The sequence below is a fragment of the Actinophytocola sp. KF-1 genome, from assembly GCF_054661535.1.
This window is the reverse complement of record NZ_BAAFVK010000001.1, coordinates 447,875-560,779: the sequence shown is the minus strand read 5'-3', so window position 1 is coordinate 560,779 and position 112,905 is coordinate 447,875. Positions and strand designations below refer to the sequence as shown.

Sequence of the window (112,905 nt, the reverse complement as noted above, 5' to 3'; positions counted from 1 at the left end):
GGTCGACCTCGGCGCGGCACCCTGGCCTCGTCGCGACCGTGCGGGAGGGCAGGCGCCCTCCCGCACGTCCGCTAGCGCTTGGGGGCCTTCGTCTTCCCGGCCTCCGCGGGGTCGCGGCCGACGACACCGCTGAAGTTCGCGGCCGGGTCCTGGTCGTCGAAGATCGAGCCCGTGGTGCGCCACTTGCTCTGCCGGGTCTGGTCGCCACCACCCTGGCCACCGCCGCCCATGCCGCCCATGGGCATGCCGCCCATCGGGGCACCGCCGCCGGAGCCGCCTGCGGCAGCACCCGCGCCGGCACCGGCCGCCGCGGCGGCCACGCCCGCTCGGTCGCCGCCGTCGGGGGCCTGGGCGCCGACCATGGCGCCCGGGCCGGACGGGCCCGACGTGCCGGGGGTCTCGGCGCCGCCGAAGCCGCCGCCACCGCCACCGCCGACGCCGCCACCGCCGGCACCGCCACCACCACCGCCGCCGCCGAGGTCACCGCCCAGGCTGGACGGGGTCGACACGTCCGGGAGGCCGCCGCCGGACGAGCCGGGGACGTCGTGCTCCGCGTCGAAGTCGAAGTCGTACGTGGCCGGGGTGCCGTCGTCGACGGTCATCTTCATCTTGTCGAGCTGCCCCTGCGGCTGTTCCAGGGTGATCGTGGCGTCGCCGTCCGGGATGGTCACCTTGCCGTCCGGGCCCGCCTTGATGACGCCGTCCTCGTACGTCTCGCCCGGCTGGTCCGGGGTGAAGTCCACCTCGTACTCGCGGGGCTCGCCCTCGCCGTCGTCGACGGTCACCTTGCTGCGGCCGCGGGCGTCCGGCTGCCCCACGGTGATCGTGCGGTTGCCGTCCTTGATCGTGACCTCCTTCGGCGCGCCGCCGCCCGGCGTGCCGGGGAGCCCGGTTGACGAGCCGGGGGTGCTGCCGATCGGCAGGCCGGTGATCGGGTCGATGCCGGGCTGGATGTTGCTGCCCGGGGTGTTGACACCCGGCAGCGTGGCCGACGGGTTGGTCGTCGCGTTCGACGGGTCGGTGCTCGAACCGGGCAGCGGCGGGAGGCTCGGGATGCTGCTCGGCGTCGTGCCCGGCGAACCGGGCGACCCCGGCGAGGACGACCCTGGCGTGCTGACCGACGGCATCGACGGGCTGGACGACCCGGGCGGCGTGCTCGACGACGGCGGCGTGGACACGGACGGGTTCGTCGTGCCGGGCGGCTGCTGCTGGTTGGGGTTCTGGGTCCCCGGCGGGTACTGCTGGTTCGGGTTCTGCTGGCCCGGCCCCGCGGCGGCGGCGAACTTGTTCTCGTACTCCTTGAGGTACTCGTTCAACGCCTCGTAGTGCAGGTTCACCGCCTCGAGCGTGTCGTCACAGATCTGCTCGAAGCTCACGTACAACGTCTCGTGCAGGTCCTGGTTGAACGAGTCACGGATCCACTTCTTGCACTCGCTGATCACGTACTCTTTGTTCTCGTCGTTCAACCCGCAGTCGTCATTGCGGATCGTCTCCTCCAGGTTGGACCCGGTGACGGAGTCCACCCAGGCGGCCACCTCGAGCACCTGGTCCTGCGAGTCGAAGTCACCGCTCGCCAGGGTGACGACCTTGTCGGCGATCTCGGGTGTCGCGCTGCCGAGCGTGCCGCGGAACGTCTCGTAAAGCGCGATGATGTCGTTCGCCTTGCCCCGGCACGCCTCGAACACGTTGGTGACGGTCGCGTCGATGATGTCCGGCGCGGTCTGCAGGAACGACAGCAGTTCCGACGAGTTCGGGGCGATCTTCTCGGCGTAGTGCTGGTAGGAGGCGTTCGCCGCCGGACCGGTCCACTCGCGGTACAGGTTGTTGAGCTCGGTCTCGGTGGTGGTGTTCAGCTCGTTGAGCGTCGTGTAGGCGGCGCGGAGCCTGGCCGCGTCGTCCACGAAGTTCTTGAACGAGATGCCGACCTGTTCCTCGTACCGCTTGACGATGTCCGTCTCGAACTTCAGCTTCCCCTGACGACCCAACGTGTCCGACGGCACCTTGTCGTTCACCGGCAGGAAGTCCTGGAAGATCCGCAACGCGTCCCGCGCCGCGTCGAAGATCTCGTCCGACTTCTCGACGCCGGTGCGGGAGCCCTCCGACGGGGGCTGCATGCCCTCGATCTCGGTGCGGCCGTCCTCGACGTTCTGGTCGTTGAGGCCCTGGCTGTAGCCGCGCTCCTCGGACTCGTTCTGCGCGTCGGAGTAGATGTCGTCGAGGCTGCCCTGCTGGTAGTCACCGGGCTGGAGCTGGTGGCGGTCGTAGTACTCCCGCACGTCGTCCGGCAGGTCGTCCTCGTCGTAGACGCCGCCGCGGGTGCCGAGGCCCCCGCCGTAGGGACTCGCGTACCCCTCCTGCACGAGGTACGCCGCGAGCAGGTGCTCCTTGGTGTCGGCGTCCACGTACGGATCGTCGAGGAGCGCCTTGACCTCGTCCCACGACCTGCTCATCCCTCACCCCTCGGTGTCATCGTTCCGTCAAGCGAAGCACGATCGCGCCGGCCGTGCCGTCCCGGTCGGCGGACGTCGCCACCGCGAGCCGCCCGCCCGCACCCGGGTCGGCCGCCGCCGCGGCCAGCAGCGCGGCGACACCGACGACGCCGCTCGCGGCGCCCGTGTCCCCGATCAGGTGACCCGGCCGGATCACGTTCCGCTGGCCCAGCACCGCACCCGTCGCTTCCAGTTCCACTTCGGACAGTTCTGGGTCCGCGGCGGACGTGGCGACTCCCCACACCTCGTCCACCGCGTGCCCGGCAAGCACGTGCTCGAGACACGCGACCAGCGCACGACGTGGTTCGCCGAGCCGCGTGTCCACCGCTACGACCTCCGCGAGCCCCGCTCGGTTCCCGTCGGCGCCGGTTTGCAAAAACAACAGCACCGCGGCCTCCCCCAGCGAACCACCTGGTTCCAGCAGCTCACGCGCACCGCTGTGCTCCTCGACGGCGCCCGCGAAAACACCGCTCGCGCGGCCGGTGCGCAGGAGCCTGCTCGCGTACCGCAGCACGGCGGGCCCGGCGGTCCGCCCCGCCGCCACGGTGCTGTTCGGGCCGGTCAGCCCGTGCCACATCGCGCACTGGGCGGCGGCCGAGTTCATCAGCGCGAACGGCATCTGCGCCGGGTTGACGAAGTAGGGCCTGCGGCGGGTCAGCGAGTCGCGGGTGAACTCGAACTGGGTGCGGTTGCTGCCGCTGGTGGTGCCGAGCACGACGCCGGTGCGGGCGTCGACGGGCACCTCGGGCACCAGTTCGCGCAGCGTGGCGACGGCGAGCGCGCTGGTGCGGTCCATGGAGCTGGTGCCCTTGCGGCCCAGTTGCTCGACGATGTCGAAGTCCGGGACCACGCGTGCCTCGGCGGCGGCCCAGTCGTCCTGCACCGGCACCGGCGCCACCGGCTCGCCGCGCAGCACGCCGTCGGCGAACGCGGCGCGGCCGTGGCCGAACGGGGTGAGCGCCGACCACGCGGTGATGACGACGCCGGTCATCCGTACCGTCCGAAGAGGACGACCGAGTTGTTGCCGCCGAACGCCAGCGCGTTGTTCTGCACGACCCGCAGGTCCGCCTCGACCGCGGTGTTGGGCACGCAGTCGACCGCGCAGGCCGGGTCGGTCTCGGTGTGGTTGATGGTGGGCGGGATGAAGCCCTCGCGGATGGCGACCGCGCACGCGATCGCCGACAGCGCGCTCGCCGCGCCCATCGTGTGGCCCAGCATGGACTTCACCGACACCGTTCTGGGTGGCGTGGACCCGAACACGTCGTGGATCGCGCCGCACTCGGTGGCGTCGTTGGCCTTCGTGCCGGTGCCGTGCGCGGAGATCAGGTCGACCTGGTCGGGCGTGACACCGGCGTCGTCGAGCGCGAGCCGCATGCAGGCGGCCACGCTGGCCCGGTCGGGGGCGACGGGGTGTGCGGCGTCGCAGTTCAGGCCGTAGCCGAGCACCTCGGCGTAGATCCGCGCGCCGCGCGCGACGGCCTTGCCGAGGGGTTCCAGCACGAGCACACCCGCGCCCTCGCCGGTGAGGATGCCCTGCCGGTGCACATCGAACGGCCTGCAGCGTTCGGGGTCGACCGCGCCGAGGCGGTAGAAACCGGTGAACGTCATGCGGCACATGGCGTCCGCGCCACCGCACAGCGCGAAGTCGACGTCCCCGGACGCGACCGCGTCGAAACCGTTGCCCAGCGCGTAGTTCCCGGCGGCGCAGGCGGTCGCGACGGTCGAGGTGTCCACGTCGGACAGTCCGAGCTCGCGCGCGACGGCCACCGGGATGGTCGCGGCGGGCACCCGGCGCGGCAGGCCGGCCGGGACGTCCTCGCCCCGCACCACGTGCTCGGCGATCCGCTCGCCCGCGTCCCCGCCGCCGTCGGTGGTGCCGACGCACACCATGCCCCGGCCGGTCAGGTCGAGACCGGCGTCCTCGACGGCCATCCGCGCGGCGGCGACCGAGAACCGGGCCGCCCTGCCGAGCCCGTCGAAGGGTTGCGCGGTGATCCACCGCGCCGGCTCGAACCCCGTGACCTCGCAGCCGGTGGCGTGCGCGAAACCCTCGGTGTCGAACACGCTGATGGGCCGGGCGCCGCTGCGCCCGGCCCGCAGTCCGGCCGTGTACTCGGCGATGCCCGTGCCGATGCTGGACACCACGCCGAGCCCGGTGACCACCACGCGGGTCACTTCTCCAGTGCCTCGCTCAGCACGGCGTACACCCCGTCGAGGTTGACGAGCCGCTCGAACTCGGCCGGGTCCACCTCGACGTCGAACTCGATCTCCAGGTTGGCGAGCAGCTCGATCAGCTTCATCGAGTCGGCGCCGAGGTCGTCGACGAAGTGGTCGGCGGGCCCCAGCACGTCGACGTCCACCTCGAGCACCCGGCACACGACCGCCTTGATGTCGTCCGCCCGCTCCGCGACCCGCGCGTTCACCGGTTCTGCATCCAGCTGGACTGGTTCGAGAAGTCGTCCTCGTCGTCCAGTTCCGTCGGCTCCGGCCTGCGCGCGGCACGCGGCGCCCGAGGCGGGGCGGGCGGTGCGGGTGCCGGCGGGGCCTCCGGCGCGGGCGGCGGCATGGGCGCCGACGACTCCTCGTCGTCGATCATGCCGATCCCGCCGGGCGGGGTGTCGGGACGGTTCGGCCGCTGCGGCGGGCGGTAGCCGTAGGGGTCCTTCTGCTCCTCGTCCTCGAAGCCGAAGCCCATGACGAAGTCCTTGTCCTGCTCCGTCTTCTCGGTGGCCCAGCCGCCGGCCTGGGCGCGGCGGCGGCCCAGCTCACCCATGTGCTTGGCGACCTGGGCCATCACCGGGCCCTGCTTCTTGAACGCCTCGAGCGCCTGCTCACGCTTCTGGCGGAAGTTGCGGTCGCGCAGCGCACGCCGCTCCGACATCTCCCGCTGCACCTGCGCCATCTTGGCCCGCGCTGCCGCGGCCCGGTCGTAAGCGCCCATCAGTTTCCCCTCTTAACGGTCCTGACCACCGAACGCGCCCCGCAGCTCCTGCGGATCGGCCGGTTCGTCGAACAGGTCGCCCGTGGTACGCCACTGGCTGCCGGCGCGCTCGCTGTCACCGCCGCCGCCACCGCCGCCAGGCCCTCCGCCCATCATCGGCATGCCGCCACCGGCCATGCCAGCATGCGCCTGGTCCGGCCCGGACGGCGAGCCGGGGCTCGGGTCGGCGACACCGTCGGGTGCGGTCGACAGCCCGGCCTCGCCGCTCGCCCCGTTCATGTACGGGGACGGGGCGTGGTCCGGCGCCCCGAACGACCCGGCTTCGCCGGCAGGCGAGTGCGGACCGCCGCCCCCGCCGAACCCGGACATGGTCGGGTCGTCGGCGGCGGACGCCATCGTGGCGAACGCGGGTTCGGACCTCGGCATCTCCCCGAAGGCCGGTTGCGTGCTGATGCCCTGGCCCTGCGGCCCGTCCCCGAACGCGGGCTGGGTGCCGATGTCGGCGTGCAACGGCATCGGCCGCTCGCCGAAGGCGGGCTGGGTGCTGATGCCCTGCCCCTGCGGCCCGTCCCCGAACGCGGGCTGGGTGCCGATGCCGACGGGCCTCTCCCCGTACGCGGGCTGGGTGCTGATCCGGTCGCCGTCCTGGATGGACTGCGGCATCTCGCCGTACGCGGGCTGCGTGCTGATCTGCTGGTCACCCCGCAACGACTGCGGCATCTCGCCCGGCGCGGGCTGGACGCGCACCTCGTCCGGGGTGAAGTCGGCGCCGTCGACCTGCCGGTTGGCGTCGACCAGTTCCTGCGGCATCCGCCCCGGCAGCGTGGTGACGCCACCCGGCTGGGTGTTCGCCTCCGAGTAGTCCAGGTTGTAGGTGGTCGGCTCACCGGTGCCGTCGTCGACGGTCACGACCACCGTGTCCGGCTGGCCTTCCGGCCGCTCGGCGGTGATGGTCAGGTCCCCGTCGGTGATGACGCACTTGCCGTCCGGCCCCGGCTCGATCGGCGCGCCGGGTGCGGGCACGGTCGGCATCCCACCGGGCTCGCCCTGCGGACCGCCACCGGTCCCGCCCGGTCCCGGCACGGTCGGCATCCCGCCGGGCTCACCGGGCTGCCCCGGGGTGCGCCCGGTCGCCGGGTCGGCGCCGCCGAAGTCGAGCGTGTACGTCTTCGGTGGGCCGCTGCCGTCGTCGACCGTCACCGTGACCTTGCCCTGGCCGTCCGGGCTGGTGACCGAGATCTCCCGGTCGCCGTCGTTGATGGTGACCGTCTCCTCCTGGTCCGTCGGCGGCGTCGTCGGCACGTCGGGGTTGTCCGGGACGCCGGGACCGCCGGGCAGGATCTCCTGGTCCGGCTTGCCCGGCGTGCCCGGGTCCGTGTTCGACGGCGGCGTCGGGATCTCGGGCATCGACGGCGTCGACGGGGTCGATGGCGTGGACGGCGTGGACGGGGTCGATGGCGTGGACGGCGTGGACGGGGTCGATGGCGTTGACGGGGTGGACGGTGTCGAGGGGGTCGACGGCTGGCTGGGCTGGGTCGGTTGCGTCGGCTGGGTGGGCTGCGTCGGCTGCGCGGGCGGCGGCTGCGCGGGCGCGAACTTGTTCTCGTACTCCTTGAGGTACTCGTTCAACGCCTCGTAGTGCAGGTTCACCGCCTCGAGCGTGTCGTCACAGATCTGCTCGAAGCTCACGTACAACGTCTCGTGCAGGTCCTGGTTGAACGAGTCACGGATCCACTTCTTGCACTCGCTGATCACGTACTCTTTGTTCTCGTCGTTCAACCCGCAGTCGTCGTCGCGGATCGTCTGCTCGAGGTTCGAGCCGGTCACCGAGTCGACCCACGCCGCGACCTCGAGGACCTGGTCCTGCGAGTCGAAGTCGCCGCTGGCCAGGGTGACGACCTTGTCGGCGATGTCCGGGGTGGCGGACCCGAGCGTGCCGCGGAACGTCTCGTAGAGCGCGATGATGTCGTTCGCCTTGCCGCGGCACGCCTCGAACACGTTCGTGACCGTGGTCTCGATCATCTCGGGGGCGGTCTGCAGGTAGGACAGCAGGTCCGTGGTGTTCGGGGCGATCTTCTCGGCGTAGTGCTGGTAGGAGGCGTTCGCCGCCGGACCGGTCCACTCGCGGTACAGGTTGTTCAGCTCGGTCTCGGTGGTGGAGTTCAGCTCCGACAGCGTCGAGTACGCCTCGCGCAGGCGGTTGGCGTCGTCCAGGAAGTTCTTGAACGAGATCCCCAGCTGCTCCTCGTACCGCTTGACGATGTCCGTCTCGAACTTCAGCTTCCCCTGACGACCCAACGTGTCCGACGGCACCTTGTCGTTCACCGGCAGGAAGTCCTGGAAGATCCGCAACGCGTCCCGCGCCGCGTCGAAGATCTCGTCCGACTTCTGCACGCCGACGTTCGAGCTCGACCCGGGCTCGGGGAGCCGCATGTCCTCGATCTCGGTGCGGCCCTCCTCGACGTTCTGGTCGTTGAGGCTCTGGCTGTAGCCAGCCTCGTCCGACTCGTCCTGGGCCTGGTCGTAAACGTCGTCGGTGCTGACGTACTGGCCCGCGAACGCCTCGTCACCGTCAATGCGGTAGCTGGCCTTGGTGCCGTCGGTGTAGTCGCTGATCTCGTCGGGCAGGTCGTTGAACCCGTACGGGCCGCTGTTCTCCCGCACGTAGGCGGCGAGGAGCAGTTCCTTGGTGTCCGCCGAGACGTAGGGGTCGTCGAGGACGGCCTTGACCTCTTCCCAGGACCTGGCCACGGTCAGACCTGAACCGAGTTGACGTTGCTCTTGGCGGCCGACTCGCTCTCGGAGTAGGTGGCCCCGGCCGCGTCGAGCTGCGCCGCGAACGCGATCAGGTTGTCGCACATGGCGGTGGCCCCGGCGCCGAGCTGCTCGATGGCGGCGGCGTAGTCGGGCTGCCAGGTCTGGTGCTCCTCGTGCTGCCCGAACTCGGGGGCCTGCACCTTGGCAGGCTTCACCTCGGCGACGTCGCCCTTGGCGTCCTCGGCCTTGGTGCTGATCGTGCGGCCGACCGAGGACATCTGCCCCGTGTCGGTCTTGTACCCGTCGGGTGCCTGCACGCCGGTCGGGTTGGCAGGCGGCCCGCTGGGCGGCGGCGTGTTCATGGTCGGAGTCCCCCTCCAGAGTCCCTGAGAGCGCGATTGCCCTGCTTCGACGCGCGCCGACGGCCACCGGTGCCGTCGCATCTGCACACAGAATGTACCTACCCGCAGGTGGCGGCGCGTGCGCCCGGGAAATTTGCTTCCGCTACCGCAACCAGGTCCGGCCGGACATGTCGTCGTCGCCCTCCGGCCGCGGTGGCCGTGGCCGGCGCGCCGGCCGTTCCTCCGGCGCCGGCTCGTCGTCGCGCGCCCCGAGCTTCATCGTCCGGCGCGGTTCTTCGTCGTCGCGGGCGCCGAGCTTGAGCGTCTTGCCCGGCCGGGGCGGTTCCGCGGCGGGCACGGGCGGCGGGACGGGCTTGGCCGCGTCGACCGGCTTCACCTCGTCGGCGGCCTTGCGCGCCTGCCTGGCCTCCTTGAACTCATCCGCGCCGAGCGCGAGCGTGGCCGGCTTCGGCCGCGGCTTGGGCTCCTCGGGTTGCTGTTCCTTCTCCCGCTCGGCCGCTTTCCGGGCAGCGGCGGCCTCGGCGTCCGCCTTGCGCTCCAGCGCCGCCTTCAGATCGGCCTCTTCCTTGGCGACTGCTTCCCGGAAGCGGTTGTCGATCTCGGTCGAGCGTTGCACCAGGTCGGCGAACGTCTTCCTGCTCGCCTCGACGGCCTCCTGGATCCGCCGCTGGGTCGCGGCGGCGTCGATGTCAGCGAGTGCCATGGCTACTCCGTCGCCTGGTCGTCGTCACCCAGCACGCCGTGCATGCTGTAGACCGGTTCAGCGCTGTCGAAGAGATCGCCGTGCACGCTCCACCCCGACCCCACACGGCCCGGCTCCGACCCGCCGCTCGGCGGCGCCCCACCGCCCATCACCGGCATCCCGGAGCCCACCATGCCGGACGTGTCGGGCTCGGCGGCGTCGGGCGCTTTCGCCAGGCCCGCCTCACCTTCGGGCTGGTCGGGCACGAGCACCCCGGACATCGACTCGCGGTCCGCCAGCCACCCGGGTTGCGAGGCGACGTCGCTCGCGGCCGCCTGTGTCTGGCTCGCAACGGCACGCTGCGTCGACGTCCCGGCGGGCTCGTCCTCGACGGCCGGTGCGGCGGCAGCCGGGGCCGGCTCGGCGTCGGTGTCCGCGCTCCGCACCGGGTCCTGCGGCGAGGCAGCCGGGGCCAGCCCGGCGTCCGCGCTCCGCACCGCGTCCTCCGGCGCGGCAGCCGAGGCCGATTCGGCATCGGCGTCCGCCCTCAGCACCGCATCCTGCGGCGCGGCAGCCGAGGCTGGCTCGGCGGCGGCCTCCGCCCGCACCGGGTCCCGCAGCGCAGCACCCGGGGCCGATTCGGCGTCGGTATCCGCACTCCGCACCGGGTCCTGCGACGCGGCAGCCGGGGTCTCCGGTTCGGCACCGGTCCCGTCCGGCACGGCGTCCTCGGCTGGTGCCGGCTCGGCGGGGACGGCGGCGGCCTGGTCAGCGCCTGGTCGCGGTGCGCTCCCCGGAGCCTGCGCCTCCTGCTTGCCCGCCTCGGTGGCCGCGGCGCCGGACGGCGTCTCCGCGCCCGGTTCCTCGTCGAAGTCGAGCGTGTAGCTCGTCGGGTTGCCGGTGCCGTCGTCCACGGTGAGCTGGATCGACTCCGGCGAGAAGAGCGGGCGCTCCGCGGTGATGGTCAGCGGGCCGTCCTGGATGACGCACTTCCCGTCGGTGCGCGCCGGTACCTGCTTGGGCGCGTCGTCGGCCGCCTCGGCACCGGGCTCGCTGTCGGCGGGGCGTGGGGGAAGGAGGCCGCTGGCGGCGTCGAAGTCCAGCTCGTAGGTCGTGGTCTTGCCCGTGCCGTCGTCGACCGTGACCCGCACGCGGCCCTCGCCGTCCGGGCTGGTGACGCCGATGGTCCGGTCGCCGTCCTTGATCTCGACGGTCGCGGGCTGGTCGGCGGCTGTGTCCGGCTCCGGTGCCGCGGTGTCCGGCGGCGCTTCCGCGGGTGCGGTGTCCTCGACGGACGGCTCGGGCGTGGGTGGCATCGGCTCGGCCACCGCGGCCGGTCCCGGGCCACCGCTCCCCGGGTAGCCACCGCCGGTGTCGCCCGGGTACCCGGCCGGCGCACCCGTGTCGCCACCGTCGCCGGGTTGCCCGCCGCCACCCGCGCCGATGACGCGGAGGGAGCTGAAGACCTCCGCGTTGGCGAGCGTGTAGACGTTGCCGAGCGCCGCGTCGTACAGGTTCGACACGGTCTCGACCGTCGCACCGACCGCGGCGAAGAAGTTGTGGAGCTTGCTCCTGATGCCCTCGCGGGCATCGTGGCACGCGTCGACCATGTTGCGGTACATGATCAACACGCGGCCCGCGTTGTCTTCACACGGGTCGGCCATGCAGATGTCCCAACGCCGCTGCGTGACGAAGCGACCGTTGATCACACTGCTCTGTTCTTCGTCGTTCTTCGTGCAGTTGCCCACGGCGAACCACGTCGGGCACCCGTCGGCCAGTGCGTCCGGGGTGTAGTCGCCGGTGCCGATCTTGTGCCAGTACTCGGGCGGTGAGACGTCGCCGAAGTGCAGGTGCGTGTTGGCGCTGTCCTGGGCGAACTGCTCGAAGACGGTCCGCAGCTGGGACATGCTGTTGACCAGGCCGTCGCCCGTGGCCGTCGCGTAGGTGCCGTAGGCCGCGATCGTGCCCTGAACCTTGGCCATCGCGGCCTTGAAGGCGTCGTAGGACTCGCCCTGCCAGCTCTCCCCGAGCCGGGTGACGTTCGCGCCGAGCACCTCGGCGAAGTTGGACAGCGCGGCGCCGAGCCCGCGCAGCATCGCACCGTCGTGTTCGATGCGCCCCCACTGCAGGTCGAGCAGCTTGGCGCGTTCGCTGGTCGCCTTGTCGGCGGGCCCCAGCTCCAGCTTCTCCAGGTAGCCGTTCGCGAAGTGCCGCACGGCCTCGTTGAGCCGCGGCCCCAGCAGTACCTGGTTGGAGTTGTCGTCGATGGTGCCCTGCGTGGTCTCCGAGGCCTGCTTGAAGTCCTGCCAGATGTTGGCCGGTTCGAATCCCATCAGGCACCGCCGGGCTCGGTCGACGGCGTGCCGCCGTCGGCGCTGGCTTCGATCGAGGTGAACTGGCCGACGTTGGTCGTCTCACCCTGGACGTTGAGGTCGGCGCTCGCCCCCAGCTGCGCCGTGATCTGGTCGAGCGTGGTGGACAGGCTGGTCAGGTCGGGCGCGAGCATCCCCCACGACTTCACGTACTCGTCGCCCTCGGCCTGCCAGCTCCGCCCGAAGCTCTCCGCCGTCGCGTTCGCCTCCCCGAAACGCGCCACGACCTTGTCGAACTGCTGCTTCGCGTCGGCCATGAACGTGGCGAAAGCCTGGACGGCGTCCGGATCGACCTCCATACCACCCGCCATGGTGTCGCCCCCTCGATCTTCCTTCTACTGTCTCCCACCCTGCGAGCGCAAGCACGGATCGTACGCCTGCGCACACTGCACGCAACATACCGACGGGCTGTCGCGCTCGGGGGTGTATTGGGGGATTTGTGAACGGAAAGTGCTGGTCAGACGGCTGTGCTGACGACGTCGACCAGGCGCTCGGCGGCGGCCTGGGCCGCCTCGTGGGACGGGGCCTCGACCATCACGCGGACGAGTTGCTCGGTGCCGGAGGGGCGGAGGAGGACACGGCCTGTCTCGCCCAGCTCGGCTTCCACCTCGGCGACCGCTTCGCTCACCGTCGTGGAACTGGTCACCTTGGTCTTGTCGGCGACCTTCACGTTCACCAGGACCTGGGGCAGGCGGGTCATCACGCCGGCCAGGTCGGAGAGGGGACGGCCGGACTCGGCCACGCGGGACATCAGCCGCAGTGCGGTCAGCAGGCCGTCGCCGGTGGTGGCGTGGGCCGGGAGGACCACGTGGCCGGACTGCTCACCGCCCAGGGACAGGTTGTTCTGCCGCAGCTCCTCCAGCACGTAGCGGTCGCCGACCGCGGTGGTGCGGAGGTTGACGCCGTGCTCGCGCATCGCCAGGTGCAAGCCCAGGTTGCTCATGACCGTCGCGACCAGGGTGTCCTCGGCGAGGTCGCCGGTCTCCTTCATGGCCAGCGCCAGCACCGCCATGATCTGGTCGCCGTCGACGACGTTGCCGTCCTTGTCGACGGCGAGGCAACGGTCCGCGTCACCGTCGTGGGCGATGCCCAGGTCGGCGTTCTCGGCCAGCACCGCCTCGCGCAGGACGTCCAGGTGGGTGGAGCCGCAGTCCTTGTTGATGTTCTCGCCGTCCGGCAGCGCGTGGATCGCGATCACCTCGGCGCCCGCCTCGCGGTAGGCCCTCGGGGCCGCGGCCCAGGCGGCGCCGTTCGCGCAGTCGACGACGACGCGCAGCCCGTCGAGGCGGTGCGGGACCGCCTTCAGCAGGTGCTGCAGGTACCGGTCCAGCGAGTCGGCGATGTCGTACACGCGGCCGACGCCCGCGCCGGTGGGACGGGTGAAGTCGACGCCCATGTGGGACTCGATCTCGTCCTCGATGACGTCCGGCAGCTTGTGCCCGCCCGCGGCGAACAGCTTGATGCCGTTGTCGGGCATCGGGTTGTGCGACGCCGAGATCATCACGCCGAGGTCGGCGCCCAGCTCGCCGACGAGGTGCGCGACCGCGGGGGTGGGCAGCACCCCGAGCTGCATGACGTCCGCGCCCGCCGAGGTGAGGCCCGCCGCGACGGCGGCCTGCAGCATCTCGCCACTCGCCCTCGGGTCCCTGCCGACGACCGCGACCGGCCGGTGCGAGCTGTCGTGCTCCGCCAGCACCCGCGCCGCGGCCGCCGCGACGGACAGTGCCAGTTCAGGGGTCAGATCGGAGTTCGCCAGCCCGCGAACACCGTCGGTACCGAACAGCCGAGCCATTGTTGGCGTTTCCTCCAGGTGGGGTCCGGAAAGCAGCGAACGCCGCGTCCGATGCATCGCAGATGCCGGACGCGGCGTTCCACCACAGGCTGTGAACGCTCTCAGCGCTTCGAGTACTGGGGCGCCTTGCGGGCCTTCTTGAGGCCGTACTTCTTGCGCTCCTTGACCCGGGGGTCACGGGTGAGGAAGCCGGCCTTCTTCAGGGTCGGGCGGTCCTCGGAGTCCAGCTCGATGAGCGCACGCGCGATCGCGAGGCGCAGCGCACCGGCCTGGCCGGTGATGCCGCCGCCCTTGAGGTTGGCGCGGACGTCGAACGCCTCGGGCTTCTCCAGGATGACCAGGGGCTCACGGATGAGCTGCTGGTGCACCTTGTTGGGGAAGTACTCCTCGAGCGACTTGCCGTTCAGCGTGAACTTGCCGGTGCCCGGGGTGAGCCGCACGCGGACGACGGCCTCCTTGCGGCGGCCGACGGTCTGGGCGGTCTCGCCGCTCACACGCACGGGACGCGGCGCCTCAGCTGCCGCCTCCACCTCCACGGCGGTGTCCTCGGTGGTCTCAGGGGTGCTCAATGATCCTCGCTTTGTCCGACTTGATGGCTAGCAAGTTCATTTACCTGCTGACCTTGGCGATCTCGAACGGCTTCGGCTGCTGCGCGGCGTGCGGGTGGTCCGGGCCGGCGTAGACCTTCAGCTTCTTGCCCTGGGCACGGCCGAGCTTGTTCTTCGGCAGCATGCCCTTGACGACCTTCTCCAGCAGCCGCTCGGGCCGCGTGTCGAGCAGCTCGCCGAACGACTGCTTGCGCAGACCGCCGGGGTAGCCGCTGTGCCGGTACGCGAAGGCCTGGTCGCGCTTGTTGCCCGTCAGCACGACCTTGTCCGCGTTCACGATGATGACGAAGTCACCCGTGTCGACGTGCGGAGCGAAGGTGGGCTTGTGCTTGCCCCGGAGCAGCGTGGCGACGTTCGAGGCGAGCCGGCCGAGGACCACGTCCTCCGCGTCGATGACATGCCAGGTGCGGGCCACCTCGCCTGGCTTCGGGCTGTACGTGCGCACGGATCTACCTCGTCGTCATTTGCGTCAGGGTGCATGTGCGCTCATACGGGCATGGGCCCGCGCCGCGCAACAACATAGGAAGATACCCGGCGCCTTCGAGGAGGGTCAAAGCGGCCCCCACTCAGCACCCGGTGCCGCACACTATCGTGCACGTCGGCGGGGTGTTCCTGCTGTTCTGCGAGGGGTGTGTGAGATGAGGGTCACCAGGATCGCCCGACCGCTGGCGTGTGCCGTCGTGTGCCTCGCGGTGACCGCCGGGTGCGCCCAGCCGACCACGGGCAGGCCGGTCGCGGACCGCGCCGCGGCCGAGCAGGCCACCGCGGACGCCGTGAAACAGGGCCTCGACGCCTTCCAGGACCACTTCGCGAACTTCGGCGACGAGCACGCCAGGGTCTACAACTACCTCAACTACGGCGACACGAAGATCACCACCGAGCACGAGTCGTTCAAGGTGGGCAACCCGCCCGCGATCCTGCTCAAGCGGCGGTTCAGCGACGACGGCGACTGGTCGCGGCGGGTCACGCCGCCGGGGTCGAAGGTGGACTACATCGAGCTCGACGAGGACCACGCGTCGCTCGCGCCGACGCCGTGGGTGTCGGTGCCGTCGACGTTCGCCGAGGGGTTCGACACGTGCTTCCTGCTGACCGCGTGGGCGGCGTGCAACGTGGACGCCTCGATCGGACAGACGACCCTCGACGCCCCGGACGAGCAGCCGAGCGAGGCACGGGCCACCGAGGACGGTTTCGAGGTGACGACCGGCGCGCTGCTCGGCGTGATGCTCGACGAGGGCATCGTGTCCGTGCCGGAGGACCAGCGCGACGGGCTGACCGAGCGGATGCTGCGGACCGTGGTGCCGGTGACGATCCGGCTCGACCACTCGATGGAGTTCACCGGTTTCGTGGTCCGCGGCACCGTCAGCGACGGTGACGCGACGCGGCTGGAGATCCAGCTCGAGTACGAGGTGCTCGGGGCGGCGAAGGCGTCCGACATCCCGGCCGCGCCCGAGGCGTCGGAGGTCACCGCGATCACCGGCGACGCCGAGGTGGACGAGTTCATGACCAAGTTCAACGACCGCACCCCCGAGAACTGACCGGCCACAGTGGATACCTCGGGGGCGATCCAGAGCCCTCAGGGGACAGACGACAGCGAGCGGGGCCCGGGAATGCTCCCGAGCCCCGCTCGCGGTGTTCGACTGGTCAGCGCGTGACTCAGGCGTCCCAGCGCTTGGTGTTGCGGTCCTCAGCGTCGCGGTAGCCGTCGGTGGACTGGATGACGGCGGTCTCGATCTTCGCGAGCACCTGGCGGAGGTGGTCGGCGGAGGTGAACCACTGCTGCTTCACGGACTGGAAGCCGGCGCTCGCGCCACCTTCCCAGATCTGCTCCAGGTTGGAGATCTGCGACTGCAGGTCGTTGAGGTTGCCCTCGATCGCGGCGACCTGACCGTGGATGTCGCCGGAGAGCTGCTCCAGCGAGCCGAATGTGACCTTGATGTTGCCGTCGGCCATTTCCTAACTCTTTCTCTCAAGTGTCAAAGACGAGGGATGGACCTGGTGAACGAACGACTCAGCCGTCGGACAGCGTCTGCATGATCGCGGAGACGTCGGCGGCCGCCGTGTCTTCCTGCGCCTGGTAGTCGCGGGCCGAGCCGGCGACCTGCTCCGCGATGTTGAACAGCGCGGTGTTCAGCTTGTCGAAGTCGCTCGAGTACTGCGTCATCAGGTTGGTGAACGCCTGAGCGGCGGCACCGGACCAGGCACCCTGCACCGAGTCGACGGCCTGGGCCAGCCTGCGGCCGTTGTCCTGCAGCAGCTCGTTGGTCGAGACCATCTGGTCCGACGCGGTGAGAAGTTCCGGTGTCCCAGTCTTGAAGTCACCCATAAGAAAGAACCCCCTTCAGCGGGTCTGTATCGGTCGTACAAGCTCTTGGGTTCGTACGCCTCCTGCGACGTAGACCCTGCCATGTCTGGTTCCACGTTGTCGTCATCTGGTCGGAGGTCGTTGCGAGCGTGAACGCGCAGGGCGATCGCACTAGGGAATGCGCAGGCCACGGCGGTGCCGCGGCGGCCGTGGGCGCCGTCAGCCGCCGGTGTCGCGGCGGCGCTCCGACGACGGCTCTGACCTGCCGGTTTCCGGCTCCGACGGCTCGAACGCGGCGGGCAGCATGTCGTCCGGGCGATACGTTTCGGCGGTCGCGTCGAAGAGGATTCGCTGTTGCGAAAAGTCCTCATCCTCGTCACTCGTCCGGGTCGGTTCCGGTTCCGGTGAATCGATCCGGCCCATTTCCTCACCGTCCGGATCCACGGCGGTTTCGCCGGGTCCCTCTTCGGTGTCGACATCGAACAGGATCCGGTGCTCGGAGAAGTCCTCCCGCTCCGGCGCGCGTTCCGGTTCCCGCCCTGGCAGGCGGGCGAGCAACGCGTCCGCGTCCGGCAGCTCCTCGACGGGAAAACCGTTGGCAGTGCGGAACTCCACGGCCGCGGCGCGGGACTCCGGTGTGGTCGGCCGGACGTCGCCGCGGCGAACTCCGCGCAGTTTTCCGGTCTTCGCCTGCGCGCCGAGTTCGCCGGTGCTGCGGCGGAACTCCTCCGAGGTGGCTCTCGCCTCGCGCGCGGCCCGCCGGGCCCTGGTCAACGCGCTGTCGACCTCCGCGATGAAACGCCGTGCGGCCTGGGGAAAACCGCCGTCCTGCCCGGTCATGCGCGCAAGCGTACCCAGCTCATCCGGTGATGGTCACCGTCGAGACGATGGTCTCGCACGCGGCGGCCACCTCGTCGGCGCGGTCGCCGGAGTTCTCGCGCTGGCAGCCGACGCTCACCTGCGTGCGGCCCTCGAACAGGACGTACCAGTCGACCGTGGCGTCCTTGTTCGGCAGCGACTGCCGGTAGTGGATCACGTCGCGGCCCGCGAAGGAGGCGCCCGCGTCGAAGTCGGAGAACGCGTCGCCCGCCGCCTGGAAGTCGCCGCGCAGTTTGTCGACCGCGCGGTCCCGGTCGGCCGTGCTGTCGAACGACAGGCGGATCTGCTCGACGAACACCACGTCGTCGCCTGCCTTCGCGTCGTCCGGCTTGACCTCGGTGCGCAGCTTGGCCGGGTCGCCGCCGGTCTGCAGCCAGCCGTCCGGGAGGGTGAACCGGTACTCGTACTGGGCGATCAGCCTGCTCGTGGACGCGCCCGTCGAGGCGGGAGCGGCCTTCGGGGCGCGTTCGGTGTTGTCGCCGAGGAACACGACCGCGAGGCTCGCCGCGACGGCGAGCACGGCCGCGGTGCCACCCACCACCAGCAGTTGCGTGCGGCGTGAGCTGGGCGGCGCGGGCGGGGGCGCCAGCACCGCGCTCGGGCGGGGCGGGGCGAGCGGACGGGGCGGCGGCGCCGGGGTGAGCCTGCGGGTCCGCTGCTGGTCCCTCGGCACGGGCAGCAGCACGGCGCCCGCGCCGGGGGTGTCCTGGGTGGCGGTCGGCGCGACCGCGAGCAGCGCGCCGCGCGCGACGACGGTCTCCGGCTGGTCGAGCGTGGTCGGCACGACACCGCACCGCTGGTGCACCAGCCGCGACACCAGCGGGATCCGGCTCGACCCGCCGACCAGGAAGATCCCGGCGAGGTCGCCGGGGCGCAGCCGGGCCTCGGCGACGGTCGCCGCGGTGAGCCGGGCCGCCCGGTCCACCGGGTCCGTGATCAGCCGTTCCAGGTCGTTCCTGGTGACGTGCACGTCCGGGAACGGCGGCGGCATCGGCACGTCGGTGTAGGTGTGCCGGGACAGCGTCTCCTTCGCGCCCCGCACGTCCTGGTGGATGACCCGCCTGCGTCTTCGGTCCGCGAGCGCACGGCCCTCGACGAGGGTGCGCCAGCCGCCCGGGTCGGTGGCGGCGACGACCGAGCCGACGTGGTCGAGGAGCAGCTGGTCGATGTCCGCGCCGCCGAACGAGTGGTCACCCTTCGTGGCGAGCACCTCGTAGCCCGCGGGGCCCGGCCGGACGACGCTGACGTCGACGGTCCCGCCGCCGAGGTCGAGCACGGCGAGCGGCCTGCCCGCCCCGGGGAAGCGGGCCGCGTGGAACACCGCGGCCGCGACCGGCTCCGGCACGAGCACGATGCGCGTCGCGAGACCGTTGCCCGCCTGGCGCAGCACGCGGGTGCGGATGCCGCCCCAGTCGGCGGGGTGGGTGAGCACCAGCTGCTCGACGGCCGCGCCGCCGCCGACGCGACGGGCCTCGGCGACCGCGCGGACCAGCACGGCCCGGATGACGTCGCGGACCTTGACGACGCTCGCGCCGAGCAGCAACTCGGTCTCGTCGATGCGGCGTTTCGGGTGCGGCTCGTAGCGCGAGGGGTCGACCGCGGCCTGCCGCTCCGCCTCCTGGCCCACGAACAGGTCGCCGTCGGGCCCCGCGTACACCGCCGACGACATGAGCGGGAGCCCGTCGACCGTCACGACCTGCGGTTCCCGGCCCGCGACCGCGATCGCGACACACGTGCTCGAGGTGCCGAAGTCGACCGCTACCCGCATTCGCACCCCTGCTCGTCACTGGCACGCCAGAGCCGATGTTAGGGAGTGTCCGGCCGATCAACCACCCGTGGTGCACCGGCCCGGCGCGCCAGTGGTGCGGACCGGGGAAGCGGTCCGCACCACGCGGTCGTCGTGGGTCAGGCGTCCGGCTGGATCCAGGCCACCTGGATGAGCTGCTGGCCCGTCTTGCGGCTGACCAGCGTGCCCCGGCCCGGCGGCATGGCCGACGGGCGGACGGTGCCGATCAGCGCGCCCTCGCTCTTGTCGCCGCTGCCCTGCAGACCCGGCTGCGCGATCTCCTTCAGCTTGCCGAGCACCGGGTCGTACATCGCGCGGGAGGCGCCACCGGTGCGGCGGGCCACGACGACGTGCAGGCCGACGTCCTTGGCCTGCGGGATGAACTCGGCGAGCGGCTGCAGCGGGTTGTTCTGCGGCGGGCACACCAGGTCGTAGTCGTCGCAGACGATGAACAGCTCCGGGCCCTTCCACCACGACCGGGTCTTGAGCTGCTCCTGCGTGACGTCCGGGCCGGGGAGCCGCTTCTGCAGCGACTTCTTGACCTCGGTGACGATGCCGCCCAGCTGGTTCGACGACACGGCGTACGCCAGCAGGTGCTTCGTCTCGATGAAGCCCAGCATGGTGCGCCGGTAGTCGATCAGGACGACCACGGCCTCCTTCGGCGTGTACCGCTCGGTGATGCCGCGCACGATCGTGCGCATCAGGTTCGTCTTGCCGGACTCGCCGTCCATCAGCGCGAAGAAGTGCGGGTCGGCGTCGAAGTCCAGGTACACCGGCGCGAGCTCGTCCTCGTTGACGCCGATCGGGATGAGCTTGGTGTCCCGGAACTTGTCCTGCGCCAGCAGCTCCTCGTAGGGCATCTGGTCGGGCAGCAGCCGCACCTGCGGCGCGCGCCTGCCCCGCCACGCGGTGTTGATCTTCGTGATGGCGTCCTGGACGCCCTGCGCGACGTCCTCGTGGTTGCTCGACCCGTCGATGCGCGGCAGGCCGACGAGGAAGTGCAGCTTGTCGCGGGACAGACCGCGGCCGGGCCTGCCCTCCGGCACGTTCACCGCGACCCGGCGGTCCACTTCGGACTCGCTCGCGTCACCGAGGCGCAGCTCGAACCGCGTGCCGAGGAGGTCCTTCATCGCGGGCCGGATCTCCGCCCACCGGTTGGCGGTGACGATCACGTGCACGCCGTAGGACAGACCCTGCGCGGCGATGTTCAGCACCTGCGACTCGATGGCCTCGAACTCCTGCCGGAAGTTCAGCCAGCCGTCGATGACGAGGAACACGTCACCCCACGGGTCCTCCCGCAGCTCACCGCGGCGCTTGCGGTTGCGGAAGTCGGTCATCGAGTCGATCTGGTTGTCCCGGAACAGCTGCTCCCGCATGGACACCAGACCCGCGACCTCGGCGACGATGCGGCGCACCTTGTCCGGGTCGAGACGGCCGGCGACACCACCGACGTGCGGCAGGCCCTGCAGCGTGCCGAGCGTGCCACCACCGAGGTCGACGCAGTAGAACTGCGCTTCCTCGGCCGTGTGCGTCAGCGCCATCGACATGATCAGCGTACGCACGAGCATCGACTTGCCGGACTGCGGACCACCCGCGATCGCGGCGTGGCCCGCGGCGCCGGAGAAGTCGGCCCACAGCAGGTCGCGGCGCTGCTCGAACGGCTTGTCGATCAGGCCGAGCGGCGGCTGCAGCCTGCCGTTGCCGAAGAAGCCGGCGGGCGACAGGCCGCGGTCCTCCGTCGGCTGCAGCGGCGGCAGCAGCGTGTCGAGCGAGTTCGGGGTGTCCAGCGGCGGCAGCCACACCTCGTGCGCCGGCGGGCCCTGGCCCTGCAGCCGCGACACGATGACGTCCAGCTCGCTCGGCTCCGTCGGCTGGTTCTGCTCCGGCCTCGGCGCCTCCTGGACGACCTCGACCGGCTTCTCCGGTTCCTTCGGGATCTCGATGTAGTCCGGCACGAACAGCTTCGCGCGCCGGTCACCGGAGACGACCGCGGCCGGGCCGACGGTCTGGATGCCGGCCGGGCGGTACGGCCCGGACACGTACGACGCCTTGAACCGCACCATCGTCGACGTGTCGAACTTGAGGTAGCCGGAACCCGGGATCGACGGCAGCTCGAACGCGTCCGGCACACCGATCGCGGCACGGGACTCCGCGGCGGAGAAGGTCTTCAGACCGATCCGGTACGACAGGTGCGAGTCGAGACCGCGCAGCTTGCCCTCCTCCAGGCGCTGCGAGGCGAGCAGCATGTGCATCTGGAGCGAGCGGCCGAGGCGGCCGATGGCGACGAACAGGTCGATGAAGTCGGGCTTGGCGGAGAGCAGCTCGGAGAACTCGTCGACCACGATGAACAGCGCGGGCAGCGGGTCGAGGTCGGCGCCGTTCTCACGGGCCTTCTCGTACTCCCACACGTTCTTGAAGTTGCCGCCGTTCTTCAGCGCCTCCTGCCGCCGGTTCATCTCACCGGCGAGCGCGTCCTTCATGCGGTCGACCAGGGTCAGCTGGTCCTGCAGGTTGGTGATGACCGCGGCGACGTGCGGCGCCGAGTCGAGACCGAGGAACGTCGCACCACCCTTGAAGTCGACGAGGACGAAGTTGAGCGTCGTCGACGAATGGGTGGCGAGCATGCCCAGCACGAGCGTGCGCAGGAACTCGGACTTGCCGGAACCGGTCGCGCCGATGCACAGGCCGTGCGGGCCCATGCCCTCCATCGCCGCTTCCTTGATGTCCAGCTCGACCGGCTGCCCGAACTCGCCGACACCGAACGGCACACGGTAGCGGTCGCGGATCGGCCGGGGCCGCCACGCCTGCTGCACGTCGAACGTCATCGGGTCGCCCGGGATGCCGAGCAGCTCCAGCAGCGTCGGGTTGGACAGCAGCGGCTCCTCGCCGCCGTCGTCCGCCGCGGCCGCGCCGAGGCGGTACGGCGAGAGCTTGCGGGCCAGCGCCTCCGCCTCGGCCACCGACATCTGGTCGGGCTTGGCGAACCACTCGACACCGCTCGCGGACCGGGCGCCGAGCCGGTCCTCCTCGACCACGAGCCGCAGGCCGCGGCGGGCGGTCAGGTTGCCGAGGCTCTCCGACAGGTCCATCAGCGTGACGCCGACCAGGCCCTCCTCGAGGATGATCTGCTCCTCGCGGGTGACCTCGCCGTCGTCGATCACGATCACGATCTGCGGCTGGTCCGGCTGCGGCGGCGCGTTGCGGGTGAACCGCTGCCGGTCGCGCAGCTCCTCGTCGAGCCAGTCCTCCACCTGGGCCAGCGAGCCGGCCATCATCCGCATCTGGCCGATGCCGTCGACCATCGTCGGGTGCTGGGTGTGCGGCAGCCACTTCGCCCACTCCCACTCGGCCTTCGCGCGGCCGGACGTCACCACGGCGATCAGCACGTCGTCGGGCGTGTGGAACGTCACGAGCTGGGCGAGCAGCGCACGGGCGAGGCCGCGGGTGAGCTCCTTGTCGCCCGAGAGGCCCACGGCGGCGAAGCCGCGGATGGCGATCTGGATCGGCAGCTCGGGGACGATCGAGTGCGCGCGCACGAACCGGCGCAGCGCCAGCGTGGCGATCGGCTCCAGCTCGTCGACCGGGCCGGTCTGCGGCGGCACGAGCCGGGTCGCGAGCCGCTGCGAACCTCGGCCGGCACGCAGGTGGCAGAAGTCGGGGTCGGACTGGCGGCGCTCCCACATGCGGCGGCTGGTGGCCATGGACCACAGCGCCTGCGGGTCGGGGTGCACCCACTCGAGTGCGGCGCGCTGGTCGAGCGAGGCCTCGCGGGCCCGGTCACGCATCTGGCCGAGGTACCGCAGGTAGTCCTTGCGGTCCTCGTTCATCTCGGCCTTCTTCTGGCCGCCGCCCCGGTTCTGGCCGAACATGCCGACCATCGAGAACATCATCATCATGGGGAACAGCAGCGTCACCGGGTTGCGGCCGATGGCGCCGCCCGCGGTGAACATCAGGGCCATCATGCCCAGCATCGCGACGACCATCACGACGGGCATGAGCTTCATCAGGATGTTGCCGGGGATGACCCGGGGCACCTCGGGTGGCGGCTCGAGGTGGACCTCGCCGCCGGGTTGCCGCGGCGCGGCAAGCCTGGGTGAACGCTTGAACTGAAGCGTGCTCACCGTGAACCCCTCAATCCCTCTGGACCCCAACTTGGCCGAACCCGCGCACGAGCCGGGAGCGGCAAGGCCATACTAGGGGCCGCCACCGACAGCAATGGGTGGTTATGGCAAGACGACAGGTGAGGGGGCTGCGGGGTGGCTACCGGTACGACAGTGTTCAGCCGGGTGACGGTGGTCGCGCCGAGAACGCGCATCGACGTCGCGCTCCCCGCGGGTGTCGCGGTCGCCGACCTGCTGCCGATGCTGCTGGAGATGGCCAAGGAAGCCACCCCCGACGGCGGCGCGCGGCACGGCGGCTGGTGCCTGGCCAAGCTAGGTGGCGAGCCGCTCGACCCGAGCCGCACCCTCGCCTCCCTCGGCGTCGTCGACGGTGAACTGCTGCAGCTGCGCAAGCGCGCGGAGAACCCGCCGCCGCCCCTGTACGACGACGTGGTCGACGCGATCGCCGAGTCCTCTCCGGACAGCTACCGGCCGTGGACCAAGCAGACCGCGAACCGCATCGGTTACATCGCGGGTGCGCTGGCCCTGATCGTCGCGGCCGTCACCGTGCTGATGACGGGCCCGCTGTTCGGCGGCTCGCACATCGGCGCGGCCGTCGCCGCGGGCGCCGCCGCCGTCGTGTGCGTCGCGCTCGGCGCGGTGATCGCCCGCGGCTACCAGGCCGAGACCTCGGGTGTGCTGATCGCGGCCGCCGGCGGGTTGCCCATGGCGTTCGTCGCGGGCCTCTACATCGTGCCCGGCGCGACCGGGCGGGCCAGCCTGCTGCTCGCGTGCGCGCTGGTGCTGATCGTGTCGTCCGCGTCGATCATGCTGATCGGCGCCGGGGTGACCACGTTCGTCGCCGCCGGGTCCGCCGCGCTGGTCGGCGTCATCGCGTTCGCCATCGGCACCCTGATCGCGCACCCCGCCCCCGGCATCGCCGCGGGCACCGCCGCCGTCTCGCTCGCTGCCCTGTCCGTGCTGCCGAGGGTCACGATCCAGCTGGCCAGGCTGCCGCTGCCGAACGTGCCGGGCAGCGCGGAGGACCTCAAGGAGGACGCGGGCTTCCCGGACTACCGGTCCATCGAGCGCCGCGCGGGCCTCGCGCACGAGTACATGACCGGCATGATCATCGGCCTCGGCAGCGCGGCCGCGATCTCGGCGATCATCACCGCGAGCAAGTCGGACTTCTGGGCCATCGCCATGGCCGTCGCCGCCACGCTCGTGCTGCTGCTGCGCGCCCGCACCTACGCCAACGGCAGCCAGGCCATCGCGCTGCTCGCCACCGGCATGCTGTCGGCCGCCGGCATCATGATCGGCTGGCTGATCGGCGCGGACACGTTCGACCGGCTGCTGTGGGTGTTCGGCACGCTCGTGCTGATCGCCGCCGCGTCGCTGGTGCTCGGCGTGATCTTCCCCGAGCAGCGCTTCTCACCGCCGCTGCGCAGGACGGTGGAGATCATCGAGGCCGTCTGCATCGCGGTGCTGCTGCCGCTCGCGCTCGCCGTGATGAACCTGTACGGCACGCTGCGGCACGTGAACATCCTGCCAGCGAACTAGGGGGAGCTCGCTCGTCATGGCCGTAACCCGGAGCACTCGGGTCCTGTCCGTGCTCGCCGCCGGCTCGCTGGCGTTCACCTCGGCCGCGCCCGCCGCTGCGCAGCCGTCGAGCCCGCCCACCTCGTCCGAGGCGGGCGAGAGCATGGCGACGCCGCCGCCGCTGCCGCCGAACACCCGGACCCCGGTCGACACCGGGGAGCCGGACGAGAACTACACCGCGAAGACGACGTGCGTGACGTCCAAGGGCTCGACGGTCCCGCTCGAGTACAAGCCGTGGGGCCAGGACGTGCTGCGGTTCGACGAGATCGCGAAGTTCGCCACCGGCAAGGGCCAGAAGGTGGCCGTGATCGACACCGGTGTCGACCCCCACACCTACTTCCAGAACCGGCTCGAGGGCGGCGGCGACTACGTCAAGAAGGAACACCGGGGGCTCGAGGACTGCGACGGGCACGGCACCGAGGTCGCGGGCATCATCGCGGCGAACCCGAGGAACGACTCGATCGGGTTCCGCGGCATCGCGCCGGACGCCGGGATCGTCAGCATCCGCCAGTCCAGCGCGAACTACGAGTTCAAGGACACGAAGACGAACCAGAGCAAGGCCGCCGGCAACCTCGGCACGCTCGCGCAGGCCATCGTGCGTGCCGCGAACACCCCGGGCGTCACCGTGATCAACATGTCGGTGGACTCGTGCCGGCCCGCGAGCGCGGGCCGGATCTTCGACCCGGAGCGCGAGGTGCAGGCGGCGCTGCGGTACGCCGTCGAGGAGAAGGACGTGGTGCCGGTCGCGTCGGCGGGCAACCTGCCCGAGCGCGACTGCAAGGAGCAGAACAGCTCGGACCCGAAGAACCCGACGCAGATCGTGATCCCGCCGTGGTTCTCCGACTACGTGCTCTCGGTCGCGGCGATGTCCAAGGACGGCAGCGTCGCCGAGTTCTCCATGACCGGCCCGTGGGTCAGCGTCGCCGCGCCGGGCACGGAGATCATCTCGCTCGACCCGGCGAACGCGACGGGTCTCGCGAACCAGACGGTCGACGACAAGGGCAACGCGCAGCCGATCCAGGGCACGTCGTTCGCCGCGCCGTACGTGGCGGGGCTGGCCGCGCTGGTGCGGGAGCGGTTCCCCGACCTCACCGCGAGGCAGGTCATGGACCGGATCAAGTCGACCGCGTCGCACCCGGCCGCCAAGAACGGCCACGACAACCTGGTCGGCCACGGCATGATCAACCCGGTGGCGGCGCTGACCGCGTTCATCCCGGCGGAGGAGAACATCCCGCCGGACAAGCCGCTCGACGTCCCGTTCGAGATGCCCGCGCCCTACGAACGCAACTGGACCCCCATGCAGGTGGCGATGATCGGCTCCGGCGGCGGCCTGGGCCTGCTCCTGCTGACCCTCTTCGTGGTCCACACCGTCAAACGCAACCGCCGAGAAGAAGAAGAAAAACCCCGCCCCCGAACCTGACCCCTCGCGAGTCACGCCGGCAGGCATACCGAGTTGCCGGTTTCGTGCAGGTGCGTGTGCACGAAACGTACAACTCGGTGTGTGCGAGAGCGCGACTCGCGATGTTCGGGGTCAGCGGGTTTTGAGGGCCATTTTGCGGATGGTGTCGCGGATCTCCTCGCGGGAGAGCGGGTTCACGCTCATCCACTCGGCGTCGCCCGCGAGGCGGTAGCGGCCGCGTTCGGTGTCGAGCCAGCGCAGTTCCTCACCGACGCGCTGCCACTGGTCCTCGCTGTCGTCGCGGCGGGCGACGCCCACCTGGCCGTTGCCGAGCACGGGCTGCAGGTGCGACACCATCCGCCGCACCACGCGGTCGTCGATGCCCTGCGCCGCGATGACGTCGTCGACCTCCTGCGCGGACAGCGGCTCGTCCCGGTCGACGAGCGCGCTGAACGCCGTCTCCAGGGCACGCCTCGGCAGGCTGAACGGCGCGGTCAGCGGGGTGTCGGCACGCGGCACCAGCCGCACCAGGTCGTCGATCGCCTCGTCCAGCGTCGCGGCCTTCATCCGCACCATGCCGTCGTCCGACGCGAGGTCCTGCGTCACCAGCAGCGCCTCGTCCCGGTGCACCAGCACGGCCGCGCCCAGCAGCACCTCTTCCTTGGCCAGCACCATGTCCAGCACGCCGGTGCACGACCGCAGCAGGAACACGAAGTCCTCAGCGACCCCGAGCGGGCCGTTCTCGTCGGCGAGCCCGCGGGCGGTCAGCTGCTCACGAGCCGACTTGAACAGCGACCGCTGCTCCACGTCGGTCGTCCCGGACGCGGGGATCTCCAACGGGAACGGGGCTTCGACCTCGGCGAACACGCACAGGAGGTCCACCTCGACGGTGTGCAGGGGCGCACCGGCGTTGACGCGCAGTTCCATCGCGTCAGTAGTACCGGTTCTTGGTCGCGTTGTCTGCGTCCACCTGGAGGTACGTGCCCGCGGTGTGCTCGGCCGCCAGCACGAACTCCTCCATGTGCGCGACCGCGAGGTTCAGCTGGCCGCGCAGGCCGCGTTCGCTGCCCATGCGGTCGGTGAACTTCTCGGCCAGCTCCTGCCCGACCGGGCTGGTGCCGAGCATCGGCGCGTAGTCCGGTGTGGACAGGTCCTCGACCTCGCGGGTGACCCGGTCCAGGTGCCTCCGCACCTCGGCCACCGCCTCGGCGAACGCCCGCACCTCGGCGGGATCCACGGCCCAGCCTGCCCCCGATGCGGACGGCTGACCATCGTCGACGTACATGCGTGCGTTCCCCTCAGAGCCCGATCACCGGCGGCGCTGCCTTGAGGTCCGACGAGAAGGGGTCCTCCTCGATCGGCACCCTCCTGCGGTGCTCGCCGTCCTCCTCGTCCTCGCCGCGGCGCCCACCGGCCCCGCCGCCGCCCATGCCGAGCCCGCCGGTCTTGCTGAACCGGCCGCGGCCGCGGTAGTCGCGGTCACCACGACCGCCCGCGCCGCCCATGCCACCGGGGAACCCGGCGCCACCGCGGCCCGCGCCACCACGGCCCGCGCCCGCACCACGGCCGCCCGCGCCGCTGCCGCCACGACCGCCCGCGTACGGGCCCATCGCGCCCGCGCCACGTGCGGTGCCCATGCCACGGCCCGCGCCCATGCCCGGCATCGCGCCGAACGGGCCGAGTCCGCCGCCCGCGCCGCCGCCACCACCGCCACCGCCGGTGCCGAACCCGGGCAGCCCAGGGCTGTTCGGGCCGAGCCCGGTCAGCGACTGCCAGCGCCCTTCCGGCCCGCCCGCGAACGACGGGGTGGTCACCTGGCCGAGGTCAACGGGCGGTGCCGGGGTCGGCCGCCACGGGCCGCCGACGCCGGGTGGCGGGGCCGGCACGCCCGGCCTGCCGATGCCGTCGTCCGGGTTCGGCACCGGACCGGTGCCCGGGTTGCTGCCGTCGGACGGGTTCCCGAACTGCGGGGTGGTCTGGTCGATGCCGAGCAGGGCGCCCTCGTAGCGCTGCATCGTCTGCACGGCCTTGCGCTTCATCTTCTTCTTGCTCGACCCGAAGCCGAAGACGCTCGCGATGCCGCCGATCGCGGCGCCGAAGGCCGCGCCGATCGGGCCGGCCACCGCGAACCCGGCCGCCGCGCCGCCACCCGCGGTCGCCAGCCAGTTGTTCTTCGGCATGCCGGGCATGGTGTCCTGCGCGGACCGCAGCGCACCGCTCGCGTCCTGGATCGGACCGGACATCTGCTGCGCGGTCTCGCCGAGCTCACCGATCCAGCGCGCGTTGGTGGTGACCTTGCGCACCGCCTCGTCGGCGGCCGTGCCGGTCCAGTACCGCATCAGCTTGTCCAGCGACCGCGACAGGTCCTCGGACGCCTTCGACACCGCCGAGCCGTGCCTGCTCCACTCACCGGCCAGCGCGTCGAGCTGCCCCGGGCTCGCGCGCTCGGCCACCATCTTGATCAGTGACTCGAGGCCGTAGCCGTTCCAGTTGACCCCGCCGTTGACCCACAGGTCGTTTTCCTCGCGCCTGCGCCTGCGCTCGTCCTGCGCATGCTGCGCGGCCTCCTGCGCACGCCGCCGTGCGTCCGCAACCTGCTGGAGGATCTGCTCGAAGCCCACGCCCCTGCCCCTCCCACCATCGATTCCGACGGTCACGTTAGCGGATGCGACCGACACTGAGCACGCGAACAGGTCTCAACTTTTCGCAGGCAAACGGTCAACCGCGGAGTGACCGGGCGAGTCCGCGCACCGCCACCGCGAGATCGTTCCCGTGCATCGGGTTCACCGACAGCCAACCACCCTCGTCACCCTCGACCAACTGGAACCTTCCCCGTTCCGTGTCCAGCCAGCGCAGCTCGGCACCGACGCGCTGCCACTGCTGCGCGTAACCAGCCCTGATCGCGAGCCCCATCTGCCCGTTGCCGAGCACGGGCTGCAGGTGCGTCACGAGCCTGCGCGCGAGCCGGTCGTCGATGCCGTTCGCGGCGAGCAGCTCGTCCCACTCGTCGCGGCCCAGCGGGTCGTCCCGGCGGCTCAGCAGCACCCGGTAGACGCGGTCGAGCGCGGTCTTCGGCAGCGAGAAGGGCGCGGTCAGGGCGGGGCCGTGGTCGGGGACGAGGCGCAGCAGCTCGTCGACGGCGTCGTCGAGCGGCAGCTCCGCCATGCACAGCCGGCCCGCGCCGGTCAGCTCCTGGGTGGTGAGCACGGCGAGGTCCTGCCTGGCGAGCAGCACCGCGCCGAGGGTCTCCCCGCCCGCCGACAGGACGAGGTCGAGCGTCATCGCCGCGTCCTGCAGCAGGTACGCGAACGCCTCCGCGACGCCCAACGGGCCCCGTTCGTCGGCCAGCCCCCGGGCGGCCAGGCTCTCCCCGGCCGCGCGCAGCACGGCACGTCGTTCCCCGGTGGTGGCACCGGCCGACGGCACACGGAGGGGGAACGGCGGCGCGGAGCCCGCCGCCGCGCACAACAGATCCACCTCCGCGGCGCCAACGGTCACTGCCGACCTGGCGCTGATGATCATCAGGCAGGTGTGCCGTGGCCGGTCCGGACCGGCCGGTCGTGCTGCCCGCCCGGCCGGTCACCGGGGTCCGCGTGGCGGTCCTCGGGCCGGTCGCCAGGCCGGTCCTCGGTGCCCTCCCGCGGCTGATCGCCCGGCTCACGGTCCCGGGGTTCCTGACCGGGCTGGTCCTGGGACTCGCTGCCCTCGGTGCCCTCCCGCGGCTGGTCACCGGGCCCACGGTCCGGAGGTTCCTGACCGGGCTGGTCCTGGGACTCGCTGCCCTCGGCACCGTCCTGCGGCTGGTCACCGGGCCCACGGTCCCGGGGTTCCTCGCCAGGCCGGTCCTGGGGCGGATCCCCGGGCTCGCGGTCCTCGGCACCGTCCTGCGGCCCGTCACCAGGCTGACCACCAGGCCCGCCCTCGGCACCGTCCTGCGGCTTCTCCCCGGCCTTGTCCTCGGGCTCCGCGGCCTTGTCCTCGGGCTCCGCGGCCTTGTCCTCGGGCTCCCCGGGCCGGTCCTCAGCGGTGTCGCCGGGCTCGTCCCCGGCCTTGTCCCCGGCGTCCTCGCTGTCCTCGGCCTGGTCCTCGTCCTGGTCCTCGTCGTCCTGGGCCGCGTCCTCGCCGTGGTCGTGGTGGTACCCGTGCCCGTGACCGTGGCCGACGGGCTCCTCGTCCCACCACTCGACCTCGTACTTGAACTTGTCGAGCTCCTCGACCGCGTTCTCCTCGGCCTGCTCGTAGGCGCGCGAGGCCTCCTCGGCCGTGCTGACGAACCGCTCCATGCGCTTCATCGCCTCGGTGAGCATGGCGCGCAGGCCGTTCTCGGCGTTGAGCCGGTCGTCGAACTTCTTCGCGAGCTGCTGGCCGACGGGGCTCGTGCCGAGCTGCGGGGTCAGCTCCGGCCCCTGCATGCGGTCGACCTTCATCCGCACCGCGTCGAGGTACGACCTGGCCCGCACGACCGCGTCCCCGAACGCGCGCAGCCGGTACGCGTCGACCTCCCAGCCACCCGTGGACTTCGCCGCGGGCGCGGTCATGGTGGTCGCCGGCGCGTCCGGCACGGCGGGCGGCGGTGGCTGCGTGACCGGTGCGCTCGCCTCCGGCATGGCGGGCGGTGGCGGCGGGGCCGCCTCCGGCGTGGCCGCTTCCGGCATCGGTGGCGGCGGCTGCGGTGTGGCCTGGTCGTCGCCGGTCACCCTGGCGATCCACGCCGAGCCCTGGTCCCCCTCGGCGACCGGCTGCGGCACGTCGCTGCTGTGTTCCCCCCGGAGCACTGCGATCAGGTTCTCTGTGGACATCCCTTACCCCTTGGTTCCCTACAGGCCGATGACCGGTGGCGACGCCTTCTGCCCCGTGTCGAACGGGTCGTCCGCGTCGAAGGGAACTCGTCTGCGGTGCGCCTGTCCCGCCCCCTGCGCACCCATGCCGGCACCGGCCATCGGGGCCATGGGCCCCATCATCCCGCCGTGCGCGGTACCGCCACCGGACGTCGGCAGCACGCCCGCGGCCCCGGTCGGCAGGCCGCCACGGGCAACTCCTCCCAGGTTGCCCGCGCTGTCGCCGATCGTGCCCCGGCCCGTCATCGGTCCCGGCATCACCCCGAAGCCGCCGCCGGTGCCGGAGCCGCCGATCCCGCCGGACAGCCCGGAGACACCGCCGACGCCACCACCGCCGCCGCCACCGTCGTAGGCGCCGACACCGGGCATGGACGACGAGCTGGTGTCGGTCATGCCGGTCAGCAGCTGCCAGCGCAGGTCGACGCCCGCCGAGACGTTCACGGTGCTGATCCACACGTCCCCACCCGGCGTCACCTCGACGTCGTCGACGCGTGGCCGCAGCTCGGTGCCCCGGCCCTCGAACCGCGGCGTCGCCTGGTCGATGCCCACCGCGGCCTGCTCGAAGCGCTGCATCGTCTCGATCGCGACCCGCTTGAGCTGCTCCTGCTCGGCCTGCGCCTGGAACGCGCTCTCCGCGCCCGCCGCGGTCGCGCCGACGGCCGACGCGAGCGGGCTGCCCTCGGTCACGAGCCGGGCCAGTTCCGCGCCCTCCGGGGCCGACCCGGGCACCGCGGCGGGCGGCGTCGGCGGCAGCTTCGGCATGGCCTCCTGCGCGGACTTCAGCGCACCGGCGGCCTCCTCGATGGGGTCGCCCATCTCCTTGGCGGTCATCGCGAGGTCGCCGACCCACTGCGCGTTGAGCGCGACGGTGTAGCGGGCCTTGTCCGCGGTCTCGCCGGACCAGAAGTCCATCAGGTCGTCGAGGGCGTCCGCGAGGTAGTCGGCGGCGTCGGCGACCCCGTCACCGGTCGTGCGCCAGTCGTCGGCCAGTCTCTCCAGCTGGGGCACGCTCGCCTTGTCGACAACCATGTTGACCAGCTGTTCCAGTGTGAACGCGGCCCAGTTCACGCCGCCACTGACGTAGTGGTCAGACCCCTGTTCTGCCATGGAGTTCCCCGTCCCTCTTCCCCGACATCAGTTCCTGACTGTAATGGGTCGTGTGCGGCGACGGCACTAGTCTGATCAGACGCCCGCCGTACGCTCGTTGGTGTGCCGAAGCTCCTGACGGTGTCCGACGAGATTGTCGAGTCCTTGTGGACCGAACGGGTAGCGGAACGTTTCGGTTCTGTCGACCTGGTGCTGGCCGCCGGGGATCTCCCGTTCGACTACCTCGAATTCCTCGCATCGGCGCTCGACCGGCCGCTGGTGTTCGTGCCCGGCAACCACGACGCCGACCTGTCCACGTATTCGCGGCGGCACGGCATGTGGCTGGCCGCCGGTTTTCCCGCCCGCTACCCGGGTCCGGGCGGTGCGGTGAACGCCGACGGCCGCGTGGTCGAGGTGGCCGGCCTGCGGATCGCCGGGCTCGGCGGGTCGATCCGCTACAACGAGGGGCCCAACCAGTGGACGGAACGGCAGCAGTCACGCAGGGCGGCACGGCTGGTGCGGTCCGCGCGCGGGCGGCCGGTGGACGTCCTGCTCACCCACTCGCCGCCGCTGGGCGTCGGCGACCGCGACGACCCGCCGCACCGCGGTTTCGCCTGTCTTCACACGGTTGTCGAACGACTGCAACCCACTGTTCTCATACACGGCCACATCCACCCGTACGGACAGCCGGTTCCTGATCGGTCCATGGGCGAAACACGGGTGCTGAACACGGTCGGATACCGCATCCTGGACGTGCCATGAACCGAGACACGGGCTTTCCAGTAGCCGACGCCGAGAACGACTTCCTGCGTGCCCGCCGCAGGCAGGTCCTTTCGCGACTGGCCGCGTGGCTGCGCAGGCAGCCGGACGACGTGAACATCATGCTGCCGTTCGACGAGGTCGTCACGGCGCTGGGCCGCACCGGGGAGCGCCGCCTCGGTCTGCAGGTGATCACTTTGGACTCGATCGTCGGCAGCGTCGACCGGTCCAGGGAGTTCGACCGGCGGTTCCGGCCGACGTCCGGGCAGGTGCGGGAGCGCTGGCAGCGGCTCGCGCTCGCGCAGCGGCGCGGCGAGTCGATCCCGCCGATCGAGGTGTACCGGGTCGGCGACATGCACTTCGTCCTCGACGGGCACCACCGGGTGTCGGTGGCGCACGCGCTGGGGCTGAAGACGATCGACGCGTACGTCACGGAGGTGCTGACCAGGCTGTCGCCCGGCGGCATCCGGTACCGCGGCGACCTGCTGGTGAAGGACTACCGGCGGATCTTCCTCGACCGCGTGCCGCTGATCGGCGAGGCGCGGCGGGCGGTGTCGCTGACCGACCCGTGGGACTACGCCGAGCTGGCCGAGTCGGTGGAGGCGTGGGGTTTCCGGCTCATGCAGGACGAAGGGCGGTACCTGGACCGCCTCACCGTCGCGCAGCGGTGGTACGACGAGGAGTTCGTGCCGGTGGTCCGGATGCTGCGCCAGGCCGGGATGATCGAGACGCAGACCGAGGCGGAGGCGTACATGTGGGTCGCCTGCGAGCGGTACCGGCTCATCCGCACGCACCGCTGGGACGACGAGGTGATCACCGCCGTGCGGGAAAGCAAACGTCGCTGACTTTGTCAACTCGACAGCGGTCTTCTGTGGACAACTCCGGCCTGTGGACAACTTTTTTGCCATTCGCTCCCCCTGCGCGATTCTCGTGGTGCACCGCATTCCGCGGTGCACCACACAGAGGGAGTCCACAGGAAATGAAGAAGCTCGTCATCGTGATCGCGATCGCCGCCGGAATGCTCGCCGCCGCCGTGCCCGCCGCCGCCCAGAGCGACCCACAACCGTGTGAGCGCGGGGAGTTCTGCCTCTGGCCCGCCGAGGGCTATCACGGCGACATTCACCGGATCGCGCTGGAGAACGCCAATCCCGGGGAATGCGTGCCGCTGCCGGAAGGATTCGACGGCCGCTCGTTCACCAACCGCACCAAACGCCCCGTCACGGTCTACCAGGGCCGCGACTGTTCCACGGAAGCTGAGTTCGACACCTATCCCGGCGGCGGCACGTTCGTACCGGAAGCGCCGTACGTGGTGAGGGGGGTGCAGATCTGGGCACAGTGACGCACCGGGACTCACCCGGACGAGTGGACAACTGAATACCTGAGGCCGATCTCAGCCCCGATACGGGAACGTGTAGGCGCGTGCGCGCGTTGATCCACGTAGGGGGTGGGCGATGGACCGCGACCCGAGCACGACCGGGGCCGGGCGGCGTTCGTTGCTGGGCGGGTTCCTCGTTCTGACCGCCATCCTCTCCGTGGTGTCCATCGTCGCGATGGTGCGGTCCCTCGCGACGATGACGTACCTGAACATCCACTTCCGCACCGAGGTGGACCCGTTCTCCCGCGCGGTCAGCTACTACGTGTTCTACGGCGACGGCCGCGAGGCGTTCGCCACCTCGGCGATCGTCCTCGCGGCCGGGACGCTGACGACGCTCGCCGGGTTGCGGTCCGCCGGGCTGCGCCTCGGCGTGCCCGCGGGCACGTTCTTCGGGATCTGGTGCACCAGCCTGACGCTGTGCGCGGTCTTCCCGACGGACGACAGCAAGTCGATCACCAGCGTGTCCGGGCTGATCCACCAGGTCGCGGGGGCGTCGCTGTTCGTCAGCCTGCCGCTGGCCGGGGTGACGCTCGCGAAGCGGCTGGCCGAGCAGGTGCACTGGGCGCGGGTGGGCCGTGCGGTGCGGCGGATGGCGCAGGTGGCGATGGTCCTGGCGGCCACGTACCTGGCAACGCGGCTGGCGGACGTCTTCCCAGGTCTCGCGATCCCCGGCATGCTGGACGGACGGGGCATCTCCGGTCTCGTGCAGCGGGCGCTGTTCGGATTGGAGATGCTGATACTGATGGCGCTGGCGGTCCACCTGCTCCGGGTCACGGTCAGCACGGCCCGTGAGCGCCGGGAACCCGCACGAGCCGAGGTCGCCGGATGATCGCACTCGCCATCCTGTTCGCGGTCCTCGGTGCGTGCTGCAGCGCGGTGGGCGCCCACCTGCAGCACAAGGGCGTGCAGGCGGAGACGAAGGACGCGGACCTGCGGCTGCGCGGCGCGGCGGCACTCGTGCACAACCGCACGTGGCTGGCGGGGTTCGCGGTGCTGTTCGCGTGCGCGGTGCTGCAGATCCTCGCCCTGGCGCTGGCCCCGGTCACGATCGTCGCCCCGATCGTGGTGCTGGCACTGCCCGCGGTGGCGGTGCTGAACGCCCGCTCGTCCGGCGAACGCCTCGACACGACGGCGACGGTCGCCATCGGCGCGAGCACGCTGGGTGTGGCGCTGTTCGTGGCGCTGGCGTCGAGCAGGGCGGCGGCCGTGCACTTCCCGAGCTCGGCGGTGCTGCTGGCGTGCCAGATCGTGGCGGGCGCGGTGCTGCTGTTCGGTGTCATCGGCGCGCTGACGAAGGGCCTGGCCCGCTGCGTGGCGCTGGCGACGGGCGCGGGCACGGCGTACGGCCTGGTGTCGGTCCTGGTCAGGGACGTGACGTACACATTCCAGACCGAGGGCGTCCGAGGCATCCCACCCGTGTCGGTGACGGGCCTGGTGCTGGCGTTCGCGGTGGGCTCGTGGTTCATCCAGCTGGCGTACGCGAGCGGCCCCCCGGACATCGTGGTGGGCTGCCAGACGGTGCTGAGCCCCCTGGTGGCAACGGCGATCGCGATCGGCCTCCTCGACGAGACCGCCAACGCGGGCGGCCTGACCGGAGTGGGCCTGGTAGCGGGCGCCGCGGTGGCCGTGGTGGGCGTCGCCCTGCTGGCCCGCCACCACCCGGAGGCAACGTCCCGGGCGACCCCCCACTCCGCGGAACGCCGCCTGTTCCGCGCCACGTCCCGCCGCTGACCGCGCCCCCACCCGTCCGAAGGCGCACAGACCAGGCACGGCCACCAACAGCGAACCGAAGCCGCGGCGACGCCTCCAACTTCGCCGGCTCCAACCATCTCGCCCCTCGCCACGTCCCGCCCAGCCCGAGCAACCCCGACCACGGCACCGATCAGAAATCCTCCGCCACGTCGTCAGTTCTCGTAGCCCCATCGCACCGGTGGAAGGATTGACGACCATGACCGACGCCAGCCCGCTGGGCGCCGACGAGGCCACGTTCATCGCGGCGGTCCGCTCGGGCGATACGGCGCGGTTCGCGCTCATCACGGAGCGCCACCGGCGTGAGCTGCAGGTGCACTGCTACCGGATGCTCGCGAACTACGAGGACGCCAGGGACATGACGCAGGAGACGTTCCTGCGAGCGTGGCACAAGCGGGAGTCGTTCAAGGGCCACGCCGCGCTGCGGACCTGGCTGTACCGGATCGCGACGAACGCCTGTCTCGACTTCCTGGCGAAACGCAATGACCGCACACCCGTACCGTCCGGACTGCCGGACTCCGAGCTGCAGTACCTGCAGCCGTACCCCGGCCGAATGCTCCCCGAGGACCCGCAGGACTCGGTGGTGGCGAGGGAGACGATCGAGCTGGCGTTCATCGTCGCCGTGCAGTACCTGCCGCCGCGGCAGCGGGCGGCGTTCGTCCTGCGCGATGTCCTCGGCTGGCCGGCGGCGAAGGCCGCCGACGCGCTCGACCTGACCGTCGCGTCGGTGACCAGCGCACTGCAGCGGGCGCGCGTGACGATGCGCGAGCAGCTGCCCGGCCGCCGCCTCGACTGGCGGAGCCCCGGCACCCACGAGCTGTCGCATGACGAGCGCGACGTGGTGAAGTCGTACATCGACGCCCATGAACGCAACGACCTCGACGGCCTGACGTCCCTACTGCGCGACGACCTGCGCTTCGCGATGCTGCCCGACTCGGGCACCGTGATCACGGGGGCCAAGGACGCGGCGGACAGCTGGGTCGCCGGCGGGCTCTTCCAACGCGGCTACGACGACTGGCGCGGCATCCCCACGACGGTCAACCACATGCCTGCCGCCGCGCTGTACGTCCGCACCCCCGAGGCCCCGGAGTACCGGCTGTTGAACATCGCGGTCCTGCACATCGTCGACGGGAAGATCGCCGAGCTCACGGGATTCGACGCCACAGACAAGCCATGGCTGGACCTGCCCCCGACGCTCTCGTAGCGGTCAGCACCACCGCCGCCCACCACGCCCGGGCGGACGGCAAGCCCGCATCTGCAAGCCCGGCTACGAGCAGTGCACCGTCACGACAGCGGAGACCGGCGGTGGAGCGGGCGGCAAGCCCGCATCCCAACCCCACGAGACCCAACAACGAGCAGTGCGCCGTCCCAACAGCGGAGACCGGCGCTGGGACGGGCGGCAAGCCCGCATCTGCGAGACCCGGGTACCGACAGAGCACCGTCCCAACAGCGGAAACCGGCAGTAGGGCGGGCGGCAAGCCCGCATCCCAACCCCACGAGACCCAACAACGAGCAGCGCACCATCCCAACAACGGGAACCGGCAGTAGGGCGGACGGCAAGCCCGCATCCCAACCCCACGAGACCCAACAACGAGCAGCGCACCATCCCAACAACGGGAACCGGCAGTAGGGCGGACGGCAAGCCCGCATCCCAACCCCACGAGACCCAACAACGAGCAGCGCACCATCCCAACAACGGGAACCGACGGCGGGGCGAGCGGCAAGCCCGCATCTGCGAGACCCGGCTACCGACAGAGCACCATCCCGACAACGGGAACCGGCGCTGGGGCGGGCGACAAGCCCGCATCTGCGAGACCCGGCTACCGACAGAGCACCGTCCCGACAGCAGGGACCGGCGGTGGGGCGGGCACGCCGACCGGCACCCCGTGGCCCGGCACCGTCCGCGGTACGGCGACCGCGGGCGCCACCACCCCCGCGCCCATCACCAGCGCCACCCCGAACACGGCCACCGTCCTGCGTACCCCGTCTCGTGCCGACATGCTTCCTCGCAGTCCACGACGTTCCCCAGAAGATGCCTTCCCCATCGCCTGCCGACCCCCGGTCGTTACGCTCCGCAATCTTCTCGCGGACCACGAAACAACCGTCGAACAACCCTGGTGAGCAGCGAAAACACAGTGGGCCCGGCCCCTGGGGAACCGGGCCCACCGCTACGCGACCGCTACTCCGCGTACGTCAGGTTCTTGCCCGACGACGGGTCGAAGAGCTGGATCTTGTCCGTGTCGAACCAGACCTCGACCGACGAACCCTCCTTCGCGTTGGAGGTCGCCGACAGTCGCGTCACCAGGCTGGAGCCGCTGGCGGGCACGTCCGTGGCGCCCGCGTCGGCGGCCAGTTCGTCCAGCTCGGCGGACGTGGCCGCTTCGCCTTCGACCGTGAAGTACGCGTACTTGTCCGAGCCCATCGACTCCAGCACGTCCACCGTGGCGGTGAAGGTGGAGCCCGTCGACAGGGTCTGCTCGTCCAGTACGTGCGCGTCCTCGAAGTGTTCGGGGCGGATGCCCGCGATCACCTCACGCGGCGCGTTCGCCGCCTCCGCCATGCGGCGGACGCGGTCGGACAACGCCACCTGACCGAGACCGGTCGACAGGTTGCCGTTCTCCAGCGTGGCCGGCATGAAGTTCATCGCCGGGCTGCCGATGAAGCCGGCCACGAACAGGTTCGCCGGGTTGTCGTACAGGAACTGCGGCGACCCGATCTGCTGCACGACACCGCTGCGCAACACCACGACGCGGTCGCCGAGGGTCATGGCTTCCGTCTGGTCGTGGGTGACGTACACGGTCGTCGTGGCCAGCTGCTTCTGCAGCTTCGACACCGACGTCCGCATCTGCACGCGCAGCTTGGCGTCCAGGTTGGACAGTGGCTCGTCCATCAGGAACGCCTTGGGGCTGCGGACGATGGCGCGGCCCATGGCGACGCGCTGGCGCTGGCCGCCGGACAGGTTGGCCGGCTTGCGGTCCAGGTGCTGCGTCAGGTCGAGGATCTTGGCGGCCTCGTCGACCTTCTGCCGGACGATCTTGTCGTCGACCTTCGCCAGGCGCAGCGGGAACGCCATGTTCTCCCGCACGCTCATGTGCGGGTACAGCGCGTACGACTGGAACACCATCGCGATGTCCCGGTCCTTCGGCGCCTTCTCGTTGACCCGCTCGCCGTCGATGCGCAGCTCGCCGGAGGAGATGTCCTCCAACCCGGCGATCATGTTGAGCATCGTCGACTTGCCGCAGCCCGACGGGCCCACCAGGATGATGAACTCGCCGTCCGCTATCTGGATGTCCACCTCGGACACCGCGAGGGCACCGTCCGGGTACCGCTTGGTGACTTTGTCAAGGACGATCTCTGCCATATCCCCTCAGCCCTTCACGGCGCCGGACGTCAGCCCCGCGACGATGCGGCGCTGGAAGAACAACACGAACACGATGATCGGGATGGTGATCACCACGGCGGCCGCGGAGATCGTCCCGGTCGGGGCCTCGAACTGCGAGGCACCGGTGAAGAACGACAACGCGGCGGGCACCGTGCGCGACGCCTCGGTGGACGTCAGCGAGATGGCGAACAGGAAGTCGTTCCAGCAGAAGATGAACACCAGGATGGCCGTCGTGAACACGCCCGGCGCGGCCAGCGGCGCGATGACGCGGCGGAACGCCTGCGCGGGCGTCGCGCCGTCCATCTTCGCCGCCTTCTCCAGCTCCCACGGGATCTCGCGGAAGAACGCCGACAGCGTGTAGATCGCGAGCGGCAGCGCGAACGTGATGTACGGCAGGATCAGGCCCGGCCACGTGTCGAACAGGCCGAGCTGCCGCTCCATCTCGAACAGCGGCGAGACGAGCGACACCTGCGGGAACATCGCGATCAGCAGCGAGACCCCGACCAGGAGCCGCTTCCCGGGGAAGTCCAGCCGCGCGATGGCGTACGCGGCCATCGTGCCGAGCACCACCGCGATCAGCGTCGCGATGATCGCGATGCCGATCGAGTTGATCAGCGCGCGGATGAACTCGTTGGTGGTGAAGATGTCCCGGTAGTTCTGGAACGTCCACTCCGACGGGAAGAAGTTCTTGTCCGTCTGGCTCTCCGCCGTCTTGAACGACAGCGACAGCGTCCACAGCACCGGGATCAGCGCGTACGCGACGATGACGATGTCCACAATGGTCCACCGCACCTTGCGGGCGGTGGTGGTGCCACCGATGACGGCCATCAGCGCCTCCCTCCCGGGTCACTGCCGGGCGCCGACGCGCCGAACAGCTTGATGAAGATGAACGCGATGATCGCCACCGCGATGAAGATCAGCACGGACATGGTCGACCCGATGCCGAGGTTCAACCCCTTGATCAGGTTGTTGTAGGTCTGCATCGACACCGACGACGTGTCGTTCGCGCCCTTGGTGAGCACGAAGATGTTGTCGAAGATGCGGAACGCGTCCAGCGTGCGGAACAGCAGCGCCACCAGGATCGCCGGCTTCATCACCGGCAGCATCACCTTCGTGAACCGCTGCCACGCCGTGGCGCCGTCCATCGACGCGGCCTTCAGCAGGTCGTCCGGCACCAGCGCGAGACCCGCCATCAGCAACAACGCCATGAACGGCGTGGTCTTCCACACCTCGGCGAGGATGATGATCGCGAGCGACGCGAACCGGTCGGTCAGCGGCGCCTCCGCGCCGAACAACGCGGTCAGGTACCCGGTGTCGGTGTTCCACGCGTAGAACCACGAGAACGCCGCCACCACGGTCACGATGCCGTACGGGATCAGCGACACCGTGCGGACCAGGCCGCGGCCGACGAGCGTGCGGTGCATCGCCAGCGCCAGCAGCATGCCGAGCACCAGCTCGATCACCACCGACACCACGGTGATCCCCGCGGTGACCGCGAACGCGGTCCACCAGTACCCGTCGGACAGCACCGCGACGTAGTTGTCGAAGCCCACGAACTGGCGCTGGTCCGGGAACCGCAGGTCGTAGCGCTGCAGCGACAGCCAGATCGAGTAGATGATCGGCCAGCCCGTCACCGCGACCATCACGATCGCGGCGGGGGCGCACAGCAGGAGCCCGAGTCTGCGCTCCGCCTTCTTGCCTTCACTGAGCGCCGCCTTGCCCTTCCTTGGCGGCGGCGCGGCGACCGCGGTTCCACTCTCGACTGTCTGACGCTGGGTCGACGGTTCGTTCGCAAGCTCACTCACGGCAGAACCCCCTTGGATTCCAACGCCTTCTGCAACTGGTCACGCAGTTCGGCCGCGGTCGACTCCGGGTCGATGTCCTGCGGTGGCGACAGCACCTTCGACGTGATCGTGGACAGGTTCTGGTACACCACGGTCAGCGGGCGCACGGCGGCGTCCTGCAGTTCCTCGAGGATCGTCTCCCACATCGGGTACGCCGCGACGAACTCCTTGTCGTTGCCGTTGTAGACGGACTCGATGGTCGGCGGCACGCCGTCGTTGATCGCCGAGAAGCGCTGGCTTTCCGTGCTGCGCAAGCACAACGCGGCCTCGAACGCCTCCGGCTTGTGCTGCGAGTACGCGCTCACCCCGAGGTTGTAACCACCGATCGTGACCCGGCCCGGCCCGTCGATGCCCGGGTAGCGCGCCCACTTGAAGTTCTTCGCACGGTCCGGGTTGGCGCCCTGCATGGCGGCGTAGACGTACGGCCAGTTCAGCTCGAACGCGGCCTTGCTGTCCGGCGACTCGAAGCCCTGCTGCACCTGCTGTTCCTGCGCGTTGGTCAGCGACGGGTCCGTGATGCCCGCGCTCGCGACCTCCTTGAGCAGCTTCAACGCGTCGACGGCGCCGGCGTCCATGACGACCTTCTTGCCGTCCTCGGACAGGATCTGCCCGCCGTAGGAGGCGACGAGCGTGTTGTAGGTGACGACGAGGCCCTCGTACTGCGCGCCGGTGAAGAGGATCTGGTACGGCTTGCCCTCGCCCTTGAGCCGCTTCGCCATGTCGATCATCTCCCGCCAGGTCTTCGGCGGGGTCGGCGTGACGGTGTCGTCGTACCAGAGCAGCTGGACGTTCGTGTTCTTCGTGGCCGAGTACAGCTTGCCGTTCCACTCGGCGGTCGAGAGCGGCCCTTCGAGCACGCCTGCCTCGGCGTCGGACTTGTTCTCGCCCGTCCACTCCTCGAGCCACTTCGCCTCGGCGAACTCGGGCACCCACGTGACGTCGAGGCCCAGGATGTCGAGATCGGTGTCGCCCGCGGCGAGGCGGCGCACCATCTGTTCGCGCTGGCCGTCCGCGTCGCGCGGGAGCTTGCGGTAGACGATCTCGTACCGGCCGTTCGCCTTCTCGTTGCACTGGTCGATGACCTGCTGGAAGTTCTGCTCAGGCGCGTAGTAGACGTTGATCTGAGTGCCGGCGTCCGAGCCGCAGGCCGCGACCGTGGACGCCGTCATCAGTGCGGCCCCGCTTACGGCGAGCATCCGCCAGCGGGCGGTACTGCCCATGTGAACCCTGCCTCCCTATCCCTCCGGCACGGAGAAGGAGGCGTGCGGCACCTCGGCGTGCCAGGGGGATGCGTTTGTCACGGTTCACTGAACCTAGGCCCGGCGATCACAGCCCGCAACCGAGATCGGTCACGATTCGATCAACACGTGTAACGGCCTAGTCGGTTGCTCCGGACGGGCGCATCGCGAGCTTCGCCAGCAGGTCACGACCCTTCTCCGCGTTTCGTGGCTGGGCGAGCACGTCGTAGCGGCCGGCCACCAACTGGCTCGCCGACGCGATCTCCCGTCCAGAACTGCGTGTCGTCGCATACCCCACGGCCGCGAAGATCAAACCGAAGACGACGCCCGCGACCAGGCCGACGAGGATCGGGGCGAAGGACATGGTCTGGGAGCTGAACAGGCCGAGCAGCAGGCCGACGAACAGGCCGAACCAGGCGCCCGACAGCGCGCCGGTGCCGAGCACCTTCGGCCAGCTCAGCCTGCCGATGACGCGCTCGACCAGCATGAGGTCGACGCCGACGATCGTGACCTCCTGGACCGGGAACTCGTTGCCTGCCAGGTACTCGACCGCGCGATGGGCCTCCTGGTACGTGCTGTACGACCCGATCGGCCACCCGGACGGGGGCGTCGGCACCTTGGGGAGCGCCTGGCTGCCCCTCGCCGAGCCGGAGAACGCACCACTCACCGTTGCTCACCTCATGTTCAGCAGTTGACACCATCCTGCCAACAAGGGGCATTCGGTGCTAACCCTGCCCAACCGGAATATCGCAGACATGGTTGAAGACGTCCGCGAACTCGCCGTCGATGTGGACGTTCACCGTCCCGTCCGCGCCGAAACCCGTGATGGGGAGGAACACGCCGCGATCCCACCAGTACACGTGCCTGCTGATCGGTTTGTGGCCGTCCTCGAACTCGCTCAGCGTTATGTTGATCATGGTCTGCAGGGCCTGGTGGATGCTCTCGTCGCGCGGCAGGTGGTAGGTCAGGACCTGCCGCTCCGGCATGGACACGAGCACCCCGTTCGGGAAGTCGGTCTCGCCGGTGACGCGGGCGATCATGTCCGGCAGCACCAGCGCGGTCGACGCCGTGTAGTCCGAGCCGGTCAGGACGAACACGCCGTCCACGACCTGCGCGTCCGGCTCCTCGCGGGCGAGGTTGCGCAAGCCTGCCTCGCGCAGCCGGTCGTGGCCGCGCCGCGCGACCTGCTCGTCGTTGAAGACGACCATCAGCTCCGGGTGGTCGAGTACGACGACCTCGAGCGTGCCGGGCACGGTCTCCAGCGCGTACCGCCACCAGTCCGGGCCGGGCCGGAACCCCTCCATGAGCCGCAGGTAGGTGCGGGACAGCAGCACGTCCTCGGGCAGGTCGAAGCCGAGCGACGCGGTGCTGTCCAGGGCGGGGTCGTCGGGGTTGTCGAAGCCAAGATCAACCATGCCCCGGCACCGTAGCCGGGCGCCGGGGCACGGGCAGGTCTTTCGGCGGAATCAGCGCGACTTGTACTCGCGCAGCAGGCCCCTGCTGATGATCGTCTTCTGGATCTCGCTGGTGCCCTCGCCGATGAGCAGGAACGGGGCCTCGCGCATGAGGCGCTCGATCTCGTACTCCTTGGAGTAGCCGTAGCCGCCGTGGATGCGGAAGCTCTCCTGCGTCACCTCGGCGCAGTACTCCGACGCGATCAGCTTCGCCATGCCGGCCTCGACGTCGTTGCGCTCGCCGGAGTCCTTGAGGCGCGCCGCGTTGACCATCATCAGGTGCGCGGCCTCGACCTTCGTGGCCATCTCGGCGAGCTTGAACGCGATCGCCTGGTGCTGGGCGATCGGCTTGCCGAACGTCTGCCGCTGCTGCGCGTAGTCGACGGCCAGCTCGAACGCGCGGATCGCGATGCCGCACGCGCGCGCGGCCACGTTGACGCGGCCGACCTCGACGCCGTCCATCATCTGCGCGAAGCCCCGGCCGGGCGCGTTGCCGAGGATCTTGTCCGCGCCGATGCGGTAGCCGTCGAACACCGCCTCGGTGGTGTCGACGCCCTTGTAGCCCATCTTGTCGATCTTGCCGGGGATGGTCAGACCGGGCGCGACCTCGCCGAACCCCTCCGGCTTCTCCACCAGGAACGCGGTCAGGTTCTGGTGCGCCTTCTCCGCGCCCTCGTCCGTCTTGACCAGCAGCGCGATGAGGTTGGAGCTGCCGCCGTTCGTCAGCCACATCTTCGCGCCGTCGATGACGTAGTCGTCACCGTCCCGCTTGGCCCGCGTCTTGATCGCCGCCACGTCCGAGCCGAGGTCCGGCTCGGACATCGAGAACGACCCGCGCACCTCACCGGTCGCCATGCGCGGCAACAGGCTCTGTTTCTGCTCGTCCGTGCCGTGCTGCTTCACCATGTGCGCCACGATGAAGTGCGTGTTGATCACGCCGGAGACGCTCATCCAGCCGCGCGCGATCTGCTCGACCACCAGCGCGTAGGTGAGCAGCGACTCGCCCAGCCCGCCGTACTCCTCCGGGATGGTGAGGCCGAACAGCCCCATCTCCTTCATCCCGTCGACGATGTCCTGCGGGTAGGTGTCCGCGTGCTCCAGCGCCTGCGCGTGCGGGATGATCTCCTTGTCCACGAAGTCGCGGACGGTGGCCAGGATCTCCTGCTGGACATCGGTCAGACCGGCGGTCTGAGCAAGGCGGGCCATCGTGGGGGCTCCCTCCGGGCGACGTGGTTACCGGCCAGTATCACCCGGTTAACGCTCGTTCGCTCGGGGGTTGTGCGGAGGGCCACTCACCAGGACCGGTTCAGAGTTCGCCGTGCCGGTGACCGCTCCGCTCAGCCTGCCCGGAGTTCGATGCGGTGGCCGCAGTCGCGGCAGTCGTCGGCGAGGACGTACACGTCGGCTCCACAGCCGCGGCAGGAGCGGAAGCTGCGCTCGAACAGATCGTCGCGAGGGGGACGGCCGCCGAACAGGCGAGGTCCTCTTCGCCCCTCCTTGCTGATGCGATGCTTACCCATGCCCGACACTTCACCTGCGCGGGTGGCCCCCATGCAAGCAAACGGCCGTTATCTGTGCGTTATATCACCGCAACCTTCGACGATCCGTAACGTCGCCGACCTGCAGAGTAGTAATTCTGACGGAGCGTAGTCAGATCACGACCCGGGAAACAAACGGGAGAACATCTCCGCGAACTCGCCCTCGACACGAATCGCGATACCGCCGTCATCGTCCGAGTGGGTGATTTGCTCGAACTCGCCGTCGTGCCACCAGAACACGTGCGGGGTGATCGGCCCGACCTCCTCCGCGTACGCGTTGGCGGCGACCGCGGCCATCGTGTGGAGCGCCTCGACGACGTTCTCGTCGCGGGGCACGTGGTAGAGCAGCTGGTGCCGGAACGGGATCGCGACCAGCACCCCGTTGGGCAGCGACGCCTCCCCGGTGGTGCGCAGCACGACCTCAGGCAGCACCAGCGCGGTGGACGCGAAGAACATCGACCCGACGAGGATCTCCACGCCGCGGTGGGTGACCCGGTCGTCGGCCTGCTCCTTGCGCAGGTTGGCGAGGCCGGCGGCCCGCAGCCGGGCGAGCCCGTGCCGGGTGACCTGCTCGTCGTTGAACGTGGCGACGGAGTCCGGCAGGTCGAGCGCGAGGAGTTCCAGCACCCCCGGCATGGCCTCGCGGCCATAGGTCCACCACCGCGAGTCCGGCAGCGACTCGGCGTCGTAGAGCCGCAGGTACGTGTGCTCGAGCAGTTCTTCGGTGGGCACGTCGAACTGGTCCGGCCCGTCGATGGCCGACAGCAGCCTGCGCAGGTGGTCGTCGACCACGCGGCTCCACCGCCGGACCGGCACGTCCGGGTCGGACAGGCGGCGGGCGAGCGTGCCGAGCCCGAACTGGCGGCCGTCGGCGTCCTCGACGTGCCCGGCGTACACCGTGACCTCGTAACCGGCGCCGGCCATGCTGGTGCGGACCAGGTCACGCAGCCGCTGCGCCTCGCTGACCGTCAGCTCCGGCAGCGCCTCGTCGGGAGGTTCGTCCGGCCGCTGCCTGCCTCGGTTGAACAGACCCACCCGCGCAACCCTATGGGGTGGCCGGCTTCTCCTCGGAGGACGCCCGTTCGAGGAACCGCAGCAGCTCGACGGGGAACGGCAGCACGAGCGTGGAGTTCTTCTCGGCGGCGACCTGCACCACGGTCTCCAGCAGGCGGAGTTGCAGCGCGGCGGGCGTGTCGGCCATGACGCGCGCCGCGTCGGCGAGCTTCTCCGACGCCTGGAACTCGCCGTCCGCGGAGATCACCCTGGCCCGCCGCTCCCGCTCGGCCTCCGCCTGCCGCGACATCGACCGCTTCATCGACTCGGGCAGCGCGACGTCCTTGATCTCGACGCGGTCGATGTGCACGCCCCACGCCAGCGCCGGGCTGTCGATCATCAGCTCGAGGCCCTGGTTGAGGCGCTCGCGGTCGCTCAGCAGGTCGTCGAGGTCGCTCTTGCCGATCATCGACCGCAGCGAGGTCTGCGCGACCTGCCCGACGGCGAACCGGTAGTCCTCGACCTGCACGATCGCCGCGACCGGGTCGATCACCTTGAAGTAGACGACCGCGTCGACCCGCACGGTCACGTTGTCGCGGGTGATCCCCTCCTGAGCGGGCACCGGCATGGTCACGATCTGCATGTTGACCTTCTCCATGCGGTCCGCGACCGGCACCAGCACCGCGAGCCCCGGGGAGCGCACCCCTTCCCGCACCCGGCCGAACCGGAACACGAGGCCCCGCTCGTACTGCTTGATGACCCGCAGACTGGAGGCCGACCCCAGCAGCACGACGGCGAGAACAGTGAGGATCAGGTAACCGACCATGGCACCTCCCGTGCCGGTCCCCCTGACCACCGATGCTACGCCCGGCACCCCCACCCAACACGCCCCAAACCCCACGCAAGTCCCCCGCCCAAAACCCGCGAGTCTCCCGTTCACGACCCGCGAGTCCCCCGCCCACGACCCGCGAGTCCCCCGTTCACGACCCGCGAGTCTCCCGCCCACGACCCGCGAGTCTCCCGTTCGCGACCCGCGAGTCGGCGGTTCGCGCGTGACCGCTCGCCGCGAAGCGCCGACTCGGGCGTTCCGAACGGGAGACTCGCGGGTTCCCAACGGGAGACTCGCGCGTTCTGGACGGGAGACTCGCGGGGTCTGGGCGGGGGACTCGCGGGGTCAGCAGTGGAAGGTGAGTAGTTCGCTTGTTTCGTACTGCGGGCCGTCGGCGAGGGTGGGGAGGGCTTGTTCGATCCGCGTGAAGCCCTTGGTGACGGTTTCGTCGTCCAGGTGCTCGAAGACCGAGACGGAACGCAGCTTCAGGCGCTCGTGGTCCTCGGCGAGGCTCGCCGAGCGGCACCACTGGACCTCGTCGCTCCCGGCGAACGTCCACCCCGCGCCGGTGAAGTCGCTCGTCACCTCGGCGCGGGTCCGGAACTGCTTCCGGTCGACCTCGCGCCACTCCGGCACGACGCGGAACCACCACGTGTCCGGCATCCGGTCGGCGAAGTTCACCTGCACGAACAGCGTGCCGCCCGGTTTGACGACCCGGGCCAGCTCCCGCACGGCGGCCGCGCGGTCGCGCACGTGGTGCCACACGTAGAACAGCAGCGCCGCGTCGCACGAGGCGTCCGGCAGCGGGATGTGCTCCGCCGACCCCGCCGCGTACGTCACCGCGGGGTGGGCGACGGCCTGCTCCCGCATCCGGTCCGACGGTTCGACGCCGTGGACCGGACCGCCGAACGCGTCCGCCAGCGCCGGCGTCATGCGGCCGGTGCCCGAGCCCAGGTCGAGCCACGTCAGCGGCCGGGTGTCCGGCAGGCGGCGGGCGAACGCCGTCATCCAGGTCCGCAGCGCCCCGGGCGTCATCCGCCTGCCGGCCGCGTAGACGGTGTGCAGCCGTGCGTCGTAGTCGACCTTCTCCACGGGAGTCAGGATCCCGCGATCGCCTCCGCCATGGCCAGGGTGCGTTCCGCGTTGGCGACGTGCAGGTTCTCGATCATCCGGCCGTTCACGGTCGCCACGCCGCGGCCCTCGCGCTTGGCCTCCTCGAACGCGGCGATCACCCGGTGCGCGTGCTCGACCTCCGCCGCCGACGGGGCGAAGACCTCGTTGCACGGCTCGACCTGGCCCGGGTGGATCAGCGTCTTGCCGTCGAAGCCGAAGTCGCGGCCCTGGCGGCACTCCGCCACGAACCCCTCGGCGTCGCGGACGTCGTTGTAGACGCCGTCGAGGATCACCCGGCCGGTCGCCCGCGCCGCCAGCACGCACGTCGACAGCGGGCCCAGCAGCGGCGCCCGGCCCGGCACCTGCGCCGCCACCATCTCCTTCGCCAGGTCGTTCGTGCCCATGACCAGCACGGTCAGCCGCTCGGAGGCCGCCGCGATGGCCGCGCAGTTCAGCACCGCGACCGGGGTCTCGATCATCGCCCAGATCGCCGTGTGGTCCGGGGCGTGCGCCAGCGCCTTCTCGATCGCGTGGACCTCGTCCACCGAGTTCACCTTCGGCACCACGACCGCCGACGGCCCGGCCTCACCCGCGGCGCGCAGGTCGTCCGCGTGCCACGGTGTCCCCGCACCGTTCACGCGGATGGTCACCTCGCGCGAGCCGTACGACCCGACCGCCGCGCACACCCGTTCGCGCGCCTCGACCTTCGCGTCCGGGGCGACCGCGTCCTCCAGGTCGAGGATCAGCGCGTCCGCGGGCAGCGTCTTCGCCTTCTCCAGCGCGCGTTCGTTCGCGCCCGGCATGTACAGGACCGACCGGCGGGGCCTCATGCGGACGCCTCCTTGTACGCGGCGGCCAGTTCCGGGTCGCGGGCGGCGAGGTCGTCGGCGAGCGCCACGATCACCTGGCACTGCTTGACGGTCGCGTCGTCCTGCATCTTCCCGTCCAGCATGACCGCGCCCGTGCCGTCGCCCATGGCCGCGATGACCCGCCGCGCCCACGCCACCTCGGACGCCTCGGGCGAGAACACGCGCCGCGCGATCTCGATCTGCGCCGGGTGCAGGCTCCACGCGCCCACGCAGCCGAGCAGGTAGGCGTTGCGGAACTGGTCCTCGCACGCCACCACGTCGCGGATGTCGCCGAACGGCCCGTAGTACGGCAGGATCCCGGCCGCGACACAGGCGTCGACCATGCGCGCCACCGTGTAGTGCCACAGGTCCTGCTGGTAGGTGGTCCTGCCCTCGCTGAGGTCGGCACCGACCGGGTCGGTCCGCACGAGGTACCCGGGGTGACCGCCGCCGACGCGGGTCGTCTTCATCCGGCGGGACGCGGCCAGGTCCGCCGGGCCGAGCGAGATGCCCTGCATGCGCGGGCTGGCGAGCGCGATCTCCTCGACGTTCGCCACGCCGCTCGCGGTCTCCAGGATCGCGTGCACCAGCAGGGGGCGCGCCAGCCCGGCCTTGGCCTCCAGCTGGGCGAGCAGCCGGTCGACGTAGTGGATGTCCTCGGGCCCCTCGACCTTCGGCACCATGATCACGTCGAGCTTGTCGCCGACCTCCGTGACCAGCGTGAGCAGGTCGTCCAGCACCCACGGCGAGTCGAGGCTGTTGACACGCGTCCACAGCTGCGTGTCACCGAAGTCCACCTCGCGCGCGATCCGCACCAGGCCACTGCGCGCGGCCTCCTTGCGGTCCGCCTGGATCGCGTCCTCGAGGTTGCCGAGCAGCACGTCGGCCTTGCCGACCATGCCGGGCACCTTGGCCGCCATCTTCTCGTTGCCCGGGTCGAAGAAGTGGATCATCCGGGACGGGCGGAAGGGGATCTGCCGCAGCGGCTCCGGCGCGCCGACGGCGAGCGGGCGGAAGAAGTCCTTCGGTGACCTCATCGAGCCTCCCTGACAGTGAAGCTACCTGCGGGTAACCCTAGGGCGTCGGAAACCGGCTCGCCGTGCACGTGTCAGCTACGCCACCCTGTCGGCATGTCCTTGACCGTGCCAGAGAGCTTCGCGGCGGGCTTCGACGAGGACGGCGCCGAGTGGCTGGCCCGGCTGCCCGCACGCACCGAGGCGCTGCTGGACCGCTGGGAGCTGACCGTCGACGGCCCCCTCATGCACGGCGTGTGCGCACTGGTCGTGCCGGTCCGCCGCCCGGCGGGCGATCCGGCCGTGCTCAAGGTGACCTGGCCGCACGACGAGGCCAGGCACGAGGCACTCGCACTGTCCCTGTGGGACGGTGACGGCGCGGTCCGCATGCTGGCGCACGACGACGCGGAGTGGGCGCTGCTGCTGGAGCGCCTCGACCCGTCGGTCACGCTGCGGCAAGCGCCGATCGACGAGGCGCTCGCCGTGGTCACGGGCATGATCCGCCGCCTCGACCGGCCCGCGCCTCCCGGCGTCCGGCACATGCGGGACAACGCGGCGCGCTGGGTCCACGAGCTGCCGGCGGAGAACGACGGGTCGGTGCCCGCCGAGCTGGTCGACCAGGCCGTCGCGTACTGCCGGGAGCTGACGCCGGGGAACCACCTGGTCAACGAGGACCTGCACTACGACAACGTGCTGCGCGGGGACCGCGAGCCGTGGCTCGTGATCGACCCGAAGCCGATCGCGGGCGACCTCGAGTTCGGCCTGATCCCGTTGCTGTGGAACAGGTTCGACGAGGTCCAGGCCGCGGGCGGGCTGGCGGCGATCACCGAGGCCGCGGGGCTGGACTGGTCGCTGGCACGGCGGTGGACGTTCGTCCGCGCGGTCGACAACTGGCTCTACAGTGGCCCAGGCCACTGGTTGGGCGCAGCGTGTGCGCGTATCGCGGCGGCGCTCGCGTGACCCCGCTACCTTGCAGTGCGTGTCTGAGTGGACGGTGCCGGGGTACACGCAGCTGACGGTGCTCGGCGAGGGCGGTTTCGGGCGGGTGGTGCTGGCCCGCCACGACGCGACGAGCCGGGTCGTGGCGATCAAGTACCTGCACGCGGCCGACGAGGCGTCGCGTGCGCAGTTCCGGCACGAGGCGGCGATCCTGCACCGCGTGGTGAGCCCGCACGTGGCGCGGCTGTACCAGTTCGTGGAGACCGCCGACGGCGCAGCGATCGTGATGGAGGCCGTGCCCGGCGTCTCGCTCAAGGAGATCCTCGAACGGCACGGCACGCTCACCCCGGAGGCCGCGCTCGCGATCCTGAAGGGGTCGCTGCTTGGCCTCGCGGCCGCGCACGCGGCGGGCACCGTGCACCGCGACTACAAGCCGGGCAACGTGCTGGTGCAGCCCAACAACCAGAGCAAGCTCGTGGACTTCGGCATCGCGCTGCTCGCCGGCCACAGTGGACATTCCGGTGGCACGCCCGCGTACATGGCACCCGAGCAGTGGCAGGGCGGGCCGGCGACCCCCGCCACCGACGTGTACGCGGCGACGTGCGTGTTCTTCCTGTGCGTCACGGGTTTCCGGCCGTTCGCCGACACCGACACCGAGCGGCTCCGGCACGCCCACCAGTACGCGCCGCCACCCGTCGAGCAGGTGCCGGAGCCGGTGCGCGCGCTGGTGGCGCGGGGCATGGCGAAGGACGCGGCGGCCCGGCCGGCGAGCGCGGAAGCGTTCGTGAAGGAACTGGAGTCGGCGGCGGTCGCCGGGTACGGCAAGGACTGGGAGTCGACGGGCTGGCAGCGGCTCGCCGGGTACGCGGGCGTGCTGCTGGCCGCGTCGCCGATGGCCTGGCTGGTGTCGTCGACCGGCGTGCTCACGGCGACCGGCGGCGGGTCGGTGGCCGCCGCGGGCGGTGCCGCGGGTTCGGCGGTCGCGGCGAAGGCGGCCACGGGTGCGGTGGCCGCGAAGGTCGCCGCCGCGGTCGTCGGCGCCGCGGTGGTGGCCGGCGCGACGGTGATCGTGGTCAACACCACCGGCGGCGACGACCCGCCACCGGCCGAGCCGTTCGCGGTGAGCGTGTCGACCGAGCAGGCGAGCTACGAGCACATGGACGTGTCGGCACAGGTCGTGACGGTGTCCGGGTCGCCGCGCGCCGACGCGTTGAACGAGGCGCTGCGCGCGCCGGTCGACGCCGCGGTCCGCGAGGTCCGCGACGGCGTCGCCGCGATCCGCCAGGACATGCGGGAGACCGGCGACGACCGCTGGGACGACCCGGCGTCGATCGCGGTCACGGCCGACGTGCTGCTGCGCACCGACCACTACGTGTCCGTGCGCTACGACAGCCGACCCGACCTGGGCGTGCTGACGAACTCGTCGTGGCAGAGCTACGGCACGGTCACCGTGGACCTCGACACCGGCAAGGCGCTGACCGCCGACGAGGTGTTCCAGCCGGACGGCGCGGACTGGCTCGCCGCCCTGTGGCTGCGCGAGGAGCCGATCGCCGCGTGCACGGATCCCCTGACCGGTCAGTCGCGGTTGCCGCTGAAGCAGGAGGACCTCGGCACGGACGTGCTGGTGGCGTTCACCCGCGACCACGCGTCGTTCACGGTCGACATGGCGGCGCTTGGCCGGGCCACGGCGTGCGGCACCCCGGTCGTCGACATGCCGTACGACGAGCTGACCGACGTGCTCGACCCGGCGCTCGTCGACAAGCTCACCGGCGGGTAGACCGGATAGCCTTGCGCGCGTGGGTGCCGTGAGCAGGGTCTTCGTCGCACAACTCGTCGGTCTGCCGGTGTTCGGGCCGGACGGCGAGTCCATCGGCAAGATCCGGGACGTGGTGGCGGTGCTGCGCACCGACCGCGAGCCGCCGCGCGTCCTCGGCGCCGTCGTGGAGCTGGCGACCCGCCGCCGGATCTTCGTGCCGATGCTGCGGGTGACGTCGATCGACGCGAACGCGGTCACGCTCGCGACGGGCTCGGTGAACCTGCGGCGCTTCCACCAGCGCCCCAACGAGGTGCTGGTGGTGGGTCAGCTGCTGGACGCCCGCGCGGTGGTCGTCGGCACGGAACGGCACGCGGTGCTGGTGGACGCGGCGATGGAACCGAGCAGGACCCGCGACTGGGTGCTGTCCCGCGTCGCCATCCGCGAACGCACCGGCAGGCTGTCCCGCCGCGGCCCGATCCAGGTGCTGCGGTGGGAGGAGATCAACGCGCCGGGCGTCACGGACCTGGCGTCGGCGCCGCAGGGGGCGGTGCACCTGCTGACCGTGTTCGAGGGCATGCGCGCCGCGGACGTGGCGGCCGCGCTGCGTGAGCTGCCCGCCAAACGCAGGTACGAGGTGGCGGACAGCCTCGACGACGAGCGGCTCGCGGACGTGTTCGAGGAGTTGCCGGAGCAGGACCAGAAGGACCTGCTGGCCCACCTGGACGAGGAGCGGGCGGCGGACATCCTGGAGGCCATGGACCCCGACGACGCCGCCGACCTGCTGGCGGAGCTGTCGGACGTCGACCAGGCCCGGCTGCTCGGCCTGATGGAACGCCAGGAGTCCGACCCGGTGCGGCGCCTGCTGGCGTACTCGGCGGACACGGCGGGCGGCCTCATGACCCCCGAGCCGATCGTGCTGCTGCCGGACGCCCCCATCGCCGAGGCCCTCGCCATGGTCCGCAACCCGGACATCACCCCGGCGCTGGCCAGCATGGTGTTCGTGTGCCGCCCGCCGTCCGCGACACCCACCGGCCGCTACCTGGGTTGCGTCCACCTGCAGCGGCTGCTGCGCGAACCACCCGGCGAGCTGGTGGCGAGCGCACTGGACACCGAGCTGGCGCGCCTGCCCCCGTCGGCGACGCTGAACGAGGTGACCAGGTACTTCGCCGCGTACGACCTGGTGTGCGCCCCGGTCGTGGACGACACGGAGCACCTGGTGGGCGCGGTGACCGTCGACGACGTGCTGGACCACCTGCTGCCCACCGGGTGGCGGGAGTCAGCGAACGAGGAGCCAGCGGATGCCTGACCTGCTTTCCCGCCGGCGACTGGACCAGCCCCGCCGCCCCGGTTTCCGGGTCTCCATCGACCCGGAGGCGTTCGGCCGCCTGTCCGAGCGGCTCGCGCGGTTCCTCGGCACGGGCAAGTTCCTGTTCTGGCAGACGCTGATCGTGCTCGTGTGGATCACACTCAACCTGACGGCGGTCTCGCTGCGCTGGGACCCGTACCCGTTCATCCTGCTCAACCTGGCTTTTTCGACGCAGGCCGCGTATGCCGCGCCGCTGATCCTGCTGGCGCAGAACCGCCAGGACAACCGCGACCGGGTGTCGCTGGAGGAGGACCGGGCGCGCGCCGCCCGGACCAAGGAGGACACCGAGTTCCTGGCGCGGGAGCTTGCCGCGCTGCGGTTGGCGGTCGGGGAGGTCGCCACGCGGGATTATCTGCGCAGTGAGCTGGACCGGTTGCGCGCTGACCTGAACGCCAAGCCTCGCAAGTCCCGGCCGTCGGCGGATACGGTGCGCGAGGACGCTCGGTGGGCGGAGACCTGAGGTCTCCTGCCGCGCGATTCCGCTGATGGCCGGGCCTGGGGTCGGGTTGTCCACAGGTGGGGTGGTTGTCCACAGCCAAGATCGACATCCGTCCCCCTGTCGGTGGTGACCGGTAGACTGGACAGCGGGGTGCCCCCGGGAGTGGTGGGGGCCGCCCGTACGTACTGGGGGCGCGGTTTTTCTTTCGGTTTTCGCAGGTCAGCGGCATTGTGGCGGTTTGTGTGCCCGGGGTTTTTGGTGTGCCTTGCGCGGGGTTTTCCCTCCGGGGGGTCCTCGCCGGACGGGCTGGTCTCCGGGATGGCGGGGGTCGGTCTCGGGTTGGTTTGGCAGGGACTGGTGTCCGGGGTCTGCCTGCCATCCCGTCGACCTCCCGGAGGGCTATCACACCGGGTCAAGGGGGCCCGGGCGGTTTGGTCAGCTGGTTGCGTCGTGCGTCCGGGCCCCCTTGACCCGGTGTGATCGGGCTTCGCCAGGTCGACGGGATGGCAGGCAGCAGCCCCTTGGTGGTGAGCTGCGCTCGGCTTGGCGGGTGGGCCCGCTTCGCGGGCCAGGCGCGCAGCGCCCGGCTCCCCGCGTGGTGGTCGTGCCGTGAAAGGCGCGTTCGCGGCATCGGCCGGTGCTGTCAACGCGCCTTTCGCGGCGTGGTGCTGGCCCGCTTCGCGGGTCGGGCACTCCGCGCCCTGTGTCAGGGCGCTGAAAGGCACGTCCATGTCGCTGGGTGATCGCGACCTGTGGGCAGCTAGTCGATCAGGCGGGTGCAGAGTGCGCCGAACGTGGCCAGTTCGTCCTCGCTCAGGTGCTCCACGAAGTGCCGGACCACGCCCGCCAGGTGCGTCCGCGCCGCGGCCCGGAGGGTGTCGACGCCCTTCGTGGTGAGAACCGCCACGATGCCGCGGCCGTCGCCGTCGAAGCGTTCGCGGGTGACCATGCCCGCGACCTCGAGCCGGTCGACGAGCCGGGTCACGCCGGACCGGGACAGCAGCACCGCGTCGGCCAGTTCGGCCATCCGCAGGCGGCGGCCGGGGGCCTCGGCGAGCTGCACCAGCACGTCGTAGCCGCCGAGCGTGATCGGGTGCTCCGCCACCAGCTCCGCCTCGAGCACGCGGCTCAGCCGAGCGTGGGCGCGCAGGAAGGAACGCCAAGCGTCCAGCTCTTTCCCGGTGGGCATCCGGGTCACCGCAGGCTCCGGCACGAAGACGATGTTACGGAACGGGGCCGTAGCATGGTCGCGTGACCACTCCAGACGTCGAGGCCGTGCGCGCCGCGCTCGCCACCGTGCAGGATCCGGAAATCCACAAGCCGATCACCGACCTGGGCATGGTCAAGAACGTGACGATCGGCGACGAGGGCGCCGTGCACGTGGAGATCTACCTCACGGTGTCGGGCTGCCCGCTGCGCAACAAGATCACCGAGGACGTGACGAACGCGGTGTCGGCCGTCGACGGCGTGCGGCACGTCACCGTCGAGATGGACGTCATGTCCGACCAGCAGCGCACCGAGCTGCGACAGAAGCTGCGCGGCAGTGCCGAGGAGCCGAAGATCCCGTTCGCCGAGCCCGGCTCGATGACGCGCGTGTACTGCGTGGCGTCCGGCAAGGGCGGCGTCGGCAAGTCGAGCCTCACGGTCAACCTCGCGGTGGCGATGGCCGAACGCGGCCTGTCGGTCGGCATCGTCGACGCCGACATCTACGGCCACTCCGTGCCCCGCATGCTGGGCGCCGACGGCAAGCCGACCCGCGTGGAGAAGATGATCCTGCCGCCGTCGGCGAACGGCGTGAAGGTCATCTCGATCGCCATGTTCACCCCTGGCAACACCCCGGTGGTGTGGCGCGGCCCCATGCTGCACCGCGCGCTGCAGCAGTTCCTGGCCGACGTGTTCTGGGGTGACCTGGACGTGCTGCTGCTCGACCTGCCGCCGGGCACCGGCGACATCGCGATCTCGGTGGCCCAGCTGCTGCCGAACGCCGAGCTGCTCGTCGTGACCACCCCGCAGCAGGCGGCGGCCGAGGTCGCCGAGCGGGCCGGTGCCATCGCGATGCAGACGCGGCAGCGGATCGCGGGCGTGATCGAGAACATGTCGTGGCTGGAGCTGCCGGACGGCTCGCGCATGGAGCCCTTCGGCTCGGGCGGCGGCCAGACGGTGGCGACGTCGCTGACGAAGACGATCGGCGCCGACGTCCCGCTGCTCGGCCAGGTCCCCCTCGACCCGCGCCTGCGCGAAGCGGGCGACGACGGCAAGCCGATCGTGAAGTCGGTCCCGGACTCGGCGGCGGCACAGGAACTGACCCGGATCGCGGCGAAGCTGTCGACAAGGGCACGCGGGCTGGCGGGCCGCATGCTGTCGGTGTCTCCAGTCTGACGTGCGGGTTTGGCCTCCGGCCCCCGTTTTCCAGCCTACGGCACACCACCGACATTCCGGCCCTCGCGCAGTCCGCGGGGGCCGGTTGTCCACAGCTCACCCACTCATCCACAGGCCCACGAAACCGAGCGACACTTGATCCGGGACATGGCGACGCCCGGGCCAGGAGAACCCGCCGACACTCGGCCCACAAAACCCGGCGACACTCGATCCGCGAAACACGGCGACGCCGGACCACAAGAACTCGGCGACACCCCGGACCACAAGAACCCGCTGACACTCGGCCCACGAAATCCGGCAACGCCCGATCCGCGAAAACCCCGGCGACGCCCGACCTGCGGAACGCGGCTGCGCCGGGCTCGCCGGACTCGGTGAACCCCGCGTCTGCCACCGATCCGGACCCACCACGCGGCCGACACAAGACAAACGCCCGAGAGAGCGCAGCCCGTTGGCCTCCGGCCCCCGGTCACCACGCTACGGCATGCCACCGACACTTTACGTCACCGCGGACCGTCCCTGTGGACAACTGCCGAGCTGTCCACAGCCCTCATCGCGGGCACCCAAAACTGTCGGTGCTCGCCGCTAGGCTGGAAATCGGGGGCCGGCGGCCGCCCTCACGTCGCGTCCGGGTCGAAGGACGGCTTGTCGGTCGGCGGTTTCGGGTCTTCGCGCGTCGGGGCCGGTGCGGGTGCTGCGGGCGACGGGGCGTGGCCGTTGGGCTTGGTGCCGCCGTTCGGGGTGTCCACCTCGTCGAACAGGTGCCGCGTCACCGCGCGCCTCGGGTCGAAGTTGCGCAGTTGCTGCAGGTCCTGCAGCGGTTTGCGCAGCTCCTCGAAGTCGTCACCCATCTCGTTGCGCAGCTGTTCCCGCGCGCCGGTCGCGTACTCGCGGACCTTCCGCACGTTCCGGCCGAGCCACGCCGCCGCGGACGGCAGCCGCTCGGGTCCGAGGATGAACAGGCCCGCCACGACCAAGATGAGGATCTCGGCCCAGCCGATGCTGTCGAACACTGTGGCCTACCTCCGAAGCACGCAACCCCGACGCCGCCTTCCAGCGTAGCCGGTCAATCGGACTGCAACGTCACCTGAACCGTCAGCTCCCGGCCGTCCCGCGCCAGCACGACCGGCACGACGTCGCCGATCTTGTGGTGGCGCACCGCGACGATCAGCTCCGCCGCGTTCGCGATGGGCCGGTCACCGACCTTCCTGATGATGTCGTTCTGCTTGATCCCCGCCTTGTCGGCGGCGCCGCCTTCGCGGACGTTCTGCACCCGCGCGCCCTCGGCCGTCTCCGCCGACACCGACGCCGCGTTGACCCCCAGGTCGGCGTGCTTGACCTTCCCGGTGCGGATCAGCGACTCGGCGACCGGCCGGGCGTCGTCGATCGGGATGGCGTAGCCGAGGCCGATGCTGCCGCCCTCCTCGGACGTCGAGATGATCGACGTGTTGATGCCGACGAGCGCACCGGTCTGGTCGACCAGCGGACCGCCCGAGTTGCCGTGGTTGATCGCGGCGTCGGTCTGGATCGCGTCGTACACCGCTGGCACGCCGTCCTCCTCGCCGACCACGACCGGGCGGTTGAGGGCGCTGACGATGCCGAGCGTCACCGTGTCGGTCTCGCCGAGCGGGGAGCCGATCGCGAGGACGGTGTCGCCGACCGCGAGGTCCGCGGACTTGCCGAGCTGGATCACCGTGCTGACGTCGGACTCGACCTTCACGACCGCGAGGTCCATCTTCGGGTCGGAACCGACGAGCTTCGCCTCCGTGCGCTGGCCGTCGTTGAACACGACGGTGATGTCCTGGCCCTCGGACACCGCGCCGCCGAGGGTGACGACGTGCTCGTTGGTGAGGATGTAGCCGCCCGAGTCGATCACCGCGCCGGACCCGACGCCCGCGCCCTGCTCGGAGCGGACCTCGATGGTCACGACCGCGGGCCGCACCCGGTTCGCGATGTCGGCGACCGAACCCGGCGGCCGTTCCTTCGCCGCGGTCACCTCGGCGAGCGTCGCGTCGCTGGTCAGCTGGTCGCCCCGGTCGGCGATGAAGTACGCGGCGACCCCGCCACCGGCGCCGATGACCAGCGCCAGCACGGCCAGCGTCACGAGCGCGGACACCTTCACGCGGCGCCCGAACAGCACCTCGGGCAGGCTCAGCAGCTGCGCGGCGGGCTTGGGCGCCGGTTTGTCGTCGTCGCCGTCCTGCTCCGGGCCGACCGCGGGCGGGCCGATGACCGCGCCCGCCGACGGGTCACGCCACGGGTCGTGCGCGGCCTCGGTGTCCCACGGGTCGACGCCGTTCGCGCCGTGCTCGTCCGACGGCGGGCGCTGCAGCAGCTCCTGGTTGCCCTCGGGCCTGCCGAACGCCGACGCCAGCGCCTCGGGGGCGGGTGGCGCGGTCTTCAGCTCACCGAGCGTCGGCTGAAGCGCGGACCGGGGGGAGAACGCGCCGTCGACACCGGCCGGACGGCCGAACACGGCGGCCGCACCCGGGTCGACGGGCGGGTGGGTCAACGGTCGTGGCCCGAGCCGGGGACGGTCGTCGCCGCCGGGAACGGCGCTGCCGTTCGGCGGCTGGCCCTGCTCGGGAGTCCACTGGTTGCTCATCGTCGCCAAGCCTGCCGCACGAGCGGTGAAGTCGGCGTTGCGCTAGCGGCCGGTGACGTGCAGCGTCGCCGTCGCCACGTAGCCGGCCTGCTGCATGGCACCGCCGCCGACGACCGCGGGCCGCGGTTCGCCGTTGGCCGGGGTGCGCGGCGGCGCGTCGCCACCGCTGGATGTGCTGACGAGTGCGAGCGCGCCGAGCACCAGCCCGGACACGACCACGCCGGCGCCCTGCACGGTGCGGCGGCCAGGTCTACGTCCGAGGACCGCGCGGCCCTCGCCGAGCTTCGCCGAACTTCCCAACGGCGCGGTACCCCCGAGCTGCGGGACCCGGTCGGGTCGCTGCACGGCGACGAGCTGGCCGTCCTTGGTCATGGCGAGGCCGTCCGGCACGGACGGCATCTCGACCTGCTCGGGGATCGCCATCAGGTTCGCGAGCAGCCCGGCGGGCGCGGAGAACGCGTTGGCGGACTGGACGGCGGACGCCGCCTGCCGCTGCGCGGCGATCTCGGCGGCACAGGCCGCGCACTTGGCGACGTGGGACGCGGCGCGGTCGTGCGCCGTCGCCGACAACTCGCCGTCGACGAACGCCACCACGGCGTCCGGGAGCAGATGCTGTTCGGACAGACCCCAACCGCGCTCGTCGGTCACGACCTACCCTCCCGTGCCAGTTCACGACGGCGCTCGAGCGACGCGCGCAGCGCCTGGCGCCCCCGGTGGATCCTGCTCCGCACAGTACCCAACTTGACCCCGAGGGTGGCGCCGATCTCCTCGTACGACAGGCCTTCCACGTCACAGAGCACGACCGCGGCCCGGAACTCGGGCGGCAGCTCGTCCAGCGCGGCCTGCAGGTCGGGGTCGAGGTGGGTCTCGACGTAGACCTGCTCCGGGCTCGGGTCGTCACCGGCGAGCCGGTCGGTGTCCTCCGGCAGCCCCTCCATGCGCAGCCGCGAGCGGCGGCGCGCCATGTCGAGGAACAGGTTCGTGGTGATGCGGTGCAGCCAGCCCTCGAAGGTGCCCGGCTTGTAGTTCGCGAGCGAACGGAACACCCGGATGAAGGTCTCCTGGGTGAGGTCCTCGGCGTCGTGGGCGTTGCCAGTCAGGCGGTACGCGAGGCGGTACACACGGTCGGCGTGCTCCCGCACCACCTCGTCCCACGACGGCGGCGTCCATGCGGTGGCCTCGTCAAGGGTGACGGGCGCGGCGTCGGCGGTCTGCGTAGGCATCGGGCGGTGTGCCACCTCTTCCGGGTCGGTGAACCCTGTGCCCTTCTCAACGCCTGCGATGCTCATCGTGTTCCCCATCCCCCGGGCCTCGAGTCCCTCTGACAACAAGCATGATTTCGAGCCTCGATGTGAAGGTAGTGAGAGCCGTCTGAGAAGCGCCTGAGAATCGACCGGGGCCTTATCACCCGGTTCGGGGTCGGACAACGCTAATCTCACACTTCGTGGCATCCGATACGCCGACGATCGACTCGGACGCGCTGAACGCGTACATCGAGGGTTACCTCACCGAGGACGACACGCTGGCCGCCGCCCGCAGGCGGGGTACGCAGCTCGGCTGCGCCCCCGTCACGCAGGCAGGCGGCGCCGCGCTGCGGTTCCTGGCCGCGGCGACCCAGGCGAAAGCCGTGGTCGAGGTCGGCACCGGCGCCGGCGTCAGTGGCCTCTACCTGCTGCGCGGCATGGCGCAGGACGGGGTGCTCACGTCCATCGACGTGGACCCGGAGCCCCAGAGCGCGGCCAAGCGCGCGTTCATGGAGGCCAAGATCGCTCCCGGCCGCACGCGGCTGATCATGGGGCGCGCGCTCGACGTGCTGCCCAGGCTGACGGAGGAGGCCTACGACCTGCTGTTCGTCGACGCGGCGAAGCAGGAGTACCCCGGGTACCACGAGCAGGGCGTGCGGTTGCTGCGGCCGGGCGGCGTGATCGCGTTCGCGAGCGTGCTGTGGTCGGGCTCGGTGGCGAACCCGGCCCGGCGGGACGCCGAGACGGTCGCGTTGCGCGAGGTGGCGAGGGCGGTCCGGGACGACGACCGCCTGGTCCCGGTCCTGCTCCCGCTGGGCGACGGCCTGCTGGTGGCCGCGAAAACAGGCTGACCCCGGACAGCGCCCGGCAACTGAAAAATGGCCCGCCCCCAGTACCTCACCTAGGCAGCCCCCACCCGATCCCGGGGGCCACCCCGACGTCCATTCTACCGGGGGTGGGCGACAGTCCCCGGGTTGTCGATCTTGCCTGTGGACAACCGGCGGGGCTGTGGACAGCTCAGTCGTCGTTGGTCGCGACGTAGCCGCCGAGGGTCAGGCCCGCCGCCAGGCCGACCACGAGGAACGCGAACCCGACGCCGTTGAACTCGGCGTCGCCCGTCCACCAGCCCCACACGGCCGTCGCGATCAGCGCGAACGGGAACAGCCCCACGAGCCCGCCGACGATCCCCGCGACCCACCGGATCCGCCGGCCGCCGTGCTTGCCCGCGTCGCCGACCTGCGACATCTGCCAGACAGCCTGGTACGGGTCGCTGCCCGGCGGCTCCGACGGCTCCATCCGTCAAGCGTAGAGCCGGCTCACTCCGCCCGTTCGCCTTTTCCGAGAACGACCACGCCACCGGCCGACACCGTCCACCGCTGCCGGTCGACGTCGAGGTCCACGCCGATCTCCGCGCCCTCGGCGACCTGCACGTTCTTGTCGAGGATCGCCCGGCGCACCACGGCGCCCTTCCCGACCCGCACGCCCGGCAGCAGCACGCTGCCCTCGACCACCGCGCCGTCCTCGATCACCACGTCGGCGCTGATCACCGAGTCGCGCACCGACGCGCCGGACACGATCGAACCCGGCCCGATCATCGACTCGACCGCGCTGCCCGAGTTGACGAACTTCGCGGGCGGCAGCGGCGGCGTCGCCGTGCGGATGGGCCAGCGGTGGTTGTAGAGGTTGAACACCGGGTGCACCGACACCAGGTCCAGGTGCGACTCGTAGTACGCGTCGAGCGTCCCCACGTCCCGCCAGTAGCCGCGGTCCCGCTCGGTCGCGCCCGGCACCTCGTTGTCGTCGAAGTCGTACACGCGCGCGTCGCCGCGCCCGACCAGCATCGGGATGATGTCGCCGCCCATGTCGTGCATCGACTCGGGGTTGGCGGCGTCCTCCCGCAGCGCGTCGAGCAGCGTCTCCGTGCGGAACACGTAGTTGCCCATCGACGCGAACGTCACGTCCGGGTCGTCCGGCACCGACGGCGGCGACGACGGCTTCTCCAGGAACCGGGTGATCTTGCCGGTCGCGTCCGAGTCGATGCAGCCGAACGCCTTCGCCTCCGACCTCGGCACCCGGATCCCGGCGACGGTCACCCCCGCGCCCGCCTCGACGTGCTCGGCGACCATCTGCGAGGGGTCCATCCGGTACACGTGGTCGGCGCCGAAGACCACGATGTGGTCCGGCTTCTCGTCGTAGACCAGGTTCAGCGACTGGTAGATCGCGTCCGCGCTGCCCGTGTACCAGCGCGGCCCGAGCCGCTGCTGCGCGGGCACCGGGGTGATGTACTGCCCGAGCACGCTGGACAACCGCCACGTCGTGGAGATGTGCCGGTCCAGCGAGTGGGACTTGTACTGCGTGAGCACGCACAACCGGTGATAGCCGGCGTTCACGAGGTTCGACAGCACGAAGTCGATCAGCCGGTAGTTGCCCCCGAACGGCACCGCGGGTTTCGCCCGGTCGGCGGTCAACGGCCACAGCCGCTTCCCTTCGCCCCCGGCGAGCACGATCGCGAGCACGTGTGGCTGCTGGCCCTTCACGTGGCTGACCCTAACCGCGTTCGCACAGGTACGGCTACCTTGAGCCACGTGCGTATCGGGCTGTTAACTCGCGAATGGCCGCCGGAGGTTTACGGCGGAGCAGGCGTTCACGTCGAGTTCCTCGTGCCGAGGTTGCGTGAACTGATCGATGTCGACGTGCATTGCTTCGGTGGACCGCGCTCGGGTGAGGGTGTTCATTCCCACAACCCGGCGGCCGGTCTCGAGCGGGCGAACCAGGCGTTGCGGACGCTGTCGGCGGACCTGTCGATCACGGCGGCCGTCGACGGCGTGGACCTCGTGCACTCGCACACGTGGTACGCCAACCACGCGGGCCACCTGGCGAAGATCCTCTACGACGTGCCGCACGTGGTCACCGCGCACTCGCTGGAGCCGCGCAGGCCGTGGAAGGCCGAGCAGCTCGGCGGCGGCTACCGGCTGTCGTCGTGGGTGGAGAAGACGGCGTACGAGTCGGCGGACGCGATCATCGCGGTCAGCGAGGGCATGCGCGCCGACGTGCTCGACTGCTACCCGGCGCTCGACCCGGAGAAGGTGCGGGTGGTGCGCAACGGCATCGACTCGTCGGCCTACCACCCGGTCACCGAGTCGGACGCGCTGCGCCACTACGGCGTCGACCCGGACCGCCCGATCGTGGTGTTCGTCGGCCGGATCACGCGGCAGAAGGGCGTCGGGCACCTGATCGCGGCCGCGCACCAGATCGACCCCGGCGCGCAGCTGGTGCTGTGCGCGGGTGCGCCGGACACGCCGGAGATCGCCGAGGAGACCACGCAGGCGGTGTCGGAGCTGGCGGCGGCGCGGCCGGGCGTGTACTGGATCCAGAAGATGCTGCAGCCCGCGGAGGTGCGGCAGTTCCTGTCGCACGCGACGGTGTTCGTGTGCCCGTCGGTGTACGAGCCGCTGGGCATCGTGAACCTGGAGGCCATGGCGTGCGGCACGGCGGTCGTCGCGTCGGACGTCGGCGGCATCCCGGAGGTCGTGGCGGACGGCAGGACGGGCCTGCTGGTGCACTACGACGAGGCGGACACCTCGACGTTCCGGGTGGGTCTCGCGGACGCGGTGAACAGCCTGCTGGCCGAGCCGTACCGGGCGAAGCTGATGGGTGACGCTGGCCGGGAGCGGGCGGTCACGGAGTTCTCGTGGGCGTCGGTGGCCGAGCAGACGGTGGCGGTGTACCGGTCGGTGATGGGCTGAGCCGGTGCGCGCGCAGCTCGGGTCCGGCGAGGTGACGCTGCGACGCTGGCGCGAGCAGGACGCGCCGGCGCTGCACCGGGTCGTGCAGGAGTCGATGGCGCACCTGCGGCCGTGGATGGCGTGGGTGGCGGACGGCTACCCGCCCGAGGCGGCGACGGCGTTCGTGGCGAGCACCGTCGCCGACTGGGAGCGGGGCGCGGCGTTCAACTACGCGATCTTCGTGTCGGGTGGGCTGGCGGGCGCGGCGAGCCTGATGGCGCGTGTGGGGCCGAGCGGGCTGGAGCTGGGTTACTGGCTGCACCCGGACCACGTGGGCCGTGGCGTGGCGACGAGAGCGGCGTCGCTGCTGGTGGCGGAGGCCTTCCGGACGGGCGCGAACCGGGTGGAGATCGTGACGGACGTGGCGAACACGCGCAGCGCGGCGATCCCGAAGCGGCTGGGTTTCGCGGTCGTGGAGCGGCGGCCGCCGCAGGAGCCGCTCACGCCCGGCGAGGACGGGCTGGACGTGGTGTGGCGGCTGACCCCTGACCGGGGTTGATCCGGGGAAGCTCAGGGATCTTCCTGAGAGCGTGTTCAGCCCGGGGGCCATAGCTTCGACGCATGGCACCTCCACGCATCCGACTGGCCCGTTTCACGGTGGCGTCCGCGATCGCCACCGGGATCAGCCAGGTCGTGTTGCTGCTGGTGTACGGCCTGACGAGCGTGGACGCGACGACCGCGAGCACGGTGGCGTTCCTGGCGGGTTCGGTGCCGCACTTCCTGATGGTGCGGTACTGGGCGTGGCCGCCGGGCAAGCTGCGTGCGCAGCTGACGACGTACCTGACGGTGACGCTGATCGGCGGTGTGGCGTCGATCGCGCTGACGACGGCCGCGGAGAAGCTGGTGCTGCCGCTGCTGCCGAGCGGCTGGCAGCCGGTGGCGCTGACGTTGAGCTACCTGGCGGCGAGCGGCCCGGTCTTCCTGGCGAAGTTCGCCATCTTCGACCGCGTCTTCGCGGCCCGCACCCGCCGCTACCCACCGCTGGCGACGGCAACGGCGAGCTGACGCGCGGGGCGGACATCGCCTCCTGGAAGCACCGCCCGCCCGGGCGGTTCCCAAGCCACAAACTCGGCCCTGACCTGCGAAAACGCCCCCGCCCAGTACGTCAGGGCGGCCCCCACCACTCCCGGGGGCTCCCCGCTGACCAGTCTACCGGGGCCCACCGACAGGCCCCGGGTTGTCGATCTTGCCTGTGGACAACCGCGGGACCTGTGGACAACGTCAGGCGTGCGCGGCCACCAGCTCGACCAGCGTGCGTGCCGCGAAGCCCGTCGCACCCGCGGTGACCTCGTCGTAGTTGCGGTCCGCACGAGCAGGGCCCGCGATGTCAAGGTGCGCCCACGGCAGCCCGCCCGTGAACTCGCGCAGGAACATCGCCGCCGCGATCCCGCCCGGCCCCGGCGGGCACTGGCGCACGTCCGCGATCTCGCTGCGCACCGCCTCCGCGAACTCGTCCGCCACCGAACCGGCGTCCGAACCCAGCGGCATCCGCCACCAGCGCTCGCCCGCCGCCTCGCCCGCGGCGAGCACCTGCGCGGCCACCTCGTCCGTCGACGCGAACAACCCGCCGGTCCGCAGACCGAGCGAGACCTTCATGGCGCCGGTCAGCGTCGCCACGTCCACGATCAGGTCGGGCTTCAACCGGTCCACCGCGTAGGCGAGCGCGTCCGCCATCACCATGCGGCCCTCGGCGTCGGTGTTCGTCACCTCGGTCGTGCGGCCGCCGTAGTGCCGCACCACGTCACCCGGCCGGTACGCCGACCCCGACACGTGGTTCTCCGCGCACGACACCAGGCCGGTCACCCGCACGTTCAGCCCGAGCCGCGCGACCGCCTCCACCGCCGCGATCACCGCGGCGCCACCAGCCATGTCGGTGCGCATCAGGTGCATGCCGTCGGCGGGCTTGATCGAGATGCCGCCCGTGTCGAACGTGATGCCCTTGCCGACCAGCACGACGTGCGGCGCCTTCGCGGACGGCCGCCACGTCAGCTCGACGAACCTCGGCGGGCGGGCCGAACCCCCGCCGACCGCCAGCACGCCGCCGAAGCCCTGGTCCGCGAGCCACTTCTCGTCGCGCACGACGACGTCGGCGACCTTGCCCGCGGTCCGCGTCGCCATCCGCGCGAGCCACGCGGGGTCCTTCACGTTCGACGGCGTGTTCGCGAGGTCGCGCGCCAGCGCGGTCGCCTGTGCCAGCACCGCCGCGCGCCGCACCGGCTCTTCCAACGCCGGGTCGGCTGTCACGAGCCGGATCGTCCGCACCGCGGGCGGCGCCGCCTCCGCCGTCACCGCGTACCGGTACCCGCCCAGCCGCAGCCCGCACACCAGCTCGCTGACCTCGTCCGGCCCGACGGACGACGGCAGCTCCAGCTGCACCGTCCGCTCCGGGGACCGGCCCGCGTCGGCGTCGTGCGCGATCCGCGCGTTGAGCGCCTTGGTCAGGGCGGCGCCTGCTGTGCGCCACTGCGCAGGGCTGCCGTCCCCGACGCCCGCGACCCACCGCACCGACGAACCGGCCGGACCGGGCTGCACCTCGCCTGCCTTGCCGGTCAGGGCGACGGCGTTCACCCACTCGTCGGTCAGCTCCTCCCCACGAGCCGACAACGACGTGGGCGCCGCGTCACCCGAGCGGCACACCACGGCGAGCGGGGTCGTCCGCCGCGCCGTGGTGGTCACCTCTACCTCGGGGAGTGCCGTCGGTAACGCGGGCACCGATGTTTGCAACGGACCTCCATACTCGACGGATCACCGACCCAGAGATTCCACTCTGGACCCTCAGCCAGCCGCGGCCTTCAACGCGTCACCCAGGGCACTTGCCTCCTCAGCCGACATCTCGACGACGAGGCGCCCACCGCCCTCGAGTGGGACGCGCATCACGATGCCCCGACCCTCCTTGGTCACCTCGAGGGGACCGTCCCCGGTCCGGGGCTTCATGGCCGCCATAGCGTGCTCCCTCCGTCATAGCCTGCCACCCTGGCCGGACGCACCCGGCCAAAGACCCTGACATTCTCCCCTATGCCATCTCGCCGGTGAAATCGGAACCGATCACCTGCGTGTCGGTGACCGGCCAAGACAGGTTCGGACCGCACTGGCGCCGGGCGGCCCCGCACTGACAGACTCGAAAATCGTGCGAGCCCGGTCCGCGCTGTTCGACGTCTACGGCAGCTACCTCAGAGCCAGAGGTGGCTCTGCCGCGATCGCGGCCCTCGTCCGCCTGCTCGAACCGCTGGGCTTCGAGCCGCCCGCCATCCGCACGGCCGTGTCCAGAATGGTCCGGCAGGACTGGCTGCGGCCGGTCCGGCTGACCGACGGCCCCGGCTACGCCCTCACCAAGCGCGCCGAGCGCAGGCTGGACGAGGCCGCCGCCCGCATCTACCGCACCCATCCCTCCACATGGGACGGCCGCTGGCACGTGCTGGTGCTGGAGGAACTGCCGACGCGCGGCGCCCGCGACCGGCTCGACTCGTCTCTGCGACTGATCGGCTACGGACCGTTGGGGCCCACGACCTGGGTCGCGCCCCGCCCGTCGCCGGAGCTGGCGGACATCCTCGCCGCCGAGCACATCGCGGGCAGGCTGTTCCTCGGCGAGCACGACGGCGACGACGCCGACCTGGCCGCCCGGGCGTGGGACCTGGAGACGCTGGGCGCGGACTATGCCGGATTCGTGACCGAGTGGCTACCCATCGTGTCCGCAGTGGACGGTTCGCAGCCCGCGGAGGCGTTCGCGGCGTCGCAGCGGCTGCTGCACGCGTGGCGCAAGTTCCTGTTCCGTGACCCGGGCCTGCCGGAGAAGGTGCTGCCCAGGGACTGGGCGGGCACCGCGGCCGCGGAGTTCTTCGACGAGCACACCGCGCGGCTCGCGCCCGCGGCGGAGAGTTTCCTGTCGGAATGCCTCAGCAGAGGCGGACGCACCAGGTCGAGTGCATGAGGAGGATGTTTTGACGTCGCTGCTGGTCGACGACCGCGAGGGGGTTCGCACGTTCACCCTCAACCGCCCGGAGGCGTACAACTCGCTGACGGTGGAGCTGAAGGAGGCGCTGCGCGACGGTCTCGCCGACGCCGCGGCCGATCCGGCGGTCCGGGCGGTGGTGCTGACCGGGGCGGGCAAGGCGTTCTGCGCAGGTCAGGACCTGAAGGAGCACGTCGCGGCGCTGCAGTCGGACGACCCGGCCCCGTTCCGCACGGTCGAGGAGCACTACAACCCGATCGTGCGCACCCTGACGACGATGGCCAAGCCGGTCATCGCCGCGGTGAACGGCATGGCGGCCGGCGCGGGCGCGTCGTTCGCCTACGCGTGCGACCTGCGGATCGCCGCGCCGGGCGCGAAGTTCCTGATGGCGTTCGCGACCATCGGCCTGACCGCGGACTCGGGCGCGTCGTGGACGCTGCCGCGCCTCATCGGCTACGGCCGCGCGATGGAGCTGATGCTGCTGGCGAAGCCGGTGACGGCGGAGCGCGCGCTGGAGATCGGCATGGTGACCGAGGTGGCGGACGACGCCCTGGCCACGGCGCAGGAGCTGGCGTCCCGCATGGCGGCGGGCCCGACGACGGGTTTCGGGAAGATCAAGGAAGCCCTGCTGACGGCCGCGGGCGCCGACCTGGAAGCCGCGCTTGCCAAGGAGAACGAGGGCCAGTCCCTGCTCGGCGCGACGGCCGACCACCGCGAAGCGGTGGACGCGTTCGTGACCAAACGCCCGGCGACCTTCACGGGCCGCTGACCCGCTCGCGCGCGCGTTGCCCAGCCCCCACCCGATCCCGGGGGCGTCCCGCCGTGCCAGTCTACCAGGGGTGGGTGACAGTCCGGGGGTTGTCGATCTTACCTGTGGACAACCGGTGGGGCTGTGGACAACTCGGCCGGTGCGCGCTCAGTTCGCGGCGTTGTCCGAGTCCGCGGCCGCCAGAGCCGACTCGATGCGTTCCTTCGCGCCCGCCAGGTGGCGGTCGCAGAGCTTCGCCAGGGCCTCGCCGCGTTCCCACAGCGCCAGCGACTCCTCCAGGGACAGGCCGCCCGCTTCGAGCTTGGCCACCACCTCCGCCAGCTCGTCGCGGGCGGCCTCGTAATCGAGGGTCGGGTCGTCGCTCACTGGGCGTGGGTCTCCAATCGGCTGTGGGCGTTCACCAGCGCGGCGGCCACCGCCTGGTCGTATCCGACGAACGCCTCCGCGAAGTCGGCGCCGTCGCGTTCGGCGACCGCCTCCTCGATGCGTTCCAGGGCGGCGCCCACGCGGTGGCGGTGCTGCGAGCCGCGGCCCAGCCACCAGCGCATGCCCGTGTAGTCGGACGTCGCCTCGGACAACGCGCGCAACCGTACCGGCAGCGTCCGGCAGCCCGGCGCGTCGCAGCCGGCGAGCAGAGCCGCCCAGCACTCGGCGGCCGCGGCGTCGGCCTCCTTCGCCCGGCGGGACACGACGTCGGCGGGAGCACGCAGCGCGGGTTCGGTGGCCATGGCACGGGCGACCGCGTTGGTGGTCTCGATGGTCAACGGCAGGAACGTCGGTTCACGATCCAGTCTCGGCACCGCCACCTCCGCTCGCGTCACCCCAGTCGGACGCGATCGCGTGCACCGCGCCGTCGGCAACGCGGACCCGGAGCCGGGTCCCATCCGGCGCCTCTGCCGTCGAGCGGAGCACTCGCGGGTTTCCTTCCTCGTCCACCCACTGCACGACCGCGTACCCGCGGGCAAGCGTGGCGGCTGGTCCCAGCGTCGTCAAGCGCGCCCTGGTGTGGTCCAGGGACGCCCGTTCGGATGACACGAGCGCGGTCATCGCCCGGCGTGATCGCTCCACGAGCATGCTGACCTGCGCACTCCGCTGTTCCAGCGGCGTGAACGGATCGGCCAGGACAGGCCTGCTGCGCAGCGCGTCCAGCCGGTGGCGCTCGCGATCCACCCATCCGTGCAACGCGCGGCGCGCACGGTCACGCAGTTGGCGCACCCGCGCGGTCTCCTCGGCGATGTCCGGCACGACCCGCTTGCCTGCGTCGGTCGGCGTCGAGCACCGGACGTCGGCGACGTGGTCGAGCAGCGGCGTGTCCTGTTCGTGCCCGATCGCGCTCAGCACCGGCGTGCGGCAGGCGGACACCGCGCGCAGCAGCGTCTCGTCGGAGAACGGCAGGAGGTCCTCGACGCTGCCGCCGCCGCGGGCGATCACGATGACGTCGACGTCCTTGTCCCGGTCGAGCGCGCCGAGCGCGTCGACGATCTGCGGCACCGCGAACGCGCCCTGCGTGGCGACGTTCTCCACCCGAAACCGGACGGCGGGCCACCGGGCGCGGGCGTTGACCATCACGTCGTGCTCGGCCGCCGACGCCCGGCCGGTGATCAGCCCGACGGTGTTCGGCAGGAACGGTGGTCTGCGCTTCCGGCGCGGGTCGAACAGGCCCTCCGCGTGCAGCAGCTTCCGCAGCCGCTCGATCCGCGCGAGCAACTGGCCGATGCCGACCGCGCGGATCTCGTCGGCCCGCAGCGACAAGGTGCCGCGCCCGATGAAGAACGCGGGCCGCGCGTGCAGGATCACGCGTGCGCCGTCCGTCAGCGGCGGTTCGTGCGCGCGCAGCATGCCGGTCGGGCAGGTGACGGTCATCGACACGTCCGCGGCCGGGTCCCGCAGCGTCAGGAACGCGGTGCCGGTGCCCGGCCGGTTGGAGATCTGCGTGACCTGGCCCTCGACCCACACGTCCCCAAGGCGGTTGATCCAGTCGGCGACCTTGCGCGCGACGGTCCGCACCGGCCACGGCTTCTCCGGACTGGTTGCGGGTTCGCTCACGTCTGGTCGCGCACGGTGGCGATGCGCCGGGTCAGCATGCCGACGAACGACGGCCGGTTGCCGTGCGCGCGTTCGTAGTCGAGCAGCTCGGCCAGCTCGTCGGCGGTGAACTGGCGGAGACGGGCACGCAGCTGCGGCAGCGACAGCTCGTCGTAGCCCGCGGCCTCGGGCAACGAGCGACCCTCGGCGAGGCTGTCGTCGAGGCGGCCGTCGACTCGGTCGTCGAGGCCGTCGGCCGGGCTGTCGAGGCCGTCGGCGGGGTCGTCGTGCGCCTCGGTCTCCTCCGCGAGGGCCTGCTCTTCCTGCGACCACGGGTCGGATGTGGCGAACGTCTCGGCGCTCGTGCTGTGGTGACCGTTACGCCGTTCTTCCTCGTCCTCGGCCTCGACCCGGTCGAACGCGGACTCGAACGGCGCCGGCTTGCTGAAGTCGAAGCGGTCGTCCTCCACGTCCTCGTCGAAGGTCGCCCACTCCGGCGTCTCCTCGACCGGGCGGAGGCCCGCCAGCACCTCGTCACCACGTATCGCCAGCTCGGTGATCTGCTGCTGCACGCGCATGGAGACCTGCAGGGCCTGGCTCGCCACGGTGACCGGCAGTCCGGCGATCTTGGCGGGCAGCGTGCGGGCCTGTTCCACGGCCATGACGGCGAGGCCGGCCGCAACCCGGACGGGGAGCGGTAGTGACTTCATGTGTCTAGCCTGCACCAGTCCAGCCGATCTGCCTACACAGGTGTCCGGTCCGTACGCTGGGTGGCATGACCAAGCGAGTTCTGCTGGCCAAGCCGCGCGGGTACTGCGCCGGTGTCGACCGCGCCGTCGTGACCGTCGAGAAGGCGCTCGAGACCTACGGCGCGCCGGTCTACGTGCGCAAGGAGATCGTCCACAACAAGCACGTGGTCGAGACCCTGAGCGAACGCGGCGCCATCTTCGTCGACGAGGCGGACGAAGTGCCGGAGGGCGCGCTCGTGGTGTTCTCCGCGCACGGCGTGTCGCCCGCGGTCCACGAGCAGGCCGCGTCCCGGCAGCTGCGCACGATCGACGCGACGTGCCCGCTGGTGACGAAGGTCCACCAGGAGGCCAAGCGCTTCGCCCGCGACGACTACGACATCCTCCTCATCGGCCACGAGGGTCACGAGGAGGTCGAGGGCACGGCGGGCGAGGCACCCGAGCACGTCCAACTCGTCGACACCGCGGAGGACGCCGCGAAGGTCACCGTCCGCGATCCGTCGAAGGTCGTGTGGCTGTCGCAGACCACGCTGTCCGTCGACGAGACGATGGTGCGCGTCAACCAGCTCAAGGAGCGCTTCCCCGAGCTGCAGGACCCGCCGAGCGACGACATCTGCTACGCCACCCAGAACCGCCAGGTCGCCGTCAAGGCGATGGCCGCGGAGTGCGACCTGGTGATCGTGGTCGGCTCGCAGAACTCGTCGAACTCGAAGCGGCTCGTCGAGGTGGCGCTGCAGGCGGGCGCGAAGGCGTCGTACCTGGTCGACTACGCACGCGAGGTCGACGAGGCCTGGCTCGACGGCGTCGAGACCGTGGGTGTCACGAGCGGCGCGTCGGTGCCGGACATCCTCGTCATGGACCTGCTGTCGTGGCTCGCGGACCGCGGCTACGGCGAGGTCCAGGAGGTCACGACCGCCAACGAGAAGGTCGCGTTCGCACTTCCGCGCGAGCTGCGCAAGGCCTTGAAGGACAACGACCTCCAGGGCAGCGTCCGCTAGGCAACCGCCACGGCCACGGCATCACGGACGTGGTGCCGTGTCAGCGCGTGCTCTCCGGCGGGCGGCGGCGCGGCTGACGCGGCGTCCCGCCACGACCCTCGCGGCCACCGTCCCGGCCCGCGTCCCGGCGACCACGCTCGTCGCGGGACCGGCCGCCCTCGGCACCCGGCTCACGGCGGCGCGGCGTCGGGTCGGCGCCACGACCGCGCGCCCGCCCAGGCGTGTCGGAGGGCTCACCCCGCCCGCGCTCCGCGCGCCCGGCGGCAGCGTCGCGACGGCGCGCGTCCCGACCGCTCTCCCGGCCGGCGTCACGGTCACTGTCCCGGCCCGCCGCAGGCTCCCGCGACGGACGCGATCCACGACCCGGCCCGCGACGTGCGGCCCGGTCGTCGAGCGGCGGCAGCTCTTCCATCTCCGGCCGGCCGCGACGTGCCGGCGCCGCGGCACGTTCCTTGCCCGTCCGCTCGCGACCGCGTCCGCCGATGCCCTGCCCGGGCTCGTCGTCGAGACCGATGTCGGCCCCGCGCTGCTTCGGCGGCTTGTTCGGCCGCACGTCCGGGTCGGGGTCGCGTTCCCGCCACCACCGGAACAACCCGATCAGGACAACCACCGCGGTCGTGATCCCCATCGTCGGGAAGTTGCTCGTCAGCGGCCACGCCACCGAGAGGAGCAGCGACTTCAGCCCGCCACCGCCCGTCTTCGGGCCCAGCAGCGCGACCGCGCTCACCGACGTGATCGCGAAGACCAGCGGCGGCTGCACCATCGGGCCGAACAGGCTCCTCCTGCGCACGAGACAGATCGCGCCGACACAACCCAGGACGAAGGCGCCCTGGTAGATGCGTCCCAGCGAGTCCTGCCGCTGCATGTCGACGAACGCGGCGATCGCCGTCAGGCCGAACGCCAGCAGGACTGCGGCCCACCAGGGCAGTCCACGGAACTGCCCGATGATGGGACGGTCGTCCCACGCCGGTTCGGCGTCTACTTCAGGATCGCTCCTGCGATCGCGGGTCGCGGTCACGGCGCACACGTTAGTGGAACCGGCAACAACTCCGGCCAGCGTTCTGAAAACGGCACTCCCGAAGCCACACCATGATGTGAACCGGGACACAGTCGATCACTGTCCGCTGCCGGTGCCCGCGAGCAGCGCCATATTGAGTTGTGGGTGGTCAACGGTCCAACGGCACCTCCACATCGGACAATTCGTCGTACTGCTCACCCGGCAGCGCGTCACGGGCGGTAGGCGAGGCGTTGGTGACCACCTCGTCGGCTCGGCGCACCGCCGGGAGCGGCGCCGGACTGGCGGCGGCCTCCGTGAGCGGCGCGACCGCGGCCGTGAACTGGTTCAGCGCGTCCAGCTCACGCCGCCGCGCCTGCACGAACCGCTGCAGGTGCGTGCTCGACACGTTCACCGCGTCGACCGCGTTCTCGGCCGCCCGGTGCGCGGCGAGCGCCTGCCCGCGCAACGCGTCGATGTCGGCGGCCAGCACCCGTTCGCTCGCCGCGAGCATCGCCGCCGACGCGATCACCGCGAAACCCGTCGGCCCGCACACGAACACCCGCCGGTCCAGCAGCCACCGCAACAGGTCGGGGTCGGTGTCCAGCGCCGCGACCACGGCCGCGTCCGAGGGGACGAACATGATCGTGCCGTAGATCGCGTCCGCCCACCGCTGGTAGCCCTTGCCCGCCAGTTCCGTCGCCCTGGACCGGATGTTGCGCACGTGCACCCGCAACGCGTCCGCGCGCTCCTCCGGGTCGTCGGTCTCGACCGCCTCCAGCCAGCAGGCGATCGTCATCTTCGCGTCGACCGGCACGAGCCTGCCGTCGCCGACCGACAGCAGCATGTCCGGCCGCACGGATCCGCCGCCCGCCACGTCGGTCTGCAGGGTGAAGTGCAGGCCCTCCCGCAGACCAAGCGACCGCGCGGTCTCCACGAGCACCTGCTCGCCGAGCTCACCGCGCCCGCTGATCGACGCGAACATCACCTCGTAGCGACGTAAGGCAGCGGCGTGCGCGTCGGTCCGGTCGCGCTCCTCGCGCACGGCCTGCACGGCGTCGTCCAGCCTGCGCTGGCTGTCGTTGTACAGCCGCCGGAACAGCGCCGCCCCACCGACGAGGAGGAGCAACAACACGAATGCGACGGTGCCGAACACCGCTTCCACTGACGTCCCCTTTCCTGGGCTCGGTCGAGTGGAATGCATCATGAACCAGACCACCGACAATTTTCGGGAGGAGCCGTCGTGGCGGACTGGAGCACCGACTCGTTCGAGGATCTGTACGCCTCGGTGGGTGGTGATCTGGATCGGGTCCCGTGGGCGCGGCTCGGCCCGAACCCGCTGCTCGTGGCGTGGCTGGACCGCCGCGTGATCACGCCCGGCAGCCGCGCGCTGGTGATCGCGTGCGGGCTCGGCGACGACGCGGAGGAACTCGCCGGGCGCGGTTGCGCGGTCACCGCGTTCGACCTGTCCGAGACCGCGATCAGCTGGTGCCGCCGCCGCTTCCCCACGTCCTCCGTGCACTACCAGGTCGCTGATCTGCTGGCACTGCCGGGAGATTGGGCGCGCCGGTACGACATCGTCGTCGAGGTGAACACGATCCAGTCGATCTCGCCCGCCCTCCGCGACCGGACCGTGCGGGCCATCGCGGACACGGTCGCACCGGGCGGTGCGCTGTTCGTCCGCTGCGCGGGCAGGGCGGACGACGAGCCCGTCGACGCGCGGCCCTGGCCGGTCAGCCGGAAGGATCTGGCGGCGTTCGAACGGGCGGGTCTGCGGGAGGTCGAGTTCGCCGAGGACGACCCGGAACCAGGCCGGCATCGCTGGTTCCGCGCGGCCTACGAACGAATTTTCTGATGATTTTCCTGGGAGCTTCACTCGTTCGAGTGGCGCGCCTCCCGGTTTTTGTCGGTGCCTCCGCCTAACTTTGCCCCCATGCGAGTGCTGCACACCTCCGACTGGCACGTGGGACGGATGTTCCACGGCCGGGATCTGCTCGCCGACCAGGAGTCCGTGCTCAGCGGGCTCGCGGACCTGGTCGCCGACGAGCGGGTCGATGTCGTCGTGGTGTCCGGCGATCTCTACGACCGCGCGGTGCCGTCCGGTGAGGCGGTGTCGGTCTGCACCCGGGTGCTCGACCGGATCCGTCAGGCCGGCGCGCGGCTGGTGATCACGCCGGGGAACCATGATTCGGCACCTCGGCTCGGTGCGTTCGCGGAGTTCGCCGCGGCAGGCGGGCTGCACCTGCGTACCCGGGTGGCCGAACTCGACCGGCCGGTGGTGCTGGAGGACAGGCATGGACCCGTTGCCTTGTACGGGATCCCCTACCTGGAGCCGGAGCCCGCGCGGCACTCGCTGGGCATGGATGCGGCTGGGCATGCCGGTGTGCTGACGGAGGCGATGCGGCGGGTGCGCGCCGATCTCGTCTCACGCGGCGCTGGTGTGCGGTCCATCGTGCTCGCCCACGCGTTCGTCACCGGCGGCGCCCCGAGCGCGTCGGAACGGACGATCTCCGTCGGCGGCGTCGAGCAGGTACCGGGCGCGGTATTCGACGGCGTCGACTATGTGGCGCTCGGCCACCTCCACGGGCCCCAGCGGCTGGCCGAGCACCTGCGTTACTCCGGCAGCCCTCTGGCGTACTCGTTCTCCGAAGCACGGCACCGCAAAGCCGTGTGGCTGGTGGACCTGGACGCGGGTGGGCTCGCCGGGGTCGAGCGGCGGGACCTGCCGGTCCCGCGCGCCCTCGCCACGGTCACAGGAAACCTCGACGAGCTGCTCACCGCTGACGAACACGAGCGGCTCGTGGACTGCTACCTGTCGGTGGAGCTGACCGACCGGGTGCGGCCGACGGACGCGTTGCGCCGCCTGCAGAAGCGGTTCCCCCACGCCGTGCACGTGGACTGGCGACCGGTCAGCGGGTCGCTCGCCACCCCACTGCGCTACGCCACGACCGTGCGAGACCGGTCCGACCACGACGTGGCGTGCGACTTTGTCACCGACTGCCGGGGCGCGGAGCCCACCGAGAGCGAGCGCGCACTCCTGCGTGAGGCTTTCGCGGCGGTGGCGAACGACGAGCGCGCGGAACTCGCGCGGCAGCGCGGGAGCAGGGAGGCCGCATGATCGAACCCTGCTTACCGCTGGCCACCGGCGGGCGGCGCCGAGCATGCGCGGCGCCGTCCCCCGGCAGGCACCCGCTCGCCGCCGACGCGAGCGGAGACCGGTGAGGCTGCATCGGCTGGAGCTGACCGCGTTCGGGCCGTATGCCGGTCGTGAGGTGGTGGACTTCGACCGGCTCGGCTCGGACGGGCTGTTCCTGCTGCACGGCGACACGGGCGCGGGCAAGACGACGTTGCTGGACGCGGTGGCGTTCGCCTTGTTCGGCGCCGTGCCCGGAGTGCGCGACCAGGCGAAGCGGTTGCGGTGCGACTACGCGGAACCGGACGTGGTCACCGAGGTGCGGCTCGAGCTGAGTCTGCGCGGGCACCGGTTGCGGCTCGTGCGGAGTCCGGAGTACCTGCGTGCCAAGAAACGAGGTGAGGGCACCACAAAACAACACGCGAAGGCGTCGCTGACCTGGGTCGGTGCCGCACCGAAGGGGCACGCTCCCGATGGGCTGACCCGGATCGACGAGGTCGGCCGGACCATCGAGCGGCTGCTCGGAATGAGCAAGGACCAGTTCTTCCAGGTGGTGCTGCTGCCGCAGGGTGAGTTCGCGCGGTTCCTGTGCGCGGAGACGGCCGAGCGGGAGAAGCTGCTGGAGAAGCTGTTCGGCACGCAGCATTTCGCGTTGGTCGAGCAGTGGTTCCGGGAGCGGCGGGCCGAACGCCATCGCGCGCTGGACGCGGGACGGCTGCACTGTGTGCAGCTGGTCGCGCGGCTGGCGCAGGTGGTCGGCACCGAGCCGCCCGAGGACGACGCGGCGGACGAGGCATGGCTCTCGTCGCTGGTCGCCGCGGCTGAGGCGGACGCCGAGGAGACCGTCGCCCGTGAGCTGGCCGCGGCGGTCGCGCGCGACCGGGCCGAGGCGGAGCTGCTCGCCCGGCGGGAACTGGCCGAGCGGGTGCGGCGCAAGGCCGCGGCGGAGGCGGAGCTGACCGCGTTGGCGGCGGAGGCCGAGACGCGGGCGTCATGGGCCGAGGAGCTGGCGGCAGCCCGACGAGCGGCACCGGTGGTGACGGCTCATCGCGAGCTGGCGCGGGTGGAGGCACTTGCCCGTGCGGCTGAGAAGCGGGTCGCCGCGCTGACCGCTGAGGTGCCGACTGCCGAGGAGCTGCGGCGTCTGGTCGCGGGTTACAACCCCGGAGACGAGGCCGCGGTCCTCGACACGCTTGGCTTGCCAGGCGCTGGCAACCCGGCCACCGAAAGCCCGCCCACCGACGCCGCGGATCTCGACGCGCTTGGCTTGCCGGGCGCTGGCAACGCGGCCGCTGGAGGCCGCGCGGCCGACGCCGCGAACCTCGGCACCCCCGGCGTGGCGGAAATCGGCAGCCCGGCCGCCGAAGGCCCTGCTGCCGAGGCCGCGGACCTCGACACGCTTGGCTTACCCGGCGCTGGCAACCCGGCGACCGAAAGCCGCGCGGCCAACACCGCAGACGTCGACACGCTCGGCTCGCCGAGCGCACGCAACCCAGCCACCGAACGGCACGCGGCCAACACCGCAGACGTCGACACGCTCGGCTCGCCGAGCGCACGCAACCCAGCCACCGAACGGCACGCGGCCAACACCGCGGACCTCGACACGCTCGGCTCGCCGAGCGCACGCAACCCAGCCACCGAACGGCACGCGGCCAACACCGCGGACCTCGACACGCTCGGCTCGCCGAGCGCACGCAACCCAGCCACCGAACGGCACGCGGCCAACACCGCAGATCTCGACACGCTCGGCTCGCCGAGCGCTCGCAACCCAGCCGCCGAACGGCACGCGGCCGACGCCGCGAACCTCGACACCCCCGGCGTGGAGGGCATCAACAACCCGGATGCCGAACGCCGCCCGGGCGACGCCGCGGACCTCCACGCGCCTGGCCTGCCGGGCGTTGGCAACCCGGCCGTCGGAGGCCGCGCGGCCTCTGACGGCGACTCGCTGGGGTCCGGCGGTTCCGTGGCGAGCGGGGTTCGGTGGTGGGCTGGGGCCTTGCGGGAGGTTGCCGGGCTGTTGGCGGGGCTCGTCGACGAGGCTCGGCAGCAAGGGGCTGACCAGAAGCGGGTCGAGGAGCTGCGGTGGCTGGAGAGCCGGGCGGCCGAGGTCGTCACCGCCAGTGGGGAGCGGGTGGCCGCTTTGCCCGCGGAGCTTGCCGCTGTCCGGGAGGCGCTTGCCGAGGCCGCCCGAGCGGTCGCGGAACTGCCTGCGCTCGTCGCCGCTCGGGAGGAGTTGGCGGCGCTTGTGCGGGACGCGGAGCAGGTGCCTGTGGCTCGGCGGGTGGTTGGTGAGCGGGCCGCGGCTGCTCAGGCTGCTGTCGAAGCCCACCTCGCTGCCCGGGAGTCCACCTTGGACATTCGGGAGCGGCGGCTGGCTGGCATGGCTGCCGAGCTTGCCGGGGAGCTTGCTGATGGGGAGCACTGTCCTGTTTGTGGTTCCGTCGAGCATCCGACTCCCGCTGTGGGGGTGGCCAGCTCCGTGACCGCCGATGATGAGCGGGAGGCGGTTCGGGTCGAGCAGGAGGCCGACGCTGTTCGGCAAGAAGCTGCGCGGCGGTTGGCTGCTGCCGAGCAGGGGCTCGCCACCCTGCTCGATCGGCTTCGGGGGCGGGACGCCGATGAGCTGAGCGCAGCTCTGCGCGCTGCTGTCGAGGCGCACGAGCACGCGGTTCGGCTCGCCGGTGAGCATCGTGGGCTGCGGGATCGTGTGGAGCGGCTCGAGGCGGAGACCGACGACGTACTCAACCGGTTGCGGGAGGCCGAGATAGAGACGACCGGGTACGCGCGCGAGCGGGTCACCCTGGTGGAGCGGATGAGTGAGCGCGCCGAGCGGTTGGCTTCCGCTCGCGGTGGGTTTCGGGACGTGGGGGCTCGGCGGCTGCACCTGCTCGGTGTGGCCGGGCGGTTGGAGGAGTTGGCGTCCGCTCACGTCGAACTGGGCGCTGCCCGGGGGCGGGTCGGTGAACAGCTCGCCGCGGTTCGGGACGCGCTTGGTGTTGCCGGGTTTGCCGACGTTTCCTCGGCGCTCGCCGCTGGGCGGGTGGACGTCGACGGGCTTGAGCGGCGGCTTCGGGACGCCGCCGCTCGGGAAGCCGGGGTTCGGCGTGTGCTCGACGAGCCCGAGCTCGCCGACGTCGACACCTCGGTTCGGGTCGATGTCGGTGGGGCGGCCGACGCCTACTCCGTCGCGCGGGTGGAGATGGAGGCGGCTGTCGCCGCGGCTCGGGGGGCTCGGCAGCGGGTCGCCGACATCGCCGAGCTGGCTTCGCGGTTGCGGAGTGCCTGGGAGGAGTTGCGGCCCGCCCTTGCCGAGTTCGCCGAATTGTCGGAGCTGACGGACGTCGTCAACGGGCGGGGGCAGAACGCTCGGAAGATGTCGCTTCGGGCGTACGTGCTCGCGGCTCGGCTGGAAGAGGTGGCGGTCGCCGCGACCGCCCGTTTGCAGCGGATGAGCGACGGGCGGTTCTCGTTCGTACACACCGATGTCGCCGGGCCTCGGGGGATGCGGGGTGGGCTGGGGCTGGACGTGCTCGACGCCTACTCCGGGCAGGCGCGGCCGGCCAAGACGCTCTCCGGTGGGGAGACGTTCCTCGCCTCGCTCGCGTTGGCGCTCGGGTTGGCCGACGTCGTCGCCGCCGAGACCGGTGGGGCGCTGCTGGACACGTTGTTCGTCGACGAGGGATTCGGGTTGCTCGACGCCAACACCCTCGACGAAGTGATGGACACGCTCGACGAGTTGCGGGCCGGTGGGCGGGTCGTCGGGCTGGTGTCGCATGTGGAGGAACTGCGGCACCGCATCCCCACGCGGTTGAAGGTGCACAAGTCGCGCACCGGGTCGCGGGTCGAGCTGATCGGTTGATGCCGACGGCCAGGACCGGCGGCGGCGTGCTCGGTGCTCCGTGGCCGGCGTCAAGCCTCGAACGGGCACCGTTTCGGGGGCAGCGTTTCCTCCGGGTCGGACAGGATGACCTGGGCCGTCGCGATCCGGCCTGGCGGTACCGCCGTGCAGACCAGCTGGGACTGTGCCAGTGGGGACAGGTACTTCAGCAGGGACGAGATGCGGACCGTGATGCCGTTTTCGCCGACGGCCACGGTGATCGGGGACGCGTACGGCGGGATCTCCGTGGTCAGGCCCTCCGCCAGTTCCTCGGGCGTCGGGCCTTTCGCCAGCAACTCCAACGGGTTCTCCTGCACGGGCGGGCGGAGCACCCGGGTCAGGGTGGCGCCTGCCAGGAAGTACAGCACCGTCCGCTCCGTCACCTCCTCCGTGGGCGCCGGGCCGCCTTCGATCGCGACGCTCGGGCGGACACCGCAGGCGGTGAGTGCCAGCAACAGCAGTAGCAGCAACCGTTTCATCGTGTCCCGCCCCTCGGCAGTGTCAGGGTGAAGACCGCGCCGCCGGCGTTGGCCGCGGTCAGGGTGCCGCCGTGCAGGTGGGCGTTCTCCCTCGCGATGGCCAGCCCCAGGCCGCTGCCCGGCGACCTGGTCCGCGCGGTGTCCGCCTTGTAGAAGCGGTCGAACACGTGCGGCAGCACCGCGGGAGGCAGGCCGGGGCCCTCGTCGGTGACCTGGATTGTCAGCCACTGGTCGTCCGCGGTCAGGGTGACGCGCACCGGCTCCGCGCCGTGCGTCAGGGCGTTGCCCACCAGGTTCGCCACGATGACGTCGAGCCGCCGCACGTCGAGGCGGGCCGTGACGCCGTCGGGGAGCGTCGTCTCCACCCGGGTGAGCCAGCCGCGGGTGTCGAGCGTCGACGTGATCGCCGCGGCCACGTCGACCTCGTCCAGCACCAGGGTCGCGCGGCCCGAGTCGAACCTCGTGATCTCGATCAGGTCGTTCACCAGCCTGGTCAGGTTCTTCGTCTCCTGGCTGACCAGCCGCGCCGCCTGCGCCGCGTCGGGCGGCAAGGTCTCCGCCTCCTCGTCGAGCACGTCCGTGACCGCGGTCATCGCCGCCAGCGGGGTGCGCAGCTCGTGGGACACGTCCGCGACGAAGCGGCGGGCCTCCGACTCCATCCGCCGCAGCTCGCCGACGTGGTGCTGCAGCGCCTGAGCGGTGTGGTTGAACGTGGCGGACACGCCGGCCAGCTCGTCCGTGCCGCGGACCGTGGTCCGCGCGGTGAGGTCACCCGCGCCCAGCCGCCACGCGGCGCGCCGCAGCTCACGCACCGGGCCGAGCACGCCCTCGGCGGCCAGCAACGCCAGGAGCACCGCCGCGCCCAGGGCGCCGAGGCTGACGAGCCATGCACGGGCCGCCATGCCGTCGATGCTCGCCTGTTCCGGGGCGAGGCTCTTCAGCGAGTACACCGTCAGCTCCGTGCCGCCGATCCTGGTGCCGATGACCAGCATCGGCCCGGCCCCCAGCTCGGTGCGCTGCCACGACACGCGCCCGCCGTCGACCGCTCTGCGCAGCCCGGGCGGCACCCACTGCGGCCGCAGGTCACCGACCCACCGGTCGCCGTACTCGACGGCGGCAGTGTCGGTCCGGTTCGACAAGGCACCGGCGAGCGACCTGAGCTGCACGTCCGTCGGCGGCAGGGTGCGCAACGGCAGCTGCGCCTGCAGGGCGGACAGCATCGACGACACCGCCGCGTCCTGCGACCGCTGGAGGATCTCGTTCCTGGCCTGCACGTACATGGCGCCGGCCACGCCGGCGGCGGTCAGCACCACCAGCGTCAGGAACGCGACGAACAGCCGCGCCCGCAGGCCCCACCAGCGCCTCACAGCGGGCCGAACCGGTACCCGAAACCGCGGACGGTCTGCACGTACCTCGGGTGCGCCGGGTCGTCCTCGATCTTGGCGCGCAGCCGCTGCACGCACGCGTCGACCAGCCGCGAGTCGCCGAGGAAACCGTGGTCCCACACCGATTCGAGCAGCTGCTGCCTGCTCAGCACCCGTCCCGGCGACGACGACAGCTCCAGCAGCAACCGCAGCTCGGTCGGCGCCAGGCGCACCGGCTCGCCCGCCTTGGTGACCACGAGCGCCGACCGGTCGACGGCGAGGTCGCCGTGCTGGTCGACGTCCGCCGCCTGGCTCGCGCCGGCACGCCGCAGCACCGCGCGGATCCGCGCCTCCAGCACGCGGGGCTGCACGGGCTTGACCACGTAGTCGTCCGCGCCCGCCTCCAGGCCCGCCACCACGTCCATGTCGTCGCTGCGGGCGGTCAGCATGATGATCGGCAGCTCGCCGGCGGCCCGGATGCGCCTGCACACCTCGAAGCCGTCCATGCCGGGCAGCATCAGGTCCAGCACGACCACGTCCGCGGTGGACAGCAGCGGCAGACCCGACTCGCCGGTCGCCGCGGCGCGCACGGTGTGGCCCTGCCTGGTCAACGCGAGCGTCAGGCCGTCACGCACGGCCGCGTCGTCCTCGATCAACAGCACCCGGGGCATGACCTCCACGATCGCAGCGCCCGGCGTGGCGCGCCTCCCCGGGGGCGAACTGTTACACGTTCATCGAATTCCCGTCGCGGCGCGCCGACGTGCGGTCGCCACCGTGGTCGGCATGAGACGAGACGCCCTGTTCGCCCGGCTCACGATGGTGCTCGCCCGCCTGCTGCTGCCGTTCGCGTGCCTGCGGCACGGGCGGCGGGGACGGCACGCCGCCGCCCAGTGGGCACTCGGGCTCCGCTTCCCGCGCGAGGACCTGCGCGGTCTCGTGCCCGCCGCCCACGCCGCGTTCACCGCCGCGCGCACCGAGGCGCTGTGGCGGGACCGTCAGCTCATCGGCCTCACGTCCGGCCACCGGAACGCCGCCGAGCAGTGGCGGATGTTCGTCGCGGAGGTCGCGAGCACCGGGTCCGAGGCGGCCGCGCGGCGGCGGGTGCTGCCGCCGGAGGAGTCCCCGCACGTCGTCGGCATCGCGATGGACGTGCGGCCGGTCGAGGGCGCGCGGTGGCTCGAGGCGCACGGGTGGCGGTTCGGGCTGTACCGCCGCTACGACAACGAGTGGTGGCACTTCGAGTACTGGCCCGCGGGGCCGCCGCCCCGGCTGCCGCACCCTGGGGTCATTCGACCGCGTTCAGGACCAGGTCGGCGGACCGCCGCGTGGCGTTGATCAGCACGGCGTTGCGTTCGTCGGAGCCCAGCGTGCGCTCGCGGGCCTGCTCCAGGGTGCGGCCGAACGCCCGGTGGCGGGCGATCAGCCGGTCGCGCCGCAGCGTCTCGTCCGGGGACAGGAACCACGTCTCCGTCAGCAGTGCGCGGACCTCGTGCCACGGCGCCTGGTCCAGCAGCAGGTAGTTGCCCTCGGTGACGACGTACCGGTGCTCCGGGCGGACCGGCACCGCGCCCGCGATCGGTTCCTCGATCTCCCGGCGGAACTCCGGCGCGTACACGGTCTCACCGGTCCGGTCGCGGATCCGGCGCAGCAGGTGCACGTATCCGGCCGCGTCGAACGTGTCCGGGGCGCCCTTCCGCTCGGTCCTGCCCAGTCGTTCCAGCTCGACCTGTGCCAGGTGGTAGCCGTCCATGCCGACCAGCACGGCCTCCGCGCCCAGCGCCGCGACGAGGCGTTCCGCCAGCGTCGACTTGCCCGCGCCCGGCGCGCCGCAGATGCCGACCATGACGCGGCCCGGCAGCTCGCGCACCCGCGCGACCAGGTCGGCGAGCCTCACCACTTCGACATCGGTGTCACCCATGCGCGCGCTCCCTCGTGCCCGATCCGTACCGCGGCCGCGCGGTTCGCGTATTCCACCAGCCCGGGCACGTCCTCGGCGCCCGGCACGCGGCCGAGCCGGGCCACCGCCAGCGCGCACGCGCCGTGCCACACGTCACCCGCGCCCGCCGTGTCGCGGGCGGCGACCGGCGCCACCGGCACCTCGCCGCGCACGCCGTCCGCCTGCCACGTCACCGGGTCCGGGCCGTGCGTGCGGATCACCACCGGGTTGTCCAGCGGCACCTCGGCGGTGAACGCGGCCGAGCACGCGCACACGTCCACGTACGGGAGCAGCTCGGTCAGCACCGGTTTCCAGCTGCCCGCGTCCAGCACCACCGGGATGCCGCGCTCCCGTGCGGCGCGGGCGGCGGCCAGCGCCAGCGCGGGGTGGTGGCCGTCGAGCAGCAGGGCGTCCGCGTCCGTCAGGTCCGTGACCGGTGGCGCGGACACGCCCGCCGCGTTGTGCGACACGACGGTGCGTTCGCCGTCGCGTGCGCGCACCGACACCGCGCTCACCGCGGGCGGTGCTGTCCGGTCGGGTAGCGCGTCGGTCAGCTCCACACCGCAGGCCGACAGGTCGTCGGCCGCGAGGCGGGCCAGCGGGTGCGCGCCGAGCACGGTGGTGAGGCGGGCCCGGCCGCCGAGTGCGGCGATGGCGACCGCCGCGTTCGCCGCCGGGCCGCCCGCCGCGACCTCGACGGACTCCGACTGCACCTTGTCGCCGGGGGCGGGCAGCTCGGGCACGCGTTGCACCAGGTCGACCGTGCACAGGCCGACCGCGACGACGAGGGTCACGTGGCCGCTCCCGCTCCGCGGGGCGGCCTCCGGCCCCCGGTCACCATTCTTCCAGGCGGTACCGACACTTGTGGGCGCTCGGGGCGGGGCCTGTGGACAAGTGTCACGAGCGGCCGAGCCCGGTCGTGAGGCCGACCTCCTCGATCGTGCCGTCGTCGCCCATGCGGAGCGCGCCGGTGAGCAGGCCGACGACCGCGTTCATGGAGTGCGTCTTCGGCGACACCACCGCGACCCGCCTGCCGAGCCGGTGCACGTGGACGCGGTCGGCGATCTCGAAGACGTGCGGCATGTTGTGGCTGATCAGCACGACCGGCAGCCCGCGTTCGCGGATGCGGTCGATCAGCTCCAGCACCTTCGCCGACTCCTGGACACCGAGCGCGGCCGTCGGCTCGTCCATGATGACCACGCGGGAGCCGAACGCCGCCGCGCGTGCCACCGCGACCGCCTGGCGTTGCCCGCCCGACAACGTTTCCACCAGCTGCGTCATGGACTTCACGTCGATGCCCAGCTCGTCGAGCACGCGGCGCGCGTCGCGGCGCATGCCCTTCGCGTCCAGGCGGCGGCACACCGTCCCGAGTGGACCGCGGCGACGGCGTTCCCTGCCGAGGAACAGGTTCGAGGCGATGTCGAGCGCGGGCGCGAGCGCGAGGTCCTGGTAGACGGTCTCGATGCCGTAGCGGCGGGCGTCGAGCGGGCCGTGGAACCGCACCGGCTGCCCCTCGACGAGGATCTGCCCGGCGTCCGGGATCACCGCGCCGGACAACGCCTTGATCAGCGTCGACTTGCCCGCGCCGTTGTCGCCGACGACGGCCAGCACCTCGCCGGCCTCGAGCTCGAAGTCGGCGCCGTCCATGGCGGTCACGCGGCCGTACCGCTTGACCAGGCCGTGCGCCTCCAGCACGGGTGTCATCGTTGCCTCCCCCGCGAGAACCGGTCGACGGCGACGGCGGCGATCACCAGCGCGCCGGTCGCGACGTCCTGGTACAGGTTGTCGATCCCGGCCTGGGTCAGCCCGGACCGCAGCACCGCCACGATCAGCGCGCCGATGAGCGTCCCGATCACGCTGCCGCGCCCGCCGAACAGGCTGGTGCCGCCGATGACGACCGCGGTGATCGAGTCGAGGTTGCCGAGCTGGAACGCGTTCGGGTCGGCGTTCGGCACGCGGCCGAGCGCCTGCCACGCCGCGAGCCCGTAGCAGAGCCCGGCGACCAGGTACACCGACAGCACCGTGCGGCGGACGTGGATGCCGGACAGCCGCGCGGCCTCCGGATCGTTGCCGACGGCGTAGACGTGCTTGCCCCACGCGGTTTTCGTCAGCGCGTACCAGAGGCCGACGAACATGGCGAGCATGACCGCCATGCCGTAGGTGACCTCGATCTGCCCGAACAGGTACTGCGTGGTGCCGAGCCACCCGAGCGTGGGGTCGGTGACCGGGAAGCTCTGGCCCTGCGCATACAGCCTGCTGGCGGCGGTGACGATCGTCAGCAGGCCGAGCGTCACGATGAACGGCGGCAGCCGCAGCCCCGTGACGAGCCCGCCGGTGACCGCGCCGATCCCCGCCGCCGCGAGGATGCCGATGACCAGCGCGATCGGGGCGTCGGTGCCGTTGATCGTCAGCTTCGCGATCAACAGCGTGGCGAGCACCGCGATCGCCGCGTTGGCGAGGTCGATGCCCGCGGTGAGTATGACGAGTGTCTGGCCGAGCGCCAGCGTGCCGATCACCAGCGACTGCTGGACGACGAGCGACAGGTTGTCGACGTCGAGGAACGTGTCGGTGGTCAGCCCGAACACGGCCACGGCGACCACGAGCGCGATCGCCGGGCCGATGGCCGGGGTGCGGAGGACCAGCTCCGAGGGGGAAACGCGGGTGGTCATCGGGTCAGCCCCAGCAGTTCTCGAGACCCCACGCGGTGTCCTTGCTGTCGATGCCCGCGAGCGGCTTGTCGGTGATGACGGCGGTCTCGGTCTCCACGAACCCGGTCGGCTTCTTGCCCGACTCGGCGAACTCGACCGCGAACCGGACGCCCTGCTCCGCCATCTTCTTGGGGAACTGCATGACGGTGACGGCGATCTCACCGTTCTTGACGGCGTTGACACCGTCGCACGAGCCGTCGATCGACCCGATGATCACCTTGTCTGCCAGGCCTTTCGCCTTCAGCGCGCTGTAGGCGCCGCGGGCGGCGGGCTCGTTGAGCGTGTAGATGGAGTTGACGCTCCCGGCGACGCGCTGCAGCAGGTTCTCGGTCGCCTGCTGTGCCTTGTTCTGCTCGCCGTTGGTGGCCTCGGTGCCGAGGTTCTCCGGCTGCGCGGCCTCGACGAACCCGGCGTGCCGCTGCTCGGAGACCGTCGAGCCGGGTGTGCCGTCGAGCAGGATCGACCGTGCCGGCTGCCCGTTCAGCGCGGCCTTCACGTACTGGCCCTGGAGACGGCCCGCGTTCGTGTTGTCGGTGGCGATCGTGGCGTCGACGGCGTCCTGCGGGTCAGTCTCGGTGTCAAGCGCGATGACGAGGACACCGCGGTCGCGGGCCTTCTTGATGGCACCGAGGATGCCGGTGGAGTTGTTGGGGGTCACCAGGATCGTCTTCGCGCCCTGCTGGACCAGGTTCTCGATGGCGGCGACCTGACCGTCGTTGTCGCCGTCGAACTTGCCAGCGAGCGCGACGAGTTCGGCGCCGTGCTTGTCGGCCTCGGCCTTCGCCGCGTCCCGCAGCGCGACGAAGTACGGGTTGCTGTCGGTCTTCGTGACCAGGCCGATCTTGGTCTTCCCGTCCCCTGTGGACTCGTCAGAGCCGGACTTGGTGCTGGTGCAACCGACCGCGAGCGCGGCGACGGTGAGTGCGGCGAGGAGAGCAGGACCTCGGCGTCCCATGACTACCTCCGTGGCAGGGCTGGTTTGCGGCGAAGTTATGGCGGTCAGTACCGTGACGCAACCGTTTGCGCAAACGCTTGCACCTTCCTCGATCAAGGAGCTCTCCGTGGTCACGATGAAGGACGTCGCCGAACTGGCCGGCGTCTCGATCACCACCGTGTCGCACGTGGTCAACTCCACCAGGTCCGTCGCGCCCGAGACGAAGGCGCGGGTCCTGGCCGCCGTCGAGCAGACCGGGTACACCGGAGACGCTATCGCGCGCTCTCTCGTCACCGGCGGCACCCGCACCCTCGGCGTGGCGATTTCCCTGGTCGCCAACCCGTATTTCGCGGAACTACTGCGTTCCATGGAGCACGAGATCACCCGATCCGGTTACACGCTGGTGCTCGCGGACACGCACGACGAGCCGTCGGCGGAACAGTCGGCGGTGCGGACGTTGCGGTCGCGGCGGGTCGACGGGCTGATCCTGACGCCGTCGCCACGCGCGTCCGGGACGGTGCTGCCGGAGCTGAAGTCGCTGGGCATCCCGATCGTCCTCGTGGACCGGTTGACGACCGCGCAGGACGTGGACCAGGTCGGGCCGGAGAACATCTACGCGACGTCCGGGCTCGTGCAGCACCTGGCGGAGGTCGGGCACCGGCGGATCGCGATGATCAGCGGCACGGAGGGCTTGGCGACGACGACCGAGCGGGTGCTGGGGTACCGGCTCGGGCTGGGGCGGGCGAAGCTGACGTGGGACGAGTCGCTGGTGATGCCGGGTTCGTCGGCGGCCGAGCCGGCGGCGGCCGCCCTCGCGAAGCTGCTGGAGCTGCCGTCGCCGCCGACCGCCGTGGTCGCGGGGAACAACATGATGCTGACCGGGGTGCTGCACGAGTGCAGGCGGCGCGGCGTGCGGGTGGGGCGGGACCTCGCGGTGGTCGGGTACGACGAGGTCGAGTGGGCTGATCTCGTGGACCCGCCGGTGACCACGGTGGCGCAACCGATCGCGGAGATGGGGCGGACCGCGGTGCGGATGCTGCTGGACCGGATCGCCGACCCGTCGCGGAAACCGCAGACAGCACGGCTGGCGACGACGTTCATGCACCGCAACTCGTGCGGCTGCGGGTTGTAGCGGCGGCCTCCGGCCCCCGGTTCCATTGTCCCACCGGGCACCGACATCGGGCGTCGAGTTGTCCACAGGTGCCCCGGTTGTCCACAGTTCGCGGCGGCGGGCTGGAATTGTCGGTGGTCACCGGTAGACTGGCATGGCGGGTGGCCCCCGGGATCGGGTGGGGGTTGCCATCGCGCGCGCGAGCGGTGTGAGCCGACCCCGGGATGCAGACCCGGTATGTGGATGCAGACCCGGTATGTGGATGCAGACCCGGTATGTGGATGCAGACCCGGTATGTGGATGCAGACCCGGTATGTGGATGCAGACCCGGTATGCCGGGCGCTGCGCGCCCGGCCCCGCGAAGCGGGGCGAAGCCCCATCACCCCGTGAGGGGTGCCTGCCATCCCGTCGACCTGGCGAAGCCCGATCACGCCGGGTCAAGGGGCCCGGAAGCATGAAGCAACCCCGTGCCCAAGCCTCCCGGGCCCCTTGACGCGGTGTGATAGCCCTCCGGGAGGTCGACGGGATGGCAGGCACCCCTCACGGACACCAGTCCTTGCCAACCCAACCCCGTGCAAGACCCCCGCCATCCCGGAGACCAGCCCGTCCGGCGAGGACCCCCCGGAGGGAAACCCCACGCAAGGCAAGACCCATCCGACTTTGACGGAACCCTGCCCGGATCGGGGGGTCAGGATCCGGGCACGTCGCCGCCAACACGGCGGCGAGTGCGCCTACCCGGCCGACGTGCTCGACCCGTCCGAACGTCCACGAGATCGCCGTCACGCGCTCCTAGGCGGCCGACCACAGGTGCATGCCGGCGTAGCTGCGCCACGGGCGCCACGCACCGGCATGCGCAGCCAGTCCCTCCGGAGTGGACGGGAGACCAAGATTCGCCGCGCCCTTGCGCAACGCGACGTCGCCGGTCAGGAGCACGTCCGGGGCGCCCAGCACACGCATCAGCACGTACCCCGCCGTCCACGGGCCGACACCCGAGAACGCCTGCAGCGCCTGCGAAAGCTCCTCGTGGTCCGCGCCGACGTGCACGTCCAGGTCGCCGGCCGCGAGTGCCGCGTTCACCGTCAGGATGGTGTCGATGCGCCGCCGCGGGCCGCGCAGCACCTCCGCGCCCCGTGCCGCGATCGCCGCCGGGGTGGGGAACAGCATGGTCAGTTCACCGTCCGGGGTGGACAGTGGCTCGCCCAGCGCGGCGGTGAGCGTGGCGAGGGCCGTGCGGGCGGCGGACACCGTGATCTGCTGGCCGATCAACGCCCTCGTCACGATCTCCGCGCCGTCCACCGCGCCGGGCAGGCGCAGGCCGGGGTTCTTGCGCACCAACGCTTCCAGCGCCGGGTCGGCGCCCAGCACCTCGTTCACCGCGCCGGGGTCGGCGTCCAGGTCCAGCAGGCGCCGCAGGCGGGTCACCGCGCTGCCGAGGTCACGCATGTCGGTCAGGGAGAGCGTGCAGTCGATGTGGCCGTGCGCCGGGGTCAGCCACGCGGTGCCGGTGCCGTGCGCGAGGCGCATCGTGCGGCCGTACGAACCGTCCACGATGGACTCGACGCCGGGGATCGCCCGTGCCGCCAGGAAGTCCAGCAGGCTGTCGTGGTCGAACGGCTCGCGGTACGGCAGGCGCAGCGTCACCTTCCCGGGCGCGGTCGGGGTGGCACGGCGTTTCGCGGCCGCGCGCAGGCCCGTCGGGGTGGTGGCGAAGACGGCGCGGATGGTGTCGTTGAACTGGCGGACGCTCGCGAAACCCGCCGCGAACGCGATGTCCGCGAGCGGCAACGTCGTCGTCTCGATCAGCAGGCGCGCCGAGTGCGCGCGGTGCGCCCTGGCCAGCGCCAGCGGGCCCGCGCCGAGTTCCGCCGTCAGCACCCGCGTCAGGTGGCGGTCCGAGTAGCCGAGGCGCTTCGCGAGGCCGGGGACGCCCTCACGTTCGACCACGCCGTCGGTGATCAGGCGCATCGCGCGGCCGGCCAGGTCGGCGCGCAGGTTCCACTCCGGGGAGCCCGGCACCGAGTCGGGCAGGCAGCGGCGGCACGCGCGGAAACCGGCCTGCTGGGCGGCCGCGGCGGTGGAGAAGAACATCACGTTGGAGCGTTTCGGCATGGCGGCCGGGCAGGACGGGCGGCAGTAGATGCCCGTCGTCCGCACGGCCAGGATGAACTGGCCGTCGAAGCGGATGTCCCGCGACGCCGACGCCCGGTAGCCCTGGTCCTCGTCAATCAGCACGTCACCCATGCTGCCAGCGGCGGCCGCGCAAGACTCGCGGTATTCGGACACGACAGCGGCCGGGCCCCGGTGGGACCCGGCCGCTGTCGGGGTACTGCCTACGAGACCGACTGGACGATCACGTCACCGGTGCCGACCAGCGCGTTCGCGTCGGTGCGGACCTCGACGCCACCGAGCAGGACACGGCCGGCGGCCGGGACGACCTTCGGCGTCACCGTGCCGGTCACGGTCCACTCGGCGCCACCCGGGCGCTCCGCGTTCGCGTCGGCGACGGTGATCGAACCGAACGCGGCGCCGCTGAACACGTCGAGGTAGTCGAACTCCGTGGTGCCCGAGGGCACCGCGAAGCCGTCCACCAGCGCGATCCACACGCCCGCGGCCGGGTTGTTCACCGTGACCGCCTCCTCCGAGTCGCTGTCCGCGCTCTGCGCGGTCAGGACACAGCTGCCACTGGTGCAGTTGTAGAGGAACAGGTCGAGGTCGGCCATCAGGTCACTCGTCTTGCCGATCTTGACCCGCAGCTGCGACGAACCGGCCGTCACCGGGATCTGGAACTGCGCGGACGCGCCGTCCGCGATCGACGGGCGGGCCACCTTCGCGCTGCCCAGGTTGGTGCCGACGGCCCGGCCGTTGAACGGGCCGAACGCGTTCTTCAGCGTGTACTGGCGGTCGAGCGGCTGGTTGAGCGTCGCCGAGGCGATCGTGTCCGGGTTCGGGGACACGGTCGCGCCCAGCACCGACACGGTCAGCGTGTACGGCGCCTTCACGGCGTCCGACGTGCGCCGGGCCTCGACCACGATCTCCCACACACCCGGCGTCGGGTTCGTCGCCGTGCGGCTCGTCGGGCTCTGGCCGCCGTTGCAGGCGTTGCCCGGCGGGACCGGCGGGTTGTAGCAGTTCGTGGTCTGCGTGTTGCTCTCGACGGTCAGACCGTACGGGTGGTACCGCAGGAACCGGACCTGGCCGGCGCCCGGCGTGGTGCCGCCGCCCTGCAGGTCGACCTTCAGCGCCGGCGTGCCGGCCGGGACGCGCACGAAGTAGCTGTCGAAGTCGTTGCGCGCGACCTCGCCACCGTGCTTGACCTGGTAGCCGTTGTCCGCCGTGAAGTCCTCGGCCGCGATGACGACGTTCATCGTCTGGTACTCGATGCCCGTGGTCATCGGGCTGTCCAGGTTCAGCACCGCCGAGTGGATGCCCGACGACCTCGGGTTCACGGTCACCCGGAACTTCACCGCCGAGTTCAGCGGCAAGGTGATCGTCGGCGCCGAGGAGAACGTGCCGTCGTTGCCGACCCAGTCGACCTGGTAGGTCAGCGGGCCCGCCCTGCCGGACGTGCGCTTGAACGTGTACTCGCGGACGAACCGGTCACCGGCCTTGACGCCCTCGCGGTCGTGGATGCCGAGGCCCGTGTCCGGGGTGCTCAGGAAGTCCGACAGCACGGTGTTGATCTGGACCGACGACGTGATGTCCGTGGTCTGGATGTCCGCCTTCAGCAGACCCCAGGCCTTCGCCACGTTGATCAGGCCGTTGCCCTGCTCGTAGGCCTGGTAGTTCTTCAGGTACCGGGCGCTGGACTTCATCGCGGTCCGGATCTGCTCCGGGTCGTGCGAGACGTTCCGCTGCACGGCCGCGCTGACCAGCAGCGCCGCGGCGCCCGCGGCCTGCGGGGACGCCATCGAGGTGCCCTGCAGCATGCCGTAGCCCGGGGGCAGCGCGTAGGTGCCGCCGACGGGGGCGCCGTTCTGCCAGGTCGGGATCGTGGAGATGGCCGAGCCCGGCGCCACGATGTCCGGCTTGAAGCCGCCCGCCTCGGTCGGACCGCGGCCGGAGAACGGGTGGAGGTTCTCCTCCTGGATCGTGTCCGAGCCGTAGTTGCGCTGCCACGACGCCTTCGTGATGTACGAGCCGACGCTCATCACCTTGCTCGCCAGCGACGGGCGGCTCACCGTGTTGGAGGCCGGGCCGTCGTTGCCCGCGGAGATGAAGATCTGGACGCCGTACTCGTCGATCAGGCGGTTGTAGAGGATCTCGGTGTCGGACTCGCCGTCGTTGATCGGGTCGAGGCCGCCGACCGACATGTTGATCACGTCGACGCCGTTCTTGGCGGCGTAGACCATGCCCTCTTCCATGGCGTGGCGGGTGCAGCCGGTGACGAACAGGCAGACCCGGACCGACACGAGCTTCGCGCCGGGGGCCGCGCCGTTCATGGTGCCGCCGAACAGCTTGTTCGCCGCCACGATGCCCGCGACGTGCGAGCCGTGGGCGCCGGACACGATGCCGATGTTGACGGCCTGGTTCGCCGAGTCGGTCTGCACGACGAACGGCATGGACTCGCGGACCGGCGTGGCCGGGTTGTCCGTGCCGAACTCGTCGGAGTCCTGCTTGACCTTGTAGTCGGTCATGGCCTTCTCGTCGGAGAAGTCCTTGTCCTGGTCGGTGTCGACCCAGACGGTGTTCGTGGCGGTGTCCCACAGCACGCCGAACGTGCCGATGCTGCCCGCCGGGTTGCCGTCGCGGTTGACGTCGTTGCCGACCTCGCCGCCCAGGCGCGAGTCCCGCTCGTTGAACAGTCCGTACCGGAACGTGGACGGCTGCCCCGGAGCGGGGTTGCGCATGTCGATCCACGTCGGGTCGTTGTCGTTGTTGACACCGTTCGTGAACGACGGGTCGGTCGCGGTGACCCAGTCGACGATCTTGCGCTCACCGGTGCTGGTGGTCGCCAGCGACGGGTGGCCGATGTCGACACCGGAGTCGATGATGCCGACGGTCACGCCGCGGCCGTCGAACTTCGGGTTGTTCTGGACGAACTGCGCGGCGCCGGTGTCACCGGTCGGCATGTACGGGTTGACCGCCGGGGTGCTCGCGCCGGGCGCGGGCTGCGGGTCGGGGTCGTCGATGCCGAGCGGGCGCGGCTCGCCGAAGCCGTACTCGCGGTCGAGGTCGAGCGCGATGACGGCGGACAGCTTCGCGAACTTCGCGACGTCCTTCGTGGGCACCTCGGCGCGGACGTAGCCGAGCTCGTCCGCGCGGTACTTGATCTTCGCGCCGGCCGCCTTCAGCTGGTCGACGCTCGCCTGCTCCTGGCCGGCCTTCGCGAGGACCAGGATGTCGACCGTCTTCTCACCCGCCTCGAGCGCGTCGGCGATCAGTGCCTGGTCCTGCTTCCCGAGGAGGTCGGCCCCCGCGCCGGGCGCCTGCGGTGCCGCCGGTGGGGCGGCGGTGGCGGTCGACGGCAGGGCGGCTGTCAGCGAGATGCCGACGACCGCCGCCGTGAACGCCGCGCCGAGGCCTCGCCGGCGCGATTCACGTTGGGTCATCCCAAAGTCCTTCATTCTGGTGATGGGGTTTTACCTGATCGAGCCACAGGTGCTCACGGAGTGTTGTTGAGCAGATCCGAACTGACTAGCAGCCAAACGGGGTAATCCTTCTAACGAGCCAATACTTCAACAGTTATGTCGCTGAGCGTGGCGAAAGCGCTACCGACCGGTCTGCGCGATTCACCCGATGTCCGACGCCGTAGAGTGGGAGCCCGTGAGTTTGACCCTCGGGATCGTCGGACTGCCCAACGTCGGCAAGTCCACCCTGTTCAACGCCCTGACCAGCAACGACGTGCTCGCGGCCAACTACCCGTTCGCGACCATCGAGCCGAACGTCGGGGTGGTGCCGCTGCCGGAGCCACGGCTCGACGTGCTGGCGAAGATGTTCGACAGCGCGCGCGTGGTGCCCGCCACAGTGTCCTTCGTGGACATCGCGGGCCTGGTGCGCGGCGCGTCGGAGGGACAGGGGCGCGGCAACCAGTTCCTGGCGAACATCCGCGAGGCGGACGCCATCTGCCAGGTCATCCGCGTCTTCGACGACCCGAACGTGGTCCACGTGGACGGCAAGGTCGACCCGGCCTCCGACATCGAAACGATCAACACAGAGCTCATTCTGGCCGATCTCCAGACGGTGGAGAAGGCGTTGCCCCGGCTGGAGAAGGAGGCCCGCACCCGCAAGGAGGCGCGGCCCGCCCTGGAGAACGCGCAGAAGGCCAGGGAGATCCTGGACAGCGGCCGCACGCTGTTCTCCGCGCAGTCCGAAGTGGATGGCGCACTGCTGCGCGAGCTGTCGCTGATGACCGCGAAGCCGTTCCTGTACGTGTTCAACGCCGACGAGGCGGTGCTGTCGTCGCCGGAGCGCCGCAAGGAGCTGGCCGAGGCGGTCGCGCCGGCCGAGGCGGTGTTCCTCGACGCGAAGGTCGAGGCGGAGCTGCTCGAGCTGGACGACGAGGAGTCCGTGCGGGAGCTGCTCGAGTCCATCGGGCAGGAGGAGCCGGGGCTGCACTCGCTCGCGCGGGCCGGGTTCTCGACGCTGGGGCTGCAGACGTACCTCACGGCCGGGCCGAAGGAGGCGCGCGCGTGGACCATCCACAAGGGATGGACCGCGCCGCAGGCCGCCGGTGTCATTCACTCGGACTTCGAACGCGGCTTCATCAAGGCGGAGGTCGTGTCCTACGACGACCTCGTCGAGGCCGGGTCCATGGCCGCCGCCAAGGCCGCCGGCAAGGTCCGCATGGAGGGCAAGGACTACGTCATGGCCGACGGCGACGTCGTGGAGTTCCGCTTCAACGTCTGACGTCGCGCTGCTGCGCCAGCCACGTGTGGTTGACGATCGCGGCGCTGACCGCCGCGCGGAATTCCTTGCCGTCCGGGCCGCGGAACAAATCCCGCCGGTGGTACGGCGATTCCTCGCGGTAGGGGCCGCTGTCGTGAATCCGCCTGGCGAGGTCCGAAAGGTAGTCGTGGCCGCCCGCGCGGTACGCCGCCACCTCGGACTCGTCGAGGCGGATCAGCACGGAATCGTCGATCACCGCGCTGTAGCTGTACCTGGCGTCGAGGTACAGGGTGCCCTGCTGCTCGACGAGGAACCACGCCCCCGGCTCGTGGTCGACGTAGTGCATGGCGTCGCGCTCCGCCGCGATCCTGGCCGCGTCGCCCCACTGCTCGACGGGCGGGATCGCCTCGAGCGGGCGCTGCCGCGCGTCGTTCATGGCGTGGTAGCCGAAGGTCGGGGCGGCGTCGCGGTACAGCGTGACGCAGATGATCCGCCTGCACGTGGTGCACGTGAGCTGGCTTTCGACCCGCGCCATCAGCCCCGAGGCGTGGAGTGGCCGCAGGTCGGCGAGCCTGACCCAGTGGGTGTCCTCGGTGAGGACACCGGCCGTGCGCGCCGCGGCGAGCGCGGCGGTGGTGGCGGCCACGTCGACCCCACCGTCCTGGCCGCGGACCAGCAGGTCAGCGCAGGCGGGGCAGTCGTCGTCCTCGGGACGGCACGCCAGACCGGGCTTGTCCGCGGTGACGGTGATGCCGACGAGGTTCCCCGCCGCCTTCCAGCCGCGGTTGTCCCTGAAGACGGCACGCGCGTACCCGCCGTCGAGCGTGAAGTACGGCGTGCCCAGCCCCGCGAAGTGGGGCGAACCCCCGATGGCCTGCGCGAGGTCGTCGAGGGTCGCGTCGTTGCCGGTGCCCGGGAGCCACTCCGCCAGGTCGAGCCCGCGCGGCGCGAGGTGCAGCAGCACCGCCACGACGGCGTCGTCGTGCAGGATGATCTCCCCGCCCGAGGCGAACAGCAGCCGCCGGGAGCGGCGCGCGGGCGCACCGACGAGCCGTTCCCTGGCCTCGGCCGGGTCACCGCCGAACGCGTCGGCCAGCGCGCGTACGGCCGGATCCTCTTCGGACCGGCCGAGCGCGCCGAGGATCACCGGCAGCCGGGTGCTCGTTCGCCATCGCGTCACCCGGCGATTATGCGGTCAGCCGGCCACGCGGCTGCCGTTGCCGGCCTTCATCGCGACGATCGCCGCGGCCCGGACGGCCTCGTGGAGCTGCCACACCGACTGGGCCGGGAGGTAGAAGCCCTCGCCCGGGGGTGGGACCACCGCGACGCGGCCGTCGGACACCGTCACCACGAGTGTCCGTTCGCGGTCGAGAGCGTCGACCACCGGCACTTCCCACGTATCCTGCGCACCCATGGCGCGACCTCCTGTCAAGCTGACTGACCGGAGGGTCGTCCGATGAGTGTTCCCCGTTACCGGATAAGGGAACGGGATGTGGGCGACAGCTGGAGCTGCTCCGGCGGCCTGCTCAGCTGCTTGGTCAGCACCGGCAGCGTGTCGTGGGTCCAGCGGGTGTCCCCGCCGAGCTGCCGCACGTGTTCCACCAGCTCGTCCCGCCCCGCGAACGAGCCGACCCACGCCACGACGTTCGCGTCCTCGCGGACGGGGAGAGCGGGGAAGTTGTTCTCGGCGCGCAGTGTGCGCAGGACCGCCAGTGGCTCGGCGCCTGCGCCGGCCAGCAGGGGCCGCACCGTCGAGGTGAAGAAGTCGACGAAGGCGTCCTCGCCGCCCTCCGGCAGGTGGTAGATGGTGACCGTGACCAGCGTGGTGTCACCGCCACGGGTGTAGCCCGTCAGGTCGAAGTCGGTCACCGGCCGCAGCAGCAGCACGTCGTCCGAGTCGATCATCGTGTCGTTGGCCTTGTCGCGGTGCGCCGCCCACACCGGACCGCCGTAGAAGTCCGCGAGCGCCCTGCCCCTGGTGGGCATGTCGGCGAAGCCGCGCAGCCAGACGAACCGGTCCTCGTCGTCGAGGTCCCGGAACTGGCCGAGGACCTGGGCGCCCACCGCGTCCTGGGTCTCCACGAACTCGCGGTCGAACAGGTCGATCAGGTCCTCGCGCCTGCCGGGGTGAAGGGTGTACTGCCGGAGCTCGAGAACATCGGTCATCGCCGCTCCCTCTCGCGGTGGATCACCTGGGTGGGTGTCACCTTATTGGTGCGCCATGTTTGATGTCAGGGTGCCCAGACTGCTGCTCGGTCCATTGCTGCGACACGTCGACACCCGCTCCGCCACGCTGTGGGTGGAGACGGACACGCCCTGCACCGTCACCATCGGGGCGGCGTCGGCCCACACGTTCACCGTCTCCGGCCACCACTACGCGCTGGTCGTGGTCACCGACCTCGAACCGGGCACCGCGACGCCCTACGAGGTGGCGCTCGACGGCGAGACCGTGTGGCCGCCCGCCGACTCGGCCTTCCCGCCCAGCCGGATCCGCACCTATCCGGAAGGCGGCGACCCGGCCTTCCTCATGCTGTTCGGCTCCTGCCGGCTCCCGGAGACCGACGACCCCGCCGAGCAGCGCCGGATGGGCACCGACGCGCTCGCCGCCTACGCCCACCGCATGCTCACCGAGGACGAGATCGACTGGCCGGACTCGCTGATGCTGCTCGGCGACCAGGTCTACGCCGACGAGACCACCAAGGGCACCCGGGCGTGGATCGCGCAGCGGCGGTCGCTCAAGGAGCCGCCGGGCGTCGAGGTCCGCGACTTCGAGGAGTACACCCGGCTGTACCTCGAGGCGTGGACCGCGCCGCTGACCCGCTGGCTGATGTCGACCGTGCCCACGTCGATGATCTTCGACGACCACGACGTGCGCGACGACTGGAACACCTCCCAGACCTGGCGGGACGAGAAGGAGCGGACGTCGTGGTGGCCGCGCCGCGAACGGGAGGCGCTCGCCACCTACTGGATCTACCAGCAGCTCGGCAACCTCAGCCCGGCCGACCTCGAGACCGACGACCTGTACAAGGCGGTCCTCGAGAAGGGCAGGGACGGCGACGCGGCCGACCTGCTCGACGAGTTCGCCGAGAAGGCCCGCCAGGAGGTCAACGGCGCCAAGGGCACCCGCTGGAGCTACCGGCGCGACTTCGGCAACGTGCGGCTGCTCGTGGTGGACACCCGGTCCGGCCGCATCCTGTCCGGCGGCGCCCGGTCGATGGTCAGCGACCAGGAGTTCGAGTGGATCGAGGAGAACGCCACCGGCGAGTTCGACCACCTGCTCATCGGGTCGTCGCTGCCGTGGCTGATGCCGCACGGGATCAGCCACCTCCAGTCGATGAACGAGGTCGCGTGCCGCCGACCGGGGTGGCGCGGACGGGTCGCGGAGAAGCTGCGGCAGGTCGCCGACCTTGAGCACTGGCCGTCGTTCCGCGCGTCGTCCGACCGGCTGGCGCGGCTCATCCAGCGCATCGCCGACACCGAGACGTCCACGGTGTGCGTGCTCTCCGGCGACGTCCACCACGTGTACGCGGCGAAGGTGCGGTTCCCCCGGCCGACGAAGGCCGCGGTGTGGCAGCTCGTGTGCTCGCCCGTGCACAACCGCGCGCCCGCGTTGATGCGGCCGCTGTTCCGGATCGGCTGGTGGCGCCCGGTCGCGGCGGTGCTGAAGTGGTGGATGCTGCGGTCGCCGCACATCGAGCCGCTGCCCGTCGAGTGGGACAAGGTCGCCGGGCCGTACTTCGGCAACGCGATCGCGACCCTGCGCGCGAACGGGCGGGAGGCCGAGATGGTCGTGGAGCTGGCGGAGGGTGGTCGCGAGGCACCGAAGTTGAGGCCGCTGGTCCAGCTGCCGCTGACCCGCGGGAATCCCGGGTAATCGTTTGCATGGATAATCACCGCCATGGCGATGCCGCACGGACCGCAACACGGTGGTTACCCGTACGGGCAGCCCAGCGTCGGGCGCCTGGTCGTCGACTGCTCGCACCCGCCGACGCAGTTCCTGCTGAAGGCGACCGGGCCGAAGATCGAGATCAACGGGACGCCGCAGAACGTCAGATGGGGACCGTCGCCGTTCGACCTGCCCGCAGGCACCTACAACGTCAAGGTCTGCACGCGGTACCTGGGTGAGTTCGGACCCGCGTACCTGCCGGTGCAGGTCGCGCCGGGCCAGGTCACGACGGTGTACTACCGCGCCCCCGCCACCATCGGCATGAAGGGCGCGATCGGCTTCACGCCCCAGAAGACGCGCGGCATCAACAAGATCCTGTGGCTGGAGATCATGATCGTGATCTTCGCCGTCTTCATGATCCTGGCCGCCACCCTGAACTAGACCTCGCGAGTCACGCTCTCGTACACAGCGAGTTGTACGTTTCGTGCAGTCGACACCTGCACGAAACGTACAACTCGGTGTGCGTGCGAGCGAGACTCGCGGTGTCCGGGGGCGTGACTCGCGGGGTCAGGCGTTGCGGATGGTGTCCAGGACGCCGTTGATCTCTTCTGCCAGGGACGTGTCGCTGGCGGTGATGCCGCCTTCCGAGTGGGTGCTGCAGCGGAAGGTCAGCGTGCGCCAGCGGATGTCGATGTCCGGGTGGTGGTTGTCGTTCTCGGCGATCTCCGCCACCCGGTTCACGACCTGGATGGCCTGCGGGAAGCTCGCCAGCTCCACCTCGCGGACCAGCGCGCCCTCCTCCAGGCGCCACTCCTGCAGGTGACCGAGGGCCTTGCCGACTTCTTCTTCGCTGAGCAGCTCGGGCATGTGTCCATGGTGACGCCTCCCACCCGTGAACGCACAGGTAGGCTCGGGTGATCACACGGGAGTCCGGTGTAGCGCCGGGCTGAGAGGAGGGCTCGCAGCCCTCGACCGTTCGAACCTGATCCGGGTAATGCCGGTGCAGGGAGGAGGCATCATGCGGTTACGCACGTTTCTGCTGGTCGGCGCCCTTGCCGTGAGCGGATGTTCGGTGGGCGCGGGCGGTGACGACAGCGGCGGGCGCAAGGTCGTGCTCGTCACCCACGACTCGTTCGCCATGAGCGACGACGTGCTGAAGAAGTTCACCGACGACACCGGCATCACGATCGACGTGCGCAAGCTCGGCGACGCGGGCGCGCTCACCAACCAGCTCGTGCTCACCAAGGGCAGCCCGATCGGGGACGTCGCGTACGGCGTGGACACCACGTTCGCGTCCCGCGCGCTCGACGAGGACGTGTTCGCCGCGTACGCCCCCGACGTCGACGGGCCCGCCGACTACGCGATCGACGACACGCACCGGCTGACCGCCGTCGACATCGGCGACGTCTGCCTCAACATCGACCCGGCCGCGCTCAAGGCCAAGGGCGTGCCGGAGCCGGCGGGCTACGCCGACCTGGTGAAGCCCGAGTACAAGGACATGCTGGTCGTCGAGGACCCGGCGACCTCCTCGCCCGGCCTCGCCTACCTGCTCGGCACCATCGCCAAGCTCGGCGACGGCTGGCAGGACCACTGGCGGGCGCTCAAGGCCAACGGCGTGCAGGTCGTCAGCGGCTGGGAGGAGGCGTACACGCAGGAGTTCTCCGGCTCCTCCGGCAAGGGGCCGCGGCCGATCGTCGTCTCCTACGCGTCGTCGCCGTCCGCCGAGCTGGACGATCAGGGCAACCCGCGCACGAAAGCGGTGCTCGGCACGTGCTTCCGGCAGGTCGAGTACGCGGGCGTGCTGAAGGGCGCCGCGCACGGCGACGACGCGAAGAAGGTGATGGACTTCCTGCTGTCGGAGCAGTTCCAGTCGCAGGTGCCGGAGCAGATGTACGTGTACCCCGCCCGCGCCGGGGTCGCCCTGCCGGAGGCGTGGCAGAAGGCCGCGCCGCTGCCGTCCGACTCCGCCGAGCTGCCGCCCGCCGAGATCCAGCAGAACCGGGAGCGGTGGATCGGCGAGTGGCGCGCGATCGTGCAGGGCTGAGACCTGGCGGGCGGCGCCGCCGCAGCGTCCGCCGCCCGAGCTGACACGCCGTCCGGCCCCGAGCGCGGGCCACGCCGCGCAGGCCGAGAAGACCCGAGCCATCGGAACGAGCCCATGACACGCAGCCGAGGAGCGAAGCGGCGCACCGAGCCGAGCCTGGTGCTCGTCGCGCTGGTGCCGCTGGGGTTCCTCGCCGTCTTCTTCGTGTGGCCGGTCGTCGCGATCCTGCGGCTCGGCCTCGCGGAGGGCGGCGTGCTCGGCACGCTCGCGTCCGCGGAGGTGTGGCGGCTCGTCGGGTTCACCGTCGCGCAGGCGGCGGGGGCGACGGCCGTGGCGGTCGTCGCCGGGCTGCCGGTGGCGTTCCTGCTGGCCAGGACGCGGCTGCCGGGACTCGGGCTCGTCCGGGTGATCATCCTGGTGCCGTTCGTGCTGCCCAGCGTGGTGGTCGGCCTGGCGTTCCGGGCGCTGCTGCCCGACGGCGGGGTGTGGGCGATCGTGCTCGCCAACGCGTCCTTCAACGTGGCGGTTGTCGCGCGGACGGTCGCCGGGCTGTGGACCCACCTCGACCGGCGGGCCGAGGACGCCGCCCGCGCGCTGGGCGCGTCGCGGCTGCGCACGTTCACCGGCGTCACGCTGCCCGCGCTCGCACCGGCGATCGGGTCGGCGGCCGCGGTCGTGTTCCTGTTCTGCGCCACCAGCTTCGGGGTGGTGCTGATCCTCGGCGGCGCGCGGCTGCGGACCCTCGAGACCGAGATCTACCTGCGGACCGTGGAACTGCTCGACCTGTCCGGGGCGGCCGCGCTGTCGCTGCTGCAGCTGGGCGCGGTGGTGGCGGCGCTGTCGATCGGGGCGGTCATGAGGCGGCGCAGGGAGACGGCGTTGCGGCTCCGCGGCCAGGCCGAGTCCGCGCGCAGGCCGTCCGGCGGTGAGTGGTGGGTCGTGGCGGCCGCGTTCACCGTGGTCGCGGCGCTGCTCGTGCCGGTGGCGACGCTGGTCGCGCGCTCGTTCGCGGAAGGCCTCGACGGGTACCGGGCGCTCACCGGCGTCGGCTACGCGGGCTCGCTCGACATCTCCGGCTTCGACGCCGCCCGCAACTCCCTCGCCGCCGCCACGGACGCCACGCTGATCGCGGTCACGCTCGGCACCATGGCGAGCGTCGTGCTGGTGTCCCTGGCCCGCAACCGGGTGCGGTACGTCGAGGTCATCGACACGGCGTTCATGCTGCCGCTCGGCGTGTCCGCGGTGACCGTCGGCTTCGGCTACCTGATCACGCTCGACGTGCTGCCGGGCGACCTGCGCACGTCCGCCGCGCTGGTGCCGCTGGCGCAGGCGCTGGTGGTGACGCCGCTGGTCATCCGCATCGTGCTGCCGGTGCTGCGGTCGATCGACGAACGGCTGCGGCAGGCGGCGGCGACGCTCGGCGCGAGCCCGTGGCGGGTGTGGCGGGAGGTCGACGTGCCGATGGCGGGCCGGTCGCTGGGCACCGCGGCCGCGTTCGGGTTCGTGGTGGCGCTGGGCGAATTCGGCGCGACGAGCTTCCTCGCCCGCCCCGACACGGCCACGCTCCCGGTCGCGATCGCCCGGCTCATCTCACGGCCCGGCGAGCTGAACAACGAGATGGCGTACGCGGCGTGCACGCTGCTCATCGTGGTCACGGTCGCCGTGGTCGCGGTCGTCGAACGAGTCCGCGTCCCGGTAGGAGAGTTCTGATGCCCCGCGAGTCTCCCGTTCGGAACCCGCGAGTCGCCCTCTCGCGACCCGCGAGTCTCCCGTTCGCGACCGGCGAGTCGGCGGTTCGCGACGCCCGGGATTGCGCGAACCGCCGACTCGCGGGTTCCGAACGGGAGACTCGCCCGTTCGGAACGGGAGACTCGCGCGTTCCGAACGGGAGACTCGCGCGTCCGGAACGGGAGACTCGCGCGTTCCGAACGGGAGACTCGCGGGTTCTGGGCGGGAGACTCGCGGGGTCGGAACGGGGGACTCGCGGGGGGTGGGGGTCTGATGTTGGGGGTTGACGGGGTTTCCGTGCGGTATGGGGCGCTCGTTGCGGTGTCCGGTGTGGACCTTGGGGTTGCCGACGGTGAGGTGGTGGCGCTGCTCGGGCCTTCCGGGTGTGGGAAGTCGACGTTGTTGCGGGCCGTTGCCGGGTTGGAGCCCGTTGCCGGGGGCACGGTCCGGTGGGACGGCACCGATCTTGCCGACGTGCCCGTGCACCGGCGGGGGTTCGGGCTCGTGTTCCAGGACGGGCAGCTCTTCCCGCACCGGGACGTGGCCGGGAACGTGGCGTTCGGGTTGCGGATGCGGCGGATGGGCAACCGGGCGGAGCGGGTCGCGGAGCTGCTCGAGCTCGTCGGGCTCGCCGGGTACGAGAAGCGCAAGGTCACCGAGCTGTCCGGGGGTGAGGCGCAGCGTGTCGCGCTCGCCCGCGCGCTGGCGCCGCGGCCGCGGCTGCTGCTGCTCGACGAGCCGCTGTCCGCGCTGGACCGGGCCCTGCGCGAGCAGCTCGCCATGGACCTCGCCGGCCTGCTGCGGGTGGCGGGGGCGACGGCACTGGTGGTGACGCACGACCACGACGAGGCGTTCACGCTCGCCGACCGGGTCGCGGTGATGCGCACGGGGCGGATCGTCCAGACCGGCCCACCCGAGGAGGTGTGGCGGCGGCCCGTCGACGAGGACACCGCACGTTTCCTGGGCTGCGGGCTGTTCCTGCCCGCGACCGTCGCCGACGGCACCGTCACCTGCGATCTCGGGTCGGCCGGCCTGCCGTGGGCGCCGGACGGCGACGTCACGCTCGGCCTGCGGCCCAACGCGTTGCGGCTGGCCGGCAACGGTGTGAGCGGCAAGCTGCTGCGGTCCGTGCACCGCCGCGACCACGTGCGGCTGCAGGTGCGCCTGGACGGGACCGACCAGGTGGTGGACGCCGTCGCCGCGATCGCGGAGACGCCGGGCGACCGCGTCCACCTGAGGTTGGACCCCGACGGGTTAGCCGTCCTTGGTCGAGACGCGCGCCAAGGCGAGTGAGTAGCCGATCACCAGGTAGCAGACGGCACGCAGGACCGCGTTGACGATCCCGTCCGTCGGCATGGGGTCGCGGATCACGTCGCCGAGCGACTCCCACGCGTCGGTCAGCAGCACCGGGTGCAGCCAGTCCAGCGCGGGGATGTTGCCGAGGATCGTGAACACGATGATCCCGCCGAGCGTGGACGCCAGCACCACCAGCGGGTGCTCGGTCGCCGCCGAGACCGCCAGCGCGACCGCCGCGACCGCCCACACCTGCACGGTCACCAGCGCGGTCAGCAACGCGATCCGGCCGAGCGACTCGCCGAGCGGCAGCACGTTCCCGGACATGGTCAGCATGCCGTCGCCGCCGAGGATCGCGAGGCCCGCGACGGTCGACACGACCGCGACGATCACCACCGCGAGCAGCGACAGCACGGCCACGCCGAACGCCTTCACCGCGAGCAGCCGCGCCCGGCCGACCGGTGCGAGCAGCAGCCCGCGCAGCGCACCCGTCTGCGCCTCGCCGGCGAGCGCGTCCGCCGACCACATGGATCCCAGCAGCGGCAGCATCATCGCCAGCGACAGCAGCAGCAGGAACACCGGCAGGATCAGCCCGTTGCCCGCGACCAGCGAGGCGATGCTCTCGACGGCCGGGCCGCCGTTGCCGCTCTCGGCGGTGGTCGTGGCGACGGACATGGCGATCGCGGCGATGACCGGCGCCACGGCGAGCACGCCGAGCGCGACCAGCGTGCGCGGCCTGCGGATCATGAACCGCAGCTCGGCCCGCAACAGCCGCCCGACCGGCGCCTTCGTCCGCTGTTCGGTGACGATGGGCGCGTCAACGGCGAGCGTCATCGGCCACCTCCTCGAACGTGTCCACTTCGGACAACCCGCCGCCCTGTTCCGCGGACTCGGTGAGCCGCGCGAACAGCTCCTCCAGCCCGGTCCGCTGCCTGCGCACCTCGTGCACCGCCACCCCGGCGCGCACGAGCGTCGCCACGACGTCCGGCGCGGTGGTCGCGGCCAGGTCGACCTGCACGCCGTTCGGCGCCTCCCGTGCCGGGATGCGGTTGTCCCGCAACGCGTCCACGGCCACCTGCACGTCCGGTGTGGACACCAGCAGTCCCGAGTCGCCCGCCTCCAGCAGCTCGGTGAGCTCCCCCTGAGCCACCACCGAACCGCGGTGCAGCACGGCCACGTGCGTGCAGGTCGCCTCCACCTCGGCCAGCAGGTGCGACGACACGAGCACCGTCGTGCCCGCCGCGTGCAGGTCGGCGATCACGGCACGCACCTCGCGCGTGCCCGCCGGGTCGAGCCCGTTCGTCGGCTCGTCCAGCACCACGAACCGGCGCGGGATCAGCAGCGCCGACGCCAGGCCGAGCCGCTGCTTCATGCCGAGCGAGTAGCCCCGGTACCTGCGGTTCGCCGCCGCCGACAGGCCGACCCGTTCGAGGGCTTGCCCGACCGCGCGCGGGATGTCCTTCGACGCGAGCCGCGGCTCGGCGGCCGCCACCCGCAGCAGGTTCTCCCGTCCGGACAGGAACGGGTGGAACCCGGGGCCCTCGACCAGCGCGCCCACCTCCGGCAACGCCCAGCCCGCGCCCTCGGGCATCTTGTGGCCGAGCAGCTCGACCGTGCCCGCCGTGGGCAGCACCAGCCCGAGCAGCATGCGGATCGTGGTGGTCTTGCCGGAGCCGTTCGGGCCGAGCATGCCGAGCACCGCGCCCATCGGCACGTCCAGGTCGACATGATCGACCGCGACGGTCTTCCCGTACACCTTCCGCAGGTTGCGGGTGCGGGCCGCCAGGCGGGCGGGGGCCCCCGCGGCGCTCACCGCGGGGGCCTCCTCTCCGATCGTCATGCCGGTGACGGTACTCACTTGACCGTCTTGATGGCTTCCACGACCACTGCCTCGGGCACGGCGCCGATCGCGACCTTGCCGTCCTCGGTGATCAGGGCGGTGCCGACGCTGGTGGAGATCACGTAGCCGGTGCCGAAGTCACCGTGGACCTCCTTGCCGAACGTGCCGAGCAGCGCGAACGCGTCCTGGCCGTTCCGGGCGGACATGCCCTCGGCGGCCGCGAGCGCGTCGGCGGGCACCTTGCCGGTGGCCACGATGTCCCAGCCGCGGCCGACGGTCTTCAGGTCCGCCTGCGACAGCCAGTCGTCGACCGACTTGCCGTGGACCTGCTCCGGCACGTCCTTCTCGGCGACGGTCGCGCCGGCGGGCGGCGTGAACGTGAACAGCTCCGGGTCCTGCGCACCCGAGGTGAACTCGGTGAAGCCGACCTTCACGGCCGGGTCGGCCTGGCCGTTGGCCAGCACCTCCAGCTGCAGCGGGATCCGCAGCTCGGAGTCGACGGACACGCGGATCTCGCGCAGCAGCGTCTTCTCCGTCGGCTTCGGCGCCAGGACCAGCTGGTAGACCGGCCGGCCGGCGACGCGCGCGGTGCCGTCCACGGACACCGTCGAGTCCTGCCGCATGGCGGTCACCAGCTCCTTGGCGGCGGCCGCCGGGTCGGCGAACTTGCCCTCCATGGGCTTCTCCGCCACACCCTCCTGGTGCGGGACCTTCGTGACCGACCGGTCGGCGGAGTTCCACACCCACACGGTCGAGCCGTCGTCCACGATCGTGGTCTCGCTCTCGCGGCCGGCGACCGCGAGGCGGCCCTTGCCGGTGCCGTCCGACCACACCTGGATCGCGTCGCCGTCGCCGCTGCTCTGCGGCACGCCCGGGATCGGCAGGCCGAGGTTGTTCTCGACCGCGACCGACCCGGCGAGCGCCGGGATCGCGTCCGTCTCGAGCACGGACTCGACCAGTGCCTCCGCGCTGACCGGCGGCAACGCGGGCGGCGCCTCCCCAGCACCCGCCGGCGACGCCAGCACCACCAGCCCGATGACCCCGGCGGCGGTACCCGCTGCCGCGAACGACAGCGCCGTCTTCCTGGAGTTCATTAGCACCCCTCTCACTTGCCTGTGAACCCAAGGTTCCACCACGGTTACTGAGATGGGCCTGAGAGCGGGCCCCAACCTGAGAGTGTGCTGAGACGGCCGCCCACTGAACAGGGGTCACCGGGCATGCTGTGCGCATGAAGCCGCGCGTGCTGGTGGTCGACGACGAGCTGGGGGTCCGGCGTGCGCTGCAGCGCGGGCTGGGGGCGGAGGGCATGGACGTCGTCACCGCGGCCGACGGCCCGTCCGCGCTGGACATCGCGCGCACGGGCGCGTTCGACGTGATCCTGCTGGACATCATGCTGCCCGGCCTGTCCGGTTACCGGGTGCTCCAGGCGCTGCGCGCGGAAGGCGTCACGACCCCCGTCCTGCTGGTGTCGGCGAAGGACGGCGAGATCGACCAGGCCGACGGCCTCGACCTCGGCGCCGACGGGTACGTGGTGAAGCCGTTCTCGTTCGTCGTGCTGGTCGCGCAGGTCAGGGCCGTGCTGCGACGCGGGGCGGCGGAGGGCGCGGAGCGGCGGCTGAAGGTCGGCGAGCTGATCGTGGACCGGGCCGTGCGCGAGGTGCGGTTCGCCGGTGAGCTGGTGCCGCTGTCGCCGCGCGAGTTCGCGGTGCTGGAGGTGCTGGTCAGCCGGGCGGGTGCGGTCGTGACCAAGGACGAGCTGCTGAAGACCGTGTGGGGGGACGAGCTGGCCGCCACCCGCAACGCCGTCGAGGTGTACGTGGGCTACCTGCGCCGCAAGTTGGACGCGGCGGGCGCGGGTGGCATCGTGCGTACCGTGCGTGGTCACGGTTACCTGGCGTCCTCCTCCGAGCTGGACGCCGTTCTGGAGCCCAAGACCAGGTGAGCGGAGTTCTGGGCCGCGTGTTCGGGCGGCTGTGGTTGCGCCGGTCGCTGCGGTTCCGGATCACCACCGTCGGCACGGCGGTGACGCTCGTCGTGTTCCTGACGCTCGCGTTCGTGACGAGCAGGCTGATCGGCCCGCTGCTGGTCACGGCCGCCGACGAGCAGCTGCGGCCGATCCTGGACACCGCGCTCGCCGACGTGCGTGCCGGGCGGCCCGCCGACGCCGGGCCGGTCGGCATGGAGGCCCGCGTGCTCGACACCGCGGGCACCCCGGTCGACGGCGCCGAGCCGCCGCCGCTGTCGCCGGGTGAGCTGCGGGCGCTGAAGGCGGGCACGCCGGTGCTGCGGCTGTCGGAGGACCCGCCGCGCCGCTGGCTCGGCACGGTCGCGACCGCACCGGACGGGTCGCAGCGGCTCGTGGTCGTCGGCACGATCCTCACCGGGTACTGGGCGGCGCAGCACCGCGCGTTCGACTGGCTGGTGGTGGCCGCGCTGATCGGGTCGGCGGCCGGTGGCATCGCGACGTGGTTCTCCGTGCGGTCCGCGCTGCGGCCCGTGGAGCGGATGCGGGCCGCGGCGGCGCGGCTCCCGGCCGGGCGGCGGTTGCCGCTGCCCAGTGCGCACGACGAGCTGCGATCCCTAGCGGCGGCGCTGAACGCGCTGCTGGCACGGCGGGACGAGGCGTCCGCGCGGCTGCGCAGGTTCACCGGCGACGCCGCGCACGAGCTGCGCTCGCCGGTGGCGTCGATCCGGGTGCAGGCCGAGGTGGCCGTCGCGAACCCGGACCCGGAGCTGTCGCAGGAGGTGCTCGCGGACGTGGTGGTCGAGTCGGAGCGGCTGTCGGCGCTGGTCGACGGGCTGCTCGCGCTCGCGCGGTCGGACGCGGGCGAGTGGCCCGCCGCGATGCCCGTGGACGTGGTGGCGGCGGCGCGTGCGGCGATCGACCGGCTGCCGCCGGGCGGTCCCGTGGTCGGCACGCACCTCGCGCCGGGGGCGTGCTGGGTGGAGGCCGCGCCCGCCGAGGTCGACCTGGTGCTGGACAACCTGCTGCGCAACGCCGCCCGGCACGCCCGCGCGCGGATCACCGTGACCGTGCTGTCGCGGGCGCACACCGTGTGGCTCGTGGTCGACGACGACGGGCACGGCATCGCGCCGGAGCACCGGGAGCGGGTGTTCGACCGGTTCTACCGCGTGCAGGACGACCGGTCGCGGGACTCCGGCGGCGCCGGGCTCGGGCTGGCGCTGGTGGCGGAGGTCGTGCGGCGGCGGGGCGGCGCGGTGAAGGTGACCGAGTCGCCGGAGGGCGGCGCGCGGTTCCAGGTGCGGTGGCGGGCGCTGACGTGATCCTCCGGACGACCGCGCTGGTCGACGACGTGCCGCGGCGGGTCGTGTCCGCCGCGCTGCCCGCGTTCGTGGACGAGTTCCCGCTGCTGGGCGGCCGGTTCCGGCCCGTGTACGCCGACGTCGACGGGTGGGCGGCGGTGGCCGTGCGCGGGTGGCGGGCGTGCCGGCTGGACGTGCGGCTGACGGCCACCCCGGCCGGGACGCTGGTGACGTGCTCGGCGACGTGGCGGGCGGCGGGCGGGATGCTCGCGCACCGGTCGCGGGTGCTGGCGGTGCTGACGTCGCTGGCCGCCGGCGTGCGGGCACGCGCGCTGGGGCTGGTGGCCGCGCCGGTCGTGGTGGGCACCGCGGTCGTGCGGGACGGGTGCCTGCTGGCGCAGCAGCGGTCGTACCCCCCGGAAGCGGCCGGGCTGTGGGAGCTGCCGGGCGGCCGGGTCGAGCCCGGCGAGTCCGATGAGGACGCCGTGGCGCGGGAGTGCGCCGAGGAGCTGGGTGTCGAGGTCGCGGTCGGGGCGCCCGTCGGGCCGGACGTCGCGCTGCCGAACGGGATGCTGTTGCGGATCTACCGGGCCGCGCTGGTCGACGAGCACGCGCGGCCGCACCCGCACGACCACGCCGACCTGCGGTGGCTCACGGCCGGGCAGCTGGGTTCGGTGCCGTGGCTACCGGCCGACCGGGTGCTGCTGCCCGCCCTGCGCCGCCTGCTGCGCGGGGTGCCCGGAAAGGCGCGTCCGGGACGTCGAACGCCCTGAACGCGCCTTTCCGGACGGTCACGCCACGCCGGCCAGGCGGAGCACCGTGCTCAGGCGGTGGGCACCCCGTTCCGCGGCGCGTTCGCCACCGACCCGGCGGATCCGGTCCAGCTCCGCCGGGTCGGCCAGCAGGTCCCCGGTGCGTTCGCGGACCGGCCGCAGCTCCTCGACCACCGCCTCCGCGACCGCCTCCTTCACCTCGCCGTAGGTCGAGTAGCCGCTCACCACCTCGCGGGGCGACTTGCCGAGGCAGGCGCCCAGGATCTCCAGCAGGTTCGCCAGCCCCGGCTGCTCGTCCGGCCGGTACTCCAGCCGCCCGAGGCTGTCGGTCACCGCGCGTTTCACCTTGCGCCGCACCAGGTCCGGCTCGTCCATGACGAACAGGACACCCGCCGCGTCGCGGGCCGACTTGTCCATCTTGCGCGTGGGATCGGACAGGTCCTTGATCCGCGCGCCCGCGGGCGGCGTGGTCGCACGGGGCACCACGAACGCCTCCCCGTACGTGCTGTTGAACCGCCTGGCCAGCACCCGCGCCAGCTCCACGTGCTGGGCCTGGTCCTCGCCGACCGGCACGTCGTCGGCGCCCTGCAGGAGGATGTCGGCGGCCATCAGCACCGGGTAGGTGAACAGGCCGACCCGCACCGGCGTGCCCTCGTGGGTGCGGTCGGTGCTCTTCTCCTTGAACTGGGTCATCCGCGCCGCCTCGCCGAACGCGCACGCGCACTCCAGCACCCACGTCAGCGGGCCGAGCTGCGGCAGCAGGTCGGACTGCACGAACACGGTGTCCGGCTCGATGCCCGACGCGATGAGGACGGCGAGCATCTCGCTGGTCCGCGACCGCAGCTTCTGCGGGTGGTACGGCGTGGTCATGCCGTGCAGGTCGGACACGAAGAACAGGTCGTCCGGCCCGCCCTCCCGCGCCCAGCGGCGGACGGCCCCCAGGTAGTTGCCGACGTGGACGTGCCCGGACGGGGTGATGCCGGAAAGGCGGGTCATCGGACGCTCTCCTCGAGGTCGGGGCCACCCGCCCGGGGCCCCTGGAGAAGCAGAAAGGCCGCCCGGTCGGGCGGCCTGTGGTCAACGCAACAGGAACTCGGCCGCCGTCAGGCGGTCCACCACATGGTGGTGACGTTGCGCATGCGCCGAGTATAGGCCACTAGGCGGCCTTCCTCGCGACCTTCACCTTGGCGCGCTTGAGAGCCAGCACCGGGCACTTCTTGCAGCGGGACTTCGACCGGCAGCACTTCTTCTTCACCTTGCCGGCCTTCGTCCACTTCCGCACGTAGTCCGCGGGCGTCTTCTGCTTGCCCACCTCGACTCCCACTCGACGGCCAACCGAGCAAGGTTAAGCTAACCTTTCCCCGGGACGCCACCCAGGGCGGCTATCCTCGAACTCGCGCCGCGACGAACGTTCCGCGCGCAGCCAATGACGCCAGACCATGAATCAGGAGCACGCGCGTGCCCGCCACCGACACGATCTCGCCCGCGATCGCCAGGACCGACCTCCGCAACGTCGCGATCGTCGCGCACGTCGACCACGGCAAGACCACGCTCGTCGACGCGATGCTCCGCCAGACCGGCGCCTTCTCGTC

The 112,905-nt window shown here is 71.4% G+C and carries 107 protein-coding genes and 1 riboswitch (1 of these 108 running past the window's edge); of the genes, 36 read left to right on the top strand and 71 right to left on the bottom strand.

What is annotated here, in order from left to right; genetic code table 11:
- Positions 1-71 precede the first annotated feature (71 nt).
- The 13 genes from ACYQ77_RS02820 to rplM all read right to left on the bottom strand — a co-directional run bounded on the left by ACYQ77_RS02820 (position 72) and on the right by rplM (position 14,448).
- Positions 72-2,450, bottom strand: coding sequence for a hypothetical protein (locus ACYQ77_RS02820; protein ID WP_459707065.1), 2,379 nt, complete (start codon positions 2,448-2,450; stop codon positions 72-74).
- A 16-nt stretch (positions 2,451-2,466) separates the two neighbouring features.
- Positions 2,467-3,480 (bottom strand): beta-ketoacyl synthase N-terminal-like domain-containing protein, encoded by a 1,014-nt coding sequence (locus tag ACYQ77_RS02815; RefSeq protein WP_459707063.1) that lies wholly within the window; start codon positions 3,478-3,480, stop codon positions 2,467-2,469.
- Positions 3,477-4,664 carry a beta-ketoacyl-[acyl-carrier-protein] synthase family protein gene (locus tag ACYQ77_RS02810; RefSeq protein ID WP_459707062.1) on the bottom strand — a complete coding sequence of 396 codons (1,188 nt, stop codon included), beginning with the start codon at positions 4,662-4,664 and terminating at the stop codon, positions 3,477-3,479. Before ACYQ77_RS02810 ends, ACYQ77_RS02815 begins: the two co-directional genes overlap by 4 nt.
- A complete protein-coding gene (locus tag ACYQ77_RS02805) occupies positions 4,661-4,912 on the bottom strand; it encodes an acyl carrier protein (protein ID WP_459707060.1) in 252 nt (83 codons plus the stop codon). Before ACYQ77_RS02805 ends, ACYQ77_RS02810 begins: the two co-directional genes overlap by 4 nt.
- Positions 4,909-5,430: a hypothetical protein gene (locus ACYQ77_RS02800; RefSeq protein WP_459707058.1), complete on the bottom strand. Its 522-nt coding sequence runs from the start codon at positions 5,428-5,430 to the stop codon at positions 4,909-4,911. The genes ACYQ77_RS02805 and ACYQ77_RS02800 overlap by 4 nt, the downstream gene beginning before the upstream one ends.
- 12 nt (positions 5,431-5,442) lie before the next feature.
- On the bottom strand, positions 5,443-8,181 hold the full coding sequence (locus ACYQ77_RS02795) for a hypothetical protein (protein WP_459707056.1): 2,739 nt from the start codon (positions 8,179-8,181) through the stop codon (positions 5,443-5,445).
- A gap of 2 nt (positions 8,182-8,183) precedes the next feature.
- Positions 8,184-8,549 (bottom strand): hypothetical protein, encoded by a 366-nt coding sequence (locus tag ACYQ77_RS02790; RefSeq protein WP_459707055.1) that lies wholly within the window; start codon positions 8,547-8,549, stop codon positions 8,184-8,186.
- 142 nt (positions 8,550-8,691) lie between these two features.
- Positions 8,692-9,252: a hypothetical protein gene (locus ACYQ77_RS02785; protein WP_459707053.1), complete on the bottom strand. Its 561-nt coding sequence runs from the start codon at positions 9,250-9,252 to the stop codon at positions 8,692-8,694.
- A gap of 2 nt (positions 9,253-9,254) precedes the next feature.
- Positions 9,255-11,564, bottom strand: coding sequence for a DNA polymerase III subunit gamma/tau domain-containing protein (locus ACYQ77_RS02780; RefSeq protein WP_459707051.1), 2,310 nt, complete (start codon positions 11,562-11,564; stop codon positions 9,255-9,257).
- Positions 11,564-11,902 carry a hypothetical protein gene (locus tag ACYQ77_RS02775; protein ID WP_459707049.1) on the bottom strand — a complete coding sequence of 113 codons (339 nt, stop codon included), beginning with the start codon at positions 11,900-11,902 and terminating at the stop codon, positions 11,564-11,566. Before ACYQ77_RS02775 ends, ACYQ77_RS02780 begins: the two co-directional genes overlap by 1 nt.
- 158 nt (positions 11,903-12,060) lie before the next feature.
- A complete protein-coding gene (glmM, locus tag ACYQ77_RS02770; protein ID WP_459707047.1) occupies positions 12,061-13,395 on the bottom strand; it encodes a phosphoglucosamine mutase in 1,335 nt (444 codons plus the stop codon).
- A 101-nt stretch (positions 13,396-13,496) separates the two neighbouring features.
- Positions 13,497-13,964 carry a 30S ribosomal protein S9 gene (gene rpsI, locus ACYQ77_RS02765; protein WP_459707045.1) on the bottom strand — a complete coding sequence of 156 codons (468 nt, stop codon included), beginning with the start codon at positions 13,962-13,964 and terminating at the stop codon, positions 13,497-13,499.
- A 40-nt stretch (positions 13,965-14,004) separates the two neighbouring features.
- Positions 14,005-14,448, bottom strand: a complete 444-nt coding sequence (rplM, locus tag ACYQ77_RS02760) for a 50S ribosomal protein L13 (RefSeq protein ID WP_396110609.1) — start codon at positions 14,446-14,448, stop codon at positions 14,005-14,007.
- Between the two features lie 193 nt (positions 14,449-14,641).
- Here rplM and ACYQ77_RS02755 point away from each other — a divergent pair, with 193 nt between their 5' ends.
- The gene (locus ACYQ77_RS02755) at positions 14,642-15,538 is read left to right on the top strand and encodes a hypothetical protein (protein WP_459707043.1); all 897 of its coding nucleotides are present in this window, start codon (positions 14,642-14,644) and stop codon (positions 15,536-15,538) included.
- 118 nt (positions 15,539-15,656) lie between these two features.
- Here ACYQ77_RS02755 and ACYQ77_RS02750 read toward each other — a convergent pair whose 3' ends face one another.
- The 5 genes from ACYQ77_RS02750 to eccCa all read right to left on the bottom strand — a co-directional run bounded on the left by ACYQ77_RS02750 (position 15,657) and on the right by eccCa (position 23,091).
- A complete protein-coding gene (locus ACYQ77_RS02750) occupies positions 15,657-15,953 on the bottom strand; it encodes a WXG100 family type VII secretion target (protein ID WP_459707041.1) in 297 nt (98 codons plus the stop codon).
- Between the two features lie 58 nt (positions 15,954-16,011).
- On the bottom strand, positions 16,012-16,326 hold the full coding sequence (locus ACYQ77_RS02745; RefSeq protein ID WP_459707039.1) for a WXG100 family type VII secretion target: 315 nt from the start codon (positions 16,324-16,326) through the stop codon (positions 16,012-16,014).
- Positions 16,327-16,524: 198 nt separating this feature from the next.
- On the bottom strand, positions 16,525-17,145 hold the full coding sequence (locus tag ACYQ77_RS02740) for a hypothetical protein (RefSeq protein WP_459707038.1): 621 nt from the start codon (positions 17,143-17,145) through the stop codon (positions 16,525-16,527).
- A 19-nt stretch (positions 17,146-17,164) separates the two neighbouring features.
- Complete coding sequence (locus tag ACYQ77_RS02735; RefSeq protein WP_459708118.1) at positions 17,165-18,952, bottom strand: type VII secretion-associated protein; 1,788 nt, start codon at positions 18,950-18,952, stop codon at positions 17,165-17,167.
- 137 nt (positions 18,953-19,089) lie between these two features.
- Entirely contained in the window at positions 19,090-23,091 is a 4,002-nt protein-coding gene (gene eccCa / locus ACYQ77_RS02730; RefSeq protein ID WP_459707036.1) for a type VII secretion protein EccCa, read from the bottom strand.
- Positions 23,092-23,256: 165 nt separating this feature from the next.
- On the opposite strand from eccCa, the gene eccD reads away from it, so the two are divergent.
- Complete coding sequence (gene eccD, locus ACYQ77_RS02725) at positions 23,257-24,630, top strand: type VII secretion integral membrane protein EccD (protein WP_459707034.1); 1,374 nt, start codon at positions 23,257-23,259, stop codon at positions 24,628-24,630.
- 16 nt (positions 24,631-24,646) lie between these two features.
- Positions 24,647-26,089, top strand: coding sequence for a type VII secretion-associated serine protease mycosin (gene mycP / locus ACYQ77_RS02720; RefSeq protein ID WP_459707032.1), 1,443 nt, complete (start codon positions 24,647-24,649; stop codon positions 26,087-26,089).
- Between the two features lie 111 nt (positions 26,090-26,200).
- Here the strand turns inward: mycP and ACYQ77_RS02715 are convergent, their stop codons facing one another.
- The 6 genes from ACYQ77_RS02715 to ACYQ77_RS02690 all read right to left on the bottom strand — a co-directional run bounded on the left by ACYQ77_RS02715 (position 26,201) and on the right by ACYQ77_RS02690 (position 32,013).
- Positions 26,201-26,995: an ESX secretion-associated protein EspG gene (locus ACYQ77_RS02715; protein WP_459707031.1), complete on the bottom strand. Its 795-nt coding sequence runs from the start codon at positions 26,993-26,995 to the stop codon at positions 26,201-26,203.
- Between the two features lie 4 nt (positions 26,996-26,999).
- The gene (locus tag ACYQ77_RS02710) at positions 27,000-27,353 is read right to left on the bottom strand and encodes a hypothetical protein (protein WP_459707029.1); all 354 of its coding nucleotides are present in this window, start codon (positions 27,351-27,353) and stop codon (positions 27,000-27,002) included.
- Positions 27,354-27,366: 13 nt separating this feature from the next.
- Positions 27,367-28,689 (bottom strand): WXG100 family type VII secretion target, encoded by a 1,323-nt coding sequence (locus ACYQ77_RS02705; RefSeq protein WP_459707027.1) that lies wholly within the window; start codon positions 28,687-28,689, stop codon positions 27,367-27,369.
- A 97-nt stretch (positions 28,690-28,786) separates the two neighbouring features.
- Complete coding sequence (locus ACYQ77_RS02700) at positions 28,787-29,566, bottom strand: ESX secretion-associated protein EspG (protein ID WP_459707025.1); 780 nt, start codon at positions 29,564-29,566, stop codon at positions 28,787-28,789.
- Between the two features lie 23 nt (positions 29,567-29,589).
- Positions 29,590-30,867: a hypothetical protein gene (locus ACYQ77_RS02695; RefSeq protein WP_459707023.1), complete on the bottom strand. Its 1,278-nt coding sequence runs from the start codon at positions 30,865-30,867 to the stop codon at positions 29,590-29,592.
- Between the two features lie 18 nt (positions 30,868-30,885).
- Positions 30,886-32,013, bottom strand: coding sequence for a PPE domain-containing protein (locus ACYQ77_RS02690; RefSeq protein ID WP_459707022.1), 1,128 nt, complete (start codon positions 32,011-32,013; stop codon positions 30,886-30,888).
- 102 nt (positions 32,014-32,115) lie between these two features.
- Here ACYQ77_RS02690 and ACYQ77_RS02685 point away from each other — a divergent pair, with 102 nt between their 5' ends.
- The 6 genes from ACYQ77_RS02685 to ACYQ77_RS02660 all read left to right on the top strand — a co-directional run bounded on the left by ACYQ77_RS02685 (position 32,116) and on the right by ACYQ77_RS02660 (position 37,079).
- The gene (locus ACYQ77_RS02685; RefSeq protein ID WP_459707020.1) at positions 32,116-32,754 is read left to right on the top strand and encodes a metallophosphoesterase family protein; all 639 of its coding nucleotides are present in this window, start codon (positions 32,116-32,118) and stop codon (positions 32,752-32,754) included.
- On the top strand, positions 32,751-33,596 hold the full coding sequence (locus ACYQ77_RS02680; protein ID WP_459707018.1) for a ParB N-terminal domain-containing protein: 846 nt from the start codon (positions 32,751-32,753) through the stop codon (positions 33,594-33,596). The genes ACYQ77_RS02685 and ACYQ77_RS02680 overlap by 4 nt, the downstream gene beginning before the upstream one ends.
- 134 nt (positions 33,597-33,730) lie before the next feature.
- On the top strand, positions 33,731-34,090 hold the full coding sequence (locus ACYQ77_RS02675; protein WP_459707016.1) for a peptidase inhibitor family I36 protein: 360 nt from the start codon (positions 33,731-33,733) through the stop codon (positions 34,088-34,090).
- Positions 34,091-34,202: 112 nt separating this feature from the next.
- The gene (locus tag ACYQ77_RS02670) at positions 34,203-34,955 is read left to right on the top strand and encodes a DUF998 domain-containing protein (RefSeq protein ID WP_459707014.1); all 753 of its coding nucleotides are present in this window, start codon (positions 34,203-34,205) and stop codon (positions 34,953-34,955) included.
- Positions 34,952-35,857 (top strand): DMT family transporter, encoded by a 906-nt coding sequence (locus ACYQ77_RS02665; RefSeq protein ID WP_459707012.1) that lies wholly within the window; start codon positions 34,952-34,954, stop codon positions 35,855-35,857. The genes ACYQ77_RS02670 and ACYQ77_RS02665 overlap by 4 nt, the downstream gene beginning before the upstream one ends.
- 217 nt (positions 35,858-36,074) lie before the next feature.
- The gene (locus tag ACYQ77_RS02660; RefSeq protein ID WP_459707010.1) at positions 36,075-37,079 is read left to right on the top strand and encodes an RNA polymerase subunit sigma-70; all 1,005 of its coding nucleotides are present in this window, start codon (positions 36,075-36,077) and stop codon (positions 37,077-37,079) included.
- 616 nt (positions 37,080-37,695) lie between these two features.
- On the opposite strand, the gene ACYQ77_RS02655 is transcribed toward ACYQ77_RS02660, so the two are convergent.
- The 13 genes from ACYQ77_RS02655 to ACYQ77_RS02595 form a co-directional block, all read right to left on the bottom strand.
- Positions 37,696-37,875 carry a hypothetical protein gene (locus ACYQ77_RS02655; protein WP_459707008.1) on the bottom strand — a complete coding sequence of 60 codons (180 nt, stop codon included), beginning with the start codon at positions 37,873-37,875 and terminating at the stop codon, positions 37,696-37,698.
- 179 nt (positions 37,876-38,054) lie between these two features.
- A complete protein-coding gene (locus ACYQ77_RS02650; RefSeq protein ID WP_459707006.1) occupies positions 38,055-39,236 on the bottom strand; it encodes an ABC transporter ATP-binding protein in 1,182 nt (393 codons plus the stop codon).
- 6 nt (positions 39,237-39,242) lie between these two features.
- Complete coding sequence (locus ACYQ77_RS02645; protein WP_459707004.1) at positions 39,243-40,085, bottom strand: carbohydrate ABC transporter permease; 843 nt, start codon at positions 40,083-40,085, stop codon at positions 39,243-39,245.
- Positions 40,085-41,062 (bottom strand): carbohydrate ABC transporter permease, encoded by a 978-nt coding sequence (locus tag ACYQ77_RS02640; RefSeq protein WP_459707002.1) that lies wholly within the window; start codon positions 41,060-41,062, stop codon positions 40,085-40,087. Before ACYQ77_RS02640 ends, ACYQ77_RS02645 begins: the two co-directional genes overlap by 1 nt.
- Complete coding sequence (locus ACYQ77_RS02635) at positions 41,059-42,321, bottom strand: ABC transporter substrate-binding protein (protein ID WP_459707000.1); 1,263 nt, start codon at positions 42,319-42,321, stop codon at positions 41,059-41,061. Before ACYQ77_RS02635 ends, ACYQ77_RS02640 begins: the two co-directional genes overlap by 4 nt.
- 157 nt (positions 42,322-42,478) lie before the next feature.
- On the bottom strand, positions 42,479-43,006 hold the full coding sequence (locus ACYQ77_RS02630; RefSeq protein WP_459706999.1) for a YflT domain-containing protein: 528 nt from the start codon (positions 43,004-43,006) through the stop codon (positions 42,479-42,481).
- Between the two features lie 58 nt (positions 43,007-43,064).
- On the bottom strand, positions 43,065-43,754 hold the full coding sequence (locus tag ACYQ77_RS02625; protein ID WP_459706997.1) for a DUF1444 domain-containing protein: 690 nt from the start codon (positions 43,752-43,754) through the stop codon (positions 43,065-43,067).
- 51 nt (positions 43,755-43,805) lie between these two features.
- Positions 43,806-44,999 carry an acyl-CoA dehydrogenase family protein gene (locus tag ACYQ77_RS02620; protein ID WP_459706995.1) on the bottom strand — a complete coding sequence of 398 codons (1,194 nt, stop codon included), beginning with the start codon at positions 44,997-44,999 and terminating at the stop codon, positions 43,806-43,808.
- Between the two features lie 449 nt (positions 45,000-45,448).
- The gene (locus ACYQ77_RS02615; RefSeq protein WP_459706993.1) at positions 45,449-46,366 is read right to left on the bottom strand and encodes a hypothetical protein; all 918 of its coding nucleotides are present in this window, start codon (positions 46,364-46,366) and stop codon (positions 45,449-45,451) included.
- Between the two features lie 10 nt (positions 46,367-46,376).
- Positions 46,377-47,150: a slipin family protein gene (locus ACYQ77_RS02610; protein WP_459706991.1), complete on the bottom strand. Its 774-nt coding sequence runs from the start codon at positions 47,148-47,150 to the stop codon at positions 46,377-46,379.
- A 348-nt stretch (positions 47,151-47,498) separates the two neighbouring features.
- Complete coding sequence (locus ACYQ77_RS02605) at positions 47,499-48,245, bottom strand: class I SAM-dependent methyltransferase (protein ID WP_459706989.1); 747 nt, start codon at positions 48,243-48,245, stop codon at positions 47,499-47,501.
- Positions 48,246-48,250: 5 nt separating this feature from the next.
- Positions 48,251-49,096 (bottom strand): HpcH/HpaI aldolase/citrate lyase family protein, encoded by an 846-nt coding sequence (locus tag ACYQ77_RS02600; protein ID WP_459706988.1) that lies wholly within the window; start codon positions 49,094-49,096, stop codon positions 48,251-48,253.
- On the bottom strand, positions 49,093-50,151 hold the full coding sequence (locus ACYQ77_RS02595; protein ID WP_459706987.1) for an HpcH/HpaI aldolase/citrate lyase family protein: 1,059 nt from the start codon (positions 50,149-50,151) through the stop codon (positions 49,093-49,095). The genes ACYQ77_RS02600 and ACYQ77_RS02595 overlap by 4 nt, the downstream gene beginning before the upstream one ends.
- A gap of 93 nt (positions 50,152-50,244) precedes the next feature.
- On the opposite strand from ACYQ77_RS02595, the gene ACYQ77_RS02590 reads away from it, so the two are divergent.
- From ACYQ77_RS02590 to ACYQ77_RS02575, 4 genes are read left to right on the top strand one after another with little or no spacing between them, the layout of a single operon-like run.
- Positions 50,245-51,087 (top strand): aminoglycoside phosphotransferase family protein, encoded by an 843-nt coding sequence (locus ACYQ77_RS02590; RefSeq protein WP_459706986.1) that lies wholly within the window; start codon positions 50,245-50,247, stop codon positions 51,085-51,087.
- A 19-nt stretch (positions 51,088-51,106) separates the two neighbouring features.
- The gene (locus tag ACYQ77_RS02585) at positions 51,107-52,843 is read left to right on the top strand and encodes a serine/threonine-protein kinase (RefSeq protein ID WP_459706984.1); all 1,737 of its coding nucleotides are present in this window, start codon (positions 51,107-51,109) and stop codon (positions 52,841-52,843) included.
- 19 nt (positions 52,844-52,862) lie between these two features.
- The gene (locus ACYQ77_RS02580) at positions 52,863-54,128 is read left to right on the top strand and encodes a magnesium transporter MgtE N-terminal domain-containing protein (protein ID WP_459706982.1); all 1,266 of its coding nucleotides are present in this window, start codon (positions 52,863-52,865) and stop codon (positions 54,126-54,128) included.
- Entirely contained in the window at positions 54,121-54,648 is a 528-nt protein-coding gene (locus ACYQ77_RS02575) for a DUF1003 domain-containing protein (RefSeq protein WP_459706980.1), read from the top strand. Before ACYQ77_RS02580 ends, ACYQ77_RS02575 begins: the two co-directional genes overlap by 8 nt.
- A 739-nt stretch (positions 54,649-55,387) precedes the next feature.
- Here ACYQ77_RS02575 and ACYQ77_RS02570 read toward each other — a convergent pair.
- Positions 55,388-55,840, bottom strand: coding sequence for a MarR family winged helix-turn-helix transcriptional regulator (locus ACYQ77_RS02570; protein ID WP_459706979.1), 453 nt, complete (start codon positions 55,838-55,840; stop codon positions 55,388-55,390).
- 38 nt (positions 55,841-55,878) lie between these two features.
- On the opposite strand from ACYQ77_RS02570, the gene ACYQ77_RS02565 reads away from it, so the two are divergent.
- Positions 55,879-57,006, top strand: a complete 1,128-nt coding sequence (locus ACYQ77_RS02565; RefSeq protein WP_459706977.1) for an Mrp/NBP35 family ATP-binding protein — start codon at positions 55,879-55,881, stop codon at positions 57,004-57,006.
- A gap of 614 nt (positions 57,007-57,620) precedes the next feature.
- Here the strand turns inward: ACYQ77_RS02565 and tatB are convergent.
- The 4 genes from tatB to sigE are packed head-to-tail and all read right to left on the bottom strand — an operon-like array spanning position 57,621 to position 60,831.
- Positions 57,621-58,016 (bottom strand): Sec-independent protein translocase protein TatB, encoded by a 396-nt coding sequence (gene tatB / locus ACYQ77_RS02560; protein ID WP_459706975.1) that lies wholly within the window; start codon positions 58,014-58,016, stop codon positions 57,621-57,623.
- Positions 58,017-58,069: 53 nt separating this feature from the next.
- Complete coding sequence (locus tag ACYQ77_RS02555; RefSeq protein WP_459706973.1) at positions 58,070-59,608, bottom strand: S1C family serine protease; 1,539 nt, start codon at positions 59,606-59,608, stop codon at positions 58,070-58,072.
- Positions 59,609-59,650: 42 nt separating this feature from the next.
- The gene (locus ACYQ77_RS02550; RefSeq protein WP_459706971.1) at positions 59,651-60,256 is read right to left on the bottom strand and encodes a zf-HC2 domain-containing protein; all 606 of its coding nucleotides are present in this window, start codon (positions 60,254-60,256) and stop codon (positions 59,651-59,653) included.
- The gene (gene sigE / locus ACYQ77_RS02545) at positions 60,253-60,831 is read right to left on the bottom strand and encodes an RNA polymerase sigma factor SigE (RefSeq protein ID WP_396110668.1); all 579 of its coding nucleotides are present in this window, start codon (positions 60,829-60,831) and stop codon (positions 60,253-60,255) included. Before sigE ends, ACYQ77_RS02550 begins: the two co-directional genes overlap by 4 nt.
- Before the next feature lie 221 nt (positions 60,832-61,052).
- Between sigE and ACYQ77_RS02540 the strand changes: the two genes are divergently transcribed.
- Positions 61,053-61,703 carry an O-methyltransferase gene (locus ACYQ77_RS02540; protein ID WP_459706969.1) on the top strand — a complete coding sequence of 217 codons (651 nt, stop codon included), beginning with the start codon at positions 61,053-61,055 and terminating at the stop codon, positions 61,701-61,703.
- Positions 61,704-61,869: 166 nt separating this feature from the next.
- Here ACYQ77_RS02540 and ACYQ77_RS02535 read toward each other — a convergent pair whose 3' ends face one another.
- Positions 61,870-62,148 carry a hypothetical protein gene (locus ACYQ77_RS02535; RefSeq protein WP_459706968.1) on the bottom strand — a complete coding sequence of 93 codons (279 nt, stop codon included), beginning with the start codon at positions 62,146-62,148 and terminating at the stop codon, positions 61,870-61,872.
- Positions 62,149-62,168: 20 nt separating this feature from the next.
- The gene (gene glgC, locus ACYQ77_RS02530; RefSeq protein ID WP_459706966.1) at positions 62,169-63,389 is read right to left on the bottom strand and encodes a glucose-1-phosphate adenylyltransferase; all 1,221 of its coding nucleotides are present in this window, start codon (positions 63,387-63,389) and stop codon (positions 62,169-62,171) included.
- A 48-nt stretch (positions 63,390-63,437) separates the two neighbouring features.
- On the opposite strand from glgC, the gene glgA reads away from it, so the two are divergent.
- The 3 genes from glgA (at position 63,438) to ACYQ77_RS02515 (ending at position 65,642) form a co-directional block, all read left to right on the top strand.
- Complete coding sequence (glgA, locus tag ACYQ77_RS02525; RefSeq protein ID WP_459706964.1) at positions 63,438-64,598, top strand: glycogen synthase; 1,161 nt, start codon at positions 63,438-63,440, stop codon at positions 64,596-64,598.
- A 4-nt stretch (positions 64,599-64,602) separates the two neighbouring features.
- Entirely contained in the window at positions 64,603-65,136 is a 534-nt protein-coding gene (locus ACYQ77_RS02520; RefSeq protein WP_459706963.1) for a GNAT family N-acetyltransferase, read from the top strand.
- A gap of 62 nt (positions 65,137-65,198) precedes the next feature.
- Positions 65,199-65,642 (top strand): GtrA family protein, encoded by a 444-nt coding sequence (locus ACYQ77_RS02515; RefSeq protein WP_459706961.1) that lies wholly within the window; start codon positions 65,199-65,201, stop codon positions 65,640-65,642.
- A gap of 216 nt (positions 65,643-65,858) precedes the next feature.
- On the opposite strand, the gene ACYQ77_RS02510 is transcribed toward ACYQ77_RS02515, so the two are convergent.
- Complete coding sequence (locus ACYQ77_RS02510; protein WP_459706959.1) at positions 65,859-67,361, bottom strand: leucyl aminopeptidase family protein; 1,503 nt, start codon at positions 67,359-67,361, stop codon at positions 65,859-65,861.
- Positions 67,362-67,412: 51 nt separating this feature from the next.
- Positions 67,413-67,580, bottom strand: a complete 168-nt coding sequence (locus tag ACYQ77_RS02505; protein ID WP_075127418.1) for a DUF3117 domain-containing protein — start codon at positions 67,578-67,580, stop codon at positions 67,413-67,415.
- A gap of 184 nt (positions 67,581-67,764) precedes the next feature.
- Between ACYQ77_RS02505 and ACYQ77_RS02500 the strand changes: the two genes are divergently transcribed.
- Positions 67,765-68,565 (top strand): PaaX family transcriptional regulator, encoded by an 801-nt coding sequence (locus ACYQ77_RS02500; RefSeq protein ID WP_459706957.1) that lies wholly within the window; start codon positions 67,765-67,767, stop codon positions 68,563-68,565.
- A gap of 10 nt (positions 68,566-68,575) precedes the next feature.
- Positions 68,576-69,355 (top strand): enoyl-CoA hydratase-related protein, encoded by a 780-nt coding sequence (locus ACYQ77_RS02495; RefSeq protein ID WP_459706955.1) that lies wholly within the window; start codon positions 68,576-68,578, stop codon positions 69,353-69,355.
- 147 nt (positions 69,356-69,502) lie between these two features.
- Here the strand turns inward: ACYQ77_RS02495 and ACYQ77_RS02490 are convergent, their stop codons facing one another.
- Genes ACYQ77_RS02490 through ACYQ77_RS02475 form a run of 4 tightly spaced genes read right to left on the bottom strand, consistent with a single transcriptional unit; the run spans position 69,503 to position 72,090 of the window.
- Positions 69,503-69,721: an exodeoxyribonuclease VII small subunit gene (locus tag ACYQ77_RS02490; protein WP_459706953.1), complete on the bottom strand. Its 219-nt coding sequence runs from the start codon at positions 69,719-69,721 to the stop codon at positions 69,503-69,505.
- Positions 69,718-70,155 (bottom strand): sugar ABC transporter substrate-binding protein, encoded by a 438-nt coding sequence (locus tag ACYQ77_RS02485; protein ID WP_459706951.1) that lies wholly within the window; start codon positions 70,153-70,155, stop codon positions 69,718-69,720. The genes ACYQ77_RS02490 and ACYQ77_RS02485 overlap by 4 nt, the downstream gene beginning before the upstream one ends.
- Positions 70,136-71,401: an exodeoxyribonuclease VII large subunit gene (gene xseA / locus ACYQ77_RS02480; RefSeq protein ID WP_459706950.1), complete on the bottom strand. Its 1,266-nt coding sequence runs from the start codon at positions 71,399-71,401 to the stop codon at positions 70,136-70,138. The genes ACYQ77_RS02485 and xseA overlap by 20 nt, the downstream gene beginning before the upstream one ends.
- On the bottom strand, positions 71,398-72,090 hold the full coding sequence (locus ACYQ77_RS02475) for a lipid droplet-associated protein (protein WP_459706948.1): 693 nt from the start codon (positions 72,088-72,090) through the stop codon (positions 71,398-71,400). Before ACYQ77_RS02475 ends, xseA begins: the two co-directional genes overlap by 4 nt.
- 65 nt (positions 72,091-72,155) lie before the next feature.
- Here ACYQ77_RS02475 and ACYQ77_RS02470 point away from each other — a divergent pair, with 65 nt between their 5' ends.
- Positions 72,156-73,124, top strand: a complete 969-nt coding sequence (locus ACYQ77_RS02470) for a 4-hydroxy-3-methylbut-2-enyl diphosphate reductase (RefSeq protein WP_459706946.1) — start codon at positions 72,156-72,158, stop codon at positions 73,122-73,124.
- Positions 73,125-73,164: 40 nt separating this feature from the next.
- Here ACYQ77_RS02470 and ACYQ77_RS02465 read toward each other — a convergent pair whose 3' ends face one another.
- Both ACYQ77_RS02465 and ACYQ77_RS02460 read right to left on the bottom strand, forming a co-directional pair.
- Complete coding sequence (locus ACYQ77_RS02465; RefSeq protein WP_459706944.1) at positions 73,165-74,142, bottom strand: DUF6542 domain-containing protein; 978 nt, start codon at positions 74,140-74,142, stop codon at positions 73,165-73,167.
- Positions 74,143-74,290: 148 nt separating this feature from the next.
- Positions 74,291-75,322 carry a DNA recombination protein RmuC gene (locus ACYQ77_RS02460; RefSeq protein WP_459708116.1) on the bottom strand — a complete coding sequence of 344 codons (1,032 nt, stop codon included), beginning with the start codon at positions 75,320-75,322 and terminating at the stop codon, positions 74,291-74,293.
- 39 nt (positions 75,323-75,361) lie between these two features.
- Here ACYQ77_RS02460 and ACYQ77_RS02455 point away from each other — a divergent pair, with 39 nt between their 5' ends.
- The 3 genes from ACYQ77_RS02455 (at position 75,362) to ACYQ77_RS02445 (ending at position 81,110) form a co-directional block, all read left to right on the top strand.
- Complete coding sequence (locus ACYQ77_RS02455) at positions 75,362-75,973, top strand: class I SAM-dependent methyltransferase (protein WP_459706943.1); 612 nt, start codon at positions 75,362-75,364, stop codon at positions 75,971-75,973.
- A gap of 78 nt (positions 75,974-76,051) precedes the next feature.
- Positions 76,052-77,236, top strand: coding sequence for an exonuclease SbcCD subunit D (locus ACYQ77_RS02450; RefSeq protein WP_459706941.1), 1,185 nt, complete (start codon positions 76,052-76,054; stop codon positions 77,234-77,236).
- A 100-nt stretch (positions 77,237-77,336) separates the two neighbouring features.
- Entirely contained in the window at positions 77,337-81,110 is a 3,774-nt protein-coding gene (locus tag ACYQ77_RS02445; RefSeq protein WP_459706939.1) for an AAA family ATPase, read from the top strand.
- 50 nt (positions 81,111-81,160) lie between these two features.
- On the opposite strand, the gene ACYQ77_RS02440 is transcribed toward ACYQ77_RS02445, so the two are convergent.
- The 3 genes from ACYQ77_RS02440 to ACYQ77_RS02430 are packed head-to-tail and all read right to left on the bottom strand — an operon-like array spanning position 81,161 to position 83,642.
- On the bottom strand, positions 81,161-81,607 hold the full coding sequence (locus ACYQ77_RS02440; RefSeq protein ID WP_459706937.1) for a hypothetical protein: 447 nt from the start codon (positions 81,605-81,607) through the stop codon (positions 81,161-81,163).
- Positions 81,604-82,974, bottom strand: a complete 1,371-nt coding sequence (locus ACYQ77_RS02435; protein ID WP_459706935.1) for an ATP-binding protein — start codon at positions 82,972-82,974, stop codon at positions 81,604-81,606. The genes ACYQ77_RS02440 and ACYQ77_RS02435 overlap by 4 nt, the downstream gene beginning before the upstream one ends.
- Entirely contained in the window at positions 82,971-83,642 is a 672-nt protein-coding gene (locus ACYQ77_RS02430; RefSeq protein ID WP_459706933.1) for a response regulator, read from the bottom strand. Before ACYQ77_RS02430 ends, ACYQ77_RS02435 begins: the two co-directional genes overlap by 4 nt.
- Before the next feature lie 112 nt (positions 83,643-83,754).
- On the opposite strand from ACYQ77_RS02430, the gene ACYQ77_RS02425 reads away from it, so the two are divergent.
- Positions 83,755-84,306, top strand: a complete 552-nt coding sequence (locus ACYQ77_RS02425) for a M15 family metallopeptidase domain-containing protein (RefSeq protein ID WP_459706931.1) — start codon at positions 83,755-83,757, stop codon at positions 84,304-84,306.
- Here the strand turns inward: ACYQ77_RS02425 and ACYQ77_RS02420 are convergent.
- From ACYQ77_RS02420 to ACYQ77_RS02400, 5 genes are all read right to left on the bottom strand, one after another.
- Positions 84,257-84,889 (bottom strand): nucleoside/nucleotide kinase family protein, encoded by a 633-nt coding sequence (locus tag ACYQ77_RS02420; protein WP_459706929.1) that lies wholly within the window; start codon positions 84,887-84,889, stop codon positions 84,257-84,259. The genes ACYQ77_RS02425 and ACYQ77_RS02420 overlap by 50 nt on opposite strands.
- Positions 84,862-85,701 carry a PfkB family carbohydrate kinase gene (locus ACYQ77_RS02415; protein WP_459706927.1) on the bottom strand — a complete coding sequence of 280 codons (840 nt, stop codon included), beginning with the start codon at positions 85,699-85,701 and terminating at the stop codon, positions 84,862-84,864. Before ACYQ77_RS02415 ends, ACYQ77_RS02420 begins: the two co-directional genes overlap by 28 nt.
- Positions 85,702-85,804: 103 nt before the next feature.
- The gene (locus ACYQ77_RS02410; protein WP_459706925.1) at positions 85,805-86,611 is read right to left on the bottom strand and encodes an ATP-binding cassette domain-containing protein; all 807 of its coding nucleotides are present in this window, start codon (positions 86,609-86,611) and stop codon (positions 85,805-85,807) included.
- The gene (locus tag ACYQ77_RS02405; protein ID WP_459706923.1) at positions 86,608-87,576 is read right to left on the bottom strand and encodes an ABC transporter permease; all 969 of its coding nucleotides are present in this window, start codon (positions 87,574-87,576) and stop codon (positions 86,608-86,610) included. The genes ACYQ77_RS02410 and ACYQ77_RS02405 overlap by 4 nt, the downstream gene beginning before the upstream one ends.
- A 4-nt stretch (positions 87,577-87,580) precedes the next feature.
- Positions 87,581-88,570, bottom strand: a complete 990-nt coding sequence (locus tag ACYQ77_RS02400) for a substrate-binding domain-containing protein (RefSeq protein WP_459706922.1) — start codon at positions 88,568-88,570, stop codon at positions 87,581-87,583.
- Positions 88,571-88,685: 115 nt separating this feature from the next.
- Here ACYQ77_RS02400 and ACYQ77_RS02395 point away from each other — a divergent pair, with 115 nt between their 5' ends.
- The gene (locus ACYQ77_RS02395; protein WP_459708114.1) at positions 88,686-89,681 is read left to right on the top strand and encodes a LacI family DNA-binding transcriptional regulator; all 996 of its coding nucleotides are present in this window, start codon (positions 88,686-88,688) and stop codon (positions 89,679-89,681) included.
- Between the two features lie 768 nt (positions 89,682-90,449).
- Here the strand turns inward: ACYQ77_RS02395 and ACYQ77_RS02390 are convergent.
- A complete protein-coding gene (locus ACYQ77_RS02390) occupies positions 90,450-91,901 on the bottom strand; it encodes a DNA-3-methyladenine glycosylase 2 family protein (RefSeq protein ID WP_459706920.1) in 1,452 nt (483 codons plus the stop codon).
- Positions 91,902-91,990: 89 nt separating this feature from the next.
- The gene (locus tag ACYQ77_RS02385) at positions 91,991-95,209 is read right to left on the bottom strand and encodes a S8 family serine peptidase (RefSeq protein WP_459706918.1); all 3,219 of its coding nucleotides are present in this window, start codon (positions 95,207-95,209) and stop codon (positions 91,991-91,993) included.
- A 214-nt stretch (positions 95,210-95,423) separates the two neighbouring features.
- On the opposite strand from ACYQ77_RS02385, the gene ychF reads away from it, so the two are divergent.
- Positions 95,424-96,506 (top strand): redox-regulated ATPase YchF, encoded by a 1,083-nt coding sequence (ychF, locus tag ACYQ77_RS02380; protein WP_459706916.1) that lies wholly within the window; start codon positions 95,424-95,426, stop codon positions 96,504-96,506.
- On the opposite strand, the gene ACYQ77_RS02375 is transcribed toward ychF, so the two are convergent.
- Genes ACYQ77_RS02375 through ACYQ77_RS02365 form a run of 3 tightly spaced genes read right to left on the bottom strand, consistent with a single transcriptional unit; the run spans position 96,496 to position 98,651 of the window.
- The gene (locus ACYQ77_RS02375; protein WP_459706915.1) at positions 96,496-97,665 is read right to left on the bottom strand and encodes a hypothetical protein; all 1,170 of its coding nucleotides are present in this window, start codon (positions 97,663-97,665) and stop codon (positions 96,496-96,498) included. The genes ychF and ACYQ77_RS02375 overlap by 11 nt on opposite strands.
- A 15-nt stretch (positions 97,666-97,680) precedes the next feature.
- Complete coding sequence (locus ACYQ77_RS02370; RefSeq protein WP_459706913.1) at positions 97,681-97,899, bottom strand: hypothetical protein; 219 nt, start codon at positions 97,897-97,899, stop codon at positions 97,681-97,683.
- 56 nt (positions 97,900-97,955) lie between these two features.
- Positions 97,956-98,651 carry an NIPSNAP family protein gene (locus ACYQ77_RS02365; protein ID WP_459706911.1) on the bottom strand — a complete coding sequence of 232 codons (696 nt, stop codon included), beginning with the start codon at positions 98,649-98,651 and terminating at the stop codon, positions 97,956-97,958.
- Between the two features lie 70 nt (positions 98,652-98,721).
- Here ACYQ77_RS02365 and ACYQ77_RS02360 point away from each other — a divergent pair, with 70 nt between their 5' ends.
- Both ACYQ77_RS02360 and ACYQ77_RS02355 read left to right on the top strand, forming a co-directional pair.
- Positions 98,722-100,359 carry an alkaline phosphatase D family protein gene (locus tag ACYQ77_RS02360; RefSeq protein WP_459706909.1) on the top strand — a complete coding sequence of 546 codons (1,638 nt, stop codon included), beginning with the start codon at positions 98,722-98,724 and terminating at the stop codon, positions 100,357-100,359.
- Between the two features lie 24 nt (positions 100,360-100,383).
- Positions 100,384-100,812, top strand: a complete 429-nt coding sequence (locus tag ACYQ77_RS02355) for a hypothetical protein (RefSeq protein ID WP_459706907.1) — start codon at positions 100,384-100,386, stop codon at positions 100,810-100,812.
- A gap of 126 nt (positions 100,813-100,938) precedes the next feature.
- Here the strand turns inward: ACYQ77_RS02355 and ACYQ77_RS02350 are convergent, their stop codons facing one another.
- Positions 100,939-101,238, bottom strand: coding sequence for a 4a-hydroxytetrahydrobiopterin dehydratase (locus ACYQ77_RS02350; RefSeq protein WP_459706905.1), 300 nt, complete (start codon positions 101,236-101,238; stop codon positions 100,939-100,941).
- Between the two features lie 45 nt (positions 101,239-101,283).
- Positions 101,284-101,398: riboswitch (TPP riboswitch) on the top strand.
- Here ACYQ77_RS02350 and ACYQ77_RS02345 point away from each other — a divergent pair.
- The 3 genes from ACYQ77_RS02345 (at position 101,390) to ACYQ77_RS02335 (ending at position 105,436) form a co-directional block, all read left to right on the top strand.
- Positions 101,390-102,415, top strand: coding sequence for a thiamine ABC transporter substrate-binding protein (locus ACYQ77_RS02345; RefSeq protein ID WP_459706903.1), 1,026 nt, complete (start codon positions 101,390-101,392; stop codon positions 102,413-102,415). (Overlaps the previous riboswitch by 9 nt.)
- A gap of 114 nt (positions 102,416-102,529) precedes the next feature.
- A complete protein-coding gene (locus ACYQ77_RS02340; protein WP_459706901.1) occupies positions 102,530-104,125 on the top strand; it encodes an ABC transporter permease in 1,596 nt (531 codons plus the stop codon).
- 291 nt (positions 104,126-104,416) lie between these two features.
- Positions 104,417-105,436 (top strand): ABC transporter ATP-binding protein, encoded by a 1,020-nt coding sequence (locus ACYQ77_RS02335; protein ID WP_459706899.1) that lies wholly within the window; start codon positions 104,417-104,419, stop codon positions 105,434-105,436.
- Here the strand turns inward: ACYQ77_RS02335 and ACYQ77_RS02330 are convergent.
- Genes ACYQ77_RS02330 through ACYQ77_RS02320 form a run of 3 tightly spaced genes read right to left on the bottom strand, consistent with a single transcriptional unit; the run spans position 105,398 to position 108,370 of the window.
- A complete protein-coding gene (locus ACYQ77_RS02330; RefSeq protein WP_459706897.1) occupies positions 105,398-106,270 on the bottom strand; it encodes an ABC transporter permease subunit in 873 nt (290 codons plus the stop codon). The genes ACYQ77_RS02335 and ACYQ77_RS02330 overlap by 39 nt on opposite strands.
- Positions 106,254-107,276 carry an ABC transporter ATP-binding protein gene (locus tag ACYQ77_RS02325; protein ID WP_459706895.1) on the bottom strand — a complete coding sequence of 341 codons (1,023 nt, stop codon included), beginning with the start codon at positions 107,274-107,276 and terminating at the stop codon, positions 106,254-106,256. Before ACYQ77_RS02325 ends, ACYQ77_RS02330 begins: the two co-directional genes overlap by 17 nt.
- A gap of 14 nt (positions 107,277-107,290) precedes the next feature.
- On the bottom strand, positions 107,291-108,370 hold the full coding sequence (locus ACYQ77_RS02320; protein WP_459706893.1) for a LolA family protein: 1,080 nt from the start codon (positions 108,368-108,370) through the stop codon (positions 107,291-107,293).
- Between the two features lie 134 nt (positions 108,371-108,504).
- On the opposite strand from ACYQ77_RS02320, the gene ACYQ77_RS02315 reads away from it, so the two are divergent.
- Genes ACYQ77_RS02315 through ACYQ77_RS02305 form a run of 3 tightly spaced genes read left to right on the top strand, consistent with a single transcriptional unit; the run spans position 108,505 to position 111,313 of the window.
- Positions 108,505-109,218: a response regulator transcription factor gene (locus ACYQ77_RS02315; RefSeq protein WP_459706892.1), complete on the top strand. Its 714-nt coding sequence runs from the start codon at positions 108,505-108,507 to the stop codon at positions 109,216-109,218.
- Entirely contained in the window at positions 109,215-110,561 is a 1,347-nt protein-coding gene (locus tag ACYQ77_RS02310; RefSeq protein ID WP_459706890.1) for a sensor histidine kinase, read from the top strand. The genes ACYQ77_RS02315 and ACYQ77_RS02310 overlap by 4 nt, the downstream gene beginning before the upstream one ends.
- The gene (locus tag ACYQ77_RS02305; protein ID WP_459706889.1) at positions 110,543-111,313 is read left to right on the top strand and encodes a (deoxy)nucleoside triphosphate pyrophosphohydrolase; all 771 of its coding nucleotides are present in this window, start codon (positions 110,543-110,545) and stop codon (positions 111,311-111,313) included. The genes ACYQ77_RS02310 and ACYQ77_RS02305 overlap by 19 nt, the downstream gene beginning before the upstream one ends.
- An 18-nt stretch (positions 111,314-111,331) precedes the next feature.
- Here ACYQ77_RS02305 and trpS read toward each other — a convergent pair whose 3' ends face one another.
- Both trpS and ACYQ77_RS02295 read right to left on the bottom strand, forming a co-directional pair.
- Positions 111,332-112,309, bottom strand: a complete 978-nt coding sequence (gene trpS / locus ACYQ77_RS02300; RefSeq protein ID WP_459706887.1) for a tryptophan--tRNA ligase — start codon at positions 112,307-112,309, stop codon at positions 111,332-111,334.
- 160 nt (positions 112,310-112,469) lie between these two features.
- Positions 112,470-112,625, bottom strand: a complete 156-nt coding sequence (locus tag ACYQ77_RS02295) for a hypothetical protein (protein ID WP_459706885.1) — start codon at positions 112,623-112,625, stop codon at positions 112,470-112,472.
- A 146-nt stretch (positions 112,626-112,771) separates the two neighbouring features.
- Between ACYQ77_RS02295 and typA the strand changes: the two genes are divergently transcribed.
- Positions 112,772-112,905: the start of a translational GTPase TypA gene (typA, locus tag ACYQ77_RS02290; RefSeq protein WP_459706884.1), read on the top strand. It continues 1,771 nt past the right edge of the window; 134 of the gene's 1,905 nt are visible here — the first part of the coding sequence; its start codon is at positions 112,772-112,774; its stop codon lies off the right edge, out of view.

Excerpts from the sequence above, each read along its gene's own strand:
- ACYQ77_RS02820 (WP_459707065.1), bottom strand. The coding sequence starts at position 2,450 with ATGAGCAGGTCGTGGGACGAGGTCAAGGCGCTCCTCGACGATCCGTAC.
- ACYQ77_RS02815 (WP_459707063.1), bottom strand. The coding sequence starts at position 3,480 with ATGACCGGCGTCGTCATCACCGCGTGGTCGGCGCTCACCCCGTTCGGC.
- ACYQ77_RS02800 (WP_459707058.1), bottom strand. The coding sequence starts at position 5,430 with ATGGGCGCTTACGACCGGGCCGCGGCAGCGCGGGCCAAGATGGCGCAG.
- ACYQ77_RS02790 (WP_459707055.1), bottom strand. The coding sequence starts at position 8,549 with ATGAACACGCCGCCGCCCAGCGGGCCGCCTGCCAACCCGACCGGCGTG.
- ACYQ77_RS02785 (WP_459707053.1), bottom strand. The coding sequence starts at position 9,252 with ATGGCACTCGCTGACATCGACGCCGCCGCGACCCAGCGGCGGATCCAG.
- ACYQ77_RS02780 (WP_459707051.1), bottom strand. The coding sequence starts at position 11,564 with ATGGGATTCGAACCGGCCAACATCTGGCAGGACTTCAAGCAGGCCTCG.
- ACYQ77_RS02775 (WP_459707049.1), bottom strand. The coding sequence starts at position 11,902 with ATGGAGGTCGATCCGGACGCCGTCCAGGCTTTCGCCACGTTCATGGCC.
- glmM (WP_459707047.1), bottom strand. The coding sequence starts at position 13,395 with ATGGCTCGGCTGTTCGGTACCGACGGTGTTCGCGGGCTGGCGAACTCC.
- ACYQ77_RS02755 (WP_459707043.1), top strand. The coding sequence starts at position 14,642 with ATGAGGGTCACCAGGATCGCCCGACCGCTGGCGTGTGCCGTCGTGTGC.
- ACYQ77_RS02750 (WP_459707041.1), bottom strand. The coding sequence starts at position 15,953 with ATGGCCGACGGCAACATCAAGGTCACATTCGGCTCGCTGGAGCAGCTC.
- ACYQ77_RS02745 (WP_459707039.1), bottom strand. The coding sequence starts at position 16,326 with ATGGGTGACTTCAAGACTGGGACACCGGAACTTCTCACCGCGTCGGAC.
- ACYQ77_RS02740 (WP_459707038.1), bottom strand. The coding sequence starts at position 17,145 with ATGACCGGGCAGGACGGCGGTTTTCCCCAGGCCGCACGGCGTTTCATC.
- ACYQ77_RS02735 (WP_459708118.1), bottom strand. The coding sequence starts at position 18,952 with ATGCGGGTAGCGGTCGACTTCGGCACCTCGAGCACGTGTGTCGCGATC.
- mycP (WP_459707032.1), top strand. The coding sequence starts at position 24,647 with ATGGCCGTAACCCGGAGCACTCGGGTCCTGTCCGTGCTCGCCGCCGGC.
- ACYQ77_RS02715 (WP_459707031.1), bottom strand. The coding sequence starts at position 26,995 with ATGGAACTGCGCGTCAACGCCGGTGCGCCCCTGCACACCGTCGAGGTG.
- ACYQ77_RS02710 (WP_459707029.1), bottom strand. The coding sequence starts at position 27,353 with ATGTACGTCGACGATGGTCAGCCGTCCGCATCGGGGGCAGGCTGGGCC.
- ACYQ77_RS02695 (WP_459707023.1), bottom strand. The coding sequence starts at position 30,867 with ATGTCCACAGAGAACCTGATCGCAGTGCTCCGGGGGGAACACAGCAGC.
- ACYQ77_RS02690 (WP_459707022.1), bottom strand. The coding sequence starts at position 32,013 with ATGGCAGAACAGGGGTCTGACCACTACGTCAGTGGCGGCGTGAACTGG.
- ACYQ77_RS02680 (WP_459707018.1), top strand. The coding sequence starts at position 32,751 with ATGAACCGAGACACGGGCTTTCCAGTAGCCGACGCCGAGAACGACTTC.
- ACYQ77_RS02675 (WP_459707016.1), top strand. The coding sequence starts at position 33,731 with ATGAAGAAGCTCGTCATCGTGATCGCGATCGCCGCCGGAATGCTCGCC.
- ACYQ77_RS02670 (WP_459707014.1), top strand. The coding sequence starts at position 34,203 with ATGGACCGCGACCCGAGCACGACCGGGGCCGGGCGGCGTTCGTTGCTG.
- ACYQ77_RS02665 (WP_459707012.1), top strand. The coding sequence starts at position 34,952 with ATGATCGCACTCGCCATCCTGTTCGCGGTCCTCGGTGCGTGCTGCAGC.
- ACYQ77_RS02660 (WP_459707010.1), top strand. The coding sequence starts at position 36,075 with ATGACCGACGCCAGCCCGCTGGGCGCCGACGAGGCCACGTTCATCGCG.
- ACYQ77_RS02655 (WP_459707008.1), bottom strand. The coding sequence starts at position 37,875 with ATGTCGGCACGAGACGGGGTACGCAGGACGGTGGCCGTGTTCGGGGTG.
- ACYQ77_RS02650 (WP_459707006.1), bottom strand. The coding sequence starts at position 39,236 with ATGGCAGAGATCGTCCTTGACAAAGTCACCAAGCGGTACCCGGACGGT.
- ACYQ77_RS02645 (WP_459707004.1), bottom strand. The coding sequence starts at position 40,085 with ATGGCCGTCATCGGTGGCACCACCACCGCCCGCAAGGTGCGGTGGACC.
- ACYQ77_RS02635 (WP_459707000.1), bottom strand. The coding sequence starts at position 42,321 with ATGGGCAGTACCGCCCGCTGGCGGATGCTCGCCGTAAGCGGGGCCGCA.
- ACYQ77_RS02625 (WP_459706997.1), bottom strand. The coding sequence starts at position 43,754 with ATGGTTGATCTTGGCTTCGACAACCCCGACGACCCCGCCCTGGACAGC.
- ACYQ77_RS02620 (WP_459706995.1), bottom strand. The coding sequence starts at position 44,999 with ATGGCCCGCCTTGCTCAGACCGCCGGTCTGACCGATGTCCAGCAGGAG.
- ACYQ77_RS02610 (WP_459706991.1), bottom strand. The coding sequence starts at position 47,150 with ATGGTCGGTTACCTGATCCTCACTGTTCTCGCCGTCGTGCTGCTGGGG.
- ACYQ77_RS02600 (WP_459706988.1), bottom strand. The coding sequence starts at position 49,096 with ATGAGGCCCCGCCGGTCGGTCCTGTACATGCCGGGCGCGAACGAACGC.
- ACYQ77_RS02595 (WP_459706987.1), bottom strand. The coding sequence starts at position 50,151 with ATGAGGTCACCGAAGGACTTCTTCCGCCCGCTCGCCGTCGGCGCGCCG.
- ACYQ77_RS02590 (WP_459706986.1), top strand. The coding sequence starts at position 50,245 with ATGTCCTTGACCGTGCCAGAGAGCTTCGCGGCGGGCTTCGACGAGGAC.
- ACYQ77_RS02575 (WP_459706980.1), top strand. The coding sequence starts at position 54,121 with ATGCCTGACCTGCTTTCCCGCCGGCGACTGGACCAGCCCCGCCGCCCC.
- ACYQ77_RS02555 (WP_459706973.1), bottom strand. The coding sequence starts at position 59,608 with ATGAGCAACCAGTGGACTCCCGAGCAGGGCCAGCCGCCGAACGGCAGC.
- sigE (WP_396110668.1), bottom strand. The coding sequence starts at position 60,831 with ATGCCTACGCAGACCGCCGACGCCGCGCCCGTCACCCTTGACGAGGCC.
- ACYQ77_RS02535 (WP_459706968.1), bottom strand. The coding sequence starts at position 62,148 with ATGGAGCCGTCGGAGCCGCCGGGCAGCGACCCGTACCAGGCTGTCTGG.
- ACYQ77_RS02515 (WP_459706961.1), top strand. The coding sequence starts at position 65,199 with ATGGCACCTCCACGCATCCGACTGGCCCGTTTCACGGTGGCGTCCGCG.
- ACYQ77_RS02505 (WP_075127418.1), bottom strand. The coding sequence starts at position 67,580 with ATGGCGGCCATGAAGCCCCGGACCGGGGACGGTCCCCTCGAGGTGACC.
- ACYQ77_RS02475 (WP_459706948.1), bottom strand. The coding sequence starts at position 72,090 with ATGAAGTCACTACCGCTCCCCGTCCGGGTTGCGGCCGGCCTCGCCGTC.
- ACYQ77_RS02470 (WP_459706946.1), top strand. The coding sequence starts at position 72,156 with ATGACCAAGCGAGTTCTGCTGGCCAAGCCGCGCGGGTACTGCGCCGGT.
- ACYQ77_RS02460 (WP_459708116.1), bottom strand. The coding sequence starts at position 75,322 with ATGCATTCCACTCGACCGAGCCCAGGAAAGGGGACGTCAGTGGAAGCG.
- ACYQ77_RS02450 (WP_459706941.1), top strand. The coding sequence starts at position 76,052 with ATGCGAGTGCTGCACACCTCCGACTGGCACGTGGGACGGATGTTCCAC.
- ACYQ77_RS02440 (WP_459706937.1), bottom strand. The coding sequence starts at position 81,607 with ATGAAACGGTTGCTGCTACTGCTGTTGCTGGCACTCACCGCCTGCGGT.
- ACYQ77_RS02430 (WP_459706933.1), bottom strand. The coding sequence starts at position 83,642 with ATGCCCCGGGTGCTGTTGATCGAGGACGACGCGGCCGTGCGTGACGGC.
- ACYQ77_RS02425 (WP_459706931.1), top strand. The coding sequence starts at position 83,755 with ATGAGACGAGACGCCCTGTTCGCCCGGCTCACGATGGTGCTCGCCCGC.
- ACYQ77_RS02420 (WP_459706929.1), bottom strand. The coding sequence starts at position 84,889 with ATGGGTGACACCGATGTCGAAGTGGTGAGGCTCGCCGACCTGGTCGCG.
- ACYQ77_RS02410 (WP_459706925.1), bottom strand. The coding sequence starts at position 86,611 with ATGACACCCGTGCTGGAGGCGCACGGCCTGGTCAAGCGGTACGGCCGC.
- ACYQ77_RS02405 (WP_459706923.1), bottom strand. The coding sequence starts at position 87,576 with ATGACCACCCGCGTTTCCCCCTCGGAGCTGGTCCTCCGCACCCCGGCC.
- ACYQ77_RS02400 (WP_459706922.1), bottom strand. The coding sequence starts at position 88,570 with ATGGGACGCCGAGGTCCTGCTCTCCTCGCCGCACTCACCGTCGCCGCG.
- ACYQ77_RS02395 (WP_459708114.1), top strand. The coding sequence starts at position 88,686 with ATGAAGGACGTCGCCGAACTGGCCGGCGTCTCGATCACCACCGTGTCG.
- ACYQ77_RS02390 (WP_459706920.1), bottom strand. The coding sequence starts at position 91,901 with ATGGGTGACGTGCTGATTGACGAGGACCAGGGCTACCGGGCGTCGGCG.
- ACYQ77_RS02385 (WP_459706918.1), bottom strand. The coding sequence starts at position 95,209 with ATGACCCAACGTGAATCGCGCCGGCGAGGCCTCGGCGCGGCGTTCACG.
- ACYQ77_RS02370 (WP_459706913.1), bottom strand. The coding sequence starts at position 97,899 with ATGGGTGCGCAGGATACGTGGGAAGTGCCGGTGGTCGACGCTCTCGAC.
- ACYQ77_RS02365 (WP_459706911.1), bottom strand. The coding sequence starts at position 98,651 with ATGACCGATGTTCTCGAGCTCCGGCAGTACACCCTTCACCCCGGCAGG.
- ACYQ77_RS02355 (WP_459706907.1), top strand. The coding sequence starts at position 100,384 with ATGGCGATGCCGCACGGACCGCAACACGGTGGTTACCCGTACGGGCAG.
- ACYQ77_RS02350 (WP_459706905.1), bottom strand. The coding sequence starts at position 101,238 with ATGCCCGAGCTGCTCAGCGAAGAAGAAGTCGGCAAGGCCCTCGGTCAC.
- ACYQ77_RS02345 (WP_459706903.1), top strand. The coding sequence starts at position 101,390 with ATGCGGTTACGCACGTTTCTGCTGGTCGGCGCCCTTGCCGTGAGCGGA.
- ACYQ77_RS02340 (WP_459706901.1), top strand. The coding sequence starts at position 102,530 with ATGACACGCAGCCGAGGAGCGAAGCGGCGCACCGAGCCGAGCCTGGTG.
- ACYQ77_RS02335 (WP_459706899.1), top strand. The coding sequence starts at position 104,417 with ATGTTGGGGGTTGACGGGGTTTCCGTGCGGTATGGGGCGCTCGTTGCG.
- ACYQ77_RS02330 (WP_459706897.1), bottom strand. The coding sequence starts at position 106,270 with ATGACGCTCGCCGTTGACGCGCCCATCGTCACCGAACAGCGGACGAAG.
- ACYQ77_RS02325 (WP_459706895.1), bottom strand. The coding sequence starts at position 107,276 with ATGACGATCGGAGAGGAGGCCCCCGCGGTGAGCGCCGCGGGGGCCCCC.
- ACYQ77_RS02320 (WP_459706893.1), bottom strand. The coding sequence starts at position 108,370 with ATGAACTCCAGGAAGACGGCGCTGTCGTTCGCGGCAGCGGGTACCGCC.
- ACYQ77_RS02315 (WP_459706892.1), top strand. The coding sequence starts at position 108,505 with ATGAAGCCGCGCGTGCTGGTGGTCGACGACGAGCTGGGGGTCCGGCGT.
- trpS (WP_459706887.1), bottom strand. The coding sequence starts at position 112,309 with ATGACCCGCCTTTCCGGCATCACCCCGTCCGGGCACGTCCACGTCGGC.